Origin of the sequence: Halorubrum aethiopicum, assembly GCF_001542905.1 — an archaeon.
Lineage (GTDB): Archaea > Halobacteriota > Halobacteria > Halobacteriales > Haloferacaceae > Halorubrum > Halorubrum aethiopicum.
This window is the reverse complement of sequence record NZ_LOAJ01000001.1, coordinates 386,535-497,131: the sequence shown is the minus strand read 5'-3', so window position 1 is coordinate 497,131 and position 110,597 is coordinate 386,535. Positions and strand designations below refer to the sequence as shown.

General features: G+C 71.5%; 109 protein-coding genes (2 of these 109 cut by a window edge). 57 read left to right on the top strand and 52 right to left on the bottom strand.

Going from position 1 to position 110,597, the window contains the following annotated elements:
* From AXA68_RS02430 to AXA68_RS02415, 3 genes are all read left to right on the top strand, one after another.
* Positions 1-129, top strand: the final stretch of a protein-coding gene (locus AXA68_RS02430; RefSeq protein WP_066412337.1) for a hypothetical protein. It extends 261 nt beyond the left edge of the window; 129 of the gene's 390 nt are visible here — the last part of the coding sequence; the start codon falls outside the window, past its left edge; the stop codon is at positions 127-129.
* Entirely contained in the window at positions 126-752 is a 627-nt protein-coding gene (locus AXA68_RS02425) for an NUDIX hydrolase (RefSeq protein ID WP_066412335.1), read from the top strand. The genes AXA68_RS02430 and AXA68_RS02425 overlap by 4 nt, the downstream gene beginning before the upstream one ends.
* Positions 753-1,136: 384 nt before the next feature.
* Complete coding sequence (locus AXA68_RS02415) at positions 1,137-1,970, top strand: NAD+ synthase (protein ID WP_066412331.1); 834 nt, start codon at positions 1,137-1,139, stop codon at positions 1,968-1,970.
* Between the two features lie 86 nt (positions 1,971-2,056).
* On the opposite strand, the gene AXA68_RS17015 is transcribed toward AXA68_RS02415, so the two are convergent.
* Positions 2,057-2,206, bottom strand: a complete 150-nt coding sequence (locus AXA68_RS17015) for a DUF7563 family protein (protein WP_179234045.1) — start codon at positions 2,204-2,206, stop codon at positions 2,057-2,059.
* Positions 2,207-2,352: 146 nt separating this feature from the next.
* A complete protein-coding gene (locus AXA68_RS02410; RefSeq protein ID WP_066412329.1) occupies positions 2,353-3,441 on the bottom strand; it encodes an anthranilate phosphoribosyltransferase in 1,089 nt (362 codons plus the stop codon).
* A 313-nt stretch (positions 3,442-3,754) separates the two neighbouring features.
* Between AXA68_RS02410 and AXA68_RS17010 the strand changes: the two genes are divergently transcribed.
* Together AXA68_RS17010 and ahbB are read left to right on the top strand one after the other, a co-directional pair.
* Positions 3,755-3,913: a DUF7317 family protein gene (locus AXA68_RS17010; protein WP_198530011.1), complete on the top strand. Its 159-nt coding sequence runs from the start codon at positions 3,755-3,757 to the stop codon at positions 3,911-3,913.
* A 77-nt stretch (positions 3,914-3,990) separates the two neighbouring features.
* Complete coding sequence (gene ahbB, locus AXA68_RS02405; RefSeq protein ID WP_066412327.1) at positions 3,991-5,055, top strand: siroheme decarboxylase subunit beta; 1,065 nt, start codon at positions 3,991-3,993, stop codon at positions 5,053-5,055.
* Between the two features lie 149 nt (positions 5,056-5,204).
* Here the strand turns inward: ahbB and AXA68_RS02400 are convergent, their stop codons facing one another.
* A complete protein-coding gene (locus AXA68_RS02400; RefSeq protein ID WP_066412324.1) occupies positions 5,205-7,022 on the bottom strand; it encodes an excinuclease ABC subunit C in 1,818 nt (605 codons plus the stop codon).
* A 128-nt stretch (positions 7,023-7,150) separates the two neighbouring features.
* Here AXA68_RS02400 and AXA68_RS02395 point away from each other — a divergent pair, with 128 nt between their 5' ends.
* Both AXA68_RS02395 and AXA68_RS02390 read left to right on the top strand, forming a co-directional pair.
* Entirely contained in the window at positions 7,151-8,773 is a 1,623-nt protein-coding gene (locus AXA68_RS02395) for a methyl-accepting chemotaxis protein (protein WP_066412318.1), read from the top strand.
* 102 nt (positions 8,774-8,875) lie between these two features.
* Positions 8,876-10,270 carry a cytochrome P450 gene (locus AXA68_RS02390; protein WP_066412315.1) on the top strand — a complete coding sequence of 465 codons (1,395 nt, stop codon included), beginning with the start codon at positions 8,876-8,878 and terminating at the stop codon, positions 10,268-10,270.
* Positions 10,271-10,611: 341 nt separating this feature from the next.
* Here AXA68_RS02390 and AXA68_RS02385 read toward each other — a convergent pair whose 3' ends face one another.
* Positions 10,612-11,157 (bottom strand): 2'-5' RNA ligase family protein, encoded by a 546-nt coding sequence (locus tag AXA68_RS02385; protein ID WP_066412312.1) that lies wholly within the window; start codon positions 11,155-11,157, stop codon positions 10,612-10,614.
* 13 nt (positions 11,158-11,170) lie between these two features.
* Entirely contained in the window at positions 11,171-11,359 is a 189-nt protein-coding gene (locus AXA68_RS02380) for a DUF7554 family protein (RefSeq protein WP_066412311.1), read from the bottom strand.
* A 115-nt stretch (positions 11,360-11,474) separates the two neighbouring features.
* Between AXA68_RS02380 and serB the strand changes: the two genes are divergently transcribed.
* From serB to AXA68_RS02365, 3 genes are all read left to right on the top strand, one after another.
* Positions 11,475-12,122 (top strand): phosphoserine phosphatase SerB, encoded by a 648-nt coding sequence (gene serB, locus AXA68_RS02375; RefSeq protein WP_066412309.1) that lies wholly within the window; start codon positions 11,475-11,477, stop codon positions 12,120-12,122.
* Between the two features lie 104 nt (positions 12,123-12,226).
* Positions 12,227-13,135 (top strand): lycopene cyclase domain-containing protein, encoded by a 909-nt coding sequence (locus AXA68_RS02370; RefSeq protein WP_066412307.1) that lies wholly within the window; start codon positions 12,227-12,229, stop codon positions 13,133-13,135.
* Positions 13,132-14,253 (top strand): Brp/Blh family beta-carotene 15,15'-dioxygenase, encoded by a 1,122-nt coding sequence (locus tag AXA68_RS02365; protein WP_066412305.1) that lies wholly within the window; start codon positions 13,132-13,134, stop codon positions 14,251-14,253. The genes AXA68_RS02370 and AXA68_RS02365 overlap by 4 nt, the downstream gene beginning before the upstream one ends.
* Before the next feature lie 31 nt (positions 14,254-14,284).
* Here AXA68_RS02365 and AXA68_RS02360 read toward each other — a convergent pair whose 3' ends face one another.
* The 5 genes from AXA68_RS02360 to hisA form a co-directional block, all read right to left on the bottom strand.
* On the bottom strand, positions 14,285-14,722 hold the full coding sequence (locus AXA68_RS02360) for a hypothetical protein (protein ID WP_066412303.1): 438 nt from the start codon (positions 14,720-14,722) through the stop codon (positions 14,285-14,287).
* 60 nt (positions 14,723-14,782) lie between these two features.
* The gene (locus AXA68_RS02355) at positions 14,783-15,673 is read right to left on the bottom strand and encodes a YkgJ family cysteine cluster protein (protein WP_066412300.1); all 891 of its coding nucleotides are present in this window, start codon (positions 15,671-15,673) and stop codon (positions 14,783-14,785) included.
* Between the two features lie 90 nt (positions 15,674-15,763).
* Positions 15,764-16,123, bottom strand: coding sequence for a hypothetical protein (locus AXA68_RS02350; protein ID WP_066412297.1), 360 nt, complete (start codon positions 16,121-16,123; stop codon positions 15,764-15,766).
* Positions 16,124-16,242: 119 nt separating this feature from the next.
* Positions 16,243-16,839, bottom strand: coding sequence for an imidazoleglycerol-phosphate dehydratase HisB (hisB, locus tag AXA68_RS02345; protein ID WP_066412294.1), 597 nt, complete (start codon positions 16,837-16,839; stop codon positions 16,243-16,245).
* 66 nt (positions 16,840-16,905) lie between these two features.
* Entirely contained in the window at positions 16,906-17,646 is a 741-nt protein-coding gene (hisA, locus tag AXA68_RS02340) for a 1-(5-phosphoribosyl)-5-[(5-phosphoribosylamino)methylideneamino]imidazole-4-carboxamide isomerase (protein WP_066412291.1), read from the bottom strand.
* Between the two features lie 121 nt (positions 17,647-17,767).
* Between hisA and AXA68_RS02335 the strand changes: the two genes are divergently transcribed.
* The 4 genes from AXA68_RS02335 (at position 17,768) to AXA68_RS02320 (ending at position 22,571) form a co-directional block, all read left to right on the top strand.
* Complete coding sequence (locus AXA68_RS02335) at positions 17,768-19,027, top strand: thiamine ABC transporter substrate-binding protein (RefSeq protein WP_066412289.1); 1,260 nt, start codon at positions 17,768-17,770, stop codon at positions 19,025-19,027.
* Positions 19,028-19,037: 10 nt separating this feature from the next.
* Positions 19,038-20,873 carry an ABC transporter permease gene (locus tag AXA68_RS02330; RefSeq protein ID WP_066412286.1) on the top strand — a complete coding sequence of 612 codons (1,836 nt, stop codon included), beginning with the start codon at positions 19,038-19,040 and terminating at the stop codon, positions 20,871-20,873.
* Positions 20,863-22,029 carry an ABC transporter ATP-binding protein gene (locus AXA68_RS02325; protein ID WP_066412284.1) on the top strand — a complete coding sequence of 389 codons (1,167 nt, stop codon included), beginning with the start codon at positions 20,863-20,865 and terminating at the stop codon, positions 22,027-22,029. Before AXA68_RS02330 ends, AXA68_RS02325 begins: the two co-directional genes overlap by 11 nt.
* 284 nt (positions 22,030-22,313) lie before the next feature.
* Positions 22,314-22,571 (top strand): DUF7561 family protein, encoded by a 258-nt coding sequence (locus tag AXA68_RS02320; RefSeq protein ID WP_066412281.1) that lies wholly within the window; start codon positions 22,314-22,316, stop codon positions 22,569-22,571.
* Positions 22,572-22,717: 146 nt separating this feature from the next.
* Here the strand turns inward: AXA68_RS02320 and AXA68_RS02315 are convergent, their stop codons facing one another.
* Complete coding sequence (locus tag AXA68_RS02315) at positions 22,718-22,996, bottom strand: hypothetical protein (RefSeq protein WP_066412278.1); 279 nt, start codon at positions 22,994-22,996, stop codon at positions 22,718-22,720.
* A 321-nt stretch (positions 22,997-23,317) separates the two neighbouring features.
* Between AXA68_RS02315 and AXA68_RS02310 the strand changes: the two genes are divergently transcribed.
* Entirely contained in the window at positions 23,318-24,394 is a 1,077-nt protein-coding gene (locus AXA68_RS02310; protein WP_066412275.1) for an ABC transporter ATP-binding protein, read from the top strand.
* Positions 24,391-25,146 carry an ABC transporter permease gene (locus AXA68_RS02305; protein ID WP_066412274.1) on the top strand — a complete coding sequence of 252 codons (756 nt, stop codon included), beginning with the start codon at positions 24,391-24,393 and terminating at the stop codon, positions 25,144-25,146. The genes AXA68_RS02310 and AXA68_RS02305 overlap by 4 nt, the downstream gene beginning before the upstream one ends.
* Positions 25,147-25,174: 28 nt before the next feature.
* On the opposite strand, the gene AXA68_RS17430 is transcribed toward AXA68_RS02305, so the two are convergent.
* The 12 genes from AXA68_RS17430 to AXA68_RS17005 form a co-directional block, all read right to left on the bottom strand.
* Positions 25,175-25,303 carry a hypothetical protein gene (locus AXA68_RS17430; RefSeq protein WP_269799179.1) on the bottom strand — a complete coding sequence of 43 codons (129 nt, stop codon included), beginning with the start codon at positions 25,301-25,303 and terminating at the stop codon, positions 25,175-25,177.
* A 53-nt stretch (positions 25,304-25,356) separates the two neighbouring features.
* On the bottom strand, positions 25,357-26,532 hold the full coding sequence (locus tag AXA68_RS02300) for a DHH family phosphoesterase (RefSeq protein ID WP_066412271.1): 1,176 nt from the start codon (positions 26,530-26,532) through the stop codon (positions 25,357-25,359).
* A 116-nt stretch (positions 26,533-26,648) separates the two neighbouring features.
* Positions 26,649-27,551, bottom strand: coding sequence for an NAD-dependent epimerase/dehydratase family protein (locus AXA68_RS02295; RefSeq protein ID WP_066412269.1), 903 nt, complete (start codon positions 27,549-27,551; stop codon positions 26,649-26,651).
* Positions 27,548-28,036 (bottom strand): DUF5791 family protein, encoded by a 489-nt coding sequence (locus tag AXA68_RS02290; RefSeq protein WP_066412267.1) that lies wholly within the window; start codon positions 28,034-28,036, stop codon positions 27,548-27,550. The genes AXA68_RS02295 and AXA68_RS02290 overlap by 4 nt, the downstream gene beginning before the upstream one ends.
* Before the next feature lie 66 nt (positions 28,037-28,102).
* A complete protein-coding gene (locus tag AXA68_RS02285; protein WP_066412265.1) occupies positions 28,103-31,315 on the bottom strand; it encodes a DUF7286 family protein in 3,213 nt (1,070 codons plus the stop codon).
* Positions 31,316-31,864: a DUF7284 family protein gene (locus tag AXA68_RS02280; RefSeq protein ID WP_066412262.1), complete on the bottom strand. Its 549-nt coding sequence runs from the start codon at positions 31,862-31,864 to the stop codon at positions 31,316-31,318.
* Complete coding sequence (locus AXA68_RS02275) at positions 31,861-32,286, bottom strand: DUF7285 family protein (protein ID WP_066412261.1); 426 nt, start codon at positions 32,284-32,286, stop codon at positions 31,861-31,863. The genes AXA68_RS02280 and AXA68_RS02275 overlap by 4 nt, the downstream gene beginning before the upstream one ends.
* The gene (locus tag AXA68_RS02270; protein WP_066412259.1) at positions 32,267-32,749 is read right to left on the bottom strand and encodes a DUF7283 family protein; all 483 of its coding nucleotides are present in this window, start codon (positions 32,747-32,749) and stop codon (positions 32,267-32,269) included. Before AXA68_RS02270 ends, AXA68_RS02275 begins: the two co-directional genes overlap by 20 nt.
* Before the next feature lie 139 nt (positions 32,750-32,888).
* Entirely contained in the window at positions 32,889-34,697 is a 1,809-nt protein-coding gene (locus AXA68_RS02265; RefSeq protein ID WP_080505277.1) for a type II secretion system F family protein, read from the bottom strand.
* A 215-nt stretch (positions 34,698-34,912) separates the two neighbouring features.
* The gene (locus AXA68_RS02260; protein ID WP_066412257.1) at positions 34,913-36,781 is read right to left on the bottom strand and encodes an ATPase, T2SS/T4P/T4SS family; all 1,869 of its coding nucleotides are present in this window, start codon (positions 36,779-36,781) and stop codon (positions 34,913-34,915) included.
* A gap of 60 nt (positions 36,782-36,841) precedes the next feature.
* Positions 36,842-37,330: a DUF7311 family protein gene (locus tag AXA68_RS02255; protein WP_066412255.1), complete on the bottom strand. Its 489-nt coding sequence runs from the start codon at positions 37,328-37,330 to the stop codon at positions 36,842-36,844.
* A gap of 51 nt (positions 37,331-37,381) precedes the next feature.
* A complete protein-coding gene (locus AXA68_RS17005) occupies positions 37,382-37,903 on the bottom strand; it encodes a DUF7310 family coiled-coil domain-containing protein (RefSeq protein WP_198530010.1) in 522 nt (173 codons plus the stop codon).
* 74 nt (positions 37,904-37,977) lie between these two features.
* On the opposite strand from AXA68_RS17005, the gene AXA68_RS02245 reads away from it, so the two are divergent.
* Entirely contained in the window at positions 37,978-39,057 is a 1,080-nt protein-coding gene (locus tag AXA68_RS02245) for a tubulin/FtsZ family protein (RefSeq protein WP_066412248.1), read from the top strand.
* A 99-nt stretch (positions 39,058-39,156) separates the two neighbouring features.
* Entirely contained in the window at positions 39,157-39,855 is a 699-nt protein-coding gene (locus tag AXA68_RS02240) for a phosphoglycerol geranylgeranyltransferase (RefSeq protein WP_066412247.1), read from the top strand.
* Positions 39,856-39,882: 27 nt separating this feature from the next.
* On the opposite strand, the gene AXA68_RS02235 is transcribed toward AXA68_RS02240, so the two are convergent.
* Complete coding sequence (locus AXA68_RS02235; protein WP_066412244.1) at positions 39,883-40,533, bottom strand: riboflavin synthase; 651 nt, start codon at positions 40,531-40,533, stop codon at positions 39,883-39,885.
* Positions 40,534-40,696: 163 nt separating this feature from the next.
* Here AXA68_RS02235 and AXA68_RS02230 point away from each other — a divergent pair, with 163 nt between their 5' ends.
* From AXA68_RS02230 to AXA68_RS02220, 3 genes are read left to right on the top strand one after another with little or no spacing between them, the layout of a single operon-like run.
* Complete coding sequence (locus tag AXA68_RS02230; protein WP_066418311.1) at positions 40,697-41,077, top strand: response regulator transcription factor; 381 nt, start codon at positions 40,697-40,699, stop codon at positions 41,075-41,077.
* A gap of 1 nt (position 41,078) precedes the next feature.
* Positions 41,079-42,335, top strand: a complete 1,257-nt coding sequence (locus tag AXA68_RS02225) for a HEAT repeat domain-containing protein (protein WP_232745042.1) — start codon at positions 41,079-41,081, stop codon at positions 42,333-42,335.
* Entirely contained in the window at positions 42,332-44,491 is a 2,160-nt protein-coding gene (locus AXA68_RS02220; protein ID WP_066412242.1) for a glycosyltransferase family 2 protein, read from the top strand. The genes AXA68_RS02225 and AXA68_RS02220 overlap by 4 nt, the downstream gene beginning before the upstream one ends.
* Before the next feature lie 427 nt (positions 44,492-44,918).
* Here the strand turns inward: AXA68_RS02220 and AXA68_RS02215 are convergent, their stop codons facing one another.
* Positions 44,919-46,085, bottom strand: coding sequence for a GAF domain-containing sensor histidine kinase (locus tag AXA68_RS02215; protein WP_394326467.1), 1,167 nt, complete (start codon positions 46,083-46,085; stop codon positions 44,919-44,921).
* 124 nt (positions 46,086-46,209) lie between these two features.
* Between AXA68_RS02215 and AXA68_RS02210 the strand changes: the two genes are divergently transcribed.
* The gene (locus tag AXA68_RS02210; RefSeq protein WP_066412240.1) at positions 46,210-48,591 is read left to right on the top strand and encodes a hypothetical protein; all 2,382 of its coding nucleotides are present in this window, start codon (positions 46,210-46,212) and stop codon (positions 48,589-48,591) included.
* Between the two features lie 32 nt (positions 48,592-48,623).
* Here AXA68_RS02210 and glmS read toward each other — a convergent pair whose 3' ends face one another.
* Both glmS and AXA68_RS02200 read right to left on the bottom strand, forming a co-directional pair.
* Positions 48,624-50,444, bottom strand: coding sequence for a glutamine--fructose-6-phosphate transaminase (isomerizing) (gene glmS, locus AXA68_RS02205; protein ID WP_066412238.1), 1,821 nt, complete (start codon positions 50,442-50,444; stop codon positions 48,624-48,626).
* Between the two features lies 1 nt (position 50,445).
* A complete protein-coding gene (locus AXA68_RS02200; RefSeq protein WP_066412235.1) occupies positions 50,446-51,624 on the bottom strand; it encodes a sugar phosphate nucleotidyltransferase in 1,179 nt (392 codons plus the stop codon).
* A gap of 106 nt (positions 51,625-51,730) precedes the next feature.
* On the opposite strand from AXA68_RS02200, the gene folP reads away from it, so the two are divergent.
* The 3 genes from folP to AXA68_RS02185 all read left to right on the top strand — a co-directional run bounded on the left by folP (position 51,731) and on the right by AXA68_RS02185 (position 57,134).
* Positions 51,731-54,421: a dihydropteroate synthase gene (folP, locus tag AXA68_RS02195; protein WP_066412233.1), complete on the top strand. Its 2,691-nt coding sequence runs from the start codon at positions 51,731-51,733 to the stop codon at positions 54,419-54,421.
* A 54-nt stretch (positions 54,422-54,475) separates the two neighbouring features.
* A complete protein-coding gene (locus tag AXA68_RS02190) occupies positions 54,476-55,987 on the top strand; it encodes a DHH family phosphoesterase (RefSeq protein WP_066412232.1) in 1,512 nt (503 codons plus the stop codon).
* Positions 55,988-56,063: 76 nt separating this feature from the next.
* Complete coding sequence (locus AXA68_RS02185; RefSeq protein ID WP_066412227.1) at positions 56,064-57,134, top strand: NAD(P)/FAD-dependent oxidoreductase; 1,071 nt, start codon at positions 56,064-56,066, stop codon at positions 57,132-57,134.
* A 23-nt stretch (positions 57,135-57,157) separates the two neighbouring features.
* On the opposite strand, the gene ilvA is transcribed toward AXA68_RS02185, so the two are convergent.
* On the bottom strand, positions 57,158-58,369 hold the full coding sequence (gene ilvA / locus AXA68_RS02180) for a threonine ammonia-lyase (RefSeq protein WP_066412226.1): 1,212 nt from the start codon (positions 58,367-58,369) through the stop codon (positions 57,158-57,160).
* A 289-nt stretch (positions 58,370-58,658) separates the two neighbouring features.
* A complete protein-coding gene (locus tag AXA68_RS02175; protein WP_066412225.1) occupies positions 58,659-59,066 on the bottom strand; it encodes a gamma-glutamylcyclotransferase family protein in 408 nt (135 codons plus the stop codon).
* Between the two features lie 209 nt (positions 59,067-59,275).
* On the opposite strand from AXA68_RS02175, the gene AXA68_RS02170 reads away from it, so the two are divergent.
* Positions 59,276-60,472, top strand: a complete 1,197-nt coding sequence (locus AXA68_RS02170; protein ID WP_066412224.1) for an ATP-binding protein — start codon at positions 59,276-59,278, stop codon at positions 60,470-60,472.
* A 29-nt stretch (positions 60,473-60,501) separates the two neighbouring features.
* Positions 60,502-61,908 (top strand): MATE family efflux transporter, encoded by a 1,407-nt coding sequence (locus tag AXA68_RS02165; RefSeq protein ID WP_066412222.1) that lies wholly within the window; start codon positions 60,502-60,504, stop codon positions 61,906-61,908.
* Between the two features lie 96 nt (positions 61,909-62,004).
* Here the strand turns inward: AXA68_RS02165 and AXA68_RS02160 are convergent, their stop codons facing one another.
* On the bottom strand, positions 62,005-62,154 hold the full coding sequence (locus tag AXA68_RS02160) for a 50S ribosomal protein L40e (protein WP_066412216.1): 150 nt from the start codon (positions 62,152-62,154) through the stop codon (positions 62,005-62,007).
* A 129-nt stretch (positions 62,155-62,283) separates the two neighbouring features.
* Positions 62,284-62,553, bottom strand: coding sequence for a thioredoxin (trxA, locus tag AXA68_RS02155; RefSeq protein ID WP_066412215.1), 270 nt, complete (start codon positions 62,551-62,553; stop codon positions 62,284-62,286).
* Positions 62,554-62,737: 184 nt separating this feature from the next.
* Here trxA and AXA68_RS02150 point away from each other — a divergent pair, with 184 nt between their 5' ends.
* From AXA68_RS02150 to hisE, 6 genes are all read left to right on the top strand, one after another.
* Positions 62,738-62,902: a preprotein translocase subunit Sec61beta gene (locus AXA68_RS02150; protein WP_066412201.1), complete on the top strand. Its 165-nt coding sequence runs from the start codon at positions 62,738-62,740 to the stop codon at positions 62,900-62,902.
* A gap of 71 nt (positions 62,903-62,973) precedes the next feature.
* Complete coding sequence (locus tag AXA68_RS02145) at positions 62,974-63,657, top strand: SCO family protein (RefSeq protein WP_066412199.1); 684 nt, start codon at positions 62,974-62,976, stop codon at positions 63,655-63,657.
* A gap of 1 nt (position 63,658) precedes the next feature.
* Positions 63,659-64,204, top strand: a complete 546-nt coding sequence (locus tag AXA68_RS02140; RefSeq protein WP_066412191.1) for a TlpA family protein disulfide reductase — start codon at positions 63,659-63,661, stop codon at positions 64,202-64,204.
* Positions 64,201-64,866 carry a cytochrome c biogenesis protein CcdA gene (locus AXA68_RS02135; RefSeq protein ID WP_066412189.1) on the top strand — a complete coding sequence of 222 codons (666 nt, stop codon included), beginning with the start codon at positions 64,201-64,203 and terminating at the stop codon, positions 64,864-64,866. Before AXA68_RS02140 ends, AXA68_RS02135 begins: the two co-directional genes overlap by 4 nt.
* 71 nt (positions 64,867-64,937) lie before the next feature.
* The gene (pdxT, locus tag AXA68_RS02130) at positions 64,938-65,531 is read left to right on the top strand and encodes a pyridoxal 5'-phosphate synthase glutaminase subunit PdxT (RefSeq protein ID WP_066412188.1); all 594 of its coding nucleotides are present in this window, start codon (positions 64,938-64,940) and stop codon (positions 65,529-65,531) included.
* Positions 65,532-65,557: 26 nt separating this feature from the next.
* Positions 65,558-65,875, top strand: a complete 318-nt coding sequence (gene hisE / locus AXA68_RS02125; RefSeq protein WP_080505276.1) for a phosphoribosyl-ATP diphosphatase — start codon at positions 65,558-65,560, stop codon at positions 65,873-65,875.
* A gap of 607 nt (positions 65,876-66,482) precedes the next feature.
* Here the strand turns inward: hisE and AXA68_RS02120 are convergent.
* Positions 66,483-66,890, bottom strand: coding sequence for a hypothetical protein (locus AXA68_RS02120; protein ID WP_066412185.1), 408 nt, complete (start codon positions 66,888-66,890; stop codon positions 66,483-66,485).
* 83 nt (positions 66,891-66,973) lie between these two features.
* Here AXA68_RS02120 and AXA68_RS17000 point away from each other — a divergent pair, with 83 nt between their 5' ends.
* Together AXA68_RS17000 and leuS are read left to right on the top strand one after the other, a co-directional pair.
* The gene (locus AXA68_RS17000) at positions 66,974-69,298 is read left to right on the top strand and encodes a hypothetical protein (protein ID WP_066412184.1); all 2,325 of its coding nucleotides are present in this window, start codon (positions 66,974-66,976) and stop codon (positions 69,296-69,298) included.
* Between the two features lie 121 nt (positions 69,299-69,419).
* Positions 69,420-72,092 (top strand): leucine--tRNA ligase, encoded by a 2,673-nt coding sequence (gene leuS, locus AXA68_RS02110; protein ID WP_066412178.1) that lies wholly within the window; start codon positions 69,420-69,422, stop codon positions 72,090-72,092.
* Between the two features lie 262 nt (positions 72,093-72,354).
* Here the strand turns inward: leuS and AXA68_RS02100 are convergent, their stop codons facing one another.
* Both AXA68_RS02100 and AXA68_RS02095 read right to left on the bottom strand, forming a co-directional pair.
* Positions 72,355-73,656 carry a ribonuclease catalytic domain-containing protein gene (locus AXA68_RS02100; RefSeq protein WP_066412174.1) on the bottom strand — a complete coding sequence of 434 codons (1,302 nt, stop codon included), beginning with the start codon at positions 73,654-73,656 and terminating at the stop codon, positions 72,355-72,357.
* Positions 73,657-73,811: 155 nt separating this feature from the next.
* The gene (locus AXA68_RS02095; protein WP_066412172.1) at positions 73,812-74,108 is read right to left on the bottom strand and encodes a DUF7562 family protein; all 297 of its coding nucleotides are present in this window, start codon (positions 74,106-74,108) and stop codon (positions 73,812-73,814) included.
* Between the two features lie 151 nt (positions 74,109-74,259).
* Here AXA68_RS02095 and AXA68_RS02090 point away from each other — a divergent pair, with 151 nt between their 5' ends.
* Positions 74,260-74,739 (top strand): cation:proton antiporter regulatory subunit, encoded by a 480-nt coding sequence (locus tag AXA68_RS02090; RefSeq protein WP_066412170.1) that lies wholly within the window; start codon positions 74,260-74,262, stop codon positions 74,737-74,739.
* 172 nt (positions 74,740-74,911) lie between these two features.
* Positions 74,912-76,153 (top strand): cation:proton antiporter, encoded by a 1,242-nt coding sequence (locus AXA68_RS02085; protein WP_066412161.1) that lies wholly within the window; start codon positions 74,912-74,914, stop codon positions 76,151-76,153.
* A 42-nt stretch (positions 76,154-76,195) separates the two neighbouring features.
* On the opposite strand, the gene AXA68_RS02080 is transcribed toward AXA68_RS02085, so the two are convergent.
* The 4 genes from AXA68_RS02080 to AXA68_RS02065 form a co-directional block, all read right to left on the bottom strand.
* Positions 76,196-77,614, bottom strand: coding sequence for an amidohydrolase (locus AXA68_RS02080; protein ID WP_066412158.1), 1,419 nt, complete (start codon positions 77,612-77,614; stop codon positions 76,196-76,198).
* 149 nt (positions 77,615-77,763) lie between these two features.
* Complete coding sequence (locus AXA68_RS02075; protein WP_066412156.1) at positions 77,764-78,396, bottom strand: dolichol kinase; 633 nt, start codon at positions 78,394-78,396, stop codon at positions 77,764-77,766.
* Between the two features lie 2 nt (positions 78,397-78,398).
* Positions 78,399-80,237, bottom strand: coding sequence for a glycine--tRNA ligase (glyS, locus tag AXA68_RS02070; RefSeq protein ID WP_066412153.1), 1,839 nt, complete (start codon positions 80,235-80,237; stop codon positions 78,399-78,401).
* On the bottom strand, positions 80,237-81,085 hold the full coding sequence (locus AXA68_RS02065; protein WP_066412148.1) for a CBS domain-containing protein: 849 nt from the start codon (positions 81,083-81,085) through the stop codon (positions 80,237-80,239). Before AXA68_RS02065 ends, glyS begins: the two co-directional genes overlap by 1 nt.
* A gap of 273 nt (positions 81,086-81,358) precedes the next feature.
* Here AXA68_RS02065 and AXA68_RS02060 point away from each other — a divergent pair, with 273 nt between their 5' ends.
* Positions 81,359-81,580, top strand: a complete 222-nt coding sequence (locus AXA68_RS02060) for a DUF7556 family protein (RefSeq protein ID WP_066412146.1) — start codon at positions 81,359-81,361, stop codon at positions 81,578-81,580.
* A 53-nt stretch (positions 81,581-81,633) separates the two neighbouring features.
* On the opposite strand, the gene AXA68_RS02055 is transcribed toward AXA68_RS02060, so the two are convergent.
* The 3 genes from AXA68_RS02055 to AXA68_RS02045 are packed head-to-tail and all read right to left on the bottom strand — an operon-like array spanning position 81,634 to position 84,801.
* Positions 81,634-82,536, bottom strand: a complete 903-nt coding sequence (locus AXA68_RS02055) for a ketopantoate reductase family protein (RefSeq protein WP_066412144.1) — start codon at positions 82,534-82,536, stop codon at positions 81,634-81,636.
* A 58-nt stretch (positions 82,537-82,594) separates the two neighbouring features.
* Complete coding sequence (locus AXA68_RS02050) at positions 82,595-83,845, bottom strand: threonine synthase (RefSeq protein ID WP_066412142.1); 1,251 nt, start codon at positions 83,843-83,845, stop codon at positions 82,595-82,597.
* Entirely contained in the window at positions 83,845-84,801 is a 957-nt protein-coding gene (locus AXA68_RS02045) for a succinylglutamate desuccinylase/aspartoacylase family protein (RefSeq protein ID WP_066412140.1), read from the bottom strand. The genes AXA68_RS02050 and AXA68_RS02045 overlap by 1 nt, the downstream gene beginning before the upstream one ends.
* A gap of 231 nt (positions 84,802-85,032) precedes the next feature.
* Here AXA68_RS02045 and AXA68_RS02040 point away from each other — a divergent pair, with 231 nt between their 5' ends.
* Positions 85,033-87,183 carry a caspase family protein gene (locus AXA68_RS02040; protein ID WP_066412139.1) on the top strand — a complete coding sequence of 717 codons (2,151 nt, stop codon included), beginning with the start codon at positions 85,033-85,035 and terminating at the stop codon, positions 87,181-87,183.
* Between the two features lie 13 nt (positions 87,184-87,196).
* On the opposite strand, the gene AXA68_RS17425 is transcribed toward AXA68_RS02040, so the two are convergent.
* On the bottom strand, positions 87,197-87,328 hold the full coding sequence (locus AXA68_RS17425; protein ID WP_269799178.1) for a DUF7503 family protein: 132 nt from the start codon (positions 87,326-87,328) through the stop codon (positions 87,197-87,199).
* A 239-nt stretch (positions 87,329-87,567) separates the two neighbouring features.
* On the opposite strand from AXA68_RS17425, the gene AXA68_RS02035 reads away from it, so the two are divergent.
* The gene (locus tag AXA68_RS02035; RefSeq protein WP_066412137.1) at positions 87,568-88,380 is read left to right on the top strand and encodes a helix-turn-helix transcriptional regulator; all 813 of its coding nucleotides are present in this window, start codon (positions 87,568-87,570) and stop codon (positions 88,378-88,380) included.
* Between the two features lie 41 nt (positions 88,381-88,421).
* On the opposite strand, the gene AXA68_RS17420 is transcribed toward AXA68_RS02035, so the two are convergent.
* Positions 88,422-88,544 carry a hypothetical protein gene (locus AXA68_RS17420; protein ID WP_269799177.1) on the bottom strand — a complete coding sequence of 41 codons (123 nt, stop codon included), beginning with the start codon at positions 88,542-88,544 and terminating at the stop codon, positions 88,422-88,424.
* A 147-nt stretch (positions 88,545-88,691) separates the two neighbouring features.
* Positions 88,692-89,228: an inorganic diphosphatase gene (locus AXA68_RS02030; protein WP_066412135.1), complete on the bottom strand. Its 537-nt coding sequence runs from the start codon at positions 89,226-89,228 to the stop codon at positions 88,692-88,694.
* A gap of 475 nt (positions 89,229-89,703) precedes the next feature.
* Between AXA68_RS02030 and AXA68_RS02025 the strand changes: the two genes are divergently transcribed.
* Positions 89,704-90,057: a PadR family transcriptional regulator gene (locus tag AXA68_RS02025; protein WP_066412128.1), complete on the top strand. Its 354-nt coding sequence runs from the start codon at positions 89,704-89,706 to the stop codon at positions 90,055-90,057.
* A 57-nt stretch (positions 90,058-90,114) separates the two neighbouring features.
* Here AXA68_RS02025 and AXA68_RS02020 read toward each other — a convergent pair whose 3' ends face one another.
* The gene (locus AXA68_RS02020) at positions 90,115-90,822 is read right to left on the bottom strand and encodes a DUF7108 domain-containing protein (RefSeq protein ID WP_066412125.1); all 708 of its coding nucleotides are present in this window, start codon (positions 90,820-90,822) and stop codon (positions 90,115-90,117) included.
* On the bottom strand, positions 90,809-91,405 hold the full coding sequence (gene rnhA, locus AXA68_RS02015) for a ribonuclease HI (protein WP_066412122.1): 597 nt from the start codon (positions 91,403-91,405) through the stop codon (positions 90,809-90,811). Before rnhA ends, AXA68_RS02020 begins: the two co-directional genes overlap by 14 nt.
* A gap of 94 nt (positions 91,406-91,499) precedes the next feature.
* Between rnhA and AXA68_RS02010 the strand changes: the two genes are divergently transcribed.
* From AXA68_RS02010 to AXA68_RS01990, 5 genes are all read left to right on the top strand, one after another.
* Positions 91,500-92,090, top strand: coding sequence for a hypothetical protein (locus tag AXA68_RS02010; RefSeq protein WP_066412119.1), 591 nt, complete (start codon positions 91,500-91,502; stop codon positions 92,088-92,090).
* Positions 92,091-92,204: 114 nt separating this feature from the next.
* Entirely contained in the window at positions 92,205-93,206 is a 1,002-nt protein-coding gene (locus tag AXA68_RS02005; RefSeq protein WP_066412117.1) for a transcription initiation factor IIB, read from the top strand.
* Between the two features lie 306 nt (positions 93,207-93,512).
* A complete protein-coding gene (gene nreA / locus AXA68_RS02000) occupies positions 93,513-94,838 on the top strand; it encodes a DNA repair protein NreA (RefSeq protein ID WP_066412115.1) in 1,326 nt (441 codons plus the stop codon).
* 116 nt (positions 94,839-94,954) lie between these two features.
* Positions 94,955-95,167 (top strand): hypothetical protein, encoded by a 213-nt coding sequence (locus AXA68_RS01995; RefSeq protein WP_066412112.1) that lies wholly within the window; start codon positions 94,955-94,957, stop codon positions 95,165-95,167.
* Between the two features lie 19 nt (positions 95,168-95,186).
* A complete protein-coding gene (locus AXA68_RS01990; RefSeq protein ID WP_066412109.1) occupies positions 95,187-95,414 on the top strand; it encodes a hypothetical protein in 228 nt (75 codons plus the stop codon).
* Positions 95,415-95,434: 20 nt separating this feature from the next.
* On the opposite strand, the gene AXA68_RS01985 is transcribed toward AXA68_RS01990, so the two are convergent.
* From AXA68_RS01985 to AXA68_RS01975, 3 genes are all read right to left on the bottom strand, one after another.
* Positions 95,435-95,881, bottom strand: coding sequence for a DUF302 domain-containing protein (locus AXA68_RS01985; protein ID WP_066412100.1), 447 nt, complete (start codon positions 95,879-95,881; stop codon positions 95,435-95,437).
* Positions 95,882-95,960: 79 nt separating this feature from the next.
* A complete protein-coding gene (locus tag AXA68_RS01980; protein WP_066412098.1) occupies positions 95,961-96,263 on the bottom strand; it encodes a DUF5789 family protein in 303 nt (100 codons plus the stop codon).
* 102 nt (positions 96,264-96,365) lie between these two features.
* Positions 96,366-97,475 (bottom strand): aminopeptidase P family protein, encoded by a 1,110-nt coding sequence (locus tag AXA68_RS01975; protein ID WP_066412096.1) that lies wholly within the window; start codon positions 97,473-97,475, stop codon positions 96,366-96,368.
* Positions 97,476-97,572: 97 nt separating this feature from the next.
* Here AXA68_RS01975 and AXA68_RS01970 point away from each other — a divergent pair, with 97 nt between their 5' ends.
* A complete protein-coding gene (locus AXA68_RS01970; protein ID WP_066412093.1) occupies positions 97,573-97,764 on the top strand; it encodes a hypothetical protein in 192 nt (63 codons plus the stop codon).
* Between the two features lie 108 nt (positions 97,765-97,872).
* A complete protein-coding gene (locus AXA68_RS01965; protein ID WP_066412091.1) occupies positions 97,873-98,100 on the top strand; it encodes a DUF7543 family protein in 228 nt (75 codons plus the stop codon).
* 17 nt (positions 98,101-98,117) lie between these two features.
* Here AXA68_RS01965 and AXA68_RS01960 read toward each other — a convergent pair whose 3' ends face one another.
* The gene (locus tag AXA68_RS01960) at positions 98,118-98,471 is read right to left on the bottom strand and encodes a VOC family protein (RefSeq protein ID WP_066412090.1); all 354 of its coding nucleotides are present in this window, start codon (positions 98,469-98,471) and stop codon (positions 98,118-98,120) included.
* Between the two features lie 128 nt (positions 98,472-98,599).
* Positions 98,600-99,994: a tRNA(Ile)(2)-agmatinylcytidine synthase gene (locus AXA68_RS01955; protein WP_066412089.1), complete on the bottom strand. Its 1,395-nt coding sequence runs from the start codon at positions 99,992-99,994 to the stop codon at positions 98,600-98,602.
* A gap of 180 nt (positions 99,995-100,174) precedes the next feature.
* Here AXA68_RS01955 and AXA68_RS01950 point away from each other — a divergent pair, with 180 nt between their 5' ends.
* Positions 100,175-101,146 carry a transcriptional regulator gene (locus tag AXA68_RS01950; protein ID WP_066412087.1) on the top strand — a complete coding sequence of 324 codons (972 nt, stop codon included), beginning with the start codon at positions 100,175-100,177 and terminating at the stop codon, positions 101,144-101,146.
* A 21-nt stretch (positions 101,147-101,167) separates the two neighbouring features.
* On the opposite strand, the gene AXA68_RS01945 is transcribed toward AXA68_RS01950, so the two are convergent.
* Complete coding sequence (locus AXA68_RS01945) at positions 101,168-102,595, bottom strand: nucleotide-binding protein (RefSeq protein WP_066412085.1); 1,428 nt, start codon at positions 102,593-102,595, stop codon at positions 101,168-101,170.
* 148 nt (positions 102,596-102,743) lie between these two features.
* On the opposite strand from AXA68_RS01945, the gene ahaH reads away from it, so the two are divergent.
* The 8 genes from ahaH to AXA68_RS01905 form a co-directional block, all read left to right on the top strand.
* Positions 102,744-103,085, top strand: a complete 342-nt coding sequence (gene ahaH / locus AXA68_RS01940) for an ATP synthase archaeal subunit H (protein ID WP_066412083.1) — start codon at positions 102,744-102,746, stop codon at positions 103,083-103,085.
* 21 nt (positions 103,086-103,106) lie between these two features.
* Positions 103,107-105,362: a V-type ATP synthase subunit I gene (locus AXA68_RS01935; protein WP_066412081.1), complete on the top strand. Its 2,256-nt coding sequence runs from the start codon at positions 103,107-103,109 to the stop codon at positions 105,360-105,362.
* Between the two features lie 189 nt (positions 105,363-105,551).
* Positions 105,552-105,803 carry an ATP synthase subunit K gene (locus AXA68_RS01930; RefSeq protein WP_066412079.1) on the top strand — a complete coding sequence of 84 codons (252 nt, stop codon included), beginning with the start codon at positions 105,552-105,554 and terminating at the stop codon, positions 105,801-105,803.
* Between the two features lie 22 nt (positions 105,804-105,825).
* Positions 105,826-106,404, top strand: a complete 579-nt coding sequence (locus AXA68_RS01925; RefSeq protein WP_066412077.1) for a V-type ATP synthase subunit E — start codon at positions 105,826-105,828, stop codon at positions 106,402-106,404.
* Positions 106,401-107,447 carry a V-type ATP synthase subunit C gene (locus tag AXA68_RS01920; RefSeq protein ID WP_066412074.1) on the top strand — a complete coding sequence of 349 codons (1,047 nt, stop codon included), beginning with the start codon at positions 106,401-106,403 and terminating at the stop codon, positions 107,445-107,447. The genes AXA68_RS01925 and AXA68_RS01920 overlap by 4 nt, the downstream gene beginning before the upstream one ends.
* On the top strand, positions 107,444-107,773 hold the full coding sequence (locus AXA68_RS01915) for a V-type ATP synthase subunit F (protein WP_066412071.1): 330 nt from the start codon (positions 107,444-107,446) through the stop codon (positions 107,771-107,773). The genes AXA68_RS01920 and AXA68_RS01915 overlap by 4 nt, the downstream gene beginning before the upstream one ends.
* A gap of 1 nt (position 107,774) precedes the next feature.
* Positions 107,775-109,547: an ATP synthase subunit A gene (locus AXA68_RS01910; protein ID WP_066412068.1), complete on the top strand. Its 1,773-nt coding sequence runs from the start codon at positions 107,775-107,777 to the stop codon at positions 109,545-109,547.
* Positions 109,548-109,549: 2 nt separating this feature from the next.
* Positions 109,550-110,597 carry the 5' portion of a V-type ATP synthase subunit B gene (locus tag AXA68_RS01905; protein ID WP_066412065.1) on the top strand. Its footprint extends 377 nt past the window's final position, so the window shows 1,048 of its 1,425 coding nt (coding positions 1-1,048); its start codon is at positions 109,550-109,552; its stop codon lies beyond the right edge, outside the window.

Sequence of the window (110,597 nt, the reverse complement as noted above, 5' to 3'; positions counted from 1 at the left end):
ACCCACACCCCGTTCGACGAGGTGGACGCGCTCGTTCGGCGCGCGCCGGCGGCGAGCACCGACGGCGGCGTTCGCGTCGAGCGCGACGGCGAAACGTATTACGTCGAGGTGACGCAGTCTCCGACATGAGCGACGACGCTCCCGCGGACGACGAGCGCCCCGCGAGCGACCTCCGCGACCTGGCGGCCTTTTCCGACGGGCGGCTCCACTCGCTGCCGGGCGAGCCGGAGTGGCCGGTCCGGGAGGTCGCCGTCGAGTACGACCCCGGCTGGTTCGTCGGGGGATACGACCGGGTCGAACAGCCCGACGGGACGGAGAAGAACTACTACTGGGCGGAGCTCCCGCCCGCGACGGTCGTGGTCGCGGTCGCCGACGACGCGGTCCTGTTCGTCGAGCAGTACCGCCCGACGGTGCGGAACACCCAGCTGGAGCTGCCGGCCGGGATCGTCGAGCCCGGCGAGTCCTACACCGCCGCGGGGGCCCGCGAGCTCGCCGAGGAGACGGGCTTTTCCCCCTCGTCGACGACGCTGCTCCAGGAGGTGTGGTGTTCGACCGGCGTGTTGCGACACCGGCGGGGGTACGTGTTCGCGGAGGGACTGGAGCCGGTCGACGTCGACCACGACAGCAATGAATTCCTCGTCCCGCGGACCGTGCCGATCGACGAGGCGCTCGCGATCGCGCGCGAGACGCCGACGAACGACGCGACGCTGGAGGGGTTGCTGTTGGCCGAACACGACGGGATGTTGGAGTAGCGGATCGTCGTCGTGGGTCGGGCGAGCGGGTCGGGCGTCGTTGCCGACGCGGTGACGGCCGCCGAGGTCCCGACCGCGGACGGCTCTACGACCGCACCTCACGCCTCCCCAGCCTCGGCGGGCGGACCGTCGCGGGCACGCCGCTCCGGGCCGCCGCCTCCAGCGAGAATCGGAGATTCTCCGGCAGCCGGCGCGTCGCGCCGGCGACCTCGCGCGGGCTCCTCGCGCCCGTCGGGCGCTCGGAGGCGCGCGCCGACCGCGATACGATCGCTTCGATCGGGTGTCGGTCATCAATCTGCCACACTGATAGATATAAAGTCGACGAACGTCCAGTTCGATGCGGGAACGGGGAGCTATTAGTCGTCTCGGCCCCACCCTTCCTCCATGAGCCAGACGCCGGAGCAGTCAGTGTTGCTGTCGGAGGATCCCCCGATCGACCTGCGGCTCTCGGAGGCGGAACTGGAGGAGGCGCGCGAGCGGATCGTCTCGTTCATCGCCGACCTCGTCGACGACGCGGGCGCTGAGGGGGCCGTTCTCGGGCTCTCGGGCGGCATCGACTCCACGCTTACCGCCCACCTCGCGGTCGAGGCGCTCGGCGAGGACGGGCTCCACGGGATCACGATGCCCTCCGAGGTGAACGACCCGGACGTGATGAGCGACGCCGAGCGGGTGGCTCACGACCTCGGCATCGAGTACGACGTGGTGGAGATCCAGCCCATCGCGGAGTCCTTCTTCGCGGCGTTCCCCGAGGCCGCCGAGGACCGGACGGCGGCGGGAAACGTGTACGTCCGGACCCGCGCGGTCCTGAACTACCTCGTCGCCAACGCGGAGGACCGGGTGGTGCTCGGGACGGGCAACCGCGCGGAGGCGATGACGGGCTACTTCACGAAGTACGGCGACCAGGCCGTCGACTGTAACCCGATCGGCAACCTCTACAAACAGCAGGTGCGCCAGCTCGCCGCCCACGTCGGCGTCCCCCGCGACCTCGTGATGCAGGAGCCGACCGCCGGGATGTGGGAGGGACAGACCGACGCCGAGGAGATGGGCCTCGACTACGACGCGGTCGACGCGATCCTCGCGGTCCACGTCGACGGCGGGCTCTCGCGGGCGGCGACGGTTCGAGAACTGGATCTCCCCGAGGAGGCCGTCGATCGGGTCGTCGAGCTGTACGAGCGAAGCGCGCACAAGCGGTCGATGCCGCCCGCACCGGAGCGGTAACGGGTCGGCGGACGGTTCGCGGGTCGGTCGGCGGTCGATCCGGCGACGGATACGCCTCTCGGCGGACGGGTACGCCTCTCCGACGGTCAGGCGTCGTGGGCCCGTTCCTTCGCGACCTCCGCGATCCCGGCGTTCGCCGAGCAGTTCGGACACGCGTGTATCCGGCCGCGAGCGTCCGCGAACACCCGGACGAACCGTTCGGAGACGTGCGCCTGACAGTGCTCACACGTCGGCATGGTGTGGCGAGGTATCGTGGGTCATGTTCGGTACACGTTCCCTTGGGTCCGGAGACTCAAGACGGCTTTCCGAATTCCGTCCCAAATTCGACCCGGATCGGTCGGCGCGGTCGCGCGAGTGGTCGAAGACGGCCCCGGACGCGCGCTCAGAAGTCGCGGAGCGCCTCGAGGACCTCGTACGCGGAGCCATCGTCGATGGCCGCGCGCGCCGCCTCGAGGCCCTCCTCGATCGAGTCCGCGTCCTCGCGGGCGTAGATCCGCAGCGCCGCGTTGACCGCGACCGCGTCGGCGAACGCCCCGTCGCGCTCGCCCGCCAGGACTTCCTCGGTGACGGCGGCCGACTCGGCGGCGACGTCGTCGACGGCGAGGTCCGCCTCTTCGAGGTCCATCCCGTACTCGGCGGTCTCGATCTCGAAGTCGTCGAAGGACGCGCCGTCGCTGCCGGCGTCGTCGCCCTCCGCGTCCCACTCGGCGACCTTGGTGTACCCCGGCCGCACGTCGTCGTACCCCTCCATTCCCTGGAACATCAGGACGCGGTCGAGGTCGTGGAACTCGCTCGCGACGAACGTGTCGACCACCTTCTTCGCGAACGCGAGGTGGTAGAAGGAGCCGAGGTGGACCGACGCGCCGGCGGGGTTCGCGAGCGTCTCGATAGTGTTGACGAACGTCCGGACGCCCATCATGTCGCGGCGCTCGAACAGCTCGTCGATCGCGGGGTTGAACGCGGGCTGGTAGTAGAAGCCGAATCCGGTCTCGTCGACCATGTCGGCCGAATCCGAGGGCGTCAACTCGGTGTGGACGCCCAGCTCGTCGAGGACGTGTTTGTACGCGTCCTGCTTCTGGGTGGGGACGCGGTCGCCGGAGTGGACGACGACGGGCGTGCCCGCCGCGGCCGCGACCGCCCCGGCCGCGACGCCTAAGATCGCGGTCCGGCCCTTTCCGTCGTAGTTCGCGCCGCAGTCGACCGGGTCACAGTCGGGCTCCGCGTACTCGACGCGCTCGCACATGACGTCGACGTACGCGCCGAGCTCCTCCGGGGTGTTCCGCTTCCAGCGGTTCGCGAGCCAGAACGCCCCGAGCGTCGTCGGGTCGGGCTCGCCCGCGAGGATGCGCTCGAACGCCTCCGTCGCCTGCGCACGCGTCAGGTCGTCCGCCGACTTGTGCCCGGAGCCGCAGACCTCGGTCATCAGCCGTTTGAGGGGCCACTCGCCGAACTCCTGGGTCGCCTGAGCCATACGCGCCGTTCGGGTTCTCGAACGAAAAGCCTCCCGCTCGACTCCCACGCGACGGGAACGGCGGGCGGAGCGGGAGCCCGATGCGAGCGGGGAAGCGGCTCCCGACTCCCGGCGCGCCCGAGCCGACCCGACGCTCGCCGGAGCGGGTCTCGGCGACTCCATGACACCCGATCACATACCAGAACGGATCGAATGGGCTCTTTTGAGAGTATTTATGTGGTATTTCGACAGAATATGTGTTTAGAGATACTACACCAGGGCGAAAAATGCGTTAGAACTATATGTGCGTCCAGACAGTAGGCGATCGTACCCGATGACGTCCAAATCCGTGGCGACCGCACTCACGCTGTATCGCTCCCGCACGCTGACGCTCGAGCAGGCCGCCACCGTCGGCGGCTGCTCGACGGCACAGCTCGAGGAGAGCGCGCGGGCGTTCGCGCCGGCCTCCGCCGAGACCCCCGCCGACGACTGACGCGCTCCGGTTCCCACGATCGAAGCGACGGCCGCGCTCCGAAACCCGTAGATACGCGCGGCCCCTGGTAACCGCCAATGAGTCTGGACGCCGGCTGGCGGGCCGACCTCGACGCGGTCGACGCCGTCCTCATCGACGACTACCAGAGCGGCTTCCCCGTCGAGGCGCGCCCGTTCGAGCGCGTTGCGGAGGAGATCGCGGCCGAGACGGGCGTCGACGTCGACGGCGACGAGGTCCTCGAGCGCGTCCGCGACCTCCACGAGCGCGGCGTGTTCCGGCGGTTCGGCGCGGTGCTCAACCCGCCCGTCATCGGCTCCTCGACGCTGGCGGCGGTCCGGGCCCCCGAAGAGCGGTTCGACGAGATAGCCGAGGTGATAAACGGCTACCGGCAGGTGAACCACAACTACCGCCGGGACCACGAGTGGAACCAGTGGTTCGTCGTCACCGCCGGCTCCCGCGAGAAGCGCGACGCGATCCTCGCGGAGATCGAGGAGCGCACCGGCTGTGCGGTGTTGAACCTCCCGATGCTCACGGACTACTACATCGATCTGGAGTTCCCCGTGGTGAACGGCGACCGGTTCGCCAGAGAGTCGCTGGAACGGACGGACGTGTCGGCGACTCGTATCTCCGAGGACGCTCGCGGCGATCTCACCCGACTCGAGGCCGACCTCCTCGTCGCGATCCAGGACGGCTTCCCGCTGTCGGCGACTCCCTACGCCGACGTGGCGAGCGAGATCGGCGCCGACCTCGACGACGTGCTCGCGGCGGTCGAGCGCCTGCTCGCCGACGGCTGTATCAAGCGGATCGGCTGCGTCGTCAACCACGTCGTCACCGGATTCACGAACAACTGTATGGTCGTCTGGGACGTTCCCGAGGACGAACTCGACGCCCGCGGCGAGGCCGTCGGAAGCCTCCCGTACGTCACGCTCTGTTACCACCGACCTCGCCGACCCGAGCAGGGGTGGGAGTACGACCTGTTCACGATGATCCACGGCCGCGAGGCCGAGGCGGTCGACGCGAAGATCGACGAGCTCGCGGCGGAGTACCTCCCGTTCGAGCACGAACGCCTCTACTCGACGGAGACGCTGAAACAGACCGGCGCGCGCTACGACGAACTCGTCGCGGACGAGAGTACGGACTGACCCGCGACACGAGAGGTTATCCCCGAAGCCGCGGCCACCACCTCCGTGGTCTGAACGAGGCCCGGAACGGGGGACGGGTGCGCGGCGGTCGTTCCGGGGGAGGAGAGGCGCCGCCTGCCCGCCATCGGAACCGCCGAGCGACCGGTTCGCTACAGTCGCTCGCGGAGCCGCCGGGCGGTCGTGTCGCCGACGCCGTCGACGTCGGTGAGGTCCTCGAGGGAGGCCTCGCGGACGTTCTCGACGGATCCGAACCGCCGGAGCAGCCCCTTTCGCGTCTCCGGACCGACGCCGGGGACGTCGTCGAGCACCGTCTTCACCTCGTCGCGGACGGTCTGGTGGTACTGGACGGCGAAGCGGTGCGCCTCGTCGCGGACGCGCTGGAGGAGGTGGAGCTCCGGGGCGTCGTCGGGCCACCGCAACGGGCCGTCCGGCGTCACCACCAGCTCCTCGGCCTTCGCTAAGGCGATCGCCGGCACGTCCCAGCCGACCTCGGCGAGCGCGTCGCGAGCCGCGCCGAGCTGCCCCTCGCCGCCGTCGATCAGCAGCAGGTCGGGGTCCGGACGGCCGTCGCGGTCCTCGATCGCTCGGGTCGCGCGCCAGCGGACCAGCTCCCGCATGTTGGCGTAGTCGTCGTTGCGGTCGGTGAGCTTCTTTCGGCGGTACTCGCCCGTCCGCGCGCTCCCGTCGACGAAACAGACGTTCGAGCCGACGACGGCGGTCCCGGACGCGTGGCTCACGTCGAACCCCTCGATCCGCGCCGGGCGGTCGATCCCGAGCCGGTCGGCGAGCGCGCCGACCGGGTCGTCGCGGCCGCCGCGTTTCCGGGCGTTCTTCAACGCGAGTTCGACGAGCTTCGCCTCCCGGCCGGCACCGGGGACCCGGACCGAGACGCCCTCGCGTTCGAGCCACTCGGTCACGTCGGGGTCGGTCGGCCGCTCCGCCAGGAGGACCGCGTCCGGGAACTCGCGCTCGGCGTAGTACTGGGTGAGAAACGCTGAGAGCACCGCCGCCGGCGTGTGCGCGTCGGCGGTGACGGCTCCGTCGCCGTCGCTGTCGACGTCGCCGTCGATCCCTCCACCCTCCGCGTCGCCGCCGACCGCCGCCGCCACCGTCGGCGTGTCGAGCCGGTGGCGGCTCCGGTCGACGAGCTGACCGCGCTCGCTGTGGAGGCGCGCGACGCGGGCGGTATCGCCCTCGATCGCGGCGGCGAGCACGTCGACGGTGCGGTCGTCCGAGCGGTCGCTCACCGCCTCGCCACCCTCGCCGTGGAACGCCTCGACGGCCTCCAACCGGTCGCGCAGGTTCGCGGCGCGCTCGAACTCGGCGCTCTCGGCGGCCGCCTCCATTCGGCGGCGGAGCGGGTCGGCGAGCGCGCCGGTCTCCCCCTCGAAGAAGCGCCGGGCGGCGGCGACGTCCTCGGCGTAGCTCTCGGGATCGATCTCGCCGGTACAGGGGGCCGAGCAGATCCCCATCTCGTAGTCGAGACAGGGGCGGTCGCGGTTCGCGTACTTGTGGTCCGAACAGCCGCGGAGCCGGTACTCGTCGCGGATCGCCTTGAGTATCGTCTCGACGCGGCCCACGTCGGTGAACGGGCCGTACGCGACCGCGCCCTCCTCGGGATCGCGGGTCACCTCGATCCGCGGGACCTCGTGGTCGGAGAACGCGACCAGCGGATAGGACTTGTCGTCCTTCAGCCGGACGTTGTACCGCGGTCGGAGCCGTTTTATCAGATTGGCCTCGAGCAGCAGGGCCTGGGTCTCCGTGTCGGTGACGGCGAACTCGACCCGGTCGGCCCGCTCGACCATGCCGCGGATCCGGGCGGACCGCGGGTCGGCGTACGACCGGACGCGGTCACGGAGGTCGACCGCCTTGCCGACGTACAGGGTCGTCTCGCCGGACCGGAACTGGTACACGCCGGGTTCCGTCGGGAGGTCGTCCGCGCGGGCCCTCACGGCGTCGGCGTCCATCGATGACACGTAGCCGACGGACGCGCTTGAACGCTGCGGGCGGGATCCGCGTTCGACGACGGTGAGTATCAGATCTGGTTCTCCGGGGATCGATCTTATAAGGGACGTTCGGAGAGGTCCGGACGAACATGACGGGCTTTCGAGGGCTCATCCGGCGCGCGTTCGGACGGGGGCGCGACACGCGGTCGGTCCCCGACGGCGGCGTCGTCGCCGACGGGTCGTCGGGCGGAGGACTCCCGGAAGAGGACGGGGGCGGGTCCGGGAAACGAGCGGACGATCGACGCGCCGTCGCCGACGAGGACGGCGTCGACCGCGCGAGTACGCTCGCGAGCGCCGGCTTCGAGCAGGTGTTCAACGCGACTGGCGTCCCGACGTTCGTCCTCGACTGTGAGGGCGCCGTCGCCGAGTGGAACGAGTCGATCGCCGCGCTCACCGGCGTGGACCGCGAGGACGCGATCGGTCACGGCCACGTCTCCGAGCTGTTCTACCCGGACGGCCGCCGCGCCGACACGCTCGCCGACAAGGTGCTCGACGCGCCGGCCGACGCGGACGAGGCGTACGACGTCGAGCGCTGTGAGTCGACCCGGAACCGCTACCGCGACGCCAGCACGATGGTGGATCGCCACGGCGACGAGCGCCACATCGAGTTCACGGCGACGCCGCTGTACGGCGACGACGGCGAGCTCGTGGGGGTCACGGAGGTCGTCATCGACCGGACGGAGAACGTCGAGGGGCGCGCGGCGACCGCGGCGCTGGTCTCCGAGATCAGGGAGACGGCCGAGGCGATCGGCGAGGGGGATCTGGACGCTCGAATCACTCGGCAGGCATCCTTCGAGCGGCTCGACGACGACCTGCTCCGGGTCGTGGACGCGGTCAACGGGATGGCCGCGAACCTCGAGACCCTCTCCGAGAGCGTCCACGAGCAGGCCCGCGAGATCGACGACACCGTCGAGGAGGCGAGCGAGGCGGCCGACGAGATCGCGACGAACGTCGACGAACAGACCGAGCTGTTGGAGGAGGGCGTCGCGGAGATGCAGTCCTTCTCGGCGGGCATGGAGGAGGTCGCCGCCACTGCCGACCAGGTCGACGCGGCGGCCTCGAACGCCAGGGCGGCCGCGGAGGAGGGACTCGACGCCAGCAGCGACGCCCGCGAGGCCACGGAGGACGTGGTGGAGATCGGCGACGAGCTGGTCGACAGCGTCGGCGCGCTCTCGGACCGCATGGACGACATCGAGGAGGTGATCGAGGTGATCTCGGAGGTCGCAGAACAGACCAACCTGCTGGCGCTCAACGCCAACATCGAGGCCGCGCGCGCCGGCGAGGACGGCAACGGCTTCGCGGTGGTCGCAGAAGAGGTGAAGAAACTGGCCGACGAGACCCGCGGGCACACCGAGGCGATCACGGAGAGCCTCGCCGAACTCCAGGCGCAGTCGGCGGAGACGTCGGCGGCCGTCGAGCGCTCACACGAGCGCATCGAGGACGCGGGCGCGGAGATCGAGACGGTCCTCGACTCGCTTTCGGAGATCGCCGACGCGGTCGACGAGGCGGCGGACGGGGTCGCCGAGGTGGCGCGGACGACGGACGACCAGGCGGCGACGGTCGAGGAGCTCACCGCGACGCTCGAGAGCGTCCGCGACCGCTCCGATCGGACGGCCTCGGCGACGGACCGGATCGTCGACGCGACGGACGACCAGGAGGACGCGGTGGCGGAGCTGATCGACCGCGTCGAGCGGCTCGACGCCGCCCGCTGATCGCGGGACGCGCCTCGCCGAACGGCCGATTGAGTTCCGATCTCGGAGCCGTCGAAACGCGCCCCGCCGAACGTTTAACCCCGCCCAGCCCCCAGATCTCGTATGTCCGTCACGCCGCCCGGACCGATCGGGGACCCCCTCTTCGGCAACGGCCGCCAGTTCGCCGACGACCCCTTCTCGTTCATGCGCGCCTGCGCCGACAGCTACGGCGACGTCGTGCGCTTCGACCTCGGGCCGCGCGAGACGTACCTGCTCACGAACCCCGCCGACATCGAGCGCGTACTCGTCTCCGAGGCCGACCGCTACCGGAAGCCCCAGTTCGGCGACGACGCGATGGACCGGCTGCTCGGCCAGGGACTGCTCATGAGCGAGGGCGACACGTGGCGACGCCAGCGGACCCTCGCGAATCCCTCGTTTCACAGCCGGCGGATCGGCGCGCTCGCGGGGACGATGGTCGATCACACGGAGTCACAGATCGCGGAGTGGGAGGACGGCGAGGTCGTCGACGTCCAGCTCGAGATCGCGCGGCTCACCGTCCGTATCATCGTCTCCGCGATGTTCGGCGCGGACGTCACCGACGAGGAGGTTCGAACGGTCCAGGAGAGCCTGGAGCCGCTCGGCGCGCGGTTCGAGCCGGACCCGCGCCGCTTCCTGATCCCGAACTGGGTGCCGACCCGCGAGAACCGCGAGTTCGACGACGCCGTCGCCACCCTCGAGTCGGTGATCGACGGGATCGTCGAGCGCCGACGGGGCACCGAGCGCGACCCCGCCGTCGACCCGGCCGGCCCCGAGGGCGTCGCCGTGGCGGGTCCGTCGGGCGACTCGGAGGGCGACCTGCCGATGGACCTCCTGTCGGTCCTCCTCCGCGCGCGAGACCGCGGCGAGCAGACCGACGAGAACCTGCGCGACGAGCTGGTGACGATGCTTCTGGCCGGCCACGACACGACCGCGCTCGCGTTGACGTACACGTTCTACCTCCTCTCGAAACACCCCGAGGCGAGAGCCCGCGTGGAACGGGAGGCGGCGGCCGCGACCGAGTCGGGCCTGCCGGACGCCGGGGACGCCAGGGAGATGACGTTCACGGACCGGGTGCTCTCGGAGTCGATGCGGCTGTACCCGCCGGTCTACACGCTGTTTCGCGAGCCGAAACTCGACGTGAAGATCGACGGCTACCGGATCCCCGAGGGCTCCGCGCTGATGTGTTCACAGTGGGTGGTTCACCGCTCGCCGCGGTGGTACGACGACCCGGACGCGTTCGACCCGAGCCGATGGATGCCCGAGCGCCGGAGCGCACGCCCGCGGTTCGCGTACTTCCCGTTCGGCGGCGGGCCGCGCCACTGTATCGGGAAGGCGTTCTCGCTGCTCGAGGCGAAACTCATCCTCGCGTGCGTCTGTTCGCGCTACGAACTCGAGTACGAGGGGCCCGACCTCTCGCTTCGGGGGTCGCTGACGATGCATCCGGACCACCCGGTGCCGATGCGGATCCGCGAGCGGTGAGCGAGATCGTGTAGTAGGGACACGACGCGGTGGCGCGCCGGTGAGCGCCCGAAGGGCGCGAACCCGATCGCGAGGGACGCTGCGAACGAAGTGAGCAGCGAGGTTGGGGAGGTGTGAGGTGCGGGACGGTCGCGGTCGGGTGGGATTCAAAGGGGCAGTCGCGAGGCGGGCGCAGGCGACGCAAGCACCGGAAGGAGCGAACGGAGTGAGTGACTGAGGAGCACAGCGAGCGTGCGCCCGCCTCGCGACTGGGGCTTTGGCGGTGTTCACCGCGCCGGAAATGATACTTGCCGAGTAGATAACATTTCTCAACGACCTCTCCTTCCGCTCCATCTCACTCCCTACAACTCGATCGTCGCGGCGACCTCGCGGAACTCGGGGTCGTAGAGGTCGAGCGCGTGGACCCGCCACCGGATCGGGTCGAACTCGCCGACGGCGTCGACCATTCGTTTCACGTCGGCCACCCCTCCGCCCCGCGCGAGCGTGACGTGCGAGACGTACGCGTCGCCCTCGATCCCGTCGACCGCGCCGAAGACCGCACACAGCCGTCGATGGAGCCGGACGAGCGCCTCGCTCTCGACGGCGAGGTAGACGACCGGGCCGGACCCGGCCGCGGGCGAATCGAACGCGTCGATCCCGCCCACCTCGACCGCGAACGGGGGCGTTCCGGCGAGGGGTCGTCGGAGCCGGTCGCGGAGGGTCTCGAGCGCCGCCGGCCGCGGCGGGGGATCGTCACCGTCGATCCCCACCGACACGTCGTCGACGCCGAACCGCTTACACACCAGGGTGTGCCGGTTGCGGACCCGATCGAACCCCGACAGTTTCGGCTGGAGATCGTCGGCGAGACGCCCCACTGCGGGCGGGAGCGGGACGTTGAGGCTGAACACTGGCTCGGACCGGTCAGATGCGGTCGGCGAGCCGTAAGGCGATCAGGACGACGATGACGACGACGATCAGCGTCGGGAGGGCGTCGAGCAGCGCGAACGTCAGGTCCAGCACCGTTCCGAGGATCTCCAGGAGAAGCCACACGACGGCGAGTCCGAGAACGATCTTCAGGAGGTCGTCGACGTCGATCTCGGCGCGGGTCATGTGGACGGGAACGTCCGGGCCGGCCAAAAGCCCACCGGAGGCGAGCGGCGTCGATCGGATTCCGCTTCGGCCGCCGATCAGGCGCTTAAAGACCCCTGCCGGACCAACGGTGGACATGAGCCTGGTCGCGTTCGACTTCGACGGCACGCTCTCCGACTCAGAGATGACGGTGCTGCTCGCCGAACGGGCGGGCGTCGCCGACGAGGTCGCCGAGATCACGGAGCGGGCGATGAACGACGAGATCAGCTACGCGGAGAGCCTCTACAGCCGGGCGGAGCTGCTCGGCGGGCTCGACGAGGCCGCCGCGAGCGAGGCGTTCGACGCGGTCCGGATCCGGCCGGGCGCGGCGCGGCTGATCGCCCGCCTGCGGGCCGACGGCCACCACGTCGCGGTGCTCACCGGCGGCTTCGAGCGCGGCGTCGAGCGCGCGCTCGAGCGCGAGGGCGTCGAGGTGGACACGATACTCGCCAACCGGCTGCCGATGGCGGACGGGAAACTCACCGGCGAGGCCGAGGGCCCCCTCATCGAGGGGACGAAGGACGACGCGCTGGAGGATCTGGCCGCGGATCTCGGCGTTCCGATGGCGTCCACGGTCGCGGTCGGCGACGGCGCGAACGACCTCCCGATGCTCGAGGTCGCGGGGCTCTCGGTCGGGTTCGTTCCGAAGCCGGCGGTCAGGCCGGCGTGTGACGCGGTGGTCGCCTCGATGTACCGGCTCGGGAAGGTACTGGAGGGACACGGCGTGTTGTCGGAATCGGAGTGAGTGCCGGAATCGGAGTGAGTCTCGTCGTTTCGATAATCGGGACCCATGCTTGATTAGGATCGCCCCGGAGGATCCTCCATGCTCGTTTCCGGTCGGGTGGTCCCGTGATCCCCACGCCGACGTATCTGCAGTTCCACCTCGTCTTCAGTCTCCCCGCGCTCGCGGCGCTGTGGGCGCTCGCGCCGCGGTACTCGGGGAGTCGCCGCCGTGCGGCAGCGGGGATCGCGGTGCTCGTCGGCATCGCGTACGCGTACACGACGCCGTGGATCGCCTACATGATCCGCCGCGGGGCGTGGTCGTACGCCGACGGCGCGGTGCTCGTCCGGGCGCTGTCGATCCCGCTCGGGGAGTACCTCTTCTTTACGATCCAGACGCTTCTCGTCGCGTTCGCGCTCCACCGGATCGGCTTCGATCCGACCTATCGCGAGGGCGACCTCGACCGTCGTCCGCGGGTCGCGGGCGTCCTCGTCGGGGTCGCCGCGCTCGTCGTCGGCCTGTGGCTCGTCTCGCTCGACGCGTCGTTCCTCTATCTCGGCGGGCTCCTCGCGTGGGTCGGGCCCGTGATCGCGCTCCAGTGGGCGGTCGGCGGCGGCCGCCTCGCCCGCGCGCCCCGGCCGTGGCTCGCGGCGACGTTCCTCCCGGCGGCGTACCTCTGGGTCGCCGACCGGGTCGCGATCGGATTGGGAACGTGGCGGATCGCCCCGGAGTTCACCACCGGCGTGGCCGTCCTCGGGCTCCCGATCGAGGAGGCGTGCTTCTTCGTCGCCGCCGGGCTGATGGCCGCGAACGGGCTCGTCCTGTTCGAGTGGGTGCTCGACCGGAACGACCGCCGGATCGCGGCCGCGCGAGAGCGCCACGGCGACGCGATCGATCGCACCCTTGGAGCGATCGACCCGCTCGAACCGACCGAATCGATCGACCCGCTCGAACCCGCCGAACCGCTCGACCCGCTCGAACCGCTTGAACCGACCGATACGGGCGTCGATCCCGCCGATCTCGACTCCGGTCGATGACCGGTCTCGACACGACCGACTCCGTGGCCGACGCCCCAACCGACTCCCGAAGCGACGGCCGCACCGCTCGATCCCTCGTCGACCGCTGGTTCGCGCGATACCCAGCGGTCGCGCTGGCGGTGCTGCTCCCGCTCGGGGCCGTCACCCCCCTGTTTCCGGTCGAGGTCGGCGTCGCCGCCTTCGCGCTCGGCACGCTTGTCGTCGGGATGGCCCACGGCGCGGTCGACCACCTCGTGCCGCTGCGGGCGGCCGTCGGGGAAGGAGCGGCGGGCGGCGTGTCGCTCCGGCGGTCGGTGGCGGCCGTCTCGGTCGTCTACGCGGTCCTCGGCGGCGCGGTCGTCGTCGCGTTCTTTCTCGCGCCCGTCGCCGCGTTCGTCGGGTTCGTCGGGCTCACGTGGCTCCACTGGGGACAGGGCGACGTGGCCGCGCTCGCGGTCGCCGGCGTCGACCACCTCCCGACCTCGGCCGAACGGGCGCTGACGCTCGTCGTCCGCGGCGGGCTCCCGATGGCGGTTCCGTTGGTGAGTCATCCCGGGGAGTACCGGCTAGTCGCCGAGTGGGTCGTCGGACTGTTCGTCGCCGACTCGACCGCCGCGTCCGCCGCCGTCGACCCGCTCTTCGCGCCGCCGACGCGGCTCACGGTCGGCGCGGTCATGGTGGGCGCGACGTTGCTGTCGCTGGGGCTCGGCTACCGCCGCGTACGGGCCGGCGCGCGGCGGCAGGGCTGGTTCCGGGACGCCGGCGAGACGGCGGTCCTGTGGGCGTGGTTCCTGCTCGCCGCCCCGGTCTTCGCGATCGGCGTCTACTTCGCCGCCTGGCACTCGCTGCGCCACGTCGGGCGGCTGCTGTTGATCGACCCGGACGCCGTCTCGGCTCTCGCGGACGACGCGAGGGGCGTCCGGCGCGCGCTCTTCGGGTTCGCTCGCGACGCCGCGCCGCTCACGCTCGGCGGATTTCTGGTGGTCGGCGGCGTGGGACTCGCGGTCCCCTCGGGCGTCGCCGGGGCCGGCGACGTCCTCGCGGTCTCGCTCGTCGCCATCGCGGCGCTGACGCTCCCCCACGTCGTCGTCGTCGCGTGGCTCGACGCGCGGGAGGGGGTGTGGCGGCCGGGGTCGTGAACCGGTCCCGTCCCGTTCGGTCCCCTCCCGGCTACGGGATCCCCCCGTCGGGACACGTGCTCTGCCCGAACGCGACGCCCGGATCGGCGTCGAGCACGAGGGTGACGCGGGGCTCGTAGGCCGCCTCCGTGCCCGTACAGTCCGGCACGTAGTGGTAGTGGTACGTCGCCTCCTCGATCCCGACGCCGACCTCGATCCGACACGGCCGTGCCGGCGCGACCCCGTCCGAACGCCACCGGTCGTCCCCGACCGCGTCCGCCGGGATCTCGGCGGTCTCCCGGTGGAGGAGCCCCTCGCTCCGATCCGTGGCGTCCGAGCGCACGATCTCGATCAGCAGCTCGACGGGCTCGCTCCGGTAGTTCTCGACGATCAGGCTCAGATCCGGAGACGACCCGAACGGGGTCGTACAGCCCGCGAGTCCGGTCGCGGCCGCCGTTCCGGCGAGCCGAACGGCATCCCTCCGCTTCATGCGTCGCCGTTCGATGGGAGGCCTTCAAAAGCCGGCGGAGGCCGGATCGACCGCCGAAGCCTACGTCTCCCACCCCGGCGTCGCCGGCGCACCGGCGTCGTCCTCCAGGTCGCGGACCAGCGCTTCGCGGTCGTCCGCGTCGAGGTCGGCGACGACGCCGTCGTCTCCGGCTCGCCCCGACCACTCGCGAATCGCCCGCCCCGCCCAGGAGTCGGCCTCCCTGGCCCGATCCCGCGCCTCGGCCATGCGGTCGCGGTCGACGGAGAGCGATCCCGGTCGGGAGCCGGCGGCGGCCCCGACGAACCGGGCCCGGTCGGCGGCGGTCGTCCCGCCGTCGCGGATCCGCGCGACCGCGCCCGCGAGGTCGTCCGGGTCGGGGTACGCGAAGACGGTCGAGCCCAGCGCCTGTGGGCCGAACGCCGGCGCGGGGAGGTCCACCGGCGGGTCGTCGTCGAGGAGGCGCTCGCCGCCGCCGGCCGCCTCGACGCGCTCGCACTCGGTCTCGGCGTCGAGCGCGAGGTTGTGACCGGGGTACGCCGAACAGGTCCGGGGGTACGCGTCGTCGTCGTGGATCCGGCACTGGAGGGTGAGCGGGTCGAGGAAGACGCAGGAATCGAGCCATCTCGGCTCGTCGGTCCCGATCGGCGCGACCGGCTTCGGCGGCTTCCGCAGCCCGATCACGAACGCCGGACTGCCGTCGACCGTGGCGAGGTCGATCCCGTCGATCCGGACGCGGTCGTCGCCCTCCGCGGGTTCGAAGAGGCGGGGCGTCATCACGTCGCCGAGCCCGCGGTCGAGGAATTCGACCACTTCGTCGCGGGTGAGCGGCGCGAGGTCGTAGACGTCGTCGAGCGGCGGGCGGCGACCCGCGCGGTCGGAGCCGGCGGCCTCGGGCGCGAGCGGCCGCCAGTCGACACAGCAGCCGGCACACCCCTCACAGCGGAGCTTCATCTCGTTCGTGCGAACGGCTCGCACGCCTAAAACGGATCGGGCGGGTTCGACTCGGCGGCGTCGAAGCCGCGACAGCGACCGGAACGCGGCTCAGTTGACGCCTTCGGAGATGCGTACCGCGCCGTTGATGATCTCGACGACGATCGTCTCGTTCGGGTCGTCGGAGACGCGAACCGTGGCGGTCCTCGGCTCCCCGTCGTCGACGGCGGCCGTGACGGCGTACTCGCCGGCCGCGAGCAGGTTCACCGAACTCCCCGACTGGTCGGAGAGCAGGTGGTACTCCGCGCGGTGACACACCTCGTCGTCGCGGCGGATCGCGATCCGAACGTCGTGTTCGGTCCGGCGGTCGTGGTTGCGGACGTGGAGGTCCTCGCTCTCGAGCCGCCAGCGGGTGCTGGCGTCGGTCGTCGACGGTGCGTGGAGGCGGTCTGACGGGGACGGTCGGCCCATACGCGTCGGTTCGGTCGACGGGAGCATGAGGGCCCCGATGGCTGAAACGCGTCTTTGAGCGACCGATCGTCGGCGACCGGCGCGTCGCGAACGCGGGAGGCGGTCGGGGTGACGAGACGCTACAGTTCTCCCTTCGTGCTCGGCGTGTCGCTCCGGCGGCCGTCGATCCGCGTCGCGTCGTCGAGCGCGCGAGCGAGCGCCTTGAACAGCGCCTCGACCTCGTGGTGGGCGTTCTCGCCCGTCTCGACCGCGGCGTGGAGCGTGAGTCCGGCGTTCTGTGCCAGAGAGAGCGCGAAGTGGTCGGCCATGACGCTCGTGAACTCCCCGACCCGCTCCTGGGAGAACTCGCCGGAGAAGTCGTAGTACGGCCGTCCCGCCACGTCGACGACGACGCTCGCGACCGCCTCGTCGAGGGGCACTCGGCGGTCGGCGTACCGCCGGATTCCACGCTTGTCGCCGAGCGCCTCGTCGAACGCCTCGCCGAGACAGATCGCCACGTCCTCGACGGTGTGGTGGTCGTCGATGTGGGTGTCGCCGTCACAGCGGACGGTGAGATCGAAGAGGCCGTGTTTCGCGAACGATTCGAGCATGTGGTCGTAAAAGCCGATCCCGGTGTCCACCTCGCTCTCCCCGTCGCCGTCGACCGCGAGGGTCAGGTCGATCGCCGTCTCGGCCGTCTCGCGGGAGACCGCCGCGGTCCGGTCGTGCTCGCTCATACCGGACCGTCGGCGGGGGCTCGTAAGGAGGTTGCGGGTGGGTCGCCGTTCCGCCGACCGCCGAACTCAGGCCTCGTCGGCCGCGGCCTGCGCCTCCCGGAGCGTGAACCGACCCTCGTAGAGGGCGGTGCCGACCACGACGGCGGCCGCGCCGGCCCGCTTCAGCGCGACCACGTCGTCGACGGTCGCGACGCCGCCGGAGGCGATCACGGGGATCTCGACCGCCTCGACAACGCTCTCGACCGCCTCGCGGTCGATCCCCTCCAGCCGCCCCTCCACGTCGACGTTCGTGAAGAGGATCGCGCCCGCGCCGAGCTCCTCGTAGCGCGCGGCGGCCTCGGCGGGGTCGAGCCCGGTCCCCTCCGTCCACCCGGAGACGACGACCTCGCCCTCCTTCGCGTCGAGACTGACGACGACGCTCCCCGGGTGCGTCTCGTCGATCTCGGCGACGATCTCCGGGGTCTCGACCGCGGCGGTGCCCACGATGACGCGGTCGATGCCGGCGTCCAGCAGGCCGCGGGCGTCCGCGGCGGTCCGGATCCCCCCGCCGAGCTGGAGCCCGACCCCCTCGTCGACGGTGTCGACGACCGCCTCGATCGCGGCGGCGTTCTCGCGCTCGCCCTCGAACGCCCCGTCGAGGTCGACGAGGTGGAGGGTCTCGGCCCCCTCGTCGATCCAGCGCGACGCCGCCTCGACCGGGTCGCCGTAGCGTTTGCCCGTGCCGCGCTCGCCGCCGACCAGCTGGACGACGGAGCCGTCCTGGACGTCGACCGCGGGGATCACCTCGAACTCGGGGAAGCCGCTCATACCGGATCACGGTCGCGGCGTCGATTAAACGGGTCGGTTGCGACCGTGCTCGACGACGCGCTCGCCGCGGCCGACGGCGACACGGATCCCTTATGTAACCACCCAGTACAACAACCAAGTAATGACCGACGAGACGACGGAGACGGACGCGATCGACCGGAGACACACGCGGCGGCGGTTCCTCGCGCTCGGCGGCGCGGCGGGCGTGGCGGGGCTCGCCGGCTGTAGCGCGGAGCGAACGGGCGACGGCGGCTCCGATGGCTCGGGGAGCGCCGACGGAAACGGGGAGGAAAGCGACGGCGGGAACGGGGACGACGGAGGCAACGGCGACGGAAGCGGCGACGACGGCAGCGAGGACGGCGAGGACGAGACGCCGACGCTGACGGTCGCGACCTACGGCGCGTTCATCGACGCGCCCTCCGTGAGTCCCGGCGAGTGGCTCAAAGAGGAGTTCGAGTCGCGCGTCGACGCCGAGTTGGAGTGGGCGACGCCCGACAACGAGGTGAACTACTACGTCGAGCGCGCGGCCTCCGGCGCGTCGATCGACGCCGACCTCTACGTCGGGCTCACCGCGGAGGACCTGGTCCGGGTCGACGAGGAGGTCGACGGCGACCTCTTCTCCCCCGCCGGCGAGATCGAGGGAAGCGACGCGATCCGTGACGGACTCCGGTTCGACCCGTTCGAGCGCGCGGTCCCGTTCGACACCGGCTACGTCAGCCTCGTGTACGACGGCACCGAGACGGAGGCTCCCGAGACGTTCGAGGGGCTGCTCGCGGAGGAACACCGCGGAGATCTCATCGCGCAGAACCCGGGCGGCTCCTCGACGGGCCGCGCGTTCATGTTGCACACGGTCGCCCGGTTCGGCGACGGCGAGGACGGGAGCGTCGAGGGCGGCGACGGCGACCCGGACTACGACTACCTCGACTTCTGGGCGGAGCTCCAGGAGAACGACGTCCGCGTGTTGGGCTCGTGGGAGGACGCGTACAACGCCTGGAACGCGGAGGGGGAGGCCCCGATGGTGGTGTCGTACTCCACCGACCAGGTGTTCGCGGACATGGAGGGGGCGAACCTCGAGGAACATCAGATCCGCTTCCTGAACGACCAGGCGTACGCGACCCCCGAGGGGATGGCGGTGTTCGCCGACGCCGACGAGCCCGACCTCGCCCGCGAGTTCATGTCCTTCATGCTCGAACCCGCGGTCCAGGGGGAGATAGCCCAGCGCAACGTGGCGTTCCCCGCGACCGACACCGCGGAGCTGCCCGACGACTACGCCGAGCTGGCCCAGGAGCCCGCCGAGCCGGTCACGTTCACGTACGACCAGCTCCAAGGGTCGCTCGACGGATGGATCACCGCGTGGGAACGCCAGTACGCGAGCAACTGACCTCGGGTCCGTGAGCGACGGATCGCCCGATCGAGACGGATCCGCGGGCCCCGGCCACCGGCGGAACCGTCCGGCTCGGCTCCGCGACCGCCTCGAGCGACACGCGCTGGCCGCGCTCGCGACCGCGACGGTCGCGGTGTTGGCCGTCGTCTTCTACTACCCGGTGGGGACCGTCCTCGTCGAGTCCGTCGTCGTCGACGGCGCGGTCACGCTCGCCGTCTTCGCCGACCTGCTGCGGGACCCCTTCTACTTCGGCGAGCTGGCGCGGCTGTTCGCGGGCGAGAGCCCGCTCGCGGTCGGGAGGGCGCTTCTCTCGCCGGATCGGCGGCTCGGGATCGTCGGGTTCACCGCCTACCAGGCCGCTCTCTCGACGCTGGCGAGCGTCGCGCTCGGTCTCCCCGCCGCCTACCTGCTCGCGCGCTTCGAGTTCCCCGGCCGGCGGACGCTGCGCTCCCTCACCATCGTCCCGTTCGTGCTCCCGTCGATCATGGTCGCGGTGGGGTACGTCGCCACCTTCGGCCGGAACGGGACGCTCAACGCCCTCCTCGGCGCGGTCGGGCTCGGCCCCGTCGAGCTCCTGTTCACGCTCGAGGCGATCGTGATCGCCCACGCCTTCTACAACGCGCCGCTCGTCGCGCGGGTGACGACGGCCGCCTGGGAGTCCGTCGACGCGAGCGCGGTCGAGACCGCCCGGAGCCTCGGCGCGGGCCCGCTCCGGGCGTTCCTCCACGTCGTCGCGCCGCAGGTGTATCCGGCCGTCCTGATGGGCGCGGCGCTCACGTTCGTCTTCACCTTCGGGACGTTCCCCATCGTGCTCGCGCTCGGCGGGTTCGAGCTGGCGACCGTCGAGGTGTTCGTCTACCGGCTCGCGCGCGATTTGAACTACGCGGAGGCGGCGGCGCTCGCGGTCGTCGAGCTCGCCATCTCGCTGTCGGTGCTCGGCGCGTATCTCCGGTACGAGGCGCGACACACGGTGACCTCGCGCGGCGTCAGACCGCTCCCGCGGCGACCCCTCCTCCCCTCCGCGCCGACTCCGCGGGAGCTCCTCCCCCGCCTCGGGCTCGGCGTCTACGCGGTCGTCGCGGCGCTGGTTTTCCTCGCGCCGATCGCCTCCATGGTCCTCGCGAGCGTCACCGGGGGCGACGGGGCGCTCACGCTCGAGCACTACCGGTTCCTGGCGGAGCGCCAGCGCACGGGCGCGGCGTTCCAGGTGCGGCCGTGGCCCGCCGTCCGCAACTCGCTCGTCTTCGCGGCCGCGTCGGCGCTCGTCGCGCTGCCGATGGGCGTCGTCGTCGCCGTGATCACCACCCGCGAGTACCGCGGCCGGAAGCTCCTCGACGCGGTCGCGATGGCCCCCTTCGCCGTCTCGGGGATCCTCGTGGGGCTCGGGCTGCTCCGCGGGCTGGTGTTCGGGATAGAGGTCGCCGGCTGGCGGATCGCGGTGGCCGGCTCGGCCGCCATCGTCGCCGCCCACGCCGTGGCGGGTTACCCGTTCGTCGTCCGGACGGTCGCGCCCGGGCTGGAGTCGCTCGACCGGTCGCTCGTGGAGTCCGCCCGCGCGCTCGGCGCGTCGCGGGCGCGGGTGCTCCGGGACGTCGAGCTCCCCCTGGTCTGGCCGGGCGTCGTCGCGGGCGCGGCGTTCGCGGTCGCCATCTCGATGGGCGAGTTCACGGCGACGGTCGTCCTCGCGACCGGCGCGGACGCCTACACGATGCCGGTCGCGATCGAACGCTTCATCGGCCGGCGGCTCGGACCCGCGACCGCGATGGGCGTCGTCCTCCTCGTCGTGACCGGGCTGAGCTTCGTCGTGATAGAGCGGCTCGGGGGTGAGTACGATGGGATCTGAGGGTGACCCTCCGGCCGCGCCCCGCGACGCCGACGCGGACGCCCCGGCGGTCGAGCTCGCGGGCGTGAGCAAGCGCTACGACGGGACGGTCGCCGTCGAGGGCGTGGACCTCCGGATCCGGGAGGGGGAGTTCTTCACGCTCGTGGGCCCCTCCGGCTGCGGGAAGACGACGACGCTGCGGCTGATCGCGGGGTTCGAGGAGCCGACCGAGGGACGGATCCGGTTCGGCGGCCGCGACGTCTCGGGCGTCCCGCCGGAGGAGCGGAACGTGGGCGTGGTGTTCCAGAACTACGCGCTGTTCCCACACATGACCGTCGGCGAGAACGTGGGCTACGGGCTGCGCTTCTCGGAGCCGCCGGGCGGCGCGAGCCGCGCCGAGCGCGTCCGCGACCTGCTCGAGCTCGTCGACCTTCCGGGGGCCGCCGACCGCGACCCGGAGAGCCTCTCCGGCGGGCAACAACAGCGGGTCGCGATGGCGCGGGCGCTCGCGCCCGGCCCCGACCTCCTGCTCTTGGACGAGCCGATGAGCGCGCTCGACGCGCGCTTACGCGAGCGCCTCCGGCTTCAGGTGCGCGAGATCCAGCGCGAGCTGGGGATCACCACCGTCTACGTCACCCACGACCAGGAGGAGGCGCTCTCCGTCTCCGACCGCGTCGCGGTGATGCGGGGTGGCACGCCCGAGCAGGTCGCGTCGCCCCGGTCCGTGTACCGCCGGCCCGCCTCGCGGTTCGTCGCCGAGTTCGTCGGCGACAACAACGTGTTCGAGGGAGTCGTCGCGGGACCGGGCGACGAGGGCGCTGACGCGGCTGTCGGGACGGATTCGCCCGACCGAACCGTCCCCGTCGACATCGGCGGCGAGACGCTCCGCGTCGGGGTCGGCGAGTCCGAGCCCGAAGCCGCCGCGGCCGCGACCCCGACCCCCGGCGACCGGGTGACGTTCTGCGTCCGCCCGCAACACCTCCGGGTGGGACGAGCCGAGAACGGGCTCCGAGCCGACGTGGAGAGCGCGGAGTTCCTCGGGGAGACGACGCGGGTCCACCTCGACTGTGACGGCCGCGACCTCGTCGTGCGGGCCGAGGACCCCCTCGAGGGAACGGTCGTCGTGGGGTTCGACCCCGCGGACGCACACGTGATCGAGGCGGAGCGCGGCGAGTGAAGGTGCCGAATCGCGCCGAACTGCGCGGTCGGCGCGCTCGGAAGCGGGCCATCCGGCCCGCTTCCGAAACGCGAGGGAGTCAGTCGCCGGAGGCGACTGACGAGGCTGGGGAGGCGTGAGGTGCGGTTGCGGTCGCCCGGCGCGTCGGCGACGGTCACCGTGCCGGCGGTCACCGCGCCGACAACGACGCGCGCCCGAACGACTCGGCCGTCCGCGACGATCGACCACTCCTTCCCCGCTCCGGCGGCCGATACGTCTTAACGCCCCGGCCCCCAAACCGGGGTATGGCCTCGGAGCCGTGCGACGTCTGTGAGCGGTCCGTCAGGATCGCCGGCGGGATCGGCGACCTCTGGAACTTCGCGTTCGAGTCGACCCAGGGGATGACCCTGGAGCTCGCGGACGGATCCGAGTTCTTCCTCTGTTTCGACTGTATGGAGTCGCTGCCCGAGGACGTCGAGCCGACCGCCGAGGACGTCGCCGACCTCCGCGAACGGACCGACCCGGTCGAGGAGGACGGTCACTCCTTCTGGCACTGGGGCTGATCGGCGTCACCGCTGAGGCTGATCGGCGTCACGATCGGGACCGTCCGGCGTCACGGAAGCCGGACGCTCGAGGGGCTGGATGGATACCGTCGGCTCCGCGGCGAGCGGAACGGACGGAAAAACGTGAAAGCGCGGTCGGAAACGGTCTACAGGCGGTAGCGGCGGCGCGGGCCGAACCGGATGATCCGGCCGAACGGTCGCGAGGCGCTCGCGGGCGCGGAGAAGTCCGTGACGAAGCGGACGGCCGCGAGGACGACGATCGCGCCGGCGAGGAGGCCGAGCATGATCGCGGGGTACTCCACGGCCGCGAGCGCGCCGGTCACGAGCAGGAGGAGCGCGAGGATCGCGCCGAGCGAGCTGGCGACCGACGGCGGGTCGATCAGGAGGCCGGAGTGTCGAGTCGATGGTCGGTCAGTCTGTGACATGTCTCCCCCTTGGTTCCGCGTGCGGATAAACCTTTCATATTTCGAATATGTTTTGATACATGGTAGCACTACTCATGTGGATAGACGGCCTGAAATGCGGAAAAGAGCCATGTAAGAGATACCATGGTATCGAGTATATATTCATAAGAAATCAGAACTATACTGATCGATCATGTTCGGCAGGCGTCGGTCGAGGGCGTCGAGCGCGGACGGCGACCGAGGACGACGGAGGGCGGACGGAACGTCACCCGTGCGCCGGTCCGCCTCCCACCCGACGCCGGAAAAGCAACCCTTACGCGCGCGGCCCTCGGATCCGAGCGTATGAACGAGACGGCAGCCGCATCGGCCTCGGCGTCCGCGGACGACGCGGCGGGGGAGGCCGCCTCCGTCGTCGTCGGCGAGGGGATCCGCCGGTCGTACGGCGACGTCGTCGCGCTCGACGGCGTCGACGTGGCCGTCGAGCCGGGCGAGGTGTTCGGGCTGATCGGCCCCAACGGCGCGGGCAAGACGACGCTCGTGCGCGCGCTCACCGGGACGACGGACGCCGAGGGGACGATCCGCGTCTTCGGCTCGGCACCCGACTCGGTCGATCCCCAGCGGATCGGCCTCCTCCCGCAGTCGTTCGACCCGCCGGAGCGGCTCACCGCCCGCGAGCTCGTCGGCTACTACGGCGGGCTCTACGAGGACGCCCGCGACCCCGAGGCCGTCCTGACCGACGTGGGGATGGCCGCCGACGCCGACGCCTGGTACGAGACGCTCTCGGGCGGCCAGAAGCGCCGGACCTGCGTCGCGACCGCCATCGTCAACGACCCCGACCTGCTCTTCTTGGACGAGCCGACGACCGGGATCGACCCCGCCGGCCGGCGGTCGATCCACCGGCTGATCGAGCGGCTCGCGGCCGACGGGACCACGGTGTTCCTCACGAGCCACGCGATGGACGAGGTCGAGCGGCTCGCAGACCGCGTGGCGCTGTTGCGCGACGGCGCCGTCGTCGCCGTCGGCGCGCCCGCCGACCTGATCGCCGAACACGGCGGGGAGCCGCGGCTGGAGGTCGCACTGGACGGGTCGAAGCCGGCCGGCGACGATCTCGAGGCCGTCCGGAGCGCGCTCGACGGGGTCGAAGCGGAGGCGACGGCCGACGGACCGACGGTCGAGTCGACGGCCGACGGACCGGCGGTGGAATCGACCCGGGACGGTCTCCGGGTGCTCGGCGTGCGCCCGGAGGGGATCGGCGCGGTCGTCGACGCGCTCGGGGACGCGGGCGTCGAGTTCGAGTCGCTGACGTGGGCGGAGCCGTCCTTAGAGGACGTGTACCTCCGGTTGACCGGCGAGACGTACTCGCCGCGGTCCGACGGGAGCGTTCCCGGCAACCCCTCCGGGGACGGGGGAGACCGATGAGCCGGATCTCGCGAGTGCTCACGGAGGCGACCGCGGCCGCGCGGTCGTTCCTCCGGCGGCGTACCGCCGTCTTCTTCACGTTCTTCTTCCCCGTGATCCTCGTCGTCATCTTCGGTGCGCTGGTCCGGACCCAGCCGACCGGCGGCGGTCTCTTCGCCGAGCCGGCCGGCTACTACATCCCCGGCTACCTCGCGGTGGTCGTGCTCTTCACGCCGCTGTCGCGGGTCGGCTCGGAGATCGCCCGCCACCGCGACGGCGGCCGCTTCGAGAAACTCGCGACCACGCCGCTCTCCCGCGCCGAGTGGCTGCTCGCGCACACGCTCGTCAACGTCGCGATCATCGGTGCCGCGAGCCTCCTGATACTGGGGCTCGTGCTCGCCGTGACCGACGCGACGCTCGTCGTCTCCCCGGCGCTCGCCGCCCTGCCCCTCTTCGTCGCCGTCGCGGTCGCGCTCTTCTGCGGGCTCGGCGCGGTCCTCGGCGCGCTCGCGGACTCACAGGACGGGGTGATCGCCGCGAGCAACACGGTCGCGCTCCCGCTTCTCTTCCTCTCGGAGACGTTCGTCCCGCCCGCACTGTTGCCCGGCTGGTTCCTGCCGGCCGTCGCCGCCTCGCCGCTCACCTACTTCGCCCGCGGGACGCGAGCGATCGTCCACGAACCGGGCGCGTGGGTCGGCGACCTGGCCGTGCTCGCGGCGCTCGCGGCGGGGTTCCTCGCGCTCGGCGCGTACGCGGTGCCGCGAACCGACTGATCGGGCACCGACCCGGTTCGGCCCGGGCCTAGAGCGCGCTCACGACGAGGTAGGGAACGAGGAAGACCGCGAGAAATATCAGCCCCGTCGCGACCGCGTAGCCCGCGCCGACTCCCGCGAGCGTCAGCCATCTGCCGTCGACCCGCTCGATCTCCATACGCCCCGGTGCGACCGCGGTGGCTTAACCGTTCCGTCGTCGCGGTCGACCGGTCACACGTCGCCGGCCATCGCCCTGAACAGGGCGTCCGTCAGTCCGTCGCGGTCGACCGTCTCCGGCTCGGACTCCCCCGTGGGATCCACCTCCGGCGTGATCGTGCCGCCGCCCATTCGCGAGTGGCCGCCGCCGTTCCCGTTCGTGACCTCCGAGAGCACCGAGTCGATGGCGTTGCCCATGTGGACCCGGTCGTCGCGCGAGCGCCCCGAGAGGTGGACCGTCCCGTCCCGCTCGCCGATGACGACGACCGCGCTGACGCCCTCGAGCTGGATCAGCTCGTCGGCCGCCTGCGGGATCGCGTCGACGTTGTTCACGCCGCCGACGTCGGCGACCGCGAACGACCCCTCGACCTGTCGTCCCGCGATCGCGCGGGCCTTCACCTCCAGGACCTCCGCGTCGACGGCCGGGTTGGCGATCCGGTCCAGCCGGTCCTGGTCGACGCCGGGGTAGACGTACGCCGCGGACGCGAAGTCCGGCTCGCTCGCGCCCACGGTGAGGTGTTTGGTGTCCGTCAGGATCCCGTAGAGGAGTCCCGTCGCCGCCCGCGTCGACAACACGAGGTCCGCGTCGGTCTCGCTCGCGTGTTTGTCCGGCGGCACCGGCACCGCGCCGACGTCGTCGAAGTACTCGGCGACGACGGAGGCGGTCGCCCCGTAGTCGGTCCGGACGTCGGTGAACTCGTCGCCCCGGCCGTCACCCGGATGGTGGTCGACGACGGCGGTCGGCAACACCCCGTCGGCCCCGGCGAACCCGCGCGCCTCGTTGTGGTCGACGAGGACGACCGTCTCCGCCGCGAGGTCGCTGACGTGGTCGATCCGGTCGAGTTCGAGGTCCAACACCGTCCGGAACGCGCGGTTCTCCTGGTGACGGATCTGTCCCGGATACTGGATCGTCGCCTCGACGTCGAGCTGGTCCGCCAGCGACGAGACGCCGATCGCGGCCGCCATCGCGTCCGGATCCGGGTTGGGGTGCATCAGCACCGCGATCTCCGACTGCTCCGCCAGCAGCCGCCGGAACTCCTCGCCGGCCGGCCGGCGCGCCCGAACGAACACGTACGCGCTGAGAAGTACGACGACCGCCCCGAGGACCGCGGTGGCGGCCAGTTCGGGGTTCTCTCGGATGAACGCCTCCGCCTCCGAGAGCCACCCGCTGACCGTTGCTGGGGCCCACATACGTCCCCCCGAGTCACCGGTCCCACAAGAAGGTTCGTGGCGGTTCCGACCTCGCGGATCCGACCGGATCCCGGCCGTCGACGGTCACGGAGGCCGCCGCGCGACCGCCCATCGCCTCACTCCCGCGCGCGTCGGAACTCGTCGACCGCGTCGCGGTAGCCCTCCCGAAACGTCGGGTACACGAACTCGTAACCGAGCTCTCGAAGCCGGTCGTTCGAACAGCGCTTGCTCGTTCGGATCCGACGTTCCGCCGCCGCGGAGAGGTCGCCCGCGGCGATCCGCGCCTCCTTCGAGCGCTTCTCGGGCCGGGGGACCCCGCACTCGTCGGCGAGCCAGTCGGCGAACGCGTGCTTCTCGACCGGCTCGTCGTCGACGACGACCACGGGCTCGCCGCGGGCGGCGTCGCCCTCGAGGAGGAACCGTATCGCGCCCGCGGCGTCGTCGCGGTGGACCATGTTGAGGTAGCCGGCGGTCACCGGCCCCTCGAGGTACCGATCGAGTCGGTAGCGATCGGGTCCGTACAGTCCCGCGAACCGCGCGACCGTGCCCTCGATCCCGGCCGCGCCCGCGTCCTCGAGCGCGACGCGTTCGGCCTCGGCGAGCACTCGCGTCTTCTCGGTGGTCGGCTCGATCGGCGTCGACTCGTCGACCCACGCGCCGCCGTGGTCGCCGTACACGCCGGTCGACGACGTGTACACCAGTCGGTCGGGCGCTCGGGTTCGGTCGCCGTACTCCTCGACGACGTTCCGGAGCCCGTCGACGTAGACCTCGCGGGCCGCCTCCGCGCCCCGGCCGCCCGAGCTGGCCGCGAACACGACCGCGTCCGCGTCGGGAAGCGCGGCGAGCGACTCCGGGTCGGTCGCGTCCGCGCGAACCGCCTCGACGCCCCCGGCGATCGCCTCGATCGCCTCGATCCCCGCGTCCGATCGTCGAACGCCGGTCACGTCGTGGCCACGGTCGGCGAGCCCCCGCGCGAGCTCCAAGCCGACGTAGCCGCAGCCGACGACGACGACCCTCATGGCTTTCGCGTCTCGACGACCGCCATGACCTCCGCGAGCTGGTCGAGCGTCATCGCCGCGCGCCCCTCGAGGACCTGCTGGACCTCCTGGCCGGTGAGGTCGGCGTCGATCGAGGCCGCGATCGTGTCGACGTCGAGCACCGCCGTCGCCATCCCCATCAGGAGGTGATCCCGGAGCTCGGCGACCATCGCGTCGGCGTCGCGGTCGGCGGCGACCGCGAGGACTGCGGCGGCCTCCTCGGCGGTCAGGCTCGCGGCGTCGCCGTCGCCGACCGCCTTGACCGTCGCCGGATCGAGGGGTGCGCCGTCGCCGACGCCGTCGCGATCGGCCGCCTCGACCTCGTCGATCGCGTCGGCCAACATCGTCTCGAAGGCCGCCAGCAGCGCGGCCGCCTCGACCTCCTCGCCGTCCTCCCCTTCGCGTCCTTCGGCCCCGCCGTCGATCGGAGCGGATCCGCCCCGCCCGTCGACGACCTCGTGGAACATACCCGCGATCGGCGGTCGCGTCCCAAAACGCCTCCGATCGGGGGCACGCCCCGTCTCGATCCCCGCTCACCAGCCGGGGGAGGTCTCGTCCCGAACCCCGTTCACGTCGCCGACGCCCGGCGGCCCCGCGGGAACCGCGACGACGACGATCGTCTCGGTCTCGAACCGAACCGGCTCCGTTCGGCCCAGTTGGACCCGCTCGCCGCCGACGTCGACGGTCACCGTCGACTCCTCGCGGACGTACTCGAAGGGCCGGTCCGGCGTCCCAACGTCGCCGGACAGGGTGAACCGCGGATACTCGCCGCGCGCCTCCACGCGCCACGCGTTGACCGTCGCCACCCAGTACCCCGGGACGGGAGCGACCGGAAGCCCCGCACCGACGCTCCGATTCGGCTCCCTCACCCAGCGCGCGACGGCCCGATCCGAGTCCGACGCCCAGCGCTCGACGGCCGCCTCGCCGCCGCGCCGCAGTTCGTCCTCGACCGCGCCCTCGAGGTTGCCCCGAACCCGTTCGCGAACCGCTCTCGTGGGGCCGTCGACGAATCTCGCCGGGACTCGAACGGCGTCCCGGCCGGCCGCGTCCAGGAGCGCGACGCGGAGCCGCGCGGCGAGCGCTCCCTCCCTCCCGTCCGAGAGCGACCCGACCCTCGCGGCCTCGGCGGCGACGCGGTCCGCGTACTCACCGTCGGCGATGGCGACCGCCCGCGACCCCTCGGAACCGTACCCGGCGGCCACCGACTCGACGACCGACCGCCGCTCGGCGCGCGTCAGCGCGGTCCGCTCCCCGAGCGCGTCGACCAGTTCGCGGTCGACGGTCGCCCTCGCGGATCCGACTCGCTCGGCCAGTTCGTCACGGTCGGCACGGAGATCGGGATCGTCGCGACCGACGAGCGACCGGTCGGCCGCGAGGAGGACGCGTCCGGCATCGCCGATCCGCACGCTGTCGCCGTCTCCGAGGACGCGCTCGACGACGCCGCCGGCCACGTCGCCGTACGGAACCGTCACGTAGTTGAGGTTCCGAACGGCGAGCGGCCGGGTCGTCGTCCCGTCGACCGCCTCGACGGTCGCCCCGTCGACGGCGGTCCGCGGGAGGTATCCGGGGGAGGCGTTCGGGGTCAACTCGACGGCGCCGCCGGGGCCGTCCTCGCCGACTCGATACGCCTCCGTGTCGCGGGCGACCTCGCGGCTGGCGATGATCTCCCCGATCGAGGGCCCGCCGAACGCGTCCTCCACCCGTTCGAGGAACGCGTCGGTGGCTACCTCCTCGTCCCCGCTCGCCGATTCCAGCTCGTCGACGACCGCCTCGAGATAGGCGACCCGTACGGCGATTCGGGCCCGATCGACCGCCCCCTCGTAGGTTTCCGGCGCGTCCACGAGGTCGCGGCGGCGGTCGCGAAGCTCGTCGGCGAGCCCAGCGTACGGGTCCGCCTCGCCGACCGCCATCTCCTCCATGGACAGTTCGGATTCGATCCCCCGGACCTCCTCCCGGCGGTCGTCGAGGTCGGACCTGATCCGATCGACCGCCCGATCCGACCGCTCCCCGAACACGACGGTCGACCGCTCGACGTCGCCGTGGTCGACCGCGTCGCGAGCCAGTTCGTCGACGTCGCGAGCGTCGTCGACGCCGAGATCCGATCGGGCGGCGTCGGGCGTTCCGGCGAGGTCGATCCCCGCGACTCCGCGCCCCGAACCGAACGTCGCGGTTGGCCGGTCGGGGGCGCGGTCCCGCGGCTCATACCTCCCGGTTACGTCGACCGAGACGCGGTACCGGTCGGTCGCGGTCGCCCGCGTCGTCTCCCGGTCGACCACCACGTCACGCATCCCGTACCTCGCCGGCTCCAGGACGGTTCCGTTCTCGTCCACCACCGCCGGTTCGACGACGACCTTCCGTCTCACGACTCGCTTCCATCGCCCGGTCGCGACCCGTTCGATCCGGACCTCGCGACTCGTCGAGCCGAACTCGACGCTCTCGCCCGACTCGACGACGCCGGACGGGACGCCCGTCGGGACCTCGTCGTCGGAGACGACACGAGTCGTCTCGTCGACGCTCACGCCGACGCGCCGCCACCTGCCCGGACCGCCGCTCGGCCGCGGCGGTCGCGGCCGCCCGCCGTAGACGATCCGGTCCGCCGAGACGTCGAGCGACGCCTCCACGCGGTAGCTCCCCCGGATCTCGGCCTCGAGGTCGTCGTGAAGCGACACGGCGGCCACGTCGGCCGCGTGGCCGACCGAGACCGACGTCGTCTCGTCGGAGTGGTTCCGCGCCGGTCCGAACCCGTCCGATCCGGCCTTCGCGTCCGGCGTCGGCGTGTCGAGGACGCGATCGCTCCACGCCGACTCGTCCAGATCCGTCGGCGTGAGGAGGTCCGTCAACCCGGTCCTCGCCGTCGCCTCGGCGACGCCGCCGCGGGCGTCCGGATCGCTCGTGCCGAACACGTCCCGCTGGGTCCTGACGATGCCGGCGTTCGTCGACAGCTCGACGTGCCGGTTCGCGATCACGTTCCGGATCGGCGCACGCGCGTACTGGCCGTACCCGCGCGCCCACGCCATCGGATAGAGGCTGGCGGTCAGCTGTCGGCCGAGGCCCGGGCCTTCGACGGGACCGCGGTTCAGCCGTCTCTCGAACCGTTCGGTCCGTTCGTGGGCGGCCAGCGTCGGCACGGCGACGACGACGGTTCGGTTCTCCGTCCGTTCGGCGACGGTGCGCCCGCCTCGCGTCGCGGTCACCGTCACGTCCTCGAAGACCACGCGGGTTGCCGTTCCGTCCGCGGCGGCGCTCACGCGGACCGTCTCGCGGAGCGTCTCCAGATCGTCCGGCGCGAGCGGACCGTCGACCCGCTCGAGCCCGACCGTGGCCGAGACGTCGCCGACATCGGCGGTCACCGCGTCCAGCGCCTCCGCGCCGGCGAGCGCCAGGCGGATCCGGAACGCGTCCTCGAAGGCGGAGCCGGAACGTACCGCGTCCGTCGGCGTCCCGCCGGCGGCCCGCCACGCGGGGTCCGCACCGCCACCGATCGTCGTCGCCCGGGTGACCGGCCGCGCGGCGGCGTCGTGAGCGGCCTCGCGAGCGGCGTGTCTCAGTGCCGCCGTCGCGTCCGCGTCGACGCGCTCGACGGCGCGCTCGACGCTACGGTCCTCGCTCACGAGCCCCTGATCGACGACGCCGGCGGCGTACGCCGAACTGGTCACGAGGAGCAACACGCCGACGAGCGCGAACGGAACGCGGGCCCGCTCGTCGTCGGCGAGCGACAGCGACCGAGCGCGTCGGGAACCCGCCATCTACCACGCCCTCACGACGATCCGAACCCGTCCCTGACCGCTCCCGTCGGTCCGCTTCGAGCCGGGATGCGTGAGGACGGCCGCGGTTACGTCGGTGCTCGCGGGCGGTTCGCTCCCGACCGTGAGCGTCCACGCGGCCGTCTCGCCGCCGGGTCGCGGGTGGAACTCACCGTCCCGAGCGGGGAGTTCGGCCGGCGGCGAACCGTCCGACTCGTACCGCACGTCGACGCGAGTTCGTCCGCCGAGCGCGTCCGTCACCCGTTCGATGACGCGGGACCGGAACCGATCCCGGATCTCGCCGTCGGTTCCTGGCGGTCTCCCAACGGCCGTCGCGAGCAGCTCCGCGAGGGTCGCGTGAACCGTTCGCGAGTCGTGATCCCCGTCGTTCACCTCGTAGCTCACCGTCGCGGTCTCCGTCGCGAGCCGATCGGCGACGTCCGCGGCGGCGTCCCGTTCCGTCTCGGAGTCGCTTTCGACCGCTCCGAGCGCGACGACGCTCGCGGAGACGCAGAGCAGCATGACCGTCACGTCGAGGACGGTGCTCGTCATCGTCCGATCGCCACACGAAGTCTGCCGCGAACGTTCTCGCCGGGAGCGACGGCCACGGTCACCGATCGCTGCGCGACCGCGGGCGATCGGGGATCGATCCGTCCGCCGGCGGACGGGGAAGCCGATCCGACGCCGACCCGCCACCGCCGCCGCTCAGTCTCCAGTTCGACGACCGTCGGCGTTTCGGACTCGAGGTGATACAGCCGTTCCGGACGGACGATCCCGCCGACCGTCGCGTCGCGTTCGATCCGGTCGAGGACCGCGTCGGCGGTCGGATCTGCCGGCTCCGGCGTCGCGTCCTCGAGGGCGGTCGCGTACAGCCCGAGGGCCGCGCCGACCGCGAGTACGGCGACCAGCGCGGTGAGCGGTTCGACTGCGGCGCGGTCGGCCTCGCCGAGACGCTCACCCGACGAGCGTGACACGGGTTCCTCCGTACCGCACCTGCCGAACGGTCAGCCGCCGCGGGGCGGTCCGCCACCGGTGATCCTCCGCTCGCGCCCGGGCCGCCGCGTCGGCGAACGCCTCGGGGTCCTCGAACGCGGCTCGCGGCGGAACGCCGTCCAACACCCGACGAAGTTGCGGGTCGACGGCGGACCCGCCGGGAGAGACGGGCGTTATCGGTGGTCCGCGGACGGTCGAACGGGCGGAGCCGCCGTCGCTCTCGAGTTCGATCGCGTGCGGCGTGAGCCGCATCCGGTCGGCCGCCAGTCCGTGTTCGGCGGTCGCGACGTACTCGCCGTCGGCGACCGAGCCGAGCGTGTGTGCGACTCCGTCCGCGTCCGGCGGCGGGGCCGCGGGGAGCGCGGCCACCACGCCGACGGTCGCGACGCTCACCAGCGCGAGGCCGAGCCACGCGTAAGTGGCGTCGAGGTGTGTCTCGAACATGGGCCGGATGGCCCCGGCTTGGTATATAAACCGTCGTCCGAGGGAGACACCCGCGTCGCGAACGCGTTTCCGCGTCTCCGCGTCGTGAACGCGTTTCCGCGTCTCCGCGTCGCGAGCGCGTTTCCACGTCGTGAACGGACTATAACAGCATCCCTGCCGCGGCGAACGCGAGGAGGTACGTCGTCGTCGCCGTCGGCAGCGCGATCCCGATCCGGTACGCGACGAGCGTCCCGTCGAAGCCCCGCTCGAGCCCCGTTCCGAGCGCCGTGAGGATCCCGGCGAGGAGGACCACGTAGACGCCGACGATCCGGCCGAGGACCGGCACCGACAGCGCACTCGCGACCTCCTCGCTCTCGCTTTCGGTCGGCGGAACCGGCCCGGCGGCGTCGGCCGCGAGCGGGTCGCTCGCCATCGCGGCGGTCGTCTCGAGCCCTCCCGTCCCGACCGACTCGACTCCGGTCGCGAGCGCGACGGTCGCGCCGCCGACCAGCGGAGCGAACACCGCCGCGGTGTTCGCCAGCGTGCCCGTCACCGTCGCGAGCTGTCTCCGCGCGTCGCGCTCCAGCTCTCGAAGCCGCTCGAGCTGGTCCGCGAGCTCCAACAACACGTCCCCGGCCGGTCGCCCCTCCCGCGCCGCGACCGCCAGCAGGGCGACGGTCCCCTGAACCCTCGGCGAGGGAACCGTCGCCGCCGGTCCGCCGTCACCCAGAAACGCCTCGCGGACGTCGACGCGAAGGGTGTCGCTGCGTCGTGCGGCGAGTTCGAAGACCTCGCCGGTCGCGCCGTCGAGCTTGTCGCCGGCGTTCGCCACTGCCCGCTCGACCGAGACGCCCTCGGCGACGTCGCCACCGACGATCGTCATCGCGTCGGGAAGCCCGCTCTCGATCGCCGTGACCGTCGAGAGCACCGCCCGTCGCGGCCGGACGAGGACGACGAGCGTCGTCCCGACCCCAACGCCGACCGCGCCGATCGGCGCTGCCCACGACGCGACGAGCGAGCCGGAGACGATCCCGGCGGCGACGCCGGATCCGGCGCCGAGGGCGACCGCGTGGACCCGCCGCTCCGGGACATCTGGGTGGTCGCTCCCGATCGTCGGCGGCGGGAACGCGACGGGACGCTTCGAGAGGAGCCACGCGGCCGCGACGAGGAGGCAGACGGGCAGAGCAAACAGGTATATCCCGGCGACGGCCGCCGGCGGGATCGGCACGCCCGAGGCGGCCGCGGCCGGGAGCAGCGCCACGAGCGCCAGCGGCAGGAGCACGCCGAAGGCGTACAGCGCCGACACCGGTCCCTGGACGTTCCCGACGAACTCGGCCAGCCGCTCCGTCGTCCCCGAGAGCGTCGTCTCGAGCGCCCGGTCGAGACACCGGCCGCGGCGCTCCGGCGGCGCGGCCGCCGCCGTCCGAACGAGCGTCGACGCCCGTTCGATCGCCGGAAACCACGCGCTCCACTCGCGGGCGAACTCGCGGAGCCCGCTTGTCGGGCCGTTGACGCACCGTCGTTCGTGCCGCGACAGGTTCTCGGCGAGCGGTCCGCGACCGGTCCGCGCGGCGAACCGCACCGCGCGCTCCGTCGACGGATCGAGACGCATCCGGAGGACGAGCCGTCCGACGAGTCCGGGAGTCGCTCCGAGCGCGCGAGTTCGCCGGAGCGCCGCGAGCCACACCGGTCCTCGGTGTACCGCGTGCGTCGCCGCGAGCCCGCCCGCAACGCCCGCCAGCAGCCCGGGGACGGTCCCGACGAGGAGCACGCCGGCGACGGCGAAGCAGAGTCCCACGCCGATCCCGACGCGATATCCGGTCTCGATCGCCCGCCCGGCCGACGACTCCCACTCGAGGAACGCGACCGCGCGTCGGAGTTCGTCCGATCCCGGTTCGGTCGATCCGCCGCCGTCGGCACCGCCGCGGTCGCTCACGAGCGCGACGACCGTCGCGAGCGCGGACGCCACCGTCGATCGTTCGTCGACCGCGTCGCCGCCGTCTCGGTCGGCGGGATCATCGACGTTCGGATCGGTCGGCCCATCGACATCCGCATCGGTCGGATCCTCGCCCCTCCGATCGCCCGGATCCTCGTCCCTCCGACTGGCCGCGTTCCGGATCCGTCTCGAGCCGCTCTTTTCGTCGGACGTGAGTCCCTCGACGCGTCGAGTCGAACGCGGTTCCGTCACCGTCGCCACCCCGCGTAGCGGTCGGACGTCGTCCGGCCGGTCACCGCCGCCGTGCGGATCCGCTCCTCGCGTCGACCGATCGCCTCCCGGACGGCCGCGTACGACTCCCCGGTCTCGGCGAGGTCGTCGACGAGGCGGCTCTCGCCCCTCTCGATCCGGCCGGCGGGCGCGAGTCCGTCGGCCGTCCGGTCGAACAGCGCGTCGAAGCTCACCTCGTCGCCGTGGTCGGTAACCTCGACGATCGTTTCCACGCGGTGGTCGTCCAACACGACGAGCAGGTCCGTGGACGCGAACGACGAGAGCGTCACGCCGAGGTCCGTGACGACCCGCTCGCGGACCGCCGCCGGGTCCTCGCCGTGGATCGTTCCGAGGACGGTCTCGCCGGTGGCCCCGACGCGCATCGCCTCGTACAGCGCCGCCGCCTCCCCGCCGCGCACCTCGCCGACGACGAGGGCCCCGCCCCCGAGTCGGAGCGCGGTCCGCACCGCCTCGGTCGGCGTCGGCTCGGCCCCGTCGCCGACGCGGAGCCGCTGAACGTCCCGGTCGGCGTCCGCGAGCGCGTCGGCGGGGAGTTCCGGCGTGTCCTCGATCAGGATCGACCGCGCGTCGGGCGGAAGCTCCCACAGCAGGGAGCCGAGCGCGGTGGTCTTTCCGGCCCCGCGGCCGCCGGCGACGAGTCCCGTGACGCCCCGCTCGACGGCGACCGAGAGGAGCCCGGCCGCCGCGGGCGAGAGCGTCCCGACGGCGACGAGACGGGCGAGCGTCCAGGCCTCCGGGTCGCCGCGGCGGAAGGTGAACGAGAGCCCGTCGCTCGCGGGCGCGGTCGTCGCCGCCACCCGGACCGTCCCCGACTCGGCGTCGACGGTCGCGTCGAGCGTCGGTGCCGCTCGGGAGAACGCCCGACCGCTCGTTCGACGGAGCCGGGACGCGAGCGTCGCGGCCCCCTCCGGCGGGAGCCTGACGTTCGTGTGACAGCGCTCCCCGTCGAGGACGACGCGAAGGGGGTTCTCGGCGACCGGCGCGGAGAGGGTCGCGTCGCTGACGCGGTCGTCGGCGAAGACGTGTTCGAACGCGCCGTACCCGTGGGTGTGTCGACGGAGCGTGGCGGAGAGCGCGTCGACGGGATCGCCGGGGTTCGCGACCGCTCTCACCGCTCGACCCGGGGCTCTGTCTCCCCCTCTCGGATCCGCGAGCAGCCGCTCCTTCGCGGCGTCGAGCGTCTCGAACGCGTCCGCGTCGAACGCCGCCGTCGGCGGCGTGAGGTGGTACGTCCGGAGTGCGCCCGTCCCCTCGTAGAGCCTGACCGTCGCGCCCGTCTCGAGCTCCCACCGGTCGACGAGCGTCGCTCCCGGCGGCGGGTCGGCCGCGACCCGCGTCGCCGCCACGCTCGGTCCGACGTGCGCCCGGACCGCCTCCGCCGTTCGGTCGATCCCGGCGACCGCCTCCTTGAGCCCCGTCTCGGCGGCGATCCGTCCGACCGGCCCCGCGCGTCCGGTCGCCTCTCGGGCGGCTCCGACCGGGTCCCGGGTCACGCGCTCCGCGAGCCGCGTATCGTGGAACTCGACGCGCTCGCGAAAGCGTCCCGCGGCGAGCAGGGACGCGGCCGCCCGTCCGGCGTACGCGCGTTCGCGGCCCGCGTGTTCGGTCCGAACGACGTCGGCGTCGCGGTCGGCGAGCGCCTCGATCACGACGGCGAGACACGCCGGACTCTCGGCGAGGTCGCCGTGCCCCGGACAGCCGTTCGCGTCGACCGCGAGCACGACGCGGTCGTCCACCCCCGTTCCGACCGGCCGCTCGAAGGACGCGTCACAGCCGCACTCGTCGTCGGTTCCGAACCGCGGGAGCGAGGAGAGAGCCAGGTTCATGCCGGCCGTGGCCGCGACATCGCATATAAGGAGTCGGCCGGGGCGGTTCGGTTCTCCCGCTCAGCCGACCCGGGCGATCCGGACCGTCGGCCCGCCGTCGTCGACCAGCCGCAGTTCGAGGGCCGTCTCGCCGTCCGGATCGAGTTCGATCGGTCCCTCACGGAGGTCGATCCCGATCGCGTCCGTCGGCGGCGCGACCGAAACTCGCCGGATCGACCCGTGTCGGAGCCGATACACGAGGACGACTCCCTCGGCGACGCGGGTCTCCGTCGCCGCGTCCGTTCGCGCTGGCTCCGCAAGCGCGAGGCGATCGATCGGGGCTGCGAGGAGGCCGGTCGGCGCGGACACGACGAGGGACGTTCGCGCCGCGAGGCTCGGGTCCGCGACGGCGACCGAGTCGGCGGTTATCCCGCCCGCGGCGCGCTCGAGGCGGTCCGTCTCCGTTTCGAGTCGCTCGACGGTCGTGTCCGTTCGGGCGTCCTCGAGCGCTGGCGTCGAGACGGCCAGGAGCGCGACAGCGAGGAGGGCCGTCAGGACGACGCGGATCACGGCCTTCCCCCCTCGTCGCCGGTCGCGTGCCCGGATCTACGGTGACGCCGTCTACAGGGCCTCACGAAGCCGTTCGAGGGGATTCGATTTCTCGTCGGTGCCTCCGCTCGCTCCGTCCCGCGTCGTCCCGGTGTCGCCGGGGACCGCGGCGTCGAGCGCGTCGTCGTCGGGGATCTCTCCGCTCTCGGGGCTTCCGCCCCCGGAGCGTTCGCCTCCGTCTCCGACGCTCCCGCCGTCCGTCGAAGCGTCGGCGACGGGAGAGGCCCCTCCTCGGGCGGCCGTGGCCCGCGCGAGCGCCAGGTCGGCGCGCCGCTCGACCTCCCGGTTGACCGCGCGGATCGCGCCCGCGTACCCGCGGACGGCCTGCGTCGCCGCCTCGAGCTCCTCGATCCGCGTCTCGATCGCGTCGAGTCGTTCCGCGATCGCCTCGCGTTCGGCGTCGGCAGCCGCGCCGTCGACGACTCCCGCGACCGACCGGTCCGTCCCGGTGAGCGTGCGCTCGACCGCGTCGAGCCGCTCCTCGAGGCGGGCACGGTCGGTCGCCGATCCGCTCGCGTTCGTCTCGTTTGCCATGCCCCGGCTGGCCGCGGTTTCGCACTTAAGCGGTCGGGGAAAGAGTATTGGTGTCAGACGCGTATCGTGAATCCATGAAGGCCCTCCTCGTCGGCGTCGGACAGGCGGGCGGCAAGCTCGCGACCGCCCTCTCCGAGTTCGACGCGGAGATGGGGTTCGGTGCGGTCCGCGACGCCCTCGCCGTCAACACCGCCGCGGCCGACCTCGAACCCCTCCCGCTCGACACGGTGCTCGTCGGGCAGTCCCGCGTGAACGGCCACGGCGTCGGCGGCGACAACGAACTCGGCGCGGAGGTGATGGACGAGGACGCGGTCGAGGTGCTGGACGCGCTCGCCCCCCGGATGACCGCGGAGATCGAGGCGGTCGTCGTCGTCGCCGGCCTCGGCGGCGGCACCGGCTCCGGCGGCGCGCCGGTGCTCGTCCGCGAACTCTCGCGGGTGTACGACGTGCCGATCTACGCGCTCGGCGTGCTCCCCGGCCGCGACGAGGGCGCGCTGTATCAGGTGAACGCCGGCCGGTCGCTGAAGACGCTCGTTAGGGAGGCTGACGCGACGATCCTCCTCGACAACGACGCCTGGCGCTCGGCGGGCGAGAGCGTCGAGGGCGGCTACGCCGCGATCAACGAGTCGATGGCGAAACGCGTCGGGCTGCTGCTCGCGGCCGGCGAGGCCACGCAGGGAGTCGGCGAGTCAGTCGTCGACACCAGCGAGGTGATAAACACCCTCCGGGCCGGCGGGATGGCCGCGGTCGGGTACGCCTCCTCACCCGCCGCCGAGGACGCGGGCGAGAACGTCAACACCGTGACGAGCACGGTCCGCAGCGCGGTGATGACCGGGCTCTCGCTGCCGAACGCCACCGACGCCGACGCCGGCCTCGTCGCGGTCGCCGGCGACCCGGACCGGATCTCCCGGAAGGGCGCGGAGAAGGCCCGCAAGTGGCTTCAAGAGGAGACGGGGTCGATGCAGGTCCGCGGCGGCGACTTCCCGATGAACTCCGACCGGATCGCGGCCGTGGTGCTGCTCGCGGGCGTCGAGCGCTCGAGGCGCGTCGAGGAGTTCCTCGAGCGCGCCAGACAGGCCGTCCGCGACGAGCCGGAGGCGAAGCCGGACCCCGCGTCCGCGTTCCACAACGACGAGATCGACGACCTGATGTGAGGCGATCGGGGGCGCTCCACGCGGAGCGCCCCGACACGGATCGCCGCGCGCCGCGACGCTTCCGCACCTTTTTGGTTCCGCCCGGAGGACACCCGAGCGATGAGCAATCCGTGGGACGATTGGGACCACGTGCTGAAGGTCGACCCCGACAAGGACCTCTGTGACGGGGAGACCTTCGAGGACGTGTGCCGGACCGGGACCGACGCGATCGAGATCGGCGGGACCCTCGACGTCACCGCCGAGAAGATGACGCGGGTCATCGACGCCACCGCCGAGTACGACGTCCCGCTCTACCAGGAGCCGTCGAACCCCGGCGTCGTCATCGACTCGCCGGCGCTCGACGGCTACCTGATCCCGACGGTGTTCAACGCCGGCGGCCCCTTCTGGATCACGGGCGCACACAAGGAGTGGGTCCGCATCGACGACCTCGACTGGGACCGGACCCACACCGAGGCATACATCGTGATGAACCCCGACGCCTCCGTCGCGGAGCTGACGGACGCGAACTGCGACCTCGACGCCGACGACGTGGCGGCGTACGCCAAGGTGGCGGAACGGATGTTCGGCCAGGAGATCGTCTACCTGGAGTACTCGGGCACCTTCGGCGACACGGAGAAGGTCGCCGCCGCCGGCGACGCGCTCGACGACGCCACGCTGTTTTACGGCGGCGGGATCCACGACTACGAGTCGGCGAACGAGATGGCGGCACACAGCGACGTGATCGTCGTCGGCGACCTCCTCCACGACGAGGGCGTCGACGCGGTCCGGGAGACGGTCCGGGGCGCGAAGGACGCCTGAAACGTCCGAAACGGCCGATATATCGACCTAGGCGTACCCGTGCAGCATGTTCTCGACGTACTTCGCGATCACGTCGACCTCCAGGTGGACCGGGTCCCCCGCGGACTTCCCCGAGAGCGTCGTCAGATCGTAGGTCGTCGGGATGATCGCCACGTCGAACTCCCCGTCGCGCTTCTCGGCGACCGTGAGCGAGATCCCGTCGAGCGTCACCGACCCCTTGTCGACGAGGTAGCGCCCGTGACCCTCCGGGATCGAGAAGGTGAACCGCCAGTCCTCGCCGACCCGCTCGATCCCCCGAACCTCCGCCACCGTGTCGACGTGGCCCTGGACGACGTGGCCGTCGAACCGGCCGTCCGCGGGCATCGCGCGCTCGAGGTTGACCGCGTCGCCGGCGCGGAGGTCGCCGAGGTACGTCTTCGCGACCGTCTCCGCCGCGAGGAAGACCTCGAACCAGGGTTCGGTCCCCTCCGCTTCCGCCGTCGAGTCGCCGCCGGTCTCGGTCTCGACCGTCCCGAACTCCTCGACGGTCAGACAGACGCCGCTCACGCTTATCGACTGGCCGTGCGCGAGGTCGTCGAAGCCGTCGACCCCGTCGGCGTCGATCCGCAGCCGGAGGCCGTCCGCCGTCTCGGTGCGCGCCCGGACGGTTCCCGTCCCCTCGACGATGCCGGTGAACATACCCGGTCTGCGGGCGGCCGACGGATAGCCGTTCTGGGTTCGGGCGTCGCCGGTCGTCGTCGGTTGTCGCCGGTCGCCGTCGGTCGGCGGCGGCGCGTCGAGCGTCGCCGGTCGTCGGTGCGTTCCCGATACTCTCAAGTCGCCGACCGTGCTGGTGTGTGACGTGTCCAGATCGGCGGTGATAGCCGACGACGACGAGGCCATCCGGTCGATCCTCCAGTACAAACTGTCGATGGCCGGATTCGACCTCGACGTCTGTCACGACGGCCACGAGGCGCGCGAGGCGCTCGACGCGCCCGGCGCGGATCCCGACGTGGTCGTCCTCGACGTGATGATGCCGCGGCTGAAGGGGACCGACCTCCTCCGTGCGATCCGCCGCGGGGAACTCGCCGTCGATCCCGACGTTCCGGTGGTCATGCTCACCTCGCGCGGCCGCGAGGAGGACGTGTTGACCGGGCTCGAGGCGGGGGCCGACGAGTACCTCACCAAGCCGTTCAGCCCGAACGAACTGCTGGCCCGCATCGAGAAGCTGCTGGAGGGGTGACGTGTACGCCACCGTGTCGCGGAGGGCCGTCGTTCCGCCGCGTCCGGAGCTGCCGGTCGGCACCGCGCCGACCGCGGCGCAGGCCGATCTCCCGTCGCTCGCGATCTCGGTCGGCGTCGTCGTCCTCGGGTCGCTCCTCCTCTCGGCCGTCCTCGTCACGGTCGGGTACTCGATCCTCGCGGCGCGGCGTCGCCGGCGACGCGAGCCGATCCGGGCGGACCTCCGGTCGGAACTCCTCGAGCGGCTGTACGGCCGCGAGGACCCCGGCTGGGAGGGGTGGGTCGCGTCGCTGTCGGCGGTTCGCCGCGACGAGCTCGAGTCCCTCCTCGACGTCTACCTCCGCCAGATCGAGGGCCGCGACGCGGAGCGATTGGCGGGGCTCGGCACCGCGCTCGGGATCCCCGAGCGCTCCCGTCGCGAGATCCGCGAGGGCGACTACTGGGACCGGCTCGGCGCGTTGACCTGGCTCGCGCTCCTCCGGGACCCGCCCGACCGCGCCCTGCTCGAGGCGCACTGTACCGGCACGCCGCGCGAGCGCGCGGCGGCCGTGCGCGTCCTGTACGCGAGCGACGCGCCCGACCTCGCGACGACGGGCGTCGACCTCCTCCTCGGCGACGACCCCTCCGCCTTCTCCGTGTTCGGGATCGACACGCTGCATCGGGTCGGCGAGACCGATCCCGGACCGCTCTTCGACCGGGCCGCGGCCGAGTTCGACGGGTGGGACCCCGCGGTCCAACAGCAGGTGTTGTCCGTGACGGGCCACCTCCACACGGTCGTCGGCGACGCCGACCTCTCGTGGGTCGTCGGGGCGGTCTCGAGCCCGGAGGAGCGGGTCAGAGTCGCCGCCTGGCGCGCGCTCGCCGCGTACGGCTGGAACGGCCCGCTGCGGGCCCGGATCGACCCGACCGCGGTGACCGAGGACCCCTCCCCGGTCGTCCGGGCGAGCGCCTACCGGCTGCTCGGCGCGTGGGGCGACCCGGAGGCGCTGTCCGCGCTCCGGACGGTCGCGGCCACGGAGCCCGACGGGCGGACCCGCGTCGCGGCGGCCGAGGCCGTGCTGTCACACCGCGGCCGCGCGGGCGGGCGGTCGCTCGAGCTCCCCGACGGTCTCGGGAGCGATCCTTCCGGCGGATTCGAGGAGGCGTGGGCGTGGGCCGTCGAACACGCCCGGTTCGACGACCTGGCGCGCGACGTCCCCCGACGGGGAGCCGTTGCGCGCGGAACTGCCCCGCGCGGTCGGGAGGGGGCGTCCCGATGACGGCCGTCGAGGACCTCGCGGTCGCGTTGGTCGTCGGATCGGGCGTGTTCATCGTCGGCTACTACGTCCTGGTCAACGCGGGCTACCTCCTCATCCACGTCCTCGCGCTCTTCGAGCTTCGCGACAGCGTGCGCGAGTCGGGGTGGAACCCGCCGTTCCGCGCGTTCGACAGCCCCTTCTACCCCGGCGTCGCGATGGTCGTCCCGGCGTACAACGAGGCGGCGAGCATCGTCGAGAGCGTCCGATCGATGCTGACGCTGAACTACCCGGACCAGGAGGTCGTCGTGGTCAACGACGGCTCGACGGACGCCACGATGGACCGGCTCCGCGAGGCGTTCGAGTTGGAGCGGGTCGACGCGGCGGTTCCCTACGACGTGCCCGCCGAGCCGATCCGCGGGGTGTACCGCTCGACGCGTCACGAGGACCTCGTCGTCGTCGACAAGGAGAACGGCGGGAAAAGCGACGCGCTCAACGCGGGACTGTGGCTCACCGACCAGGAACTGTTCTGCGCGGTCGACTCAGACACGGTCATCGACCGGGACGCGCTGTTGCAGATCGTCCGCCCCTTCCTCGAGGAGCCCGAGAAGGCGGTCGCCAGCGGGGGGACGATCCGCGTCGCCAACGACTGCGTCGTCGAGGACGGCGAGGTCCAGGAGATCAACCTCCCGCGGACCGGGCTCCCCGGGCTCCAGGTGATGGAGTACCTCCGCGCGTTCTACTCCGGCCGGCTCGGGTTGAGCCGCCTCAAGGGGCTCGTGCTCATCTCCGGGGCCTTCGGCGTCTTCCGAACCGACCGCGTCCGCGAGATCGGCGGCTACCGCCACGACACGGTCACCGAGGACTTCGACGTGGTCGTCCGGCTCCACCGCTACCTCTCCGACGAGGACGTGGAGTACACGGTCGATTTCCTCCCGGAGCCGGTCGCGTGGACGGAGGTCCCGGAGGATCTCCGGACGCTCGGTCGCCAGCGACGCCGCTGGTACCGCGGGATGCTCGAGACGGTCGTCGCCAACCGCGGGGTGTTCTTCAGGCGGCGCTACGGCCGCGTCGGGACCGCCATCCTCCCCTTCTTCACCGCCGCGGAGGCGCTGGGGCCGCTCATCGAGGGGTTCGGCTATGTCCTCCTCCCTCTGGCGTGGTACTTCGGGATCCTGAACGTCGAGTTCTTCCTCGCCTTCCTGCTCCTCACCGTCGGCGTCGGGATCTTCCTCTCGTGGTTCGGCGTGTTCAGCGAGGTGTGGAGCTTCAACCGCTACGAGGACCCCAGGGACGTGGTCCGGCTGCTGTGGTACGGCGTCCTCGAGAACTTCGGCTACCGCCAGTGGAAGACGGCGGTCGCCTGGCACGGGCTCGTCGAGTTCCTCCGCGGCGAGACCTCCTGGGGCGTGATGGAGCGACGCGGGTTCGGCGGAGGAGCGGGCGGCCCGGCGGACGGCGCTGTCGCGGCCGCCGGAACCGCCGCCGCGGCTTCCGCCGATCCCCCGGACGTGACGACCGACGCGGACGCGGATCTCGGGGACGCCGACGGCGGCTTCGTGTGGGTCGACCGCTTCGCCGACGACCTCCCCGACCCGGACGCGACCGCCCCGGCCGTCGCGGACGGCTTCGCGTGGATCGACGACCTCGTCGCGGAGCCCGGTGCCGACGGGCTCCGCTGGATCGCCGGGATCGCGGGCGTGGACTCGTCCACGGCGGGGGAGTCGTCCAGGGCGGAGGAGTCGCCCGAAGCGATCCTCGGGGGAGCAGTCGGCGGTTTCCTCCGGACCCCGGACCCGCGAGACGGGCTGGGCGACGGCGGGTTCGTCTGGACCACCGATTTCTCCGAGGGCGTCGGCGACGGGGGGTTCGTCTGGACCACGGACCCCTCCGAGGGCGTGGGTGACGGCGGCTTCGTCTGGGTGCTCGGGGCCGACGGCGACCCCGCCGCCGGTCGGCTCGTCGCGACGACGGACTTCTCGCTCGGCGTGGGGGACGGCGGATTCGTCTGGACCACGGATCCGAGCGACGGGATGGGCGACGGCGGGTTCGTCTGGACGCGCGAGTTCGCCGACGGGGCGGGTCGCGACGGCTACGTCTGGGTGGTCGACGGGATGGAGTCGCTCGGCGACGGGATCGGACCGTGGGGTGCCGGGATCGATGACGGAAACGACGGATGAGACGACTCTCTTTCGCGTGATCGGATCGATCGATACGGGATCGTTGCCGACGCGGTGAACACCGCCAAAGCCCCAGTCGCGAGGACTCGATGCGCTCGCTGTGCTCCTCGGTCGCTCGTTTCACTCGCTCCCTGTGGTGCCTTGCGTCGCGCGTCTTCGTCCTCGCGACAGCGAGGCGCTCCGCGCCTCTGGCAGCCGGCGGCTCCGCCGCCGGCGACTGCCCCTTTGAGTCTCGCCCAACCGTCCCGCAACCGCACCTCACGCCTCCCCAGCCTCGCGGTGAGCGCTCTCCGAGCGCTCACCGCGTCCCTCGCGTTCTGCTCGCGCCCCTCCGGGACGCTCGCAGGCGCGCCACCGCAACGATGCCTCTCACGTACCTAGTACTCGGTCTCCCGATCTCTCGACTGATCTCATGCGTTCGGACGACCTAGTCGTCCAACTCCTCGTGGACCGGCTCCGCGGCGTTGAGGTCGCTCACGCGGAAGGCGGTCCCCTCGGCGGAGGTGTCGACCCCGAGGTCCCAGCCGTGTCCCGAGACGACCCGGAGGACGACCAACAGCCCGAGCCCGAACGACTTGACGTTCTCCGCGTCGGCGTCGGCGAGCGCGGCCTCGACCGCCGGGGGCAGTCCGGGGCCGTCGTCGGCGACGACGAACCCGTGGTCGTCGCCCGAGACGGTCACCGAGACGTCCGGGCCGCCGTGCTCGACCGCGTTTCGGAACAGGTTCTCGAAGAGTCGCTGGAGTCGCCCCGCATCGGCGAGGACGGTCGTCCCCGGCTCGATCTCGACCGACAGCGTCGCGTTCCGGGTCCGGACCGTCTCCCAGGCGTCGCGGACGAGCGCCTCGAGGTCGATCTCGTCGCGTTCGCCCACGTCCGTGCCCTCCTTCGCCAGTATCAGACACTCCGCGATCATCGTCTCCATGCGGCCGAGCGCGCTCCGGACCCGCGAGAGGAACGCCGCGGTCTCGCCCGTCGCCTCCTCCTGTGCCAGCTCCGTGAACCCGATCGCGGCCGCGAGCGGGTTCCGGAGGTCGTGGGCGACGATCCCGGTGAACTCGTCGAGCCGGTCGTTCTGTTCGCGCAACTCGGCGTAGTGTTTGCCGCGCTCGAGCTCGTGACCGACCCAGTCGGCGAGCACCGAGACGAAGCCGCGCTCCTCGTCGGAGATCGGGTCCGCGCGCGGGTCCGGATCGGAGAAACACAGCGTCCCGTACGTCTCGCCGTCGATCTCGACGGGCGCGCCGACGTAACAGCGAAGCCCGGTCGTCTCGAGCGCCCGGTCGTCGCGGTACCGGCCCTCCGCGGCGTCGGCGAACCCGATCGTCTCGCCGTCCGCGACGACGTGGCGACACCACGTCCCGTCGAGGTCGACGACGCCACCCTCGGCGTACGGCCCGGACTCGATGTTCGTGGCGATCACCTCGTAGCGCCCCTCGGCGGTGTACGAGAGGACGCCGTTGTCGACGCCGAGGTACCTCCGGCCGACGTCGATCGCCTCCCGGATCCGCTCTTCGGGGGTCAGGTTCGCGTCGCTCAACCGGACGAGGCGCTCGAACGGTCGGGAGTGGTCGGGATCGCCGGAGGAGGTCATCGGTGGGTCGTCGTCGGGTTTCGGAGGGACCCCCATAAAACCGGAAGTCGTCCCCGCTCTCGTCCGGTCGCGCGACCGGCCCTCCCGGGGTCAAGACTTTATCTCGACGGCGACAGGGAACGTCGTGAACAGACGCGCGTTCCTCGGAAAGGTGGGGGCGGCCGGCGCGGTCGGGACCGCCGGCTGCGGGTTCCGCGACGGGACCGCCGGCGACGGGAGCGGAACCGACGCGGGCGGTGAGGGCGGTGCCGGCGACGGGGAGGGAGACGACGGCGGGGGAACCGACGACGCCGCCCGCTCTCCGGGCCCCGACCGGCGCTTCCGCGTCGGCGACGACGGCTTCGCGGTCTCCGTCGACGGCGGCTCCTTCGAGGCGGTCGTCCCCCGCGGGGTGAACCTGGGGATGGCCAAGCCCGGCCGCTTCCCCGGCGAGGCGGCCATCACCCGCGCCGAGTACGACCGCTGGCTCGCGTGGATGGGCGAGTTGAACGTGAACGTCGTCCGGGTGTACACGGTCCACCCGCCGGCGTTCTACCGCGCGCTCGCCGCGTACAACCGGGAGCACGCGGATCCGATCTACCTCCTCCACGGCAACTGGATCGGCGAGGAACACCTGGTCGACGCCGGCGACGCGTTCGCGCTCTCCGCGGAGTTCGACCGGTCGCTCCGGCAGGTCGTCGACGTCGTCCACGGCGCGACGACGATCGACCCCGAACCCGGCCACGCCAGCGGGACCTACGACGCCGACGTGAGCGACGCCGTCCTCGGCTATATCGCCGGGATAGAGTGGCCGCCGACCGTCGTCGCCGAGACGAACCGCGCGAACGACCCCGGCCCGTACGACGGCGAGTACCTCTCGTCGACGGCCGACCGGCCCTTCGAACGCTGGCTCGCCGAGCGGCTCGACCGGGCGGTGGCCCACGAGGTCGACGAGTACGGGACCCAACGCCCCGCGGCGTTCACGAACTGGGTGACGACCGACCCGCTTTCCCACCCCTACGAGCCGTTCCGGATGGAGGACGCGGTCACCGTCGACCCCGACGCCGTCGTCGCGACCGACGCCTACGACGCGGGGACGTTCGCGGCCTACCACGTCTACCCGTACTACCCGCCGCTGCTCAACGAGACGCCGGAGTACGTGAACTACGTCGACCACCGGGGGGAACGGAACAGCTACGCCGGCTACCTGAACGACCTGGTCGGTGCCACGGACCACCCGCTCGTGGTCGCCGAGTTCGGCGTCCCCTCCTCGCGGGGGATCGCCCAGCGACACGTCCACGGTCGCGACCAGGGCCGCCACACCGAGACCGAGCAGGGGGAGATCCTCTCGGCGATGTACGAGGACGTCCGCGAGGTCGGCGCGGCCGGCGGCCTCGTCTTCAGCTGGCACGACGAGTGGTTCAAGCGGACGTGGAACCTCGCCGCGCTCTCGGACCCGAACCGCCGGCCGGAGTGGTCGAACGTTCAGACGCCCGAACAGGGGTTCGGCCTGCTCACGTTCGACCCGGCGGACGCGGTCCCGCTCGACGGCTCCGCGGACGCGTGGGCCGACGCGACCGCGGCGACGCCGGCGGACCCGCCCGTCCGGCTCGGCGACGGGGGCGACGGGAGCGCCGCGGACGACCCCGCCGGAAGCGTCGCGGACGACGCCCGCGAACTGACCGCGCTCCGAGTCACGAGCGACGCCGCGTACCTCTCGATCCGCCTCGAGGTCGCCGATCTCGGCGACGGTGCGGGCGTCGACGACGCCCCCGACTGGGACCGCATCAACTACCTCCTCACGCTCGGCCTGACCGGCCGGAGCGGGGTACGGCTCCCCCACGGCGTCGACGCGACCTCGGCGTCCACGGACTTCGTCGTCCGGCTCGGCGGTCCGGGCGACTCGCGCGTGACGGTCCACCCGCGATACGACGCGTTCGCGTACCTGTACGGCGCGGAGGCGGGGCTCGACCTCTCGGCGTACCGAAACCCCGACCCCGGCGCGTTCGCGCCGATCCGGATGACGATCGGTCGCGGCTACACGGTCCCTCCGACCGGCGAGCGGGTCCCGTTCCAGTCGGTCGAGACGGGGACGCTCCGCTACGGGAACGGCAACCCCGACGCCGCCGAGTACGACTCGCTCGCCGATGTCCACGTCTCGCCGTCGACGGACGCGATCGAGGTCCGGCTCCCGTGGCTGCTCCTCAACGTCGCGGACCCGAGCCGACGCCGTCAGCTCGGCGACCTCTGGACCGACGGGGTCGACGAGTACGAGCCGTTCGAGGCGATCGACGTCGCCGCCGCCTCCTACGTGCCGGCCGGGGACGACGACGGCGGAGGGACCGAAGCCGCCGCCGAGCCGATCGACTCGCGGTCGACGAACCTCGCGCACGCGGTCCCCGGGATCGAGGACGGCCGGCTCCGCACGGTCGAGTACGTCCCGCCGACGTGGGACGAGCCGGCGTACACGGAGCGGCTCAAGGAGTCGGCGGAGTACCTCCGAGAGACCTTCGGCCGGTACGGCTGAGGCGGGGAGCGCGGGCGAGTGTCACTTCCGCGCTACTCGACCGTCACGCTCTTCGCGAGGTTGCGCGGGCGGTCGATCGGTCGCCCCTTCTCGTCGGCGACGTGGTAGGCGAACAGCTGCCAGTAGACGTTCGCGACGAGCGGCTCCAGCGCGCCGGTAGCGGGGACGGGCAACTCGACGTCGAGGTACGCCGAGTCGGTCGCCCGCCCGTCGCCGTCGGCGGTCGTCGCGCCGATCACCGGCGCGCCGCGCGCCTCGACCTCCTTGACGTTGTTCAGCGTCTCGTCCGGCCTGGAGCCGTCGGTCAGGAGCGCCAGCACGGGCGTCTCCTCGGTGACGAGCGCGAGCGGCCCGTGTTTGAGCTCGCCGGCGGGGAAGCCCTCGGCGTGGTCGTAGGAGATCTCCTTCAGCTTCAACGCGCCCTCCAGCGCCACCGGGTGGCCGAGCTTCCGGCCGACGAAGAAGAACGCGTCGCTGTCGGCGTACTCGCGGGCGACCTCCCGAACGCGGTCCTCGCGGTCGAGGACGCCCTGGACCGCGTTCGGGAGCTTCCGGACGGACTCGAGCAGCTCGCGCGCTCGCCCGTACGACAGCGACCCGCGAGTCCGGCCGATGTGGACCGCGAGCAGCGTCAGCGTCGCCACCTGCGAGGCGAACGTCTTCGTCGCCGCCACGCCGATCTCCGGACCGGCGCGGATGAACACGCTGTCGTCGGTCTCGCGGACGATCGTGCTTCCCAGCGTGTTGGTGACCGCGAGCGTCCGCGCGCCGGCGCGTTTCGCCCGCCGGATCGCGGAGAGCGTGTCGGCGGTCTCGCCGCTCTGTGTCACCGCGACCACGAGCGTGCGCCAGGGGTCGCGGCCGCCGTCGAACTCGTACTCGCTCGCGACCTCCACCGTCGTCCGGACGTCGACGACCGACTCGAGCAGTTCGGCGGCGTACCGTCCCGCGTAGTTGGAGGTCCCGCAGGCGACGATCTGGATCTCCTCGATCGAGTCGACGTACTCGCTCGGGAGGTCGACGTCGACGTCGACGGTCCCGTCGTCCGCGTCGATCCGCCCGGAGATCGTCTGGCGGAGCGCCCGCGGCTGCTCGTGGATCTCCTTTAACATGTAGTGGTCGTAGCCGCTCTTCTCGGCCGCGTCGGCCTCGTACTCGAGCGTCTCGACCGGCGGCTCGATCGCCTCCCCGTCGCGGTACAGCGACAGGCCGTCCTCGCCGACCACGGCGAAGTCGCCGTCCTCGACGTAGGTCACCTCGCGGGTGTGCTCGAGGAAGGCGGTCACGTCGCTCGCGAGGAAGGTCCCGTCCTCGGCGTGGCCGACGACGAGCGGGCTGTCGCGGCGGGTCGCGTACACCTCGTCGACGCCGGCGATCGTCACGACCACCGCGTAGGTGCCCTCAAGGCGGTCGACGGCGGCCTCGACCGCCGCCCGCGGCTCCGCGCCCGCGTCGAGCGCCTCCTCGATCAGGTGCGGGACGACCTCGGTGTCGGTGTCGCTCGTGAACTTGTGGTCGGCGAGCTCCTCGCGGAGCGCGTCGTAGTTCTCGATGATCCCGTTGTGGACGACCGCGACCCGGCCGGTACAGTCCGTGTGCGGGTGCGCGTTCTCGTCCGTCGGCGGGCCGTGGGTGCTCCACCGGGTGTGGCCGATCCCCCGCGTGTGGTCGGTCGACTCGGGGAGGATCCCCTGGAGCTCGCTCACCTCGCCGGACTTCTTGTACACGGAGAGCGCGTCGTCGGTGAGCGCGACGCCCGCGGAGTCGTACCCGCGGTACTCCAGGTTCGAGAGGCCCGAAGAGAGGATCGGGAGGGCGGGACGCTCGCCGACGTAGCCGATGATTCCACACATGTTACCCCCTCCGTACCGTCACGCCGTCCTCGACGCGCCCGCTCACCGACGCGCCGTCGCCGACGACGGCGTCGTTGCCGAGGACGGTCCCCGGCGCGAGCGCCGCCGCGCCGCCGACGCTCGCGTCGTCGCCGACGACCGCGCCGAGGCGCACCCCCTCGTACAGCTCGCCGGCGACGGCGACGGTGGCGGTCCCGCCCCGAGCGGTGGCGTTCGCGCCCACGGTCGCGCCCGCGCCGACGACGCAGTCGCGGAGCACCGCGCCGGCCTCGACGGTCGCGTCCGGGAAGACGACGGAGCGCTCGACGGTCGCGTTGGGTTCGATCCGGGCGTTCGCGCCCACGGTCGTCCCCGCGGCGACGACCGCGCCGCGGCCGACGGAGGCGGTCGGCGCGACCACGCAGCGGTCGTCGACGCCCGCGCCGGGCGCGAGCGTTCCCTCGACGGAGCCGCCGTCGCGGTCGAGCACGTCGTCGGTGACCGCGAGCAGGTCCCAGAGGTACGAGACGTCGTGCCAGCCGCCGTCGTACCTGACGGCGCGGACGCCGCCGTCGCCGATGAGCCGCGCGACGGTGTCGGGCAGCTCGTACTCCCCCTCGTCGGAGGGTTCGGTGTCGCGGACGGCGTCGAAGACGGCGGGCGTGAACGCGTACACGCCCGCGTTGATCACCTCGGACTCCGCCCCCCGCCGGGGCTTCTCGACGATGGTCTCCACGCGGTCGTCGCGGACGGTGACGACCCCGTAGGACCGCGGCCGGTCGCTTCTCGTCACCGCCATCGCGGCCGCGGCGTCGCCGTCGGCGAGGGCGTCGCGGACGTCCGCGACCGCGGCGGGCTCGACGATCCGGTCGCCGTTCAACACGAGGAACGGCCCGTCCACGTGGGGTTCGGCCTGCGAGACCGCGTGCGCGGTGCCGAGCCGCTTCTCCTGGACGACGTACCGGATCGAGACGCCCCAGTCGTCGCCGTCGCCGAAGTGGGTCTGGATCCGCTCGCGCTCGTACCCCACGACGAGGACGAACTCGTCGACGCCGGCCGCGCTCGCGGCCTCGATCACGTACTCGAGGAGGGGCTTGTTGGCGACCGGGACCATCGGCTTCGGCCGCCGGTTCGTCAGCGGACTCAGCCGCCGCCCCGCGCCGGCGGCGAGGACGACGGCCGTCGTCGGTCGGTCGGACATGTCGGATTCGAAACGTCCGACCGACTTGAAGGGTGGTGGTCGCCGCGCGCTCGCGGGCTCGGTCGGGTCCGGTACGCCTAAACGACCCGGAGACGACCCACGGCGTATGTACTACCACGAGGCGGCGAACTTCCTGTTCGACCTCCGTCGCTTCTCGGTCAAGCCCGGCACCGAGCGGATCGAGGCGCTGCTCGACCGGCTGGGGAACCCCGAAGCCGACCTCCCGTGCGTCCAGATCGCGGGCTCGAACGGCAAGGGGAGCACGGCCCGGATGGTCGAGTCGGTCCTGCGGGAGTCCGGGCTCTCCGTCGGGCTCTACACTTCGCCGCACCTCGCCGCGCTCACGGAGCGGATCCGCGTCGACGGCCGGCCCATGACCGACGCGGCGGTCGCCGACTTCGTCGAGGAGGCGAAGCCGTGGCTCGTAGAGCGGGCCGCGGCCGGCGAGCCGCTCACGTTCTTCGAGGTGATCACGGCGATGGCGCTCCACGACTTCGCGCGCCGCGACGTCGACGTGGTCGTCCTCGAGGTCGGCCTCGGCGGCGAGTACGACGCGACCAGCGCCGTCGACCCCGTCGCGACCGCGGTGACGAACGTCTCGCTCGAGCACACCGCGGTCCTCGGCGACACGATCGGCGAGATCGCCCGCACCAAGTCGCGGATCGCCCGCGCCGACGCCCCGATGGTCACGGCCTGCTCGGGCGAGGCCCTGCGGGTCGTCCGCGAGGTCGCCGGGGAGGCGGGCGCGCCCGTGACGCGGGTCACGGGTCCCGGCGGCGCGGGCGGTGACGACGCGGGCGGTGAGGACGACGCGGACGGTGGCGCCGCCGAGGGCGACGACACGGGCGACGAGGTCGACGACGCGGACTCCCCGGACGGGGACCTCGACCCCGCGATCGACGCGAGCTACGGGGGGCGCGTGAGCGCGACGGACGCCGAGGTGACCTTCGCCGGCGAGTCGGCCGGAACCTACCGGATCCCGCTCGTCGGGAGACATCAGGCGACCAACGCCGCGGTCGCGGCGGCACTGGCGCGCAGAACGCTCGACGCGCTCGACGAGGGCGACGCAGGCGACGGGGAGGCCGTCGGGTCCTTCGACCGGGCGCTCGCGGACGGGCTCGCGCGGGCGACGTGGCCCGGCCGGTTCGAGGTCGTCGACACGGGGCCGCTGACCGTCCTCGACGGCGCGCACAACCCCGCGGCCTGCGCGACCCTCGCGGAGACGCTCGCGGAGTACGACTACGCGGACCTCCACCTCGTGTACGCCGCGATGCACGACAAGGACCACGCCGGCGCGGTCGGCGCGCTCCCGGCCGCGGAGACCGCGATCGCCTGCCGGCCCGCGCTCGACCGCGCGGAGGACCCGGCCGTGCTCGCGGCGGCGCTCCGGTCGGGCGGCGTCGACGACGTGACGGAGGGCGATGACGTCGCCGACGCGGTCGCGGCGGCGACCGACCGCGCCGAGGAGGACGACTGCGTGCTCGTCGTCGGCTCGCTGTTCGCGGTCGCGGAGGCGCGCGCGGCGCTGTACCGAACCGTGACTCCGAAGTCGGTCGACGGCCCGGCGGACGCCGCCCGCGCCCTCGAGCGGGGCGGGGTCCCGCCGGCGGACGCGGCGCGCGCGCGAGGCGGGGTCGATCACCGGACCTGCTCGCTCCGGCTCCGGGGCGACCGCGCGAACCGGGTCGCGGCGACGCTCCGGACGGTCGGCGGCGAGGCGGCCGTCGGCGGGGTCGGCGCGACGGGCGACGGCGGCGATGTCGACGGCGGCGGCTCCGCGGGCGGCGAGCTCTCGCCGGTCACGCTCGCCGGCTCGGTCGCCGAGTTCCGGGAGCTGTGCGACCGGCTCGAGGGCGCGGGCGGCGGCCTCGCGGGCGTCGCGGCCGACCTCCGGGAGCGACTCGGGATCGGCCGGGGATCGGCCGGGGATCCCGCCGCCGGGGTTGCCGGGGCCGCCGGGGCCGACGACTACCCCTGGTCCGACGGCACCGCGGTGATGGGCGTGCTCAACGTGACGCCCGACTCCTTCCACGACGGCGGCCGCCACGAGGGGCTCGCGGACGCGGTCGCGGGGGCGGAGCGCATGGTCGAGGCCGGCGTCGACGTGATCGACGTCGGCGGCGAGTCCACCCGGCCGGGCGCGGAGGCGGTCCCCGTCACCGAGGAGATCGCCCGCGTCGTCCCGGCGATCGACGCGGTCCGGGAGGTCCCCGCGGTCGCCGACGGCGACGTGCTCGTCTCCGTCGACACCCGGAAGCCGGCGGTCGCGGAGGCGGCCCTCGAGGCGGGCGCGGACGTGATAAACGACGTGACCGGGTTGGAGGACCCCCGGATGCGCGAGGTCGTCGCCGACGCCGGGTGTCCCGTCGTCGTGATGCACAGCGTCGACGCCCCCGTCGACCCCGACAACGACCCGGAGTACGACGACGTGGTCGCGGACGTGATCGCCGACCTCCGCGAGCGGCTCGCGCTGGCCGACGTGGCGGGGATCGACCGGGACCGCGTGATCGTCGACCCCGGACTCGGGTTCGGCAAGTCGGCCGCCGAGAACTTCGAGCTGCTCGGCCGGGTCGACGAGTTCGCGGCGCTCGGCTGCCCGGTGCTGGTCGGCCACTCCTACAAGTCGCTGTACGACGCCGTCGGCCTCGGCCCGGACGACCGCGAGCACGCGACCGTCGCCGCGACCGCGCTCGCGGCCGAGCGCGGGGCCGACCTCGTCCGCGTCCACGACGTCGCCGAGAACCGCGCCGCGGTCGACGTCGTCGCCGCCGCGACCGATCCGGAGCGGCCCGAGTGAGGCCGGCGACGCGGACGGCAGCGTTTTGCGTCGCCGCCCGCTTTGTCGACGCACATGGTTCGGCGTCTGCTGCTCGGCTGTAGCGCGGTCGGAAGCGCCCTCGTCGAGGGCGTCGCCGATGGCTCCGCGGACCTCCTCGCCGTGACCGACGACGCCGGCTGGGCCTCGACGCTGCGCGACCGCAACGTGACGACCGTGGAGGCCGACCCGACCGACCCCTCCGCGTATCCCGAGCGCGCCGCGGTCGTCCTCGTCGCGGACGACGAGCCGACCCGGAACGTCGCCGCCGCCTCCGCCGCCCGTGAGCGCTACCCCGACGCCATGATCGTCGCGCACGTCGGCACCGCGCCGACCGCGGCGCAGGTCGACGCCCTGGAGGCGATCGCGGACCGCGTCGTCGACCCGGTCGAGGCGGTGACGACGCGGGTCCGCGAGGCGGTCGGCCTCGACGCTCCCGACCCCGAAGACGATCGCGGGCCCGACCGGCCGCCGGAAGCCACGGAGACCACGGCCTCGACCGAACGCCCGCCGCGGCTGATCCGGACGATACGGGGTCTCGACGGGCCGCTCCTCGTCGTCGCCCACGACAACCCCGACCCCGACGCCATCGCGAGCGCGGTCGGGCTGGCGCGGATCGCCGAGGCGGTCGGCGTCCCCGCGGAGCCCTGCTACGGCGGGGAGATCGCCCACCAGGAGAACCGCGCGATGGTGAACCTCCTCGACCTCTCGCTCTCGACCGTCGACGGCGTCGACCTCGAGACGTACGGCGGGATCGCGCTCGTGGACCACTCGCGGGCGGGGATCAACGACTCGCTGCCGGAGGGGACGCCGGTCGACGTCGTGATCGACCACCACCCGCCACGCGGGCCGGTCGAGGGCGCGTTCGTCGACGTGCGGCCGGACGCGGGCGCGACGAGCACGCTGATCGCGGAGTACCTCTCGCGGCTGGGGATCGAGCCGGACCGCCCGCTCGCGACCGCGCTGCTGTACGGGATCCGGATCGACACGCGGGATTTCACCCGCGAGGTGTCGATCCCCGACTTCGAGGCCGCCGCGTCGCTGACGCCGCACGTCGACGAGTCGACGCTCGACCGGGTCGAGAGCCCGAGCGTGAGTCCGGAGACGCTCCGCGTGCTCGCGACCGCGATCGACCGGCGCGACGTCCGCGGCTCGACGGTCGCGTCCTGCGTCGGCGAGATCACGGACCGCGACGCGCTCGCGCAGGCGGCCGACCGGCTGCTCGATCTGGAGGGGATCGCCGTGACCTTCGTGTACGGCTACATGGACGGGGTGATCTACGGGTCGGCGCGCACCCGCGGGACCGACCTCGACGTGGGCGAACTGCTCCGGGACGCGCTCGCGCAGGCGGGCTCCGCGGGCGGACACGCCAACATGGCCGGCGCGCAGGTCCCGCTCGGCATCTTGGAGGCCGTCGCCGAGGAGGAGTCGCTCGCCGACGTCGTCGAGGAGTTCGTCGCCGAACGGTTCTTCGAGGCGCTCTCCGCGCCGCCGACGCCGCCGGCCGGGATCACGCCGTCGGCGCTCGACGCGGAGTATCCGGACTGACCGTGGCGCCCTCCCTCGCCGCGGCCCGCGAACCGCGGGCGCAACCTACATATCCCGCCGCCACGAACAGTATAGTATGAGCGATGAAATACTCGAGCACCGACGGCTCCTCGTCGCCGGAAGCGGGATCGCCGCGTTGAGCGCGGCGATCTACGCGGCCCGGTCGAACAACGATCCGCTGTTGATCGAGGGCGACGAGCCCGGCGGCCAGCTCACGCTCACGACCGACGTGGAGAACTATCCGGGCTTCCCCGACGGGATCTCCGGGCCGGAGCTCATCAACGAGATGCGCGCGCAGGCGGAGAAGTTCGGGGCCGAGTTCCGGAGCGGGATCGTCGACGACGTACGGAAGGAGCCCGCGGGGCACTTCCGGGTCGAGCTCACGAACGGCGACGTCTACACCGCCGACGCCGTGATCGCCGCCTCCGGGGCCTCGGCGCGGACGCTCGGCGTCCCCGGCGAGGACGACCTGATGGGGTACGGGCTCTCGACGTGTGCGACCTGCGACGGCGCGTTCTTCCGCGGCGAGGACATGCTCGTCGTCGGCGGCGGCGACGCCGCCATGGAGGAGGCCAACTTCCTCACCAAGTTCGCGGACACCGTCTACATCGCGCACCGCCGCGAGGAGTTCCGCGCGGAGGACGTCTGGATCGAGCGCGTGATGGACAAGGTCGACGACGGCGAGGTCGAGATCCTGAAGAACACGGAGCTGACGGAGATCCACGGCACGGCCGAGGAGGGGATCACGGGCGTCACGCTCGTCGAGCACCCCGACGGCCACCCCAAGGAGAAGCTCGAGGACCCGGCGACCGCCGACGAGGTCGACGAGTACGAGTTCGACGTCGGGGCGGTGTTCTACGCCATCGGCCACACCCCGAACACCGAGTACCTGGAGGACACCGGCGTCGAGCTCGACGACGCGGGCTACCTCCTGACGCAGGGGGGTCGCGACGGGGGACAGACCGCGACCGCGGTCGAGGGGATCTTCGGCGCGGGCGACGTGGTCGACCACCACTACCAGCAGGCGGTGACCGCCGGCGGGATGGGCGTGAAGGCCGCGCTCGACGCCGACGACTACCTCTCGGAGCGCGAGCGCGCCGGCGAGCTCCACGAAGCCGAGGTCGACGCCGCGGCCGCGGACGACTGAGCGGGGCGTCCGTTCTCCGCCTTCTACGACAGCACCTCGACCTCGTAGCCGTCGGCCTCCAGCTCCTCGACGATGCTCGCGGCGTGTTCGGCGTCGTCGGTCTCGAGTTCGAGCTCGAGCTCCGCGGCGTTGACCGCGACGTCCCGCGAGGTCCGGTCGTGGTGGACCGCGTACACGTTCGCGCCGGCGCGCGCGACGATGCTCGAGACGCGCTCGAGCTCGCCCGGCCGGTCCTTCAGGTCGACGGTGATCTTGAGGTACCGGCCCATCTGGACGAGCCCGCGGCGGATCACCGTCCCGAGCCGGTTGAGGTCGATGTTGCCGCCGCATAACGCGGCGACGATCGTCTCGTCGGCGTCGTAGTCGAACGCCTCCGAGAGCGTCGCCGCCAGCGCGACCGCCCCCGCCCCCTCGACGAGCGTCTTCGAGCGTTCGAGCAGTAGCGTGAGCGCTAAGGCGATCTCCCGGTCGTCGACGGTCACCACCTCGTCGACGTACTCGCGCATGACCGCGAACGGCTCCTCGCCGATCGACCGGGTGGCGATCCCGTCGGCGATCGTGTCGACGCCCTCGATCTCGCGGATCTCGCCCGCCGACAGCGACGCGGCCGCCGAGGCCGCGCCCTCCGCTTGGACCCCGACGACGCGGACGTCGTCCAGCCGCTCCTTGACCGCGACCGCGACCCCCGAGATCAGCCCGCCGCCGCCGATCGGGACGACGACGGTGTCGAGGTCGGGCCGGTCGTCGGCGATCTCCAACCCGAGGGTGCCCTGCCCGGCCATCACGGCCGGGTCGTCGAAGGCGTGGACGTACGTCAACCCCTGCTCGCGCTCGAGGTCGTGGGCGACCGCCTGCGCCTCGTCGTAGTCGACGCCCTCCAGCCGGACCGTCGCGCCGTACCCGCGGGTGGCTTTCACCTTCGAGACGGGCGCGAACTTCGGCATCACGACGGTGGCCTTGACCCCTGCGCGCTCGGCCGCCAGCGCGACGCCCTGCGCGTGGTTGCCGGCGCTGGCGGTGACGACGCCGGCCTCGCGCGCCTCGGGCGGGAGGGTCGCGATCCGGTTCGTCGCCCCGCGGATCTTGAACGCGCCGGTGCGCTGGAAGTTCTCGAGTTTGAGGTGGACGTCCGCGCCGGTCATCTCCGAGAACGTCCGCGAGCGCTCGAGCGGCGTGTGGCGGGCGACGCCGTCGACCCGCTCGCGGGCGGCCTCGATGTCGGCCAACGAGATCATACGCCCCCGTGGCGACGCCGCGGGCTAATCGGTTCCGGTCGTCGTCGGTTCACGACCGGTAGCGCGGTCGTCGATTCACGATCGTTTCCGTCCGCGCTCGCAGTCGACGCACGTCCGCGATCGCCGGCGCGCCGCTCGCGGGCGACGGAGCGTGTGAAAGGGAAGTGGGGGAATGCACGCGTGTGACGTGCGACTGAAGACACCCGGCGGCGACACAAAAAGGTCCGGCAGGCGGGGTGAAAGTGAAACTGTGGGACGGCGTCGACTTCGATCCGCCGTCAGACCCGTGTCAGACGGTCGGCCCCCGGTCGAGACGGACGGCGATGTCGGCCCGATCGATGTGCCGCTCCACCCGCTCACGGAACGAGCCGTCGCCCGGCCACGTCGCGTCCGCGTCGAGCCGGTCGGGGTCGCCGACGTAGAGGGTCGCCTCGTCGGGGTGGCCGTCGGGCGCGTCGAGCGGTACGGCGACCCGGACGTAGAACCCGTCGTCGACGCCCTCGTACGCGTCGAGCGCGTCGATCTCGTCGGTGCGGAGGAGCCGCCCCGCCGTCTCCCCGCCGGGCGCGAGCGTCGGGTAGCGCCCCTCGACGGGCCGGAGCCCGGAGAGCGTCGCCGGTCCGACGAAGACGAACGAGTCGAGCAGCGATCCGACGCGCTCCGGCTCCGTGAGGGTCCCGTAGACGAAGACGTCCATGGGGCGTCTGCGTCGCTCGGGCGTTTGAACGTTCGGGGAAGACGGACGCCGACGGTCCGCCGATCGCCGGCGTCTCCCGCCGCTCGTCGATAGGTTCCGTCCCGACCGGTACCGCCGCCGCCGATCGATCCCGCCGCCGACCGATCCCGTCTCGACCGCCCCGGGACACACAACGGTTTTTGTCCGGAGACGCGAAACGTCGTCACGTCGTGTCGAAACCACGAGGCTACGCCGTCGTCGCCGCGATCGGGTGTAGCCTGCTGCTCGTCGCGACGATCCACCACGGGACCGAGATCGGAGCCGTCGGGGAGATCCTCGGTCCCGCGCTCGCGCTGGCGCTCGACGGCGGGATCGCCCTCGGCGTCGTCTACGCGGGAGTGCGGGTCCGGGACGCCGGCTTCACCCGCAGCGAGGAGGGACGCGTCGCTCGCTGGACCGTGGCCGGCGCGTTCCTCGCGGCGAGCGCGATCGGCGCGACCCTGCTCGTCCGGGCGGTCGAGGGTCGCCCCCTCGTCGAACCCGTCTTCCCGCTGTTGGTCGCCGCCGGCTCGGGTGCGCTCGGCGGCGCGATCGCGGGATACCTCGCCGTTCGCCAGGAGGCGGAGGCTCGCCGTGCGCGCGACGCCACGCGGGCGGTGTCGTTCGTGAACCACCTGATCCGTCACGACCTCCGGAACGACCTGTCGACGATCCGCGGGTACGCGGACCTCGCCGAGGCGACCGCCCACGGCGGAGGCGACTCCGGCTCCGCCGCCGGCGACGCTGCCGGTCCCGACGGGCGCGACGCCGCGGCGGTGATCGCGACCAAGGCCGACGAGGGGCTCGATCGTCTGGAGACGACGAGCGCCGTCGCCGACGCGCTCGTCGGCGACGCCGACCTCCATCGGGTCGACCTCGCGTCGGTCACTCGGGAGATACTCGAGGGGCTCAGGGACCGGCCCGACGTGACCGTCGAGGCCGACCTCACGGAGGAGGCCCCGGTCACGGCGAACGACGGCCTCCGGTCGGTCGTCGACAACCTCGTCGAGAACGCCGTCGAGCACGCGGGCGGCGACGCCACTCTCCGGGTCACCGTCCGTGACGACGACCGGGCGGTCACGCTGTCCATCGACGACGACGGACCGGGACTTCCCCCCGAGCAGCGGGCCGCGCTGTTCGGCGACGCGGCCGATGACGGCGCGGGCGACGGCGACGGCGCCGACGACGGCGGAGGCGGCGGGTTGTTCATCGTCGACAGCCTCGTCGAGGAGTACGACGGCACGATCTCGGTCGGGGAGGCGGACCTCGGCGGGACGCGGTTCGAGGTGACGTTCCCGCGGGCGAACGACGCCGACCGTTTCGACTTCCCCCCGTCCGCCGCACCCGAGCCGGAGCAGTCGGCGGACTCGACCGCCTCCGATAGCTAGAACCCGACGGGGTCCCTCCACGGTGACGCATGGACCTCCCGCGCGTCCGGCGCGTCTGGAAGCGCGTGTTCGCGCTCGCGTGGCCGGTGATGGCCGAGCAGACGTTCCGGACCGCGATGCGGACGACCGACATCGTCGTCAGCGCGCTCTTCTCGCCGGCCGCCGTGGTCGCGATCGGCCTCGCGGACCTGTACGCGCGGTTCCCGCTCCGGATCGGGTTGGGGCTCGGCGGCGGCGCGATCGCCCTCTCCTCACAGGACACCGGCGCGGCGGAGACGGCGACCCGAGACGAGGCGATCACGCAGGCGATCCTGCTCGGCGCGCTCGCCGGGGTCCCGTTCGTCCTCTTCGGGCTGTTCCTCGGCGAGGCCGCGATCGACGTCTTCGGCCGGCTGATCGGCCGGGAGACCCCGCCGGAGGTCGTCTCGCTCGGCTCGGCGTACCTCGCGATCGTCTTCGCGACGGCCCCGGCGAGACACGTCGCGCTCGTGGCCGCGCGGGCGCTTCAGGGCACCGGCGACACCAGAACGCCGATGTACGTGAACGTCCTCGGGAACTCCCTCAACGTCGTCGGGTCGGTCCTCCTCGGGCTCGGGCTGCTCGGACTCCCTCGCCTGGAGATCGTCGGCGTCGGGCTCGCGACCGGGGCCGCGAACGTCCTCACGGCGGGACTGCTGTGTGCGGCGATACGGGGGCCGTGGACCGACGCCGAGTTCGCCCGTCCGCGGGACCCGACGATCGCGGGACAGCTGCTCCGCGTGAGCGCGCCGCGGGTTGCGGAGGGGTTCAGCGCCGAGGCCGCGGAGTTCCCCTTCAACGCCCTGCTCCTCGGCTTCGGCGAGGCGGTCAACGCCGGCTTCCAGATCGGTCGCCGGGTCTACCAACAGGTGACCGGTCCGCTCTCGCGCGGGTACAACGTCGCGGCCTCGGTGTTGGTCGGGCAGGCGCTCGGCGCGGGCGACCCCGACCGGGCCCGCTTCGACGGCTGGGCCGTCGCGGCGCTCGGACTCCTCTCGGTCGGAGCCGCCGGGCTCGCGCTCGTCGCGCTCGCGCCGCGCGTCGTCCGGCTCTTCACCGCCGACCCGGCGACCGTCGAGTACGCGGTCGACTTCGCGCGGGTGTACGGTCTCGCGGGCGGCGCGCTCGCCTGTTTCACGTCGCTGTCCGGCGCGCTCCAGGGCGCGAGCGAGACCCGGATCCCCTTCGCGGCGCGGCTCACGGGGATGTTCGGGCTCTTCCTCGGCGCGTCCTGGCTGTTGAGCCGGACCGCCGGGTTCGGCCCGTCCGGCGCGTACGTCGGCGTGTTCCTCGCGTACTGCTGGATGGCGCTCGTCGTCGCCGTCGGCTTCCGACGCTCGGGATGGGCGACGCGGGCCGCGGCGATGATGGCCGAACGCGGAAGCGGCGGGGACGCGGCCGCTGGGGACGGCGACTAGGCCGGCGGCTCGGGGCGGAAGGTACCGGAAGATGCGTGTGGACGGCGGGAGGTACCGTCCCTCCGATCGAACCGGGTCGGAACGGGTCGGACCGGATCAGGCCGCGCGGCGTTCCTTCGCCTTCGGGCGGAGCTTGGTGTAGCCGCACTTGCGGCAGCGCCCGGCGTCGGGCGCGTTGCGGGCGTTACAGCGCATACAGATCTGTCGGTCGAGGTTGCGGCGTTCCGCGGCGTCGAAACTGGCCATACTCCACGTGAGCACGCGGGCGCTGTAAAAGGTTGCGAGACGCGTCGGCACCCGGGATACGGCGTCGGCGCGGGGCTCCGTCGCCCCGTGCTCGTCGACCAGTGCGACCGTTTCAGGGACGCGTACCGATCACGCGCCGGCTTCCGAGATCGCGGCGGTGATGTCCTCCTTCTGGGTGACCCCGACGAATCGGTCGACGACGCCGTCGTCGTTCTCGACGATGAGCGTCGGCAGCGATCGGACCTGATACTGGTTGGCGACGTCCTGCTCCTGGTCGACGTCGACCTTCTGTAGCTCGAAGGCGTCCCCGAGCTCCTCCTGGACCTCCTCCAGTATCGGGTCCTGCGTCTTACACGGGCCGCACCAGTCGGCGTAGAAATCCAGCACTCGAACGGTCATGGTTCGCCGACACGTAGCGTCGGCTCGCCGATAAGGGTTTCTCACGCGGCGGGGAGGTGGGGTGACCGACGACGGGCGGCGACGGGGGGTCCGATCCGCGACGGTCGCTTTCCGGACGATCGCTTCCCGAGCGGTCGCTTCCCGAGACGAAACGCTTACGCCCGACGCCGCGGAAGGTGCGGGCATGAGCAGCGGCAGCAACTCCGGCGGGCTGATGTCCAGCGCGGGGCTCGTCCGGTACTTCGACTCGCAGGACCGCAACGCCATCGCGATCAACCCCAAGACCGTCCTCGCGTTCTGTATCCTCTTCGGCGTCTTCGTCCAGGTCCTCTCGCTGACGGTCGCGTAGGCGCTCATCGCCATCCATCAGTCGTCGGGACTCGACGAAACGGACTTATTCGCGAGGCCCCGCCTTCCGGTATGGATCGTCGCCACTATCTGCGGTCGCTCGCCGTTCCCGCCGTCGCCGGGAGCGCCGGCTGTCTCGGCGTGCTGGGGAGCTCCGGTCCCGAAGGCACGGTGCTCGATCCCCCCGAGCAGGACCTGAGCGCGGCCTCACACCCGAGCTACGGCGACGAGATGCCGCACTTCTCCGTCCCGGACCCGATAACCGGCGAGACGGTGTCCACCGAGGAGTTCGAGGGCGAGCGGGCCGTCCTGTGGACCTCCTTTTACACACACTGCCCGGACGGCGTGTGTCCCGCGCTCATCCTCCGGCTCCGGCGCGCACAGGAGGTCGCCGCCGAGGAGGGATACGCCGACGAGGCCGCGTTCCTCGCGCTCACGTTCGACCCCGAGCGGGACACCGCCGACGTCCTCCGCGAGTACGCCGGCCAGCAGGGCGTGAACCTCGATGCCGGCAACTGGCACTTCCTCCGCCCGGAGAGCTACGAGGCGGGTCAGGACCTGTTGGACGAGGAGTTCGGGCTCGTGATCGAAAAGCAGGCGGCCGACGGGTACGAGAACCTGGAGTACCGGTTCCCTCACTACGGACTCATCCTCCTCGCCAACAAGGAAGGGATCGTCGAGCGGGCGTACCCGAGGGGGCCACAGACCGACATCGAGCGGCTCGTCGACGACTTCGAACGGGTGGTGAACGCGTAGGATGGAGCGCCGACACCTCCTCGCCGGGATCGCGAGCGCCGGCGTGTTGGGCGCGGGCGGCGTCGTCGCGACGGGGAGTGTGCCGGACGGGCTAGGATTCGGCGACAGCGCGGAGCCGGTCGAACCGACGACGCTGCCGACGATCGAGGCTCCCGGCAGCCGCGACGGTGAGGTGACGATCCCCGCCGAGGGACGGGCCACGTTCGTCGACTTCTTCGGGACGTGGTGTCCACCCTGTGCCGAGCAGATGCCGGCGCTCGCCGAGGCGCACGATCGGCTCGGCGACGAGGTGTTGTTCGTCTCGGTGACCACGGAAAACGTCGGCAACGCGGTCGACGAGGAAACGGTCGTCGACTGGTGGACGGAACACGACGGTGACTGGCTCGTTGCGGCTGACGTCTCGGCCGAACTCTTCACGCGACTCGACGTCAACGGGTTCCCGAGCGCTCGCGCTATCGACGCGGCGGGGCGCGTTCGCTGGGCGACCTCCGGGACCCACACCACGGAGGAGTTCGTGGACGGGATCGAGCGGGCACTCGACCGATGACCGATGTCTCGCTCGCGACCAACGTTCCCTTCGCCGTGACCGCGGGCGTGGCGACGTTCTTCTCGCCGTGCGCGTACCCGCTCTTGCCCGGCTACGTCGGGTTCTACGTGAATCAGATCGACGCGGAGGAGGTCTCGATCGCGGGGGCCGGATCCCGCGGGATCGCCGCCGGGCTCGGCGTGCTGGCGACGTTCGCCGTCCTCGCGGGCGCGACCGTGCGCGTCGGCCACTCGACGCTCTCGAACATCACCGTCTTCGAGTCGCTCGTCGGCGGGCTGCTCGTCGTCTTCGGGCTGCTCGTCGTCGCCGGGCGGACCCCGTCGATATCGGTCCCGCTCCCCAAGCGCCGCGCGAGCGTCCTCGGGTTCGGGATCTTCGGCGCGGGGTACGCGCTGGCGGGCGCGGGCTGCGTCGCGCCGATCTTCCTCGCCGTGATCGCTCGAGCGATCGCGCTCCCGACCGAGGCCGCGTTCCTGCTCCTCGGCACCTACGCGGGCGTCGTCGCTGCGCTGATGGTCGCGACCACGGTGGCGACCGGGATGGGCCTGCTCACGAACGCCGGCCGGATCATGGCGCACTCGGGGACGCTGAAGCGGGTCGCCGGCGCGGTGATGGTGCTCGCGGGCGTCGGCCAGCTGTACCTCGCGCTCGTCGTCTACTGATCGGGTCGTCGTCCGTGCCGATCGGGTCGCCGTAGCGCGCCCTTTTTGGACGTGCCCCGCCGAGCGGAGGTATGAAAGCTGGCGTCATCGCGGTCCAGGGCGACGTGGCCGAACACGCGGAGGCGATCCGCCGCGCCGCGACCGCCCACGGCGAGTCCGCGGAGGTCGTCGAGGTCAGGGACTCGGGGATCGTCCCCGACTGCGACGTCCTCCTGATGCCGGGCGGGGAGTCGACGACCATCTCGCGGCTGATCCACCGCGAGGGGATCGCGGCGGAGATCCGCGACCACGTCGGGGCCGGCAAGCCGGTGCTCGCGACGTGTGCCGGGCTCATCGTGTGCTCGCGCGACGCCAAGGACGACCGGGTCGACGCGCTCGGGCTCGTCGACGTCTCCGTCGACCGCAACGCGTTCGGCAGACAGAAGGACTCCTTCGAGGCGAAGGTCCCCGTCGAGGGGCTCTCGGAACCGTTCCACGCGGTGTTCATCCGCGCGCCCGCGATCGACGAGGTCGGCGAGGGCGTCGAGACGCTCGCGACGGTCGACGGCCGGCCGGTCGCGGTGCGCGACGGCCCCGTGTTCGCCACCTCCTTCCACCCCGAACTCACCGCTGACTCGCGGATCCACGACCTCGCCTTCTTCCCCGACAGCGAGGTGGAGGCGTGACGGACGACGGGGCGGGCGCCGAGGACGTGGGCGGCGCTTCTTCCGACGGGGCCACCGCCGGCGACGCGGTCCTCGACGAGCTGTTCGCGACGATCGAGTCGCGAAAGCGGGAGCTTCCCGACGACTCCTACACTGCCTCGCTTTTCACCCACGAGAAGGGCGAGAACGCGGTGTTGGAGAAGATCGGCGAGGAGTCGACGGAGGCGATCCTGGCGGCGAAGGACGACGACCTCGAGGAGCTCACCTACGAGAGCGCCGACCTCGTCTACCACCTGCTGGTGTTGCTCGCGATGAAGGACCTCGACCTCGAGGACCTCCGTGGGGAGCTTCGCGACCGGTTCTAGCACCATCGGGCGGGGTGTGATCGAAGAGGCCCCATACCGGGACGAGATTCGCTCAATACAGCCACCTTTTTCATCGTCGGGTGCCCTCGCTCACTGCGTTCGCTTCGGGAACCACTCCTCGAAAAACCTGGAGAGAAAAAGCCGACTCCGCCGTCTTCGACGGCTCCGTCGGTGAACCGCTCGCTTCGCTCGCGGATGCTCACTCCAGGCGAAGGAGTGAGCGATCGCCCGAGCGGTGGCGCGCCTGCGAGTGCCCGGCAGGGCACGAGCAGAACGCGAGGGACGCGGTGAGCGCTCGAAGAGCGCGAACCGCGAGGCTGGGGAGGTGTGAGGTGCGGGGCAGCGTGGTTGGGTGGGACTCAAAGGGGCAGCAGCGAGGGCGACGGCGGCCGACGTAAGCACTGGAAGGAGTGAGCGGAGCGAACGACTGAAGCGCGCAACGAGGCCCCCGAGCCGTCGCTGCTGGGGCTTTGAAGCAGTTCATCGCGCTAGCACCCACGTATAAACGAGCGACTGGGGCTTTGAAGACGGTCTCGGTAAGCGTGTTCACCGCGCCGGCAACGATTCCCTTCTACGCACCCCGATCTTCCTCGAACTCCACCGCGTGTCACCGCTCCCGCTCGAGTTCCCGTTCGATGTCGTCGAGGTCCTCCGATTCGAGTTCCCGGGCGATCCGGCGCTCGAACTCCGCCTCGTCGATCTCGCCCTCGACGTACTGTCGGCGGAGCCGCTCCTGTCGGTTCGCGTCGTCGCCGGCCTCGATCCCGGCCGACGCGGACGACCGCGATCCGCCGACCGAGTCGGTGGACCTTGCCCCGCCGTCGCCGCCGGAGAGCCACGATCCGGCCTTGTACGCCACGTAGACGATCCCCGCCAGGACCGCCAGGGTCACGGCCGCGGAGAGGACCGCCCAGGCGAGGCTGAGGATGGCCGAGACGATCGAGACCACGACGCTGACGGCGATCAACACGCCGATCGCGATCGCGGCGTAGTAGAGGGCCCGCTTCGAGTCCATGACCGGGAGTGACGGTCCCGCGCGCAAATACCTTCCCCCGGCGTCAGAAGGCTTATTCTCCTCTGTGCTCGTCTCCGAACGGAATGACGCCGGAACGCTCCCGGACGACGCTCGACCGCCGGACGCTCCTCGGCGCGGTCGCCGGCCTCGGGACCGCCTCGATCGCGGGGTGTTCGGCCCTCGAACGGGAGGCCGACGCCGGGACGTCCGGCATGGACGAGGGCCGCGTCCGCGAGCTCGCCGAGCGGTTCGCCCCGACGCTGTACTTCGACGTCCACGAGCCGTGGTTCCCGACGGACCCGCGCCCGTACACGAGCGAGCGCGACGGCGAGACGGTCGTCGACGGCTTCGACGCGCTGAACGGCTACCACGAGCGATTCGAGGGGACCGCGGGCGACCCGGAGTCGTCGCCGGCACCGCCCGACCCGACCGTGTTCTACCACGGCGTCGCGTACGAGGACTCCCCGCTCGAGGCCGTCCAGTTCTGGTTCTACTCCGCGTTCGACCAGTTCACGACCAACTTCCACTGGCACGACTGGGAGGTGCTCCACGTCTTCGTCGACCGCGAGACCGACGAGCCGCAGCTGTACGTCGCCAGCTCGCACTCGCGGCGAGTCCCGAACAACGAGTTCCTCGATCCGGACCCCGAGGTGGTCCCGCGGATCCTCCCGGAGCTCGGCTCGCACTCCTCGACGCTGTCGGTCAACGAGGTGGCCGACCGGTTCCAGCGCGTGGGTGCCGACGGGCTGCTCGCGGACGTCACGAACTCCGCGATCGAGGGGATCGCCGACCTCGCGGAGGTGCCGCTCGCCTACGGGCTCCCCCGCGACGAGGGGGCGCGGCTCCCGTTCGTCGTCCCGGAGTACGAGGGCGAGCCCGTCTACGAGCACGATCGGCTTCCGGCGGTCGATCCCGAGTCGCTGATCGACGACGCGCTCACCGTGCGCTCGCTCGACGCGCTGGGGTCGCCGCCGACGGACCTCCCGCTGCGCGAGACCGGGGTCGCGTTCGAGCACGCCGGGCGCGGCGACGGTGGAGGCAGTGGCGATGGAGACGGTGGCGACGACGGAGGCGGTGGAGACGGTGACGGAGGCGGTGGAGACGAAGGCGGTGGAGACGGCGACGCATCCGACGGCCGAAGCGCGACCGTCGCCTACGACCTCGTCGCCAGCGCGGAACTCGAGGGGATAGACGCGTTCGTCGGCCCGCAGTTGAGCTTCGAGTTCGCGGTCCCGCAGGCGGTCGAGGACGCCGTCGCCGGCCACATCACGACGACCGGCGTGCCGTGGGCACAGCCGCGGTACGACAACCCGGCGGCCGACATCACCGCGCCGAACCACCGCGCGGAACTCGCCGACCGGTACGACGCGATCGGCGCTCCCGCGCCGGTCCACGCTGTCGTGGCGCGCGTCACGGACGTCGCCACGAACGACGACGCCCCCGAGAACGAGGGGTTGACGACGACGGCGTCCGGCGTCGAGTCGGTCGCGCTGCTCGAGAGCGAGCCGGAGGCGGTGCCGACGTTCGGCGGCGTGGCCGTCGTCCGCGACGTCGAGAGCGGCGACCACCGGCTCACGGTCAACGGGGCTGGACGGGCTCCCCACAGCGAGCGGCTGACCGTCGATCCGACGGAGGAGGGGTCAGACCCGGTGACGGCCGCCGGGGTCGACGGGGAGATCCCGCTCGTCGCGCGCGAGGACGCGACGAAACTGGAGATCACCGACGAGGAGGCCGAGATCGACGTGGTCGGGACGGCGCTCGAGGACGACTTCGCGGGCCGGATGTACGCGTCGTCGACGGCGGGATCGGACGCGGTGTACGTCCACGCCGGGGGTGCCTACACGGCCGAGGTGCGCGACGCCGCCGACGAGATCGGCGCGTATCGAGTCAACCCGGACCCGGAGTCCGACGACGGGATCCGGATCGATCGCCCGGAGACCGGGGCGGCCCCGCTCGCCGGCTACGTCGCCGACGTGGCCGAGGAGACGCGCGCCGCGGTCGCCGCCGCGGCGGGGAGTGACGACGGCGACGGCGACGATGGTGACGACGGCGATGGCGACGACGGTTCCGGCGGCGGGAGCGGTGGCGGCCCCGGCGGCTCCGGAGGCGGTGGCGGTCCCGGTGGTGGCGGCTCCGGCGGCGGCCCGTCGAACGCGGTGAACGGGCTCGAGCGAGCCCTCGCCGCCGCGGTCGCGGCCGCGGAGCGGGCCGAGGAGCGCGCCCGCGAGGGCGACGGCGAGGGAACGGAGCGCCAGCTGGCGAACGTGCTCGACCGGATCGCCCGGATCGAAGAGCGGCTCGCGGCGGCGCGGGAGGGGCTCCCGCCCGGACTCGCGAACGCGACGGGGAAGCGGATCGAGCAGGCGACGCGGCGAGTCGAACAGGCGCGAAACGCCGAGAAGCTGTAGCGGCGTCCGCCGTTTCCTCGTCTTCATCGTCGCGACCGCCGGCCGCGCGGGAGCGTGCCACCCGTCACACCCGTGGATGGAAAGCTATACGACGCCGACCGCACCACGAGTATATAAGCAGATGTCTCAGGAGGCTTACGACCACACCGCGGTCGAGAGTCGGTGGCAGGAGGCGTGGGAAGACGCCGCCGTGTACCGCACGCCGGACGAGGTGGACGACCCCACCTACGTCCTCGGGATGTACCCGTACCCGTCCGGGAAGCTCCACATGGGCCACGTCCGCAACTACACGATCACGGACGCGTACGCCCGCTACCGCCGGATGCGCGGCGACGACGTGCTCCACCCGATGGGGTGGGACGCCTTCGGCCTCCCCGCCGAGAACGCCGCCAAGGAGCGCGACACCAACCCCCGCGACTGGACGTTCGACTGTATCGACACGATGAAGGGACAGATGAAGTCGATGGGGTTCGGCTACGACTGGGACCGGGAGGTCACCACCTGTACCCCCGAGTACTACGAGTGGAACCAGTGGCTCTTCTCCCGATTCTCCGATGCCGGGCTCGTCGAGCGCCGCGAGGCCGAGGTGAACTGGTGTCCCTCCTGTGAGACGGTGCTGGCCGACGAGCAGGTCGAGGGCGACGCGGAGCTGTGCTGGCGGTGTGACACGCCCGTCGAGACGCGCGACCTGGACCAGTGGTTCCTGAAGATCACCGAGTACGCCGACGAGCTCCTGGAGGCCATCGACGACCTGGAGGGGTGGCCGAACTCCGTGCGCCAGATGCAGCGCAACTGGATCGGCCGCCAGCACGGGACCGAACTGGAGTTCGCTATCGACGGCCACGACAGCGTCACGGCGTTCACCACCCGCGTCGACACCGTCTTCGGCGCGACGTTCTTCGCGCTCGCGCCCGACCACCCGATAAGCGAGGCGCTGGCCGAGGAGGACGACGCCGTCCACGAGTTCGTCCGCCACGAGGCCGACCCCGACGGCGACGAGCCGAACGGCGTCGAGACCGGACTGACCGCCACGAACCCCGTCACCGGCGAGGAGATCCCCGTCTTCGTCGCCGACTTCGTGCTCTCCGACGTGGGGACGGGCGCGCTGATGGCCGTGCCGGCCCACGATGAGCGCGACCACGCGTTCGCGACGAAGAAGGGCCTCGAGATCCGTCCGGTGATCGCGCCCGAACCCGACGACTGGGACGGGGAGACGGTTCCGGACGCGCCCGACGCGGGCGAGGCGGCGTTCACCGACGACGGCGTCCTCGTCGACTCCGGCGAGTACAGCGGCCTCGACAGCGAGACGGCCCGTGAACGGCTGACGGCGGAGATCGAGAGCGCCGAGGAGAGCGTCCAGTACCAGCTTCGCGACTGGGGGATCTCCCGCCAGCGCTACTGGGGGACGCCGATCCCGGTCGTCCACTGCGACGACTGCGGGCCCGTGTCCGTGCCCGACGAGGACCTCCCGGTGGAGCTGCCGGAGTTCATCAACACGACCGGGAACCCGCTCGACGCCGCCGAGGAGTGGAAGGCGACGACGTGTCCGGAGTGCGGCGCGGCCGCGACCCGCGAGACCGACACGATGGACACGTTCGTCGACTCCTCGTGGTACTTCCTGCGGTACGTCTCGCCGGACCTGGCCGACGCGCCGTTCGATCTCGAGCGCGCCAACGACTGGATGCCGGTCGACCAGTACGTCGGCGGCATCGAACACGCCGTGATGCACCTGCTGTACTCGCGCTTCTTCACCAAGGTGCTGGCCGACGAGGAAGGGTTGAAACACCGCGAGCCGTTCACGAACCTGCTCGCGCAGGGCATGGTCCAACTGGACGGCAAGAAGATGTCGAAATCGAAGGGGAACGTCGTCTCGCCCCAGCGGATCGTCGAGGAGTACGGCGCGGACACCGCGCGGCTGTTCATGATGCAGGCGGCCCAGCCCGAGCGCGACTTCGACTGGTCGGAGGAGGGCGTCAAGTCGACGCACCGCTTTTTGGCCCGCCTCTCCGACCTCGTCGAGGGGTACGCCGCCGGCGACGTCGAAACCGCCGATCGGGACCCGGATCGCGACACCATCGACGAGTACGTCGCCGACGAGACGGACGCCGCCGTCGCCATCGCCCGCGACGAGTACGACGACCTCACCTTCAACGTCGCGTTGCGCGAGGCCCAGGAGCTCGTCCGGACGCTCCGGAGCTACCGCGAGCACGCGGAGCCGCACCCCGCGGTCTACGAGCGCGGGCTGGACGTCGCCGTCCGGCTGCTCGCGCCGGTCGCCCCGCACCTCGCCGAGGAGCTGTGGGAGACGCTCGGCCGCGACGGGTTCGTCGTCGAGGCCGACTGGCCGACCGCGACCGCCGACCGCGAGACGGTCGAGCGCCGCCGCCGGCTGGTGGCGAACACGCGCGAGGACGTCCGCGACATCGTCGAGGTCGCCGACATCCGCGACCCGGAGCGGATCGACGTCGTCGTCGCGCCCGACTGGAAGTACGACGCCCTCGAGATCGCGATCGACAGCGACGCCGACAACCTGATCGGCGAGCTGATGGCGGAAGACCACATCCGCGAGCGGGGCGACGAGGCGGCGTCCTACGGGCAGGACCTCCAGGCGGAGCGGGAGGCGCTCTCGGAGACGCTCTCCGGCGACGAGGAGTACGCGGCGCTGCGCGCGGCCGCCTGGCTGATCGAGCGCGAGTTCGACGCGCCCGTCGTCGTCGAGCGCGCCGCGGACGCCGACCCGGAGACCGCCCGCCACGCCGAGCCCGGTCGCCCCGCGATCGACATCGTGGAGTGATCGGTCAACACGGCCACGCTAGTTTTTATCTGATCAATAGATGGATTTTACCATGGATCACGTGAGAGCGAGGTACGCAGCGAAGCGGGGGGTGATACTGGCAACGGCATTCCTCGTGATCGGGGTCGGTGGATGGCTGCTTCGTCCGGCAACGTCCCCGAACTGGAGCATCGTGTTCGGAGCCCCCCTCATCATCGGCCTGATCCATACGTTCTTTACCCATCTCAAGCTCGGTACGTCCGATACCAGTCGCTGACCTCACTCAGACCGTGTGCTTCGCCTCCTCGGCGTCTTCGACGACCTCCAGTCCGCGGTTGTTCACGGCGTAGGGATCGAGCCCCTGTTCCTGGAGGAACTGCTTGTAGAGCCGTTCGGCGGTCTCGCCGTCCTTCTGTTTGTCGCTGGCGCGGTCACAGAGCTCGATCAGGTTCTCGGGCACGTCGTTCTCGTGGACGATCCAGTGGTTGATCATGTCCGACAGCCGACGGATGGGCGAGGTGAAGTGGCCGTAGATGTCGAAGTTGAGCGCGTGGTGGCCGCCGAACGGGTCGTTCATGTACTTCGCACGGGGCATCACTTTGAGCACGGCCCGCTGGATCTTGTTGAGCTGGCGGTCGGGCGACTCCTCCAAGGCGGCGTTGACCGCCTTCCGGGGGTCGTCGCCCCACGCGGAGCCGGGGATGGAGACGCCGTCGAGCTCCTGGATCTCCTTTAGCGCCTCGTTCCACTGGTCGGGGGTCGGCTGCGGGTGGACGCGGTACATCGCCTCGACGCCGCGGTCCCACATCAGGGTGTGTGTCACCGCCTTGTTCGCCTTCAGCATCGACTCCTCGATGATGGTGTGTGCGCGGTCGCGGCTCGGGTTCAAGACGAGGGAACCGTCCTCCTTGCGCTGTTCGTGCATCCGGTCGGCCAGCTCGTAGGCGAGCTCGTTCTCCTTGCCGAGCGGCAGGGAGGGGTCCTCGAGCCGGTTCTCACACTCGCTGTAGGTGAGCCGCTCGTCGGAGTTGATCACGGACTTGTAGATCTCGACGTCCTCGAAAGAGAGCGTCTCGTCGTCGATCACCATCTCCACCGTGTGCGCGAGCCGGTCCTCCTCGGGGACGAGCGAGCAGACGGTCTCGGCGAGCACCGGCGGCAGCATGTGGATCGTGTAGGCGGGCAGGTAGACCGTGTTCGCGCGCTCGACCGCCTCCTCCCACATCGCGGTGTCGGGCGTGACGTAGTGGGTCACGTCGGCGATGTGGACCCACAGCCGGTAGGCGTCCGCCTCGCGCTCGATCGAGATGGCGTCGTCGAAGTCCTGGGCGTCGACGGGGTCGGTCGTCCAGGTCGTGAGGTCGCGGAGATCCCGCCGCTCGTCGATCTCGGCTTCGATCTCCTCGCGGACGCCCTCTGTCCGGGCCTCGGCCTCGCGGAGGACCGCCGGCGGGAACTCGTCGCGGATGCCGAACTCCTCGAAGAGCTCCTCGCGCTTGTCGGCCAGCCGCTCGGCCAACTCCGGCGTGACCGTCACCGGACCCTGGTCCTCGGCGGAGCCCTGTTTCGGCTCGTCGTCTGACATACGCGGACCAACGCGGGTCCGTTAGAAAGGCCTGTCGGGGCGGATCGGCCGGGATCGAGCGGTGTCGACGGGGATCGAGCGATGTCGGCGGTGAGCGCCGCCGCCGAACCGCGACCCGTCACGGTGCCGGTCCGTCGCGGTCGGCCGTCCGTTCCTCACCCGTCGTCGCGTCGCGTCGCGGAGTCGGTGACGGCGTCGGTGTACCGGTCGAGGAACTCCTCCTGTGAGAGGCCGTCGGACTCGATGGAGAGCACGAGCGACTCGAGGCCGTCCCGCGGCTGGTGACAGAGCTCGTCGTCGCAGTCGACACAGAGGTGTTCGAACTCCTTGTCCCGCCGGTCCCAGCGGTTCCCCTCCTTGTCGTACTCGCGCGCGTCCTCGCGCAGCACCGACTCCCCGCACGCGATGCAGACCACGGTCCGACGGTCCCGGCTCCTCGGGGAGCGCCACATGGGTGTCTCCTCGAACCCGGTCTACTTAGCGTTTGGTGCCGCCGGCAGACGCTCGTCCGACGGGGACGGAGCGTCGGCGGGACCCCCGGCGTCGGATCGGGGACGCGGACACGGTATACAGACTATTACCGAGGGGGGTCGTACGCTCCGTATGACGATCACCGAATCCGACCTGCCGGGCGTCGGAAAGAAGTTCGAGATCGAACTCGACGACGGCGAGATGATCGTCGTCATCCACAACACGGGCAAACGGGAGCTGTTCTACAGGCCCGAGCCGAGCGCGGACAGCGAGAAGACCTTCGAGTTCGGCGACGACCTGGCCCGCACCATCGGGTCGATCATCGAGGGAGCGCACTTCCAGCCGCTCGAGCCGGCGACCCAGGAGACCACCCTGCCGGGCGGGATCCTCTTGGAGTGGTACGAGCTCCCGCCGGGCTCCCCGCTCGTCGGCGAGACGCTGGAGAGCGCCGACATCGGCAACCGGACCGGGCTCGCGGTCGTCGCCATCCAGCGCGGCGACGAGGTCATCGACAGCCCCGACGCCGGCACGGTCCTCCGGGAGGGAGACACCGTGATCGGGGTCGGCACCCGCGAGAACTGCGAGGCCTTCGAGGAGCTCCTGACGGAATGACGGTCGCGACGGCGCGTCACGCGCATCTCGGCGGCCGCCACAGGTCCTCCGATGGCCGCCACACGCCCTCCGACGGCCACGACCTGCCCTCCGATGGCCGCCACACGCCCTCCGACGGCCACGACCTGCTCTCCGATGGCCGCCACGCACCCGCCGACGGAGGTGACCGGTAGTGGCGCTTCTCGACGTCGGCGTCATGTTCGCCGCGATCGCGGTCGCCGGCGCGGCCGCGAACCGCCTCGGCCAGTCGGTGATCCCCTTCTACATCGTCGTCGGGATGGCGCTCGGCGAGCACGTCCTCGGCCGGTTCGCCCTCCCACGATTCGGCGTCGTCTACGTCCCGGAGACGGAGTTCATCGCGCTCGGGGCGGAGCTCGGGATCGTCTTCCTCCTCTTCTTTCTGGGGCTGGAGTTCAACCTCGACCGCCTGCTCGCTCGGCGCTCGGAGATCGGGACGGCGGGCACGATCGACCTCGCGAACTTCGGCGTGGGGCTCGTCCTCGGCTGGCTCGTCTTCGGCGCGTTCCTGCCGGCGTTCCTGCTCGCGGGGATCGTCTACATCTCCTCGTCGGCGGTGATCACGAAGTCGCTCATCGATCTCGGCTGGATCGCCAACGACGAGGCCGAACCGATGCTCGGCACCCTGGTGTACGAGGACCTGTTCATCGCCGTCTACCTCGCGGTCGCGTCCGCGCTGGTGCTCGGCGGCGGCGACGTCGCCGCCGCGGCCACGGACGTCGGGATCGCGATCGGGTTCATCGCCGTGCTGTTGGGGCTCGTCCAGTTCGGAACGCCGGCGTTCGACCGGCTGGTGGCGACCGACAACAAGGAGTTCGTCGCGCTGCGGACGATCGCGGCCGTCGTGTTGGTCGCGGGCGCGGCGCTCGCGCTCGGCGTCAGCGAGGCGGTCGCCGCCTTCTTCATCGGGATGGCCTTCTCCGCGACCGACTACCTCCACGAGGTCGAGTCGCTGTTGGAGCCCGTCCGCGACACCTTCGCCGCGGTCTTCTTCTTCTGGATCGGGCTCGTCACCGACCCGGCGCTGTTCGGGGGAGTCGCCGCGCTCGTCGCGCTCGCGGTGGTCGTCACCACGCCGACGAAGCTCGTCACGGGCTACTTCGCCGGGCGCGCGTTCGATCTCGGGGTCCGGCGGTCGGCGCGGGTCGGGCTCGGGATGACCACCCGCGGGGAGTTCTCGCTCATCATCGCGACGGTCGCCGCCAGCGGGGCAGCGGCCGGCACGTTCGACCCGGAGGTGGCAGCGACGCTCAACGCCTTCGCCGTCGGCTACGTCCTCGTGATGGCGATACTCGGAACCACGCTGATGGCCCACTCGGGGCCGTTCGAGCGGGCGGCCGTCTCGTGGTTCGGCGAGGAGACGTCGGCCGGGGGAGATTCGACGCCCGGGGAGTGAGGGGTCGCTTCGCTCGGGCCTCGGTCCGACCTCACCTGGGTCTCACTCGGCGGTCATGTCGAACGGCGGCTCCGCCTCCGGCGGCAGCGGCGTCTCGTACGGCTCGCCGCCGGTCGCCGCCTCGAACTCCTCGCGCGCGGCCGCGAGCGTCTCCGGGTCGGTCATGAGGTCGTGTGCCGCCCCGGCGAGCACCTTCGCGGCGAAGAGCATCCCCTTCTTCCCGAAGTCGCCGTTGGCGGCGACGACCTGCCAGGAGTGGCCCGGCGCGCCGACCGGCCAGGTCGCCGCGTTGAACTGCCCGGTGGGCGCGATGTAGCTCACGTCGCCGACCTCGGTCGACCCGCCGGAGACCTCGTCCTCGTTGAACGGCGGAACCGGCTCCGGATACAGCGCGTGCGGCTCGACCGTCTCGCGGAGGTCCTCGGGGAGGTCCTCGAGACGCGACTCGCGGTTGCTCTCGGAGACCGTCTCGAGCAGCTCGCGGGCGAACTCGCGGTCCTCGTCGTCGTACTCGATCGGTCCCACGGCCTCCATGTTCTCCCAGATGACGTCCGTGACGGGACCGTTCGCGAGGTAGTCGTGACAGCCGGAGAGGAACCGCTCTTCGACCGTCGTCTGCGTCATCGTCGCCGCGCCCTGCGCGATGTCGCGCAGCCAGTCGGTGTTGCGCTCGACCTCCTCGCGGCTCGGCGCGCGCACGAAGTACCACACCGACGCCTCGGCGGGCACGACGTTCGGGGCGTCGCCGCCGTCCGGGATCGAGTAGTGGAGCCGGGCGTCGTCGGAGATATGCTCGCGCATGAACTCGACGCCGACGTTGGTGAGCTCGACCGCGTCGAGCGCGCTCCGACCGGAGTCCGGCGAGCCGCCGGCGTGGGCGGCCTCGCCCTCGAACTCGAAGAGAAGCGAGTTGAGCGCGTTCGAGCTGCCCACCCGCGGCGTGTTCAGGTCGCCGGGGTGCCAGGTCAACGCGGCGTCGAGGTCGTCGAAGACGCCCGCGCGGGCCATGTACGTCTTCCCGACGAGCGTCTCCTCGGCGGGACAGCCGTAGTAGCGGATCGTCCCGGCGAGGTCGCCGTCCGCGATCGCCCGCTTCACGGCGACCGCGGCCCCGAGCGTCGCGGTGCCGAAGAGGTTGTGGCCGCAGCCGTGGCCCGGCCCGCCCCGCTCTATCGGCGAGCGCTCGGCTTTCACCTCCTGTGAGAGGCCGGGGAGCGCGTCGTACTCGCCCAAGATGCCGATCGTCGGGTCGCCCTCGCCGTAGGTCGCGACGAACGCGGTCGGCATCCCGGCGACGCCCATGTCGACCTCGAACCCCTCCTCGCGCAGCGTCGTCGCGAGCGCCTCCGCCGACTCGTGTTCGTGGAGGCCCAGTTCGGGGGTCTCCCAGAGCCGCTCGGCGAGGTCGTACAGCAGTTCCCGCTCCGATTCGACCGTCTCGTACACCGTCTTCGCGCTCATCGTGGTGGCTCGTCCAACACGGGCGGCGTCATTGAACCTATCCCCCGCGGCGGTTGAGGGGACCGTTCGGGACCGGGCCGGGCCGGGTCGGGCCGGATCGGGAGTCGCCCTGGGCCGGATCGGGAGTCGCGCCGGGCCGGACCCGCGACTCACGCCAGCGCCGCCGCGGCGACCGCCATCCCGGCGAGCGCGGCCGGCGGGATCGTGAGATTGTCGTCGAGGACGACCCCGTAGACGATCGGCGGGATGCCGTCGGCGATCGTGGCGGGCACCGCGCCGGCGACCGCGACCGCGACGCCGACCGTCGGGCCGAACGCGGGCACCGTGAACGGGAGCGTCACCGCGAGGGAGACGGCGAACATCACGGCCCACACGAGGGGGCGTTTCGCCTCCCGCGGGCCGTTCTCGCCGAGCGCGCCGCTTATGGGGTCGCCGACGGAGAGCATCCACATCGTCGGGACCGCGAGCGTCGGCGTCGCGACCGGCGTGGTCGCGACGAGCGCGACCGCCGCGGTGCTGACCTGATACAGCGCGTAGCCGGCGACCGCGTCCGTCTCGTACTCGCGGGTCAGCGCGCGGTACACCGCGTGGTCGAGCCCGACGACGATCCGGAGGAACTCCAGGATGGCGACGACGACGACGCTGGCGACGAGCAGCGCGGCGGTCTCCGCCCACGAGATCCACCCGAGCAGGTACGGGACGGGATAGAGGGTGCCGCTCGCGTGGACCAGTCGCCGCTCGAACTCCACGCGCTCGCGCCACGTCGCCGCCGGAAGCGTCACGGTCAGTTCTCGGTCGTCTCGACGTCCGTCTCCACGACCTCGTACCGGTCGAGCAGGTCCGCGAACGCCCCGCCGGAGCGGAGCGCCGCCAGCTCGTCGGCCAGCTCCGCGACCGGAACCCGGACCTGCGCCGCCGAGTCGCGTTCGCGGACCGTGACGGTCTCGGGACCCTCGCCCTCGATCCCGTCGCGGTCGACGGTCACGCAGAACGGGGTGCCGACCTCGTCCTGCCGGCGATACCGCCGCCCGATCGAGCCGGAGTCGTCGTACGCGACCGCCAGCCCCGCCGCGCGGAGGTCGGCCGCGACCCGATCCGCGAGGTCGGTGAGTCGGTCGTCGTTCGTCACGAGCGGGAAGACGGCCGCGTCCCGCGGGGCGATCTCGGGGGCCAAAGCGAGGTACGTCCGCTCCTCGCCGTCGACCTCGTCGGTCTCGTAGGCGTGGGCCAAGAGCGTCTGGACGGTCCGGCCGACGCCGAAGGAGGGCTCGACGACGTGCGGCGTGACGTGCTCGCCGTTCTCCGTGACCTCCTCGACCGAGAAGTTCGCCACGTCCGCGTCGACCTCGACCTCACGGGTCCCGCCGCTGCCGTCCTCGTCACCGTCGCCGCCGTCCCCACCATCGCCGTCGATCTCGACGGTCACGGCGTCCGCCTCGAAGGCGTCGGGGTCGCGCTCCGCGAGCGTCTCCAGCGCCTCCGCGACCGCCGCGGCGTCGCCGCCGAACTCGGGACCGAGCACGGACATGTCGGGGTCGACGGTCGCGCGCTCGACCGTCCTCGGCTCGTCGTACCGCTTGAAGACGGTGAAGGCGTCGTCGCCGTACTCGTCGTGTTTCGAGAGGTCGTAGTCGCCGCGGTAGGCGAAGCCGGCGATCTCGATCCAGTCGCCGTCGACCTCGCTCTCGGCGTCCCAGCAGTCGGCGGCGTAGTGGGCTCGCTCGCCGGCGAGGTGTTGGCGGAAGCGGAACCGGTCCATGTCGACGCCGACGCGCTCGTACCACTCCTGGGCGATCCCGAGGTAGTAGCCGACCCACGGCGACCCGATGATCCCCGCCTCGACCGCCTCGCCGACCGTGGTGTCGAGGTACTCGCCCTCGTCGTCTGCCTGTTCGGTCGCGGGGTAGAGCCGGACCGCGACGTCCGCGACCCGGTCGAGCGGCGGCTCGTCGGCCTCGGGGTCGATGAACTGCTCGAGTTCCGCCTGCGTGAACTCCCGGAGCCGGAGGAGGCCGCCCCGCGGGGAGATCTCGTTGCGGTAGGCGGGGCCGATCTGGGTGATGCCGAACGGGAGATTGCCGCGGGCGTACTCCTTCAGCCGGGGAAACTCGACGAAGATCCCCTGGGCGGTCTCCGGGCGAAGGTAGCCGGGGTGGCCGTCGCCCGGCCCGATCGAGGTCGCGAACATGAGGTTGAAGTCCTCGACGTCGCGGCCCGCGAGCGGCGATCCGCAGGAGGGACAGGCGATCCCGTGGTCGCGGATCAGTTCCTCGACCGCCTCGCCCGGCAGCGCCTCGGCGTCCTCGATGTCGGCGGCGTCCTCGACGAGGTGGTCCGCCCGGTGGGACTCGCCGCACTCGCCGCACTCGACGAGCATGTCGTCGAACCCCTCGAGGTGGCCGGACGCCTCGAAGACCGCCTCGGGCATCACGGTCGGGGCCTCGATCTCGCGGTTCCCCTCCTGGAGCGTGAACCGGTCGCGCCAGGCGTCCTCGAGGTTGCGCTTGAGCGCCGCGCCCTGCGGGCCGAACGTGTAGAACCCCGCGGTGCCGCCGTACGCGCCGTTCGCGCCGAAGAAGAACCCGCGGCGCTTCGCGAGCTCGACGAGGTCCGCGCCGGCCATCAGATACCCTCCAGGAGGTCGATGTCCCGGACGACGCCGGACAGCTCCGTCCCGTTCACGAGCGGCACCTGCTCGACGTCGTTGGAGATCAGCTCCTTCGCCACCTCGCGCGCGGTCCGCGTGCCGGCCACGGTGACGACCTCGCTCGTCATGAAGTGGCGGGTCGCGCCCGCCGGGATCTCGACGTTTCGGGTCGGGAGGTAGCGCGCTCCCGTCGCCTTGATCCCCTCCCAGGACCACTCGGAGTCCTGCTCGGCGATCGAGTCGCCCGTGCTCGCCTCGCCCTCGACGACCCGCGCGACCTCGAGCACGTCGACCTCGGTCAGGATCCCCGCCATCTCGGCGTCGTCGTCGAGGACGACCGCGTACGGGACGCCGGCGAGGCCGATCTCGCGTTCCGCGACCGGCAGCGGCGTCTCCACGTGGGTGGCGTTGACCTCGCGGGTGGCGAGCTCGCCCACCGCGCGGTCGCCGGCGACCTCGCCGCGCGCGATCGCCCGCACCACGTCCGTGACGGTCAGTATCCCGACCAGCTCGTCGCCGTCGACGACGGGGAGCCGCCGGGAGCGCTCCGCCACCATCGTCTCGGCGGCCGCCTCGATCGTCGCGTCCGCGCTCGTCGCGGGCACCTCGCGCATCAACAGCGCGAGCTGGTCCTCGTCCGGCTGGTCGATGAGGTCGTCCCGGGAGACGAGCCCGCGGTACACCTCCTCGCCGTCGACGTCCTTGACGACGGGGACCGAGGAGAAGCCGTACTCCTGGAGGTACTCCAACACGTCGTTCCGGCTCCCGGGGATCTCGACGACGACGAGGTCGGCCCGCGGCGTCATGGCGTCTGCTACGTTCATGCCCCGTCTTTCAGCGTCGCTCCTCTTGTATCCCCCGAAGGGCGGCCGCAGCCCGGATCGACGACGCGCTGCGTCCCGCCGGCTCTTCCACGCTCCGCCGTGTCCGCCGCCCCCGTCGCACCCCGTCGGTACGCCGCGTCTCGCCCCGGTGTCGTCGGATCGACATCGATCGGTCGCCTGCGGCGTCGATCCCGGCACGAATCCCCGCGTTTTCCGGCGAATTTCAGTTCCCGGTTCGCAACCCTTTTAACTGTCTGTGAACTAATCACAATCATGTCACGGAGTTCCACTCCCTGGGACGACCCGGACCCCGACCGCCGGCGGACCGCGCTGCCGACGGACGCGGAGGCGACGGCTCCCTCGTCGACCGACGTGATGGCGTCGATCGACTCCTCGTCGTCGCGACCGGAACTCGTGATCGCCGACGTCTCCCGGGAGAACGCGTGGCTCTCCGTCGACGAGCAGAACGCGACCGTCCTCGAGGAGTGGTGCTGACTCCCGACTGACCGCCCGGACCCCGACTTCTCACCTCGTTCGATCGGGCTCGCTCACTCGCTCCGGAGCCCCCGCCCCGCCTCCCACGCCCGGATCACGGACGCCAGCGTCCGGCACGTCGGCACCGGAACCTCCCGTCGCGCGGCGCGCTCGAGGACGGCCCCGTAGATCGCCTCGACCTCGGTCCGCCGGCCCGCCGCGACGTCCTCGCACATCGACGAGCGGTTCGCGGCCGTGTCGCGGGCGACCGCCTCGAGCGCCTCGACCGCCGCGGACTCCGTCAGGTCGACCCCCTCGGCGCGGGCGACGCGGGCGACCTCGCGTGCCGCCTCGCGAGCGACGCCCCCCGCCGGCCCCTCGACCGCCTCCCCGTTCGCGATCCGCGCGAGCGCGGAGGGGCCGTTGATCCCGGCGTTGACCGCGAGCTTCTCGTAGCGACGCCGGGGCATGTCGTCGGCGGCGGTCGCCTCGATCCCGGCGTCGACGAAGGCGCTCGCGACGCGCTCCGCGAGCGCGCTCCGCCTCCCGGCGAGCGACCCGACGACGACCTCGCCGACGCCCGTACACCGTACCCGACCGGGCTCGAGGAGGCGCGCGCCGTAGCTCGCCGTCCCCGCGAGGACGGTACACTCGAGCGCCGCGACGAGCCGCTCCTCCGTGAGTCCGTTCTGGAGCGAGCAGACCGCGTCGTACTCGCCGGTCGCGAGCGCCCGCGCCGCCGCGTCGGTGTCGTACGCCTTCGTCGTCACGAGCGCGAGGTCCGCGGAGCGGTGCCGGCCGTCGGTCACCGCCCGCGGCCGGACGTGCGCCTCGACCGCGCCCTCGATCCGCAGCCCGTCCTCGCGGACCCGCCGCACGTGCGGGTTCCGCCCCACGAGCGTCACGTCGTGGGCGCGCGCCAACAGCCCGCCGACGAGGCTCCCCAGCGCGCCCGCGCCGTGGACGAGGACCTCCATGCGTGGCCGAACGACCCGCCGGCGAAAAGGGGTGTCGGTGGCGTGAGTCGCTCCCGACTCACCCCTTCAGCCCGCTCCCGGTCAGCGGGACGACGACCTCCTCGTCGTCGTCGATGGCCCCCGAGGAACGAAGGTCGCGGAGGGCGGCCGGCGCGACCGCACACGTCGGCTCGGTGTAGAAGCCGGCGGCGTGGAGCCGGTCGAGCTCCCGATCGCCGGCCGCGCCGGTGACCGCGACCGCGTCGCCGCCGGTCTCGCGGATCGCCTCGAGGATCTCCTCCCGACGGACGGGTTCCGCGATCCGGATCCCGTCCGCCGCCTCGTTGCGTTTCCCGTCCGGATCGGCCGCCTCGGGGCCGTGAAGCTCCCGGACGATCGGCGCGGTCCCCGCCGCCTGCGCGCCGTAGAGCCGCGGCACCTCGTCGATCCACCCGGCCTCCCGAAGCCGGCGGAACCCGCGGTACGCGCCGAGAAAGAGGGTGCCGTGGCCGAGCGGGGTCACGACCGCGTCGGGCGCGTCCCAGTCGCGCTGGCGGGCGATCTCGTAGGCGACGGTGGCGGTCCCCTCGAAGAAGGCGGGGCTCCAGGCGTGGCTCGCGTACCAGGCGGGACCGGTTCCGGAGCCGTCGGGACTGTCGGGGTCATCGGGGTCACCTCCGCCCTCGACGGCCGCGACGCACGCGTCGGTCACGTCCGCCCGCGACCCCTCCACCCGGACCGGCGTCGCGCCGGCCCGGCGGATCGCCCGGAGCTTCGCCGCCTTCACGTCGGCGGGGACGTACACCTCGGCGTCGATCCCCGCACGGGCGGCGTACGTCGCGATCGCGGCCCCGGCGTTGCCCGAGGAGTCCTCGACGACGCGGTCGACGCCGAGCTCGCGGGCGCGCGTGAGCGTCGTCGTCGCCCCGCGGTCCTTGAACGACCCCGTCGGGAAGACGTACTCGAGTTTGAACTCGGCGTTCCAGGGGTCGGCGGGCGCGTCGCCCGCGCCGCTCGCGGTTCCGTCCGCGTCGACGAGCGGCGTCGACCCCTCGCCGAGCGTCACGCGGTCGGCCGGGTCGTCGCCGACCGCGAGGAAGTCCTCGAAGGCCCACAGCCCGGGCCGCGCGTCGAACGCGCCCGGGTCCGGCGGTCCGCGCTCCGGAGTCGGCGACCCGTTGTCCGGGGTCGGCGACCCGTCCGGGACCGGCGGCTCCGTGAACTCGAGAGGGCTGCCGCAGGTACAGCGCCACCGGTCCGGAAACGCCGCCCCGCAGTCGGGACACGCCAGGGGTCGGGGCGTGTCATCGGCCCGGTCGGCTCCCGTCATCAGTAGCGGTCGACGTTGGTGCCGACCGAGCAGACGTACTCGCCGGCGGCGACCTGCGGGAGCCGTCGAGTCCGCCAGAACACCCCGTCGGCGTCGGCGGTCACGCGCCCCTTCCGCTCGCCGAACACGTCGGTCACCTCGAAGAGCGTCTCGCCCGCGGACACCCGGTCGCCGAGCTCGGCCTCGAACCGGACGAGCCCGCCGGCGGGCGAGCCGTACTGGTCGAACCCCCGAGCCCTGACCTGCTCTTCGACCTCGACGTCCCCGTCGAGGAAGCCGTAGTGACGGAGCACGTTGAAGATCCCCTCGACGCCGTACCGGATCGACTCCTCGTCCCACCCGACGCAGCCGCCGAGTTCGGGGTCTATCGTCGGGATCCCCTGGTCGGGCCCGGCCCGCGCGAGCTGGCCGTCCGGGCCCTTGATGTCGAGGACGTGTCCGCAGCCGAACACCTTCGCCAGCTCGAGACAGTCCCCGTGGAGGTGGTGTCTGATCCCGCACCGGACCCGCGTCTCGTTTATCATGCGGCTCGTCGAGCCCTGGTGGAGGTCGACGATCAGGTCGGCGCGTTTCGCCTCGTCGAAGGTCGCGTGGGCGATCCGCTCGCTCGTCGTGCCGTCCGCGTCGCCGGGATAGCCGCGGTTCATCTTCCGGTCGTCGATCGGGTTCCGGTGTTCGGCCACCTGAAACGCGAAGTAGTTGACGACCCCGACGACGAGAACCGCGCCCGACAGCTCCGCCGGGTCGACGCGGGGGACGAACCGGTTCACCACGCCCAACCCGTTGAGCTCGTCGCCGTCGCTGACCGCCTGTACGTAGAGGGTCTTCCCCTCCGTCGACCCGTTGATGACGGCGACGGGTAGCCGGACCGGGCTCCCGTCCCGCGTCTCGCCCACCTCGAGACGGCCGGTGTCCGCCTCGCCCGGGGACGCTCGCGCCGTACCCAGCGTGATCATTACGCGGACGTGGGTCGGCGACCCCTTTATCCGTTCGGTCGGCGGCGGTTTCCGCCCGCCGGCGGCGAGAGACGGCCGACGGCGGTTTCCGCCTGCTGGCGGCGGGCGACGAACCGACGGCGAACCCCACGGACCGGATCCGGCGGACGACGCGACACAAGGTTTACACCCGCTTCCGCCGAACGGACGGTAGCCAGCGCCGTCTCGACGGTAGACCGCGGCCCACCGCAGATGAGCATCGACATCGACCCGTTGTGTGACGCGCCCGGTCTCACGGTCACGGACCACATCGAGAACACGCAGTTCGAACTCTACACCGACCGGCAGGTCACCCCCCGGCCGTCCGCGGTCGAGGACCACTACTTCCCGGTCGACGCGAGCGTGACCGTCGAGACCGGCTCGATAGAGATCCCCCGGATCGCGGTGGTCGAGACCCGGTCCAGCGACGGAACGCTTCTCGCCCGCGGGGACGACCTCGAGATGCCGGCCGGCGAGTACCACCTCGGGATCAATCCCGCCCCGACGAAGCTGTATCTGTACTTCGAGTCCGGCTTCACGGTCGCGACGACGGACCGAACGACTCGGATCGACCTCGAGGGATCCACGGCCGTGACGCTCGGATTCCGGTCGCTCCACCAGCGACCGGCGGGCACGATCACGACGCCGACGGACCCCGAGCCGCTGATGGAGGCGGTTTCACACCTGGGATCGGCGCTCCAGACGACGAGCCCGGAGCGCTCCTTCCCGACGCTGCGCGGCCACCCGCCCCTCGTCGAGCCGGGCGACGAGTTCACGGTCCCGAAGCGGATCGAACGGCCGGAAACCGGCGTGCGGATCGTCGTCCCCCCCACCTACCGGGCGCTGTATCCCGTCGTCCCGCTCGCGTACTACTTCGCGGCCGAGGTGGTTCCGGGATCCGTCGCCCGCATCGAGGGCGACGGCTGGGAGCACTCGCTCGAGCCCGACGTGGAACGACGGGCCGCGGAGGTGCTCCGGCAGTCGTTCCACTTCGACTGTATCGCCCGAACGGAGGGGTTCTATCCGGTCGATCTCCACGAGCGCGAGACGACGGCGGTCGACCTCGACTGGGCCGCACTCTACGAGGCCCCGCTCGCCGAGCGGCTCGGGACGTATCTCGAGGTGCCGTTCGACCGGATCGAGTCGGAGCTCCCCCAGTGGACGCTCACCACCGACGTGCGGCCGGATCCGGGCAACGTCGAGGCGCTCCCGTTCGTGGCCGGAGAGCTCTCCATCGTCCGGTCGCCGGAGACGGCCACGCCGGCCGACACCGGCCCCGGCGGCGGGATCGGGTTCCTCCGCGCGCCGGAGCCGGAGCCGGGGACGCTCGTCCGCGGCGGGACGGGCGTCGACGGGGGGGCCGCCGGAGCCGCGGACGCCCCCGGCGTCTCCGATCCTCGCGGCGCGGACCCCCGCGGAACCGACGCCCCGAGCGAGGCCGGGGGCGCGCTCGGCTCCGCCGACTTCGTTCGGCCCGAGCCGGTCGAGACGGTCGAGCACGCCTGGGTCGGCGACGGGGTCCCCCTCGACGCCAACAAGGCGACGCTCGACGCCTACCGCCGGCGGCTGGAGACGGAGAGCGTCGAGCAGTCGCGCATCTCGGTGCTCGTCGTCTGTAACGACGAGCAGATGCGCGAGGAGGGGAAGGTCTCGGACCTCTACGGGCTCCGCGACATGGTCCAGTTCGACATCGAGGTGCGCCACGACCTCACCCGCGCGGAGATGCGGGAGGTCCTCGCCTCGGACGTGGACTTCCTCCACTACATCGGCCACGTCGACGACCGGGGCATGCAGTGTACCGACGACTACCTCGATCTCACCCAGGAGAGCCTCCGGGTCGACGTCAGCGCGTTCCTCCTCAACGCCTGTCAGTCCTACGAGCAGGGCGAGGCGCTGATCCACCGCGGGAGCCGCGGCGGGATCGTCACGCTCAGCGACGTCGCGAACTCGCCGGCGACGAAGCTCGGTCGGATCGTCGCCCGGCTGATGAACAGCGGGTTCAACCTCCGGACCGCCCTCCACGTCTCGAAACGCGAGCTTCTCACCGGCCACCAGTACATCGTCGTCGGCGACGGGGCGACCACGATCTGTCAGAGCCGCAGCGGGATCGCGGCTGTCATCGACATCGACTCGAACGGCTCCGCGTGGAACTTCACGATGTCGGCGTACCCCAACGGACCGTACGGGCTGGGTACGATGTACAGCCCGACGATCGAGGGCGTCTCGGACAACTACACGGTACCGACTGACGCGAGAATAGGGGGAATCAGTTCCGAGCAGCTCAACGGCCTACTCCAACTCGAAACGCTCCCCGTGTTCTACGACGGTGAACTCCACTGGAGCGACGAACTGCTGCCGCTCTGATCGGTCTTCGATTCTACGGGCCGGGATTCGCCTGTGCGGCGTTCGCCGCCACGGGGGCCGCCTGCGTCAACAGCAGCATGGCGGTGAACAGGACGCCGGTCATCTTCGGGTGCTCTGCCAGGTATGCCGCAACACTTTCGGGCATATTACACCAGAATGCGCGTGAGATTAAGTTCTAGTCTTATGCGAAGTGGTACGTTCCGGATGTTTGAATCACGTCTCGATCGAAACAAACTCGCCGGGTCGATCTCGCGGGGTCGCGGGCGGGCGAGACGGGATCCGTCGGTGTTTCCCGGACGTTCCGAGCTCCCGCGTCGCCACCGGCGACGCCTCCGCCCCGACGACACGGTTATGACGCAGGTGGTCGTACGTCCGTGACAGACGATGGCGTCCGACAGCGGACACGACGACGCGCAGTACCTCGCCGGGTCGACGGTACGGGTCGCGATCCTCCGGGCGCTCGACCGGAAACCGCGGCGTCCGGCCTCCCTGACCGACGCGGTCGACGCGACCCGGACCACCGTCCAGCGCATTCTGGCGGGGTTCCGCGAGCGGCGGTGGGTCGTCAAACGCGACGGCGCCTACCACGTGACGCCGACGGGCGAGCGCGTCCACGACGCCTACGAGGACTTACTCTCCGAGATCGACCGCGCCGATCGGTACGGGCGGTTCGCCGCCGATCTGGAGCGGGCGGGCGCGGACTTCCCCGCCGCCGGGCTCGAGGCGGGCGATCTCACCGCGGCGACCGACCGCGACCCGCTGGCCGCCCTCGACCGGCTGGTGGAACTGATCCGCACGACCCGCGGCTCGGACGTCAGGGCCGTCTCACCGATCGTCACGAGCCAGTACAACGAGGCGGCCAGGGACGCGCTCGACGCGGGCGCGGAGATCGAGTTGATCATCGACCGCGAGGTGTTGGAGACCTCGATAGCGGAGTTCGGCCCCGCGACCGACAGAGCGCTGTCCGACGAGCGGGCGACGGTGTACGTCTCCCCGGATCCCATCGAGTACGGACTCCTCCGGTACGACGACGTCGCCTGCGTGGTCGCCTACGACGAGCACAACAACCCGCGCTGCGTGTTCGAAACCACGGACGAGACGGTGGTCCGGTGGGTCGACGAGCGACTCGCGTCGCTCTCGGCGGGGGCCACTCCGCTCTCGGCGGTGGTTCAGGAGTCGTCGGCGGCCCGGGAGTGATCGGAGGTCGGCGGCCCGTCCGTTCGTGACGAGGAGTTCCGTTACGGATCGACCGCGCCGGCGACGCTCGAGTTGTCGTCCGTCCCGTCGCGCCGCTCCGGGTCGAAGTTGACCGGCACGACCGTCGGGTGATCCATGCCGAACGACGAGGTGGTAGTCGTCATGGTTCTACCCGATCCTACCGGCTCCACTCCCTAAAAATTACCCATACGCATAACACATCGACGCGACGGGTGTCATACGCGCCGGTTATCACGCCGCCGCGACGGGGTGCGTCGTCGGGCTCGGGCTCCGAACCCTCGGGCGCGAACTCAGGCCCCGAACTCCTCGTCGTAGAGGTCCTGGGCGTGCTCGACGGCCTCCTTCGCCGCCGCGGCGTCCTCCCAGCCCAGCGTCTCGACCTCCTTTCCTTCCTCCAGGTTCTTGTACGTCGAGAAGAACTCGTCTATCTCGTCGCGGATCTGCTGGGGGATGTCCTCGAGGTCCTCGATGTGGTCGAATCGCGGGTCCTCCGTCGGCACCGCGATCACCTTGTCGTCCTGTTCGCCGTCGTCGTCCATCCGCATCAGGGCGACGGGGCGGGCCTCGATCACGCAGCCGGGGAACGTCTGGTCCTCGACGAGCACCATCACGTCGAAGGGGTCCTCGTCGTCGTAGTACGACTGCGGGATGAAGCCGTAGTCGTACGGGTAGTGGACGTTCGAGTGGAGCACCCGGTCGAGGACGACGCCCGGAACGTCCTTGTCGTACTCGTACTTGTTGCGCTCGCCTTTCAGACACTCCACGACCGCGTAGATCTCGTCGGGGGCGTCCGGTCCCGTCTCGAGGTCCTCCCAGAGGTTTACCATGTGTCGAACACTGCGACGAACGCGTGGAAAATCCTTTCGGGACGGTCCAAGCCGACCATGCGTCCGCCTCGACGAGCCCGTCACCACCGTCCGCACGAAGCTCACCACTGCCCGCGCGAGGCCGACGTTCCCGTCCACGAGCGTGCCGGGAGAACCAGCCGGGACGCCCGACATATTCGTTCAGGAGGCGTCGGATATTCCCCGAGGCCGATTCGGACCGATCGGGGTCGATTTCGACCCGTTCGGACCGATCCTCGATCGTGGATCCGTCACCGTATTACCGGTTTCGTTGTCCACAGTAGGTGTATACGCCGCTGAACCCGACGGATCGTTTCTCCCTCGTCATCGGGTCATCCCACGGAAATGCCGGATCGATCGCCCGAAACGCCCGTTCGTCGGGATCGATCCCGTTGAGAGGTCCTAAATCCGATGAACGTTGAGAAAGGTTATAAGTCAGGGAACCTTCCTATCCAGCATGTCAGAGGCACGATCGGTTCCCGAGGCATCGACGACCGCACACGACCTGACCGCGTTCCAACAGAACATCCTCACGATCCTCGCGGAGGAGCCGATGTACGGGCTCGCGGTCAAACGCGAGCTCGAGGCGTACTACGGCTCGGAAGTGAACCACGGCCGGCTCTACCCCAACCTCGACGATCTCGTCGAGGACGGCTTCATCGAGAAGAGCGAACTCGACAAGCGCACGAACCAGTACGCGCTCACCGACGCCGGCCACGACGTCGTTCTCGGTCAGCTCGAGTGGGTGCTCGACCGCTTCGTCACCGACGAGGCCCGCGCGGCCGAGGTACGGGCGCTCATCGAGGAGTAAGACCCCCTCGGGGCCCGAACCGGATCGGCTCGTCGTTTTTCACCCGCCGAGCCGCGGCTACGGTTCCGGCTCGTCGATCTCGGCCGCGACGCGGTCGACCGTCTCGAGCGACTCCTCGAGGGCCGCCCGCTGCTCGTCGGTCGGCCAGCCGTTCCGCGGGAAGAACTCCTCGCGGAACTCCGCGCGCATCTCCGGAGTCGCGTCGTCGACCGCGCGCACGTAGTGGTTGCTCATGAACGCCGCGAAGCTTCTGGCGGTTTCGGCGTGGACCTCGTCGGCCCGCTCCGCGACCGCGTCGACGACCGCGTCGTTGTAGGCGGCGATCTCGCGGTAGCGGTCGGCGTCGCCGGGCCCCGAGAGCGACACCTCCACCGCCCGATCGGTGTCCTCGATCCGGTCCAACCGGACCGTCCCCGACTCCATCCACTCCTCGGGGTACAACACGAGCGTGTCGTCCTCCTCGCGGAGCCGCGGCGTGTACTCGTGGTCGGTCACCAGCTCGTCCCGGCGGTCGCGGTACCCCTCCGCGGCCGCGGGGTCGGCGGCCCGCCGCGCGAGCCGGGTGAGACGCTCCGCCTCGTCGACGACCTCCGCCGGGACGTCCGGGACCCGGTCGGCCTCGTCGCCCGCTCCCGGATCGGCTCCGTCCGGGTCGGTCCGGCCGTCGTCCTCGACCGATCCGCCCGTTTCGTCGTCTTCGGTCGCCATCAGCTCTCGCGCCCGTTCTCTCGCCCACTCCGGTGGCTCGTCGTCAGTTCGCGTCATCGAGTGCCTCGTTCGCCAGATCGTCGGCGCGCGCGTTTATCTCCCGCGGAACGTGCGCGATCGACCACCGGTCGAACCGGTCCAACAGCTCGCGGGCCCGGACGCGCCGCTCGCGTAGTTCCGGATCGTTCGCGTTCCACTCGCCGCGCACCTGTTTCACGATCAGCTCGGAGTCGCCCCGGACGTCGATCTCGTCGAAGCCGTACTCGTCGGCCGCCTCCAGCGCGCGGATCAGCGCGGCGTACTCCGCCTGGTTGTTGGTGACGCGGCCGATCCGCTCTCCGCCCTCGGCGACGACGCCGTCCGACGTGACGAGACACCACCCGATCCCGCCCGGTCCGGGATTCCCCCTGGACGCGCCGTCGAAGTAGACGTGCGCGCGCCCGCCGCCCGCCGAGAGGAGATTAGTCAATCGAGCGGGATCGCTCCCCTGGACGACCACCTTATCGTCGTAGGCGACGGCGACCGCCCCCTCCCGCTCGGCGCGCCACCGCTCGTGGTCGGTGTTTCCGGCGTCGATCCGGACGCCGGCGTCCTCCAGGCGGGCCCGCGCCTCGGCCGGATCGCAGTCGATCGTCGGCATGTCCCGATGGTCGGTGTCTGTCGGGGATATGGCTGTCCGTCCGGGATCGACCCCGAACGAAGATTTAACTCCGTTCTCCGAAAGAGCGAACACGGTGAGCGACTCGACACGGCCGGATCGGGACGACGGCCTGCCGAACAGGACGCGGGCACACCGGGGCGGGGGACACAGCCCCCGGCGGGGTCCGCCGGGCCGGGAGACGAGCGCGGCGACGTCCACGTATCGCCGCGAGTTCCTGGCCATCGGCGGTCGATCCGGGACCGAGAAGGACCGGATCGGAGCCCTCCTGGCCGACCTCGGTCGGATCGCCGGCGAGGTCGGGATCCTCACGCTTCCGGTGATGCTGTATCTCTCCGTCGCGCAGGGCTGGGCACCCGTCGCCCTCTTCGAGACGTGGCTCGTGGGGCTGACGACGATGGTCGTCGTCGGCACCCTCGTCAGGAACGGCCGGATCGCCCCTCCCCTCACGGACGCACCGGGGTGGGCGCGACTGTTTCCGACGCTCGTTCTCCTCAGGCTCGTCTGCTTCAACGCCACCCTCCTCGTGGCGATCCACGGCGGCGTCGTCGTCGCGAGCGGAACGGACGTGGTGGCCCTCGGACTCCTGTGGTCGATCGTCGTCAGTGGAACCGCCACGCTGCTCTTCCCGCGCGCCGTCGACGAGTGGATGGCCCGTCGGGCGTGACCGATGGACGGCCCGCCGGGCGCGAGGCGGGCGACGCCTCGAGCGCCGTTCGATCGCGATCCCCGATCGCTCACGAACTTTTAAGTCAGTCGGTCGGCGTAGTATATAAATGCGATGACACGGCCCACCCGGCAACGGGATCACGACCGGCAGCGCGTGCGGGACGAGGACGTGGAGGGATCCGAGACCGACGAGGTGGACGTCGAGGAGGTGGATCCCGCCGAGCTGGACCCCGACGACCTCGACCCGGCGGAGCTGACCCGGACGGCCGACGGCGAACTGATACACGAGGAGACCGGGATCATCATCGAGGAGGAGCAGATCGATCCCGGTCCGGAGTGGCGGGCGTTCAACCACTCCGAGCGGCAGTCGAAGTCCCGCGTCGGCGCGCCGACGACGAAGACGATGCACGACAAGGGGTTGACGACGACGATCGACTGGAAGGACAAGGACGCGTACGGGCGCTCCATCTCCTCGAAGAAGCGCTCGCAGATGCATCGGTTGCGGAAGTGGCAGGAACGGATCCGGACGAAGGACGCGGGCGAGCGGAACCTCCAGTTCGCGCTCTCGGAGATCGACCGGATGGCGAGCGCGCTCGGCGTTCCCCGCTCGGTCCGGGAGGTCGCCTCGGTGATCTACCGCCGCGCGCTCTCCGAGGACCTCATCCGTGGCCGCTCGATCGAGGGCGTCTCCACCGCCGCGCTCTACGCCGCCTGCCGAAAGGAGGGGATCCCCCGATCGCTCGAGGAGATCTCCGACGTCTCGCGGGTCGACCGCAAGGAGATCGGCCGAACGTACCGCTACATCTCCCAGGAGCTCGGCCTGGAGATGCGGCCCGTCGACCCCCAGAAGTACGTCCCGCGGTTCTCCTCCGAGCTCGGCCTCAGCGAGGAGGTCCAGTCGAAGGCCAACGAGATCATCGAGACCACCGCCGAGCAGGGGCTGTTGTCGGGGAAGTCGCCCACCGGCTACGCCGCCGCCGCCATCTACGCCGCCTCGCTGCTCTGTAACGAGAAGAAGACCCAACGCGAGGTCGCCGACGTGGCCCAGGTCACCGAGGTCACCATCCGCAACCGGTACCAGGAGCAGATCGAGGCGATGGGCATCCACGCCTAGATCGGCTCCCGGCGGCGCGTACCCGTCCTCTTTGCTTCGGTGTCGTTGCTTTCGCGGAGAACACCTCCAAAGCCCCTTTGAGTCCCGCCCCTCCCGATCGCACAGCACCGCAACCGCACCTCACGCCTCCCCAGCCTCGCTGCTCGCGCTCTTCGAGCGCTCGCAGCGTCCCTCGCGGTCGGGTTCGCGCCCTCCGGGCGCTCACCGGCACGCCACCGCATGGCGAAGTCGGGACGTCTCTCACATCGGATCCGCGAGTCGTGACCGAAGCAACGTTGAAGCCGGCGCGCCGCCAAGGTCGGACGAATGCGGCTCGACGACTACCTCGAGTTCGAGGCGAACGAGCGCGCCGAGCGCCGGCGGCTCGCCCGCGAGAAGGACTACGGGATACTCGACCACCTCGACTCCTTCGAGCGGCGGTTCGATGCGGAGGTCTCCGACGACGCGGTCGTCGGCAGCGTCTCCCCATCGATCTTCGTCGGCCGCTCCGACTACCCGAACGTCTCGACCGGGTTGCTCTCGCCGGTCGGCCGCGAGGAGCGCGCCGACAGCTTCCGGACCTCCGGCGCGTGGTACGACGAGGGCGTGTCGATCGCGGACGTCTTCGAGCGCCGGACCAGCCTCCTCAACGCCAACCGCGGCGTCGACGTGACCGATGTCGGGGCCAGCGGAGTCGGGACCGGGGGCTCCGGGAGCGACGGGGCGAGCGTCCACGACGCGTGGGACGGCTGGCTCGGCGTCCAGCGCGAGGTCGCGATCGCGGACCGCCCGGTCGATGTCGAGATCGGGCTCGACGGCACCCCCGACCTCGACTTCGAGGTCGGCCTCGAGGACGTGAAGACGCCCACCGGCCCGCGGGCGGCGGCGCGGGAGGCGGCGCTCGGCGAGAACCCGCACGTCCCGCGGCCGGTGAAGAAGACGCTCGAGGACGACGACTGGCGCGCCGAGGGCGCGATGACGTACCTCTACCGCCGCGGGTTCGACGTGTACGAGATCAACACGATCCTCTCCGCGGGCGCGCTCGGGCGCGGGCGAAACCGCCGGCTCGTGCCGACGCGCTGGTCGATCACCGCCGTCGACGACACGATCGGGAAGTTCCTTCGCGGGTCGATCCGCGACGAGCCCTCGATCGACCGGATCGAGGTCCACCGCAACGAGTACCTCGGCAACGCCTTCTGGGTGATCCTCGTCCCCGGCAACTGGGAGTACGAGCTGGTCGAGCTGAAAGCGCCCGGCTCGATCTGGAACCCCGACCCCGACGCCGGGATCTACCTCGCGGCCGCGAGCGAGGGCCGCGAGGGCCGGACGGGGTACGTCGAGGAGACCGCGGGCGCGTACTACGCCGCCCGCCTCGGCGTTTTAGAGCACCTCCACGAGCGCGGGCGGCAGGCGAAGGTCCTCGTCTGTCGACACGTCTCCGACGACTACTGGGGGCCGGTCGGCGTCTGGCAGGTGCGCGAGGCCGTCCGGAACGCCTTCGAGGGCGAACGCGGGACCGCCGAGACGTTCGGCGAGGCGGTCCGTGGCGTCACTGACCACCTCCCGATCTCGCTCGGGCGCCTCCGGCGGAAGTCGACGATGGCGGCGGGGCTCCAGGCCAACCTCGCGGACTTCACCGATCGGGACGGGTGACGGTCCGGGACGGAGGATGGCCCGGGGCGGAGGACGGTCCGGGGCGGAGGACGGTCCGGGACGGGTGACCGAACTCCGTCCGAGGGTTTTTGCTTCCTCCGAGCGAGGGTTCCGGCATGCTCACAGCCCTCCCCGCGCAGTTCGGCGTCCCCGGCGGTCCGGAGCTGCTGATCATCCTGCTCGTGTTGCTGCTCCTCGGCGTCCCCGTCGTGGCCGTCGCGGCCGCGGCGGTCCTGCTGTTCCGGGGCCGCTCGGACCGCGACGAACGGATCGCGGAGCTGGAGGCGGAGGTCGAACGGCTCCGCGACCGCCTCGACGACGAGGAGTAGCGCTCTCGAGGGACACGGAATGGGCCGAAACCTCCTCCGTTCGAACCTGCGAACCGAGAAGCCGGCCTGGCTGGACTGGGCCCTCGCCGTCGTCCTGCTCGGGGTCGGTGCGTTCTCGCTCGCCGCCCTGGACGCGCCGCTCGCCGGGGGTCTCGCGCTCGTCGCCGCGCTCGGCTTCGGGACGCTCCTCGCGGTCTCGGAGGCGGGGCTGTTGGCGGGGGACGATTCCGAGACGGACGGGATGTGAGTCGTCGAGGCCTCGGGACCTCAGTCGTCGAGCCGCTCGAAGACCTCGCCGACCATCTCGCCGGTCTCCTCGATTATCGCGTCCATCTCCGCGTCGTCGCTCGGGAGCCCGAGCAGCCGCGCGATCTTCATGATCGAGACGTGGTGGACGACCTGCTCGCCGGGCTCGACCTGCTCTATCACCATGTTACACGGGAACAGCGAGCCGATCCGGCCGTCCGTGGCGTCGAGCGCGCGGTCGGCCACGGCGGGGTTGCACGCGCCGAGGACGTAGTAGGGGTCGCGGCCCGCGTCGACCTTCTCGTTCAGCATCTCCGAGGGGGAGAACTCGACGGGGAAGCCGAACCCCACGTCCGCACAGACCTCGCGGACGTGTTCGATCGCCGCCTCGTGGTCCATCTCCAGGGTCGCGCGCTTCTCGCCGAAGTCGTCGCCGTCCAGGTCGTCCGGGTCGAACGGGAGCGTCATGGGCGATCGTCGGCCGGCGGCGACAAAAGGGTGTGCGTGTCGGTGAGCCTCGGCGCGGTCGACCGGCTCCCGGAGTCGATCACTCGGTGGCGACCGGGCCGCTCCCGATCACGTCCTCGACCGCCTCGTGAAACTCGCCGCGGCTCTCGAAGAGGGGCACGTCGGACTCGGCGAGGATCTCGTCCAGGGTCGCCGGTCCGTCGGGGGTCCGGACGGTGGCGTCGCCCTCCTGTGCGCGCACGTCGCTTCGGGTCGCGGGCCACGTGAGCCGGGAGGCGACGCGGGCGACCGGCTCGCCCGCGACGTCGGGGCCGTCGCCGAGTTCGACGGCGGGCTCGGCGTCCCCTTCGGCCTCCGTCTCCTCCTCGTCGGTGTCGCTCATGCGTCGCGATTCCGCTCGGTCGGTGGTAACGGTTTCGGTCCGGTCCGTCTCCGACCCGAGCCGCGCTCCGGCGGGTCCGACTACGGACGGACCGGACCGCGCTCACCGCCACCCGCGGTCGGTCGCGTTCAGCCGCTCCGCGTCCTCGTCCGTGACGACGACGAGGTCCTCGATCCGACAGCCGAACCGTCCCTCGAGGTAGATCCCCGGCTCGACGGAGAAGACCATCCCCGGTTCCAGCTCCCGGTCGTTGCCCGCCACGACGTACGGCTCCTCGTGGACGTCGAGTCCGACGCCGTGGCCGGTGCGGTGGACGAACGCGTCGCCGTATCCCGCCTCCTCGATCACGTCTCTGGCGGCCCGGTCGACGGCGGCCGCGGTCGCGCCCGGTTCGACGGCGTCGACCGCGGCCGCCTGCGCCTCCTCGACGACCTGGTGGACCGTCTCGTACTCGTCCGGCGGCTCGCCCGCGAACACGAGCGTCCGCGTCTGGTCGGAGGGGTAGCCGTCGACGCGCGTCCCGAAGTCGAGGACGACCGGGTCGCCGGCGCGGATCTCCCGGTCGCCGTGGCCGTGGTGCGGTTTCGCGCCGTTCTCGCCCGCGCCCACGATGGTCTCGAAGGAGGTCCCCTCGCCGCCGTGGGCCGCCAGCCGGTCGCCGATCCACTCCGCCAGGTCGCGTTCGGTCATCCCGACCGCGTCGGCCCCGAGGTCCCGGAGGTCCTCGACGGTCGCGTCCGCGGCCCCGGCCGCCGCCCGCAACGCGGCCAGTTCCGTCCCGTCCTTGCGGACCCGGAGGTCGGCGAGCGCCTCGCTCGCGAGCCCCCACTCCGCGTCCGGCGCGACCGCCCGGAGGTCCTGGGTGAACCGCGCCCACATCGTGTCATCGACGAGGAGCCGCCCCTCGCGGAGGTCGTGTGCCTCCAGCAGGTCCCGGACCGCGGTCCGCGGGTCGTCGCCGTCCGCCCAGGTCCGCACGTCGGCGACGCCCGTCTCCTCGCGGACCTGGGCCCCGTACAGCGCCGGGACGAGCAGGCTCGGGTCCCCGTCCGCGGGGACGACGAGCAGGAAGTGGCGCTCGCCCGGTTCGGCCTCGAACCCGGTGAGGTACTGGAGGTTGCGGCTCGGAAAACAGACCATCCCGTCGGCCCCGATCGCCCGGAGCCGCTCGCCCGCCCGCTCGCGGCGGGTCGCGTACGCGTCGTCGGTCATACGGACGCTCCGACCGGAACGAGTATATAAATCAGGGTGTGATTACCGTCCCATCAAGCGGGTCGTAACTATAGGGGTATTCGTCGTACGGCCGACCATGGCGACCGATCACTCCACGGCGTTCGACTTCGGGGGGACCGACCCCTCGACGTTCCGCTGTCCCGACTGTGAGGCCACCGCGCCGTCGACGTCGGTGCCGTACGACGCCCTCGGCTACGCGGTGTGTCCCGACTGCTCGTACACGGCCGGCCCCGGGACGGACGAGGTGACGATCGCGGGCGACGCCTGATCCGGTCGGCGGGAAGACGATCCGGTCGGCGGGAAGACGATCCGGTCGGCGGGAAGACGCGGGCGGGGAACCGCCGCGCTTTAGCCGCGCTCGACCCTTCCTTTCGGCATGGGCTGGTCTCTCGGTCGGGAGGACGCGACGATCACGGAGTGGGAGCGCTCGGACGGGTACGCCACGGTCCGGCTCCGCGAGCGGGGGGACGGCCGGTTCGTCGTGCGCCTCGACGTGATGGAGCAGGCGGCCGACGACCGCGCGTACGACCGGGTCGTCCTCGACGAGCGCGACGCGGCCGAGGAGCGGGCCGCGGCGTGGCGCGAGGAACGCGACCTCGACTGAGTCTCCGAGGCCCCCGTTCAGGGAAGCTCCACCTCCCCGTCGAGGAACGCCTGACACTCGACGGTCCGTCCGTCGGGGTCGGCGGCGAAGAACTGGTAGATGTCGTAGGTCTCGTTCTCGTGTGGCTCCTCCTCCGCGGCGTCACCGAGGCGGTCGTGGGCGTCGTCGACCCCCGAGCGATCCGGATACACGACCGTCACAATCCCGCAGTCGTCGGTCCGGTCCCGGTCGCAGAAGCCGACGAGGAGGTTTCCGTGGCGGAGTATCGTACAGTCGGGCTGTTCGAGCCAGATCTCCATCCCCAGTCGATCGCGGTAGAAGTCGACCACTGCGTCGTGGTTCTCCGTCGCGTAGAAGACGATCCCGGACATGTCAGGGCGGGCGCGGCGACGCGACTTAACTGCTCCCCCGGAGCGGCGGCGAGGCGGAACCGTCGGTGGGGCGAAACCGCCGGTGGGACGAGATCGTCGGTGAGACGAAACCGCCGGTCGCGACCGCGCTACCGCTCCGGGTGGACCGGCGCGTCGAACCCGCCGCGGACGAGCGGCTTCGCCACGTGTCTGCGGGCGCTCGGCGGGACCTCGTACCACCCCGGCTCGAGGTCCCGCTCGATCGTCGCCTCGATCTTTCCGGGCGCGGCGGTGTCGCAGTCGCGACAGCGATACCCCTGGTCCCGTCCGGCAGACGACATCCGCCGCCCGCACTCCGGACAGGTCGGCGTGGTCGGTTCCGTCCGCACGAGGTCGCGGACGGCGAACTTCTCGAGTTTCAGCGTTCCCGACGGCCCCGACCCGCCATCGCGGACCTCGTGTTCGCCGCACAGCGTCACGCGGTCGCCCGGACGAAGCGCGCGCACGCGGTCACGGAACCGCCCGGTCGGCGCGAACGCGACCGCCCGGAGTTCCGGGCTGGCGTCGTCATCGAGTGCCGCGGCGACCGCGACGTGGACGTGTCCCCCCCGCTTCGTCTCCGGATCGTCGGCGACGACGCCCGTCACCCGGTAGCCCGCGCCGTCGCGGAGGTCGCCGAGGCTCCCGTCCGCGAGGTGGGCGTCGGTTCCCTGGTTCGTCAGGAACGTCGCGGCGCGCTCGACCGGCTCGCTCGCGATCGCGTCGGCGACCCGCCGGCACGCGCCCGGGTCGTCGCCGCGGATGCCGTGGAGGATCGGTCCCGGCGCGTTCGGCACGCAGACGGCCTCCCCGGTCCCGCGGTCGACGGTGTCCCACACGGTCGGATACGCCTCGTCGGCGGCGGCGAAGACGCTCTCGGCGTCGACCTCCCGGGGCGTCCCGCAGCGGTCGAGCTCGCGGTAGGAGATCCGCTCGAACGTCCACTCGTCGTGGGCGGCGGGCGCGCCGACGGCGGCGAGCGCGCCGATCCGCCCGCGGCCCGGCGTCCCGTCGCCGTCCGCGCCGCCGGAGCCGAACCCGGCGTGGCGGAACCCGTGTCGGTCCGCGAGCGCGAGGGCGTCGGCGAGCGCCAGGCGCTCGCGGAGCGCCCGGCGGGCGAACGACGCGACGTCGCCGGGGATCCGCGTCGAGAGGTCGTCCACGCCGTCGACGAGCCCCGCGTCGGCGTCGGTTCCGGCGGGATCGACGGCGACGTCGGCGACCACGACGCCCGGGGAGGTCCGCGGGTCCTCGGCGGCCGCGAACTCCCGAACGGTCTTCCCGGCGATCCGGAACGTCTCGTCGGCGTCGACGCCCTCGACGTGGAGCGCGACCGCGGCGTTCCCCCGGGTCTTGTGTTTCACCGCCGGGTTGAGTCGCACGAGCAGCCGCCGCGAAACTTCCCCGCCGGCCGCCTCGAGCCGCGCTCCGAGCCGGACCCCGACGTACGTGGTACACATGCCGCGGTCCCGCGAGTCGGTGTCGTCGACGGCGACGATCGGCATGGTCGGAGTTTCGCGCCGGCGGACAAGCCGGTTTCGACCGCCGTCCGACGCGGGAAGGATCCACGCGAACTCGTATATAACCGTATCGTCCGTCCCGTTCGAGAAAAACGCAAGGTGGCGCGGCTATCGACCGATCTCGCCGACACAACGTATATATGCTGTGAGGCACTTGTCTCGGGTATGTCCCGGACTGCGCTGATCGAGAACGTCACCGCGATGCTGGAGGACGCGGGGTTCCTCGTCAGCGACCGGTGTGCGGTCCGGCCCAAGAGCTTCGACGTGGCCACCCGGCGCGACGAGGACCTGCTGCTCCTCAAGATCCTCGGCAACGTCGACGCGCTCGACGCGGCGACCGGCGCGGAGATGCGGCGGCTCGGCGAGTACCTCGAGGCGACGCCGATGGTGATCGGGATCCGAACCCGCGACGAGGAGCTGAAGCCGGGCGTCGTCTACTTCAGACACGGCGTGCCGGTGATCAACCCGGACACCGCCTACGAGCTGTTCATCGAGGGGATGCCGCCGCTCATCTACGCGGCCCCCGGCGGCCTCTACGTCAGCCTCGACGGCGACCTGCTCGCCGACGAGCGCGAGGAGCGCGGCTGGTCGCTCGGCCGGCTCGCGACCGAACTCGGCGTCTCCCGGCGCACCGTCTCGAAGTACGAGGACGGCATGAACGCCTCCATCGAGGTGGCGATCCAGCTCGAGGAGCTGTTCGACGAGCCGTTCTCCAGCCCCGTGGACGTCTTGGAGGGGGCCGACGACGTCCGCGACGCGGACCCGACCCCCTCCGCGCCCGACGCCGACCCGGACGACGAACACGTCGTCCACGTGCTCACGAGCGCCGGATTCACCGTCCACCCGACCGCCCGCGCGCCGTTCAAGGCCGTCTCCGAGGACGAGGACGACCCCGTGATGCGGCTGCTCACCGGCCACTCGGCGTTCACCGCCGCGGCGGAGAAGCGCGCGCGGATCATGTCCTCGATCGGCGAGGTGGCACACACCCGCTCCGTCTACTTCACGGAGGAGTCGGAGGACCGGGAGTCCGTCGACGGCACCGCGATCGTCTCCTGTGAGGAGATCGACGACGTCAACGACCCCGAGCTGATCCGCGAGCTGATCCGCGACCGCGCGGAAGCGCCCTCCGAGGCGTAGTCGGCCGGAGTCCCCCGACGCTCACCGACCGAGCAGCCGCCCGAAGAACCCGCGCTTCTCGTCGTCTCCGTCCTCGTCGTCCCCGTCCTCGTCTTCCCCTTCCGTCTCGTCTCCGCCGGCTCCCGACTCCCGGTCCTCGTCCGTCCCGCCCGTGAGCGCGGTGTCCATCGCTCCGTCGTCGTCGCGGAACGGGACGCTCCCCTCGAGGCCCTCCTCGTCGGCGTCGTCCCCCTCTCGCTCGTCTCCAACGTCCCCCTCGCCGTCCTCTTCGTCGTCTGCGTCATCGTCGTCGGCATCGCTGGCGTCCTCCTCGTCGGCGTCGACGTCAGCCGCGTCGTCTGGATCCGGCTCCGCCTCGTCGATGAGCTCCGACCCCGGCGTCCCGCCGGTGTCACGGGCGTCGCCGCCGTCCTCCGTCGAGGCGTCCGCCGCCGCGTCGACCGCCGCCTCCTCCTCGCCCTCCTCGGCGTCCTCGACGATCGCTCCCGGTTCCGCGTCCTGGGCCTCGTCGTCCGTGTCGCCCGCGTCATCCCCATCGTCCGCGTCGCCTGTATCGTCCGCGTCATCCGCGTCGTCGTCGCGGTCGGCGTCCTCGGCTCCCTCCGTCTCCGGGTCCTCCGCGGAGCCGACTTCGGCCTCCTCGTCGGATTCCGCCTCCGCGTCCTCGTCGGATTCCGCCTCCGCCTCCGGTTCCGCGATCGCGGTGCCGGTCAACGCCCGCGTCAGTTCGCGGTACGCGCGGGTCGCGGGCGCGTCCGGGTCGAAGACCGAGAGGGGCTCGCCGGCGGTGCTCGCCCGGGCGACCGTCGGGTCCTCGGGGATCCGCGCGAGCACGTCCGTCGCGAGGATCTCGTCGACGATGTCGACGGTCGGGCTCTCCGGGTCGCCCGTCTCGTCGGCGTCGTCGAGCCCCGCGGACTCGTCCTCGTCGCCGCCGACGCGGGTGATCGCCGCGCCGGCGACGCGCCCGCCGATGCGCTCGGCCAGCTGTCGGGTCTTCTCCGTGTCGCCGAGCGCGCTCCGGTCGGGCGTGGAGACGAGGAGCGTCTCGTCGGCCAGCCCGATCGGGAGCGTCGAGTCGTGGGAGAGCCCCGCGCCCGCGTCGAGGAACACGTAGTCGGCGTCCGCGAACGCCTCGATCACCCCGCCGAGCTCGGTCGGATCGGCGGCCGCGTACGCGTCGAGGTCGGGGTCGCCCGGCACGACCCGCAGTCCGGCGGGGCCGTCGTGGACGGCCTCGCTCGGGTCCGCGCGCCCGGCGAGCACGTCGTGGACCGTCGTCTCGCCGGGGACCATCCCCAGCGCGTCGGCGAGGTTCGCCATGCCCACGTCGGCGTCGATCGCGACGACGTCGGCCCCGGCCTCCGCGAGGATCGTCGCTATCGCCGCGGTCGTGGTGGTCTTCCCGACGCCACCCTTCGCCGACGCGACCGCATACACCGTTGCCATACCGTCAGGGTCCGGCGACTCCTACTTAAATGTAGGCGGCGATCCCGCGGATATCGCGTTCCACCGCGCTCGCCGTTCTCCGCCGGCTCGCCGAGCGGTTCCGCAAACACCTTATACGTCGCTCGTGGACGTTCACGCGATCAGTAGAATGGCGAGACCAGAGGTGCTCGACCGGATCAAGGAGGCTGAAACGGAGGCGGACGAGATCATCGCGGAGGCGGAATCGGACGCCGACGAGCGCCTCGCCGAGGCCAGAGCGCGCGCGGACGAGATCCGCGCCGAGGCCGAGGAGGAGGCGGCGGCCGAGGCCGAGGCCCGGCTGGAGTCCGCCCGCGAGGAGCTCGAGGAACGCCGCGAGGAGATCCTCGCCGAGGGCCGCGAGGACCGCGAAGCGCTCGAATCGACCGCCCGCGAGCGGGTCGACGACGCCGTCGACTACGCGGTCGAGCGGTTCGAGGAGGCGATCAAGGGCCGGAAGACGGGGGAATGAATGGCGCTTAGACCGGAGCAGATGAGCAAGGTGTCGGTGACGGGCTCGAAGCGCGTCATCGACGACGTGATCGAGGCGGCGTACGACCACCACTCGCTCCACGTCAGCGACTACGACGACCGCTACGAGGGGTTCGAACCCGGCACCTCGTTGGAGGGGGCCGAGGAGGTCAACGAGCGGCTCGTCACGGTCCGCTCGCTCGAGAGCATCCTCGACGTCACCGCCGAGGACGCCGACGGGCCGGGACCGCTCGACGACGACGCCCTCACGGCCGAACTCGAGGAGACCCGCGAGCGCGTCAACGAGCTCAACGACCAACGCGACGAGCTCCGCGCCGAGATACGCGACCGCCAGGAGGAGATCGACCGGATGGAGCCGTTCGCCGAGCTCGGCATCGAGCTCGACCTCCTCGGCGGGTACGACTCGCTCGAGGTCGTCGTCGGCGAGGCGAAACCCGGCGCGGTCGAGGAGGCGCTCGCGAAGGCCGACGGCATCGACGCCTTCGAGGTCTTCTCGGGCGGCAACGTCGTGGCCGCGTTCGCCGCGCCCGCCGACGGGGCCGAGGAGGGCGTCCTCCAGGACGCGCTCGTCGGCGTCGACGTCGCGTTCCTCGAGGTGCCCGACGCGACCGCGAGCCCGGCCGAGTACGTCGCCGACCTCGAAAACGAGAAGGCGGACCTCCGGGAGGAGCTCGACGCGGTCGACGCCGAGCTCGAGGAGGTGAAGGCTGAGGCCGCGGGGTTCCTCCTGCGCGCCGAAGAGCAGCTCACCATCGAGGCACAGAAGAAGCAGGCGCCGCTCTCCTTCGCGACCACCGAGAACGCGTTCATCGCGGAGGGGTGGATCCCGACCGCGACGGTCGCCGACTTCGAGGCGGTCATCGCCGACGCCGTCGGCGACCACGCCGAGGTCGAGGAGCTCGAGCGCGCCTCCTTCACCCCCGACGGCGACCACCACACCGAGGCGGTCGCCGACGGCGGGGCCGTCGGCGGCGCTTCCGCTTCTGCCTCCGCGGCCGCCGGCTCCGCAGCGAGCGCCGGCGACGACTCCGCCGGATCGAGCGAGGAGGACGCCGAACGCGAGGCGGCCACGGACGGCGGCCACGCGACCCACGGCGGCGACGACCCGCCGGTCGTCCAGGACAACGGGAGCGCGGCCGGCCCGTTCGAACTGCTCGTCCAGGGCTTCGGCCGGCCGAAGTACTCCGAGTTCGACCCGACGCTTCTGGTCTTCCTCACGTTCCCGCTCATGTTCGGGTTCATGATCGGGGACGTGGGATACGGGGTGTTGTACGCCGCGATCGGCTACTTCCTGTACTCGAACTACGAGGGGACGTTCCGTGAACTCGGCGCGGTCGCCATCTGGGCCGGACTGTTCACGGTCCTGTTCGGGATCTACTTCGGGATCGACGTCTTCGGCTACCACGCCTACCAGCTGTTCGGCATCCACTGGCCGGTCGCCGGGAAGGGGCTCTCCCCGGCCGACCTGAACTGGGCGCTGTCGTTCCTCGTCGTCAGCGTGCTGTTCGGGCTGATCCACCTGAACGTGGGGTACGTCCTCTCGTTCGTCAGCAACTACCAGCAGCACGACCTGAAACACGCGCTGTACGAGGGTGGCTCGTGGCTGCTGCTCCTCAACGGCGCGTGGATCTGGATCTTCAGCCAGCACGTGCCGGGACCGAAGCCCGACTTTCTGTTCGAGTCGGTCTCGATCCTCACCCTCGGCGCCGTCTCGTTCCCCGGCTTCCCGGTCGTCGTGGGGATCGCCGGCCTCGTGGCCGCCGCGCTCGGTGCCGTCCTGCTCGCGATCGGCGAACCGGCCGAGCTCGCCGAGGTGCTCTCGCCCATCGTGAACGTCATCTCGTACGCCCGGATCATGGCGGTGCTGCTCGCGAAGGGCGGAATGGCGCTCGCGGTCAACCTGCTCGCGTTCGGCGCGTACATCGGCGAGGGCGGCGAGGGGAGCTTCCACTTCATCTTCACGCCCGAGTACCTCGCGTACATCCAGGAGCACTCCGTCGCGAACGGCGGCGAGTACGAGCTCGTCTTCGCCGGGCTCACGACCGCGTTCGAGCCGAGCGCCGTCGGGATCCTCGCCTTGGTGGGCGGCGTCGCCGTGGCGTTCGTCGGCCACGTCGTCGTCCTCCTGCTCGGCGTCACCTCCGCCGGCATCCAGGCGGTGCGTCTCGAGTACGTCGAGTTCTTCGGGAAGTTCTACGAGGGCGGCGGCGACGCGTACACGCCGTTCGGGTACGACCGTCAGTACACCGAGGAGTAGCCCGAATCGAGGTCGGAGCGTTCCGCGCTCGACGCCGGCTCCTCCCCGCTCGCCTCGTTCCCTAGAGCGTATTCTACCGCCCTTCTGAGACTCCTCGCGGTGGTTCTCGTCGGTCGTTTTGGGAAGCTTTATGTCCACTGTGGCGGCAACTAGCAACTGTTCGGAGACGAGCAACCGCAACTACTACCAATGCTTGAAGCTACCAACGCACTCGGGAACGCCGTACTGTCCACCGGAGGAACGCTCACTGACCCCAGCGCCGCGGCCGCGCTCGCCGTCGGGCTCGCCGCCCTCGGCGCGGGATACGCGGAGCGGGGCATCGGTTCGGCTGCCGTCGGCGCGATGGCCGAGGACGACGACCTCTTCGTCAACGGGCTCATCCTGACGGTCCTTCCCGAGACGATCGTCATTCTCGCGCTCGTCGTCGTCTTCATCGTCTAAGCGGCCACCCCCTTTCACACCAATGAGTTTGGAAACCGTCGTTGAGGACGTTCGAGACGAAGCCCGCGCGCGTGCGGAGGAGATCCGCGAGGAGGCCGACGCCGAGGCCGAAGAGATCATCGCCGAGGCGGAGGCCGACGCCGAGCGCATCCGCGAGGAGCGGCTCGCCGAGGTCGAGCGACAGATCGACCAGGAGCGCGAGCAGACGCTCTCCTCGGCCAAGCTCGAGGCCAAACAGGAGCGGCTCGGCGCGCGTCGTGACGTCCTCCAGGACGTGTACGACGGCGTCGAGGCGGCGATCGCCGACCTCGAGGAGGACCGCCGGCGCGAGCTGACCGAGGCGGCCCTCGACGCCAGCCTCGCGGAGTTCGACGACGACGAGGACGTCGCCGTCTACACCCGCGCGGAGGACGTCGACCTCCTCGAGGAGCTCGTCGCGGATCGGAACGCGCAGGTCGACGGCGAGGTCGACTGTCTCGGCGGCGTCGTCGCCGAGAGCGACACCTCCCGCGTCCGCGTGAACAACACGTTCGACTCGGTCCTGGAGACGGTCTGGGACGACGAGTTGAAACACGTCTCGGAGCGACTGTTCGACCAATGAGCGCCGCCGGCAGCTCGAACCCGGAGTTCGTCGTCGCGCGGGTTCGCGCCCGCCGCGGCCAGCTCTACGGGGACGAGGAGTACCGCAAGCTGGTCCGGATGTCGCCCGCCGAGATCGCCCGATTCATGGAGGAGTCGAGCTACGAGGCCGAGATCAACGCCTTAGGGAGCCGCCACGGCGGCGTCGACCTCATCGAGTACGCGCTGAACGCGAACCTCGCCAAGCAGTTCGAGGGCATCCTCGACTGGAGCGAGGGGGCGCTGTACGACCTCATCGCTCGCTACCTCCGGAAGTTCGACGCGTGGAACGTGAAGACCGTGATCCGCGGCGTCTACTCCGGCGCGACCCAAGAGGAGATCGAGGTCGACCTCATCCGTGCCGGCGAGTTCGACGACCGCCGGATCCGGCGGCTGCTCGAGGCCGACTCGATCGACGCCGTCGTCGAGGTCCTCGAGGACACGATCTACGGCGACCCCCTGCGGGAGGCGTACGCGGAGTACGAGGAGTCGGACGTCCTCGTCCCCCTCGAGAACGCGGTCGACCGCGCCTTCTACGAGCGCCTCCTCGGGAACCTGCCCGGCGGCGAGCCGACCCGGCAGTACGAGGCGTTCCTCAAGGCGGAGGTCGACTTCCGGAACGCGACGAACGCGCTCCGGCTCGCCCGGTCCGGCGCGGAGATCGACCCCGCCGAGTACTTCATCGAGGGCGGCGAGCTGTTCACCCGCGACACGCTCGCCCGGCTCGCGCGAAACGTCGACGAGCTCGTCGAGTACATCGCGGAGAGCGGGTACGCCGACGATCTCGGCCCGGCGCTGCGCGAACTCGAGGAGGCGGACAGCCTCATCGCGTTCGAGCACGCGACGGACACCGCGCTGTTGGCGTACGGCGACCGGCTCGGCACGGTCCACCCGGTGTCGGTGACGCCGGTGATCTCCTACATCCTCGCGAAGGAGCGAGAGGTGGAGAACATCCGCGCCATCGCCCGCGGGAAGGAGGCCGGCCTGCCGGCCGACGACATCGAATCGGAGCTGGTGATAACATGAGCCAGGAGATCGCCGTCGTCGGCAGTCCGGAGTTCACCACGGGGTTCCGGCTCGCCGGCGTCCGAAAGTTCGAGAACGTGCCGGACGACGAGAAAGAGGAGCGGCTCGACGACGCCGTCGAACGGACGCTCGAGGACGAGACGACCGGCATCATCGTGATGCACGACGCGGACCTCGATCACCTCTCGCGGGGGACTCGCGAGCGGGTCGAGGGGAGCATCGAGCCCGTGCTCGTGACGCTCGGCGCAGGCGGCGCCGGCAGCGGCGGGCTCCGCGACCAGATCAAACGAGCCATCGGCATCGACCTGATGGAGGAGGACGACTAACATGAGCAAAGCAGAATCCACGGAGACCACCGAAACCGGTGTCATCCAGAGCGTGAGCGGTCCGGTCGTGAGCGCCCGCGACCTCGACGCCCGCATGAACGACGTCGTCTACGTCGGCGACGAAGGCCTCATGGGGGAAGTGATCGAGATCGAAGGGAACGTCACGACCATTCAGGTGTACGAGGAGACCTCCGGGGTCGGCCCCGGCGAACCCGTCGAGAACACGGGCGAGCCGCTGTCGGTCGACCTGGGTCCGGGAATGTTGGACGCCATCTACGACGGCGTCCAGCGCCCCCTGGACGTGCTGGAGGGCAAGATGGGCAGCCCCTACCTCGACCGCGGGGTCGACGCGCCCGGCATCGACCTCGAGAAGGAGTGGGAGTTCGAGCCCGAGGTCGCGGCCGGCGACGAGGTCGGCCGCGGCGACGTCGTCGGGATCGTCGAGGAGACGGTCACCATCGACCACAAGGTGATGGTGCCGCCGGACGCCCTCGAGGAGGGCGAGACCGCGGAGGTCGTCTCCGTCGAGTCCGGCTCCTTCGACGTGACCGAGACGGTCGTCGAGCTCTCGAACGGGGCCGAGGTCTCGATGCACCAGGAGTGGCCGGTGCGCGAGCCCCGCCCCTCCGCGAACAAGAAGACGCCCCGGACGCCGCTCGTGTCCGGTCAGCGCATCCTCGACGGCCTGTTCCCCATCGCGAAGGGCGGGACGGCCGCCATCCCCGGCCCGTTCGGCTCCGGGAAGACGGTCACCCAACACCAGCTCGCGAAGTACGCCGACGCGGACATCATCGTCTACGTCGGCTGCGGCGAGCGCGGCAACGAGATGACGGAGGTCATCGAGGACTTCCCCGAACTCGAGGACCCGGCCAACGGCAACCCGCTGATGGCCCGGACCTCGCTCATCGCGAACACGTCGAACATGCCCGTCGCGGCGCGTGAGTCCTGTATCTACACCGGGATCACGATCGCGGAGTACTACCGCGACATGGGGTACGACGTGGCGCTCATGGCCGACTCCACCTCGCGGTGGGCGGAGGCCATGCGCGAGATCTCCTCGCGGCTCGAGGAGATGCCCGGCGAGGAGGGGTACCCCGCGTACCTCGCCGCCCGCCTGGCGCAGTTCTACGAGCGCGCCGGCTACTTCGAGAACGTCAACGGGACGGAGGGTTCGGTCTCCGCGATCGGCGCGGTGAGCCCGCCCGGCGGCGACTTCTCCGAGCCGGTCACCCAGAACACGCTGCGGATCGTGAAGACGTTCTGGGCGCTCGACGCGGATCTGGCCGAACGGCGGCACTTCCCGTCGATCAACTGGAACGAGTCGTACTCGCTGTACAAGAACCAGCTCGACCCCTGGTTCCAGGAGAACGTCTCCGAGGACTGGCCCGAGAAGCGGCAGTGGGCCGTCGACGTGCTCGACGAGGAGACGGAGCTCCAGGAGATCGTCCAGCTGGTCGGCAAGGACGCGCTTCCCGACGACCAGCAGCTCACGCTCGAGGTCGCCCGGTACCTGCGCGAGGCGTACCTCCAGCAGAACGCGTTCCACCCGGTGGACACCTACTGTCCGCCCGAGAAGACGTACCTCATGTTGACGACGATCGAGACGTTCAACGACGAGGCGTTCGACGCGCTGGAGGCGGGCGTCCCGGTCGAGGAGATCATCGACATCGACTCCGTCCCGCGGATCAACCGGATCGGCGTCCAGGAGGACTACGAGGAGTTCGTCGAGGAGCTGAAAGCGGACATCACCGAGGAGCTTCGGAGCCTCTACTGACCATGAAAGAGTATCAAACCATCACCGAGATCAGCGGCCCCCTCGTGTACGCCGAGGTCGACGAGGCGATCGGCTACGACGAGATCGTCGAGATCGAGACGGCACAGGGGGAGACGCTGCGCGGCCAGGTGCTCGAATCCTCGGAGGGCGTCGTCGCCATCCAGGTGTTCGAGGGCACCTCCGGCATCGACCAGAACGCGTCCGTCCGATTCCTGGGCGAGACGATGAAGATGCCCGTCACCGAGGACCTCCTCGGACGGGTCCTCGACGGCTCCGGCCGCCCGATCGACGACGGCCCGGAGATCGTCCCCGAGGAGCGACAGGACATCGTCGGCGCGGCGATCAACCCGTACTCCCGGGAGTACCCCGAGGAGTTCATCGAGACGGGCGTCTCCGCGATCGACGGCATGAACACCTTGGTTCGGGGACAGAAGCTCCCGATCTTCTCGAGTTCCGGCCAGCCGCACAGCGAACTGGCGATGCAGATCGCCCGGCAGGCCAGCGTGCCCGAGGAGGAGGAGGGCGGCGACGACGAGGAGGGCTCCGAGTTCGCCGTCATCTTCGGCGCGATGGGGATCACCCAGGAGGAGGCCAACGAGTTCATGGAGGACTTCGAGCGCACCGGCGCGCTCGAACGCTCCGTCGTCTTCATGAACCTCGCGGACGACCCCGCCGTCGAGCGGACGGTCACCCCGCGGATGGTCCTGACGACGGCCGAGTACCTCGCCTTCGAGAAGGACTACCACGTCCTCGTCATCCTGACGGACATGACGAACTACTGCGAGGCGCTCCGCGAGATCGGCGCGGCCCGCGAGGAGGTCCCGGGGCGGCGTGGCTACCCCGGCTACATGTACACCGACCTGGCGCAGCTGTACGAGCGCGCGGGCCGGATCGAGGGACGCGAGGGCTCGGTGACGCAGATCCCGATCCTCACGATGCCCGGCGACGACGACACCCACCCGATCCCGGACCTGACCGGGTACATCACGGAGGGGCAGATCTACGTCGACCCCGACCTCAACAGCCAGGGTCTCGAGCCGCCGGTGAACG

What these genes read in the sequence shown, in the direction of transcription:
- AXA68_RS02425 (WP_066412335.1), top strand. Translation starts at nt 126, where the DNA reads ATGAGCGACGACGCTCCCGCGGACGACGAGCGCCCCGCGAGCGACCTC.
- AXA68_RS02415 (WP_066412331.1), top strand. Translation starts at nt 1,137, where the DNA reads ATGAGCCAGACGCCGGAGCAGTCAGTGTTGCTGTCGGAGGATCCCCCG.
- AXA68_RS17015 (WP_179234045.1), bottom strand. Translation starts at nt 2,206, where the DNA reads ATGCCGACGTGTGAGCACTGTCAGGCGCACGTCTCCGAACGGTTCGTC.
- AXA68_RS02410 (WP_066412329.1), bottom strand. Translation starts at nt 3,441, where the DNA reads ATGGCTCAGGCGACCCAGGAGTTCGGCGAGTGGCCCCTCAAACGGCTG.
- AXA68_RS17010 (WP_198530011.1), top strand. Translation starts at nt 3,755, where the DNA reads ATGACGTCCAAATCCGTGGCGACCGCACTCACGCTGTATCGCTCCCGC.
- ahbB (WP_066412327.1), top strand. Translation starts at nt 3,991, where the DNA reads ATGAGTCTGGACGCCGGCTGGCGGGCCGACCTCGACGCGGTCGACGCC.
- AXA68_RS02400 (WP_066412324.1), bottom strand. Translation starts at nt 7,022, where the DNA reads ATGGACGCCGACGCCGTGAGGGCCCGCGCGGACGACCTCCCGACGGAA.
- AXA68_RS02395 (WP_066412318.1), top strand. Translation starts at nt 7,151, where the DNA reads ATGACGGGCTTTCGAGGGCTCATCCGGCGCGCGTTCGGACGGGGGCGC.
- AXA68_RS02390 (WP_066412315.1), top strand. Translation starts at nt 8,876, where the DNA reads ATGTCCGTCACGCCGCCCGGACCGATCGGGGACCCCCTCTTCGGCAAC.
- AXA68_RS02380 (WP_066412311.1), bottom strand. Translation starts at nt 11,359, where the DNA reads ATGACCCGCGCCGAGATCGACGTCGACGACCTCCTGAAGATCGTTCTC.
- serB (WP_066412309.1), top strand. Translation starts at nt 11,475, where the DNA reads ATGAGCCTGGTCGCGTTCGACTTCGACGGCACGCTCTCCGACTCAGAG.
- AXA68_RS02365 (WP_066412305.1), top strand. Translation starts at nt 13,132, where the DNA reads ATGACCGGTCTCGACACGACCGACTCCGTGGCCGACGCCCCAACCGAC.
- AXA68_RS02360 (WP_066412303.1), bottom strand. Translation starts at nt 14,722, where the DNA reads ATGAAGCGGAGGGATGCCGTTCGGCTCGCCGGAACGGCGGCCGCGACC.
- AXA68_RS02355 (WP_066412300.1), bottom strand. Translation starts at nt 15,673, where the DNA reads ATGAAGCTCCGCTGTGAGGGGTGTGCCGGCTGCTGTGTCGACTGGCGG.
- AXA68_RS02350 (WP_066412297.1), bottom strand. Translation starts at nt 16,123, where the DNA reads ATGGGCCGACCGTCCCCGTCAGACCGCCTCCACGCACCGTCGACGACC.
- hisB (WP_066412294.1), bottom strand. Translation starts at nt 16,839, where the DNA reads ATGAGCGAGCACGACCGGACCGCGGCGGTCTCCCGCGAGACGGCCGAG.
- hisA (WP_066412291.1), bottom strand. Translation starts at nt 17,646, where the DNA reads ATGAGCGGCTTCCCCGAGTTCGAGGTGATCCCCGCGGTCGACGTCCAG.
- AXA68_RS02335 (WP_066412289.1), top strand. Translation starts at nt 17,768, where the DNA reads ATGACCGACGAGACGACGGAGACGGACGCGATCGACCGGAGACACACG.
- AXA68_RS02325 (WP_066412284.1), top strand. Translation starts at nt 20,863, where the DNA reads ATGGGATCTGAGGGTGACCCTCCGGCCGCGCCCCGCGACGCCGACGCG.
- AXA68_RS02320 (WP_066412281.1), top strand. Translation starts at nt 22,314, where the DNA reads ATGGCCTCGGAGCCGTGCGACGTCTGTGAGCGGTCCGTCAGGATCGCC.
- AXA68_RS02315 (WP_066412278.1), bottom strand. Translation starts at nt 22,996, where the DNA reads ATGTCACAGACTGACCGACCATCGACTCGACACTCCGGCCTCCTGATC.
- AXA68_RS02310 (WP_066412275.1), top strand. Translation starts at nt 23,318, where the DNA reads ATGAACGAGACGGCAGCCGCATCGGCCTCGGCGTCCGCGGACGACGCG.
- AXA68_RS02305 (WP_066412274.1), top strand. Translation starts at nt 24,391, where the DNA reads ATGAGCCGGATCTCGCGAGTGCTCACGGAGGCGACCGCGGCCGCGCGG.
- AXA68_RS17430 (WP_269799179.1), bottom strand. Translation starts at nt 25,303, where the DNA reads ATGGAGATCGAGCGGGTCGACGGCAGATGGCTGACGCTCGCGGGAGTC.
- AXA68_RS02300 (WP_066412271.1), bottom strand. Translation starts at nt 26,532, where the DNA reads ATGTGGGCCCCAGCAACGGTCAGCGGGTGGCTCTCGGAGGCGGAGGCG.
- AXA68_RS02295 (WP_066412269.1), bottom strand. Translation starts at nt 27,551, where the DNA reads ATGAGGGTCGTCGTCGTCGGCTGCGGCTACGTCGGCTTGGAGCTCGCG.
- AXA68_RS02290 (WP_066412267.1), bottom strand. Translation starts at nt 28,036, where the DNA reads ATGTTCCACGAGGTCGTCGACGGGCGGGGCGGATCCGCTCCGATCGAC.
- AXA68_RS02285 (WP_066412265.1), bottom strand. Translation starts at nt 31,315, where the DNA reads ATGGCGGGTTCCCGACGCGCTCGGTCGCTGTCGCTCGCCGACGACGAG.
- AXA68_RS02280 (WP_066412262.1), bottom strand. Translation starts at nt 31,864, where the DNA reads ATGACGAGCACCGTCCTCGACGTGACGGTCATGCTGCTCTGCGTCTCC.
- AXA68_RS02270 (WP_066412259.1), bottom strand. Translation starts at nt 32,749, where the DNA reads ATGTTCGAGACACACCTCGACGCCACTTACGCGTGGCTCGGCCTCGCG.
- AXA68_RS02260 (WP_066412257.1), bottom strand. Translation starts at nt 36,781, where the DNA reads ATGAACCTGGCTCTCTCCTCGCTCCCGCGGTTCGGAACCGACGACGAG.
- AXA68_RS17005 (WP_198530010.1), bottom strand. Translation starts at nt 37,903, where the DNA reads ATGGCAAACGAGACGAACGCGAGCGGATCGGCGACCGACCGTGCCCGC.
- AXA68_RS02245 (WP_066412248.1), top strand. Translation starts at nt 37,978, where the DNA reads ATGAAGGCCCTCCTCGTCGGCGTCGGACAGGCGGGCGGCAAGCTCGCG.
- AXA68_RS02240 (WP_066412247.1), top strand. Translation starts at nt 39,157, where the DNA reads ATGAGCAATCCGTGGGACGATTGGGACCACGTGCTGAAGGTCGACCCC.
- AXA68_RS02235 (WP_066412244.1), bottom strand. Translation starts at nt 40,533, where the DNA reads ATGTTCACCGGCATCGTCGAGGGGACGGGAACCGTCCGGGCGCGCACC.
- AXA68_RS02220 (WP_066412242.1), top strand. Translation starts at nt 42,332, where the DNA reads ATGACGGCCGTCGAGGACCTCGCGGTCGCGTTGGTCGTCGGATCGGGC.
- AXA68_RS02215 (WP_394326467.1), bottom strand. Translation starts at nt 46,085, where the DNA reads ATGACCTCCTCCGGCGATCCCGACCACTCCCGACCGTTCGAGCGCCTC.
- glmS (WP_066412238.1), bottom strand. Translation starts at nt 50,444, where the DNA reads ATGTGTGGAATCATCGGCTACGTCGGCGAGCGTCCCGCCCTCCCGATC.
- AXA68_RS02200 (WP_066412235.1), bottom strand. Translation starts at nt 51,624, where the DNA reads ATGTCCGACCGACCGACGACGGCCGTCGTCCTCGCCGCCGGCGCGGGG.
- folP (WP_066412233.1), top strand. Translation starts at nt 51,731, where the DNA reads ATGTACTACCACGAGGCGGCGAACTTCCTGTTCGACCTCCGTCGCTTC.
- AXA68_RS02190 (WP_066412232.1), top strand. Translation starts at nt 54,476, where the DNA reads ATGGTTCGGCGTCTGCTGCTCGGCTGTAGCGCGGTCGGAAGCGCCCTC.
- AXA68_RS02185 (WP_066412227.1), top strand. Translation starts at nt 56,064, where the DNA reads ATGAGCGATGAAATACTCGAGCACCGACGGCTCCTCGTCGCCGGAAGC.
- ilvA (WP_066412226.1), bottom strand. Translation starts at nt 58,369, where the DNA reads ATGATCTCGTTGGCCGACATCGAGGCCGCCCGCGAGCGGGTCGACGGC.
- AXA68_RS02175 (WP_066412225.1), bottom strand. Translation starts at nt 59,066, where the DNA reads ATGGACGTCTTCGTCTACGGGACCCTCACGGAGCCGGAGCGCGTCGGA.
- AXA68_RS02165 (WP_066412222.1), top strand. Translation starts at nt 60,502, where the DNA reads ATGGACCTCCCGCGCGTCCGGCGCGTCTGGAAGCGCGTGTTCGCGCTC.
- AXA68_RS02160 (WP_066412216.1), bottom strand. Translation starts at nt 62,154, where the DNA reads ATGGCCAGTTTCGACGCCGCGGAACGCCGCAACCTCGACCGACAGATC.
- trxA (WP_066412215.1), bottom strand. Translation starts at nt 62,553, where the DNA reads ATGACCGTTCGAGTGCTGGATTTCTACGCCGACTGGTGCGGCCCGTGT.
- AXA68_RS02150 (WP_066412201.1), top strand. Translation starts at nt 62,738, where the DNA reads ATGAGCAGCGGCAGCAACTCCGGCGGGCTGATGTCCAGCGCGGGGCTC.
- AXA68_RS02145 (WP_066412199.1), top strand. Translation starts at nt 62,974, where the DNA reads ATGGATCGTCGCCACTATCTGCGGTCGCTCGCCGTTCCCGCCGTCGCC.
- AXA68_RS02140 (WP_066412191.1), top strand. Translation starts at nt 63,659, where the DNA reads ATGGAGCGCCGACACCTCCTCGCCGGGATCGCGAGCGCCGGCGTGTTG.
- AXA68_RS02135 (WP_066412189.1), top strand. Translation starts at nt 64,201, where the DNA reads ATGACCGATGTCTCGCTCGCGACCAACGTTCCCTTCGCCGTGACCGCG.
- pdxT (WP_066412188.1), top strand. Translation starts at nt 64,938, where the DNA reads ATGAAAGCTGGCGTCATCGCGGTCCAGGGCGACGTGGCCGAACACGCG.
- AXA68_RS02120 (WP_066412185.1), bottom strand. Translation starts at nt 66,890, where the DNA reads ATGGACTCGAAGCGGGCCCTCTACTACGCCGCGATCGCGATCGGCGTG.
- AXA68_RS17000 (WP_066412184.1), top strand. Translation starts at nt 66,974, where the DNA reads ATGACGCCGGAACGCTCCCGGACGACGCTCGACCGCCGGACGCTCCTC.
- leuS (WP_066412178.1), top strand. Translation starts at nt 69,420, where the DNA reads ATGTCTCAGGAGGCTTACGACCACACCGCGGTCGAGAGTCGGTGGCAG.
- AXA68_RS02100 (WP_066412174.1), bottom strand. Translation starts at nt 73,656, where the DNA reads ATGTCAGACGACGAGCCGAAACAGGGCTCCGCCGAGGACCAGGGTCCG.
- AXA68_RS02095 (WP_066412172.1), bottom strand. Translation starts at nt 74,108, where the DNA reads ATGTGGCGCTCCCCGAGGAGCCGGGACCGTCGGACCGTGGTCTGCATC.
- AXA68_RS02090 (WP_066412170.1), top strand. Translation starts at nt 74,260, where the DNA reads ATGACGATCACCGAATCCGACCTGCCGGGCGTCGGAAAGAAGTTCGAG.
- AXA68_RS02080 (WP_066412158.1), bottom strand. Translation starts at nt 77,614, where the DNA reads ATGAGCGCGAAGACGGTGTACGAGACGGTCGAATCGGAGCGGGAACTG.
- glyS (WP_066412153.1), bottom strand. Translation starts at nt 80,237, where the DNA reads ATGGCCGGCGCGGACCTCGTCGAGCTCGCGAAGCGCCGCGGGTTCTTC.
- AXA68_RS02065 (WP_066412148.1), bottom strand. Translation starts at nt 81,085, where the DNA reads ATGAACGTAGCAGACGCCATGACGCCGCGGGCCGACCTCGTCGTCGTC.
- AXA68_RS02060 (WP_066412146.1), top strand. Translation starts at nt 81,359, where the DNA reads ATGTCACGGAGTTCCACTCCCTGGGACGACCCGGACCCCGACCGCCGG.
- AXA68_RS02055 (WP_066412144.1), bottom strand. Translation starts at nt 82,536, where the DNA reads ATGGAGGTCCTCGTCCACGGCGCGGGCGCGCTGGGGAGCCTCGTCGGC.
- AXA68_RS02050 (WP_066412142.1), bottom strand. Translation starts at nt 83,845, where the DNA reads ATGACGGGAGCCGACCGGGCCGATGACACGCCCCGACCCCTGGCGTGT.
- AXA68_RS02045 (WP_066412140.1), bottom strand. Translation starts at nt 84,801, where the DNA reads ATGATCACGCTGGGTACGGCGCGAGCGTCCCCGGGCGAGGCGGACACC.
- AXA68_RS02040 (WP_066412139.1), top strand. Translation starts at nt 85,033, where the DNA reads ATGAGCATCGACATCGACCCGTTGTGTGACGCGCCCGGTCTCACGGTC.
- AXA68_RS17425 (WP_269799178.1), bottom strand. Translation starts at nt 87,328, where the DNA reads ATGCCCGAAAGTGTTGCGGCATACCTGGCAGAGCACCCGAAGATGACC.
- AXA68_RS02035 (WP_066412137.1), top strand. Translation starts at nt 87,568, where the DNA reads ATGGCGTCCGACAGCGGACACGACGACGCGCAGTACCTCGCCGGGTCG.
- AXA68_RS17420 (WP_269799177.1), bottom strand. Translation starts at nt 88,544, where the DNA reads ATGACGACTACCACCTCGTCGTTCGGCATGGATCACCCGACGGTCGTG.
- AXA68_RS02030 (WP_066412135.1), bottom strand. Translation starts at nt 89,228, where the DNA reads ATGGTAAACCTCTGGGAGGACCTCGAGACGGGACCGGACGCCCCCGAC.
- AXA68_RS02025 (WP_066412128.1), top strand. Translation starts at nt 89,704, where the DNA reads ATGTCAGAGGCACGATCGGTTCCCGAGGCATCGACGACCGCACACGAC.
- AXA68_RS02020 (WP_066412125.1), bottom strand. Translation starts at nt 90,822, where the DNA reads ATGACGCGAACTGACGACGAGCCACCGGAGTGGGCGAGAGAACGGGCG.
- rnhA (WP_066412122.1), bottom strand. Translation starts at nt 91,405, where the DNA reads ATGCCGACGATCGACTGCGATCCGGCCGAGGCGCGGGCCCGCCTGGAG.
- AXA68_RS02005 (WP_066412117.1), top strand. Translation starts at nt 92,205, where the DNA reads ATGACACGGCCCACCCGGCAACGGGATCACGACCGGCAGCGCGTGCGG.
- nreA (WP_066412115.1), top strand. Translation starts at nt 93,513, where the DNA reads ATGCGGCTCGACGACTACCTCGAGTTCGAGGCGAACGAGCGCGCCGAG.
- AXA68_RS01995 (WP_066412112.1), top strand. Translation starts at nt 94,955, where the DNA reads ATGCTCACAGCCCTCCCCGCGCAGTTCGGCGTCCCCGGCGGTCCGGAG.
- AXA68_RS01990 (WP_066412109.1), top strand. Translation starts at nt 95,187, where the DNA reads ATGGGCCGAAACCTCCTCCGTTCGAACCTGCGAACCGAGAAGCCGGCC.
- AXA68_RS01985 (WP_066412100.1), bottom strand. Translation starts at nt 95,881, where the DNA reads ATGACGCTCCCGTTCGACCCGGACGACCTGGACGGCGACGACTTCGGC.
- AXA68_RS01980 (WP_066412098.1), bottom strand. Translation starts at nt 96,263, where the DNA reads ATGAGCGACACCGACGAGGAGGAGACGGAGGCCGAAGGGGACGCCGAG.
- AXA68_RS01975 (WP_066412096.1), bottom strand. Translation starts at nt 97,475, where the DNA reads ATGACCGACGACGCGTACGCGACCCGCCGCGAGCGGGCGGGCGAGCGG.
- AXA68_RS01970 (WP_066412093.1), top strand. Translation starts at nt 97,573, where the DNA reads ATGGCGACCGATCACTCCACGGCGTTCGACTTCGGGGGGACCGACCCC.
- AXA68_RS01965 (WP_066412091.1), top strand. Translation starts at nt 97,873, where the DNA reads ATGGGCTGGTCTCTCGGTCGGGAGGACGCGACGATCACGGAGTGGGAG.
- AXA68_RS01960 (WP_066412090.1), bottom strand. Translation starts at nt 98,471, where the DNA reads ATGTCCGGGATCGTCTTCTACGCGACGGAGAACCACGACGCAGTGGTC.
- AXA68_RS01955 (WP_066412089.1), bottom strand. Translation starts at nt 99,994, where the DNA reads ATGCCGATCGTCGCCGTCGACGACACCGACTCGCGGGACCGCGGCATG.
- AXA68_RS01950 (WP_066412087.1), top strand. Translation starts at nt 100,175, where the DNA reads ATGTCCCGGACTGCGCTGATCGAGAACGTCACCGCGATGCTGGAGGAC.
- AXA68_RS01945 (WP_066412085.1), bottom strand. Translation starts at nt 102,595, where the DNA reads ATGGCAACGGTGTATGCGGTCGCGTCGGCGAAGGGTGGCGTCGGGAAG.
- ahaH (WP_066412083.1), top strand. Translation starts at nt 102,744, where the DNA reads ATGGCGAGACCAGAGGTGCTCGACCGGATCAAGGAGGCTGAAACGGAG.
- AXA68_RS01935 (WP_066412081.1), top strand. Translation starts at nt 103,107, where the DNA reads ATGAGCAAGGTGTCGGTGACGGGCTCGAAGCGCGTCATCGACGACGTG.
- AXA68_RS01930 (WP_066412079.1), top strand. Translation starts at nt 105,552, where the DNA reads ATGCTTGAAGCTACCAACGCACTCGGGAACGCCGTACTGTCCACCGGA.
- AXA68_RS01925 (WP_066412077.1), top strand. Translation starts at nt 105,826, where the DNA reads ATGAGTTTGGAAACCGTCGTTGAGGACGTTCGAGACGAAGCCCGCGCG.
- AXA68_RS01920 (WP_066412074.1), top strand. Translation starts at nt 106,401, where the DNA reads ATGAGCGCCGCCGGCAGCTCGAACCCGGAGTTCGTCGTCGCGCGGGTT.
- AXA68_RS01915 (WP_066412071.1), top strand. Translation starts at nt 107,444, where the DNA reads ATGAGCCAGGAGATCGCCGTCGTCGGCAGTCCGGAGTTCACCACGGGG.
- AXA68_RS01910 (WP_066412068.1), top strand. Translation starts at nt 107,775, where the DNA reads ATGAGCAAAGCAGAATCCACGGAGACCACCGAAACCGGTGTCATCCAG.